This window comes from Streptomyces sp. TAA486 (genome assembly GCF_000426165.1).
Window position 1 is genome coordinate 114,366 of record NZ_AUEV01000008.1, and the last position, 115,343, is coordinate 229,708.

Below are 115,343 nucleotides of genomic sequence, written 5' to 3' on the forward strand. Positions count from 1 at the left end.
CCGCCCCGTACTCGAGGCGCCGGACATCGCGCGCGTCCTCACCCGCATCGCCCACGAGATCGTCGAACGCGCCAAGGGCGCCGACGACGTGGTGCTTCTCGGCATTCCCACCCGCGGCGTCTTCCTGGCACGGCGCCTGGCGGCGAAGCTCGCGGAGGTCACCGGCCGCCCGGTTCCTCACGGGTCGCTGGACATCACCATGTACCGCGACGACCTCAGGCTCGGTCCCGCCCGGGCGCTGGCGCACACCGACATCCCGCCGGACGGGGTGGACGGGCGCCTGGTGGTCCTCGTCGACGACGTTCTCTTCTCCGGACGCACCATCCGTGCCGCTCTGGATGCTCTCGGTGACATCGGGCGTCCCCGGGCCGTCCAGCTCGCCGTGCTCGTCGACCGCGGTCACCGCGAACTGCCCATCCGTGCCGACTACGTGGGGAAGAACCTGCCCACCTCGCTGCGCGAGACGGTCCGGGTCCAGCTCACGGAGGAGGACGGACGCGACGGGGTGCTCCTCGGGTCCGCGCCCGGCGGTGAACGGCCGCACAGCGGCGGACAGCAGCCCGCCCATCACGCGGAGCGCTAGCCCGCCCGCGGGGAGCACGAGACCTCCGGTGCACAGCACGACCGTCCGGTCGCCTCTCGAAGCGTCCCGCACGTCGAGAGGCGGCCCCGAGCCCCGCCGCGTGACTCCCCGGCACGGGTACGGCGGCAGGCAGCCGCACGCCCCGGACCACGTCCGCGTCCAACTTCCGCCCACCCCCTGCCCGTCCGGCACGCCCACGGACAACTGACCCACGGAAGGCAACAGATGAAGCGTCACCTCATCTCGGCCGCCGATCTCAGCCGCGACGACGCCGTGCTCGTCCTCGACACCGCCGAGGAGATGGCCCGCGTCGCCGACAGGCCGATCAAGAAGCTGCCGACCCTGCGCGGCCGCACCGTCGTGAACCTCTTCTTCGAGGACTCGACCCGCACTCGGATCTCCTTCGAGGCCGCCGCCAAGCGCCTCTCCGCCGACGTCATCAACTTCTCCGCGAAGGGGTCGTCCGTCTCCAAGGGCGAGTCGCTGAAGGACACCGCGCTCACGCTGGAGGCCATGGGTGCCGACGCCGTCGTCATCCGGCACCACGGTTCCGGGGCGCCGCACCGCCTGGCCACCTCCGGCTGGATCGGCGGCTCGGTCGTCAACGCCGGAGACGGCACCCATGAGCACCCGACGCAGGCCCTGCTGGACGCCTTCACGATGCGCAGGCGCCTGGCGGGCGGTGAGGGCGACCTGTCGGGGCGGCGCATCACTATCGTCGGCGACGTGCTGCACAGCCGCGTCGCACGCTCCAACGTCCATCTGCTCAGCACGCTCGGCGCCGAGGTCACGCTCGTCGCGCCGCCCACACTGGTCCCCGTCGGGGTGGGCAGTTGGCCCTGCGAGGTCAGTTACGACCTGGACTCCGTCATCGCCAAGTCGGACGCGGTGATGATGCTGCGCGTCCAACGCGAGCGCATGAACGCGGCGTTCTTCCCGACCGAGCGCGAGTACGCACGCCGCTACGGGCTGGACGGGCAGCGGATGGCGCGCATGCCCGAGCACTCCGTCGTGATGCACCCCGGCCCCATGAACCGCGGGATGGAGATCACCGCAGAGGTCGCGGACTCGCCCCGCTGCACCGCCGTCGAGCAGGTGGCCAACGGCGTCAGCATCCGGATGGCGGTGCTCTACCTGCTGCTCGGCGGCTCCGAACCCGCCGTCTCCGGAACCCCCGCCGACCGCACGGAAGCCGCCCGCACCGAGGAGAACGAGTGACCATGGCAGCCAAGAACAGCACCACCGCCCGTACGCTCCTTCGCGGCGCACGCGTGCTCGGCGGCGAGCCCCAGGACGTACTGATCGACGGGGAGAAGATCGCGGAGACCGGCAGCGGACTCGACGCCGCGGGCGCGGACGTGATCGACGCCGGGGGCCGGATCCTGCTTCCCGGCCTCGTCGATCTCCACACGCATTTGCGGGAACCGGGCCGTGAGGACTCCGAGACCGTGCTCACCGGGACCAGGGCCGCCGCCACCGGCGGCTACACGGCCGTGCACGCCATGGCCAACACCTTCCCGGTCGCCGACACCGCCGGCGTCGTCGAGCAGGTGTGGCGTCTGGGCCGCGAGTCCGGGTACTGCGACGTGCAGCCCATCGGTGCGGTCACCGTCGGCCTGGAGGGCAAGCAGCTCGCCGAACTCGGCGCCATGCACGACTCCGCGGCGGGCGTGCGGGTCTTCTCCGACGACGGCAAGTGCGTCGACGACGCAGTCATCATGCGCAGGGCACTGGAGTACGTGAAGGCATTCGACGGAGTCGTCGCCCAGCACGCCCAGGAGCCGCGGCTCACCGAGGGCGCCGAGATGAACGAGGGCACCGTCTCCGCCGAACTCGGCCTGGGCGGCTGGCCGGCGGTCGCCGAGGAGTCGATCATCGCGAGGGACGTGCTGCTCGCCGCTCACGTCGGATCCCGCCTGCACATCTGCCACCTGTCCACGGCCGGCTCCGTCGAGCTGGTGCGCTGGGCCAAGTCCAAGGGCTGGAACGTCACTGCGGAGGTCACCCCGCACCATCTGCTGCTCACAGACGAACTCGTGCGCTCCTACGACCCGGTCTACAAGGTGAATCCGCCGCTGCGCACCGAGACCGACGTGCGCGCACTGCGTGAGGCGCTCGCCGACGGCACCATCGACTGCGTCGCCACGGACCACGCCCCCCACCCGCACGAAGACAAGGACTGCGAGTGGGGCGCCGCGGCCATGGGGATGCTCGGCCTCGAGACGGCGCTGTCGGTGCTCCAGCACACGATGGTCGACACCGGTCTGCTGGACTGGGCGGGCATCGCCGAGCGGATGTCGCACCGCCCCGCCGCGATCGGGCGCCTGAACGGTCAGGGCCGTCCCGTCGCCGCCGGTGAACCCGCGAACCTGCTGCTCATCGACCCGGACTACCGTGGGACGGTGGACCCCGCGGGCTTCGCCTCCCGCAGCCGTAACACCCCCTACGAGGGCCGCGAACTGCCGGGACGCGTCACGCACACCTGGCTGCGGGGACGGGCAACACTCGTCGACGGGAAACTGGCGTGATCGCACAACCTCTCGCTTCGCTGGCCGCCGGGCTGGCGGCCGAACCCAAGTCGCAGGAGGTCACGGACTGGGCGGCCCGCATCGGCTGGGTCGTCGGGCTGGCACTCTTCGTGGCGCTGCTGTACTGGCTGATGCGGCAGGGCTGGAAGTGGCGCGGCACTCTCCAGGGCGACCTGCCGGAGCCCGAGTCGCCACCCGCTCCTGAGGAGACCGGCGGGACGCTGCTTCATGCAGCCGGCCGCTACCACGGTTCCACCACCGCCGGGCAGTGGCTGGATCGCATCGTCGCCCACGGCCTGGGCACGCGCAGCCGCGTCGAGCTCGCGCTGACGGCGCAGGGCGTCCACGTCGTACGGCCCGGGGCACGGGACTTCTTCGTCCCGGCCGGGCAGCTGCGCGGCGCCCGCCTGGACAAGGGCATCGCGGGCAAGGTCCTCACCGAAGGGGGCCTGCTGGTGATCACCTGGCAGCTCGGCGACCGCCGCCTCGACTCCGGTTTCCGCTTCGACCGCGCCGCCGGGCATACGGCCTGGGCGGAGCAGATCACCGCAATCGCGTCCGGCGACAGCGGCGTCGCCGGAAGGCACCACCCCGCAGTAACCCCGGAGAGGGACACATGATGACGAGCACCGACCGGACGGCAGCCGGGAGTTCCGCCGTACTCGTGCTGGAGGACGGCCGCAGCTTCCACGGACGCGCGTACGGAGCGGTGGGGGAGACCTTCGGGGAAGCCGTCTTCAACACCGGCATGACCGGATACCAGGAGACGCTGACCGACCCCTCCTACCACCGTCAGGTGGTGGTGATGACCGCCCCGCACATCGGCAACACGGGAGTCAACGACGAGGATCCGGAGTCCGCACGGATCTGGGTCGCCGGATACGTCGTGCGTGACCCGGCCCGCAGGCCCTCGAACTGGCGCTCAGTGCGCAGCCTCGACGAGGAGCTCGCCGCACAGGGCGTCGTCGGGATCAGCGGCGTGGACACGCGCGCGCTCACCCGGCATCTGCGTGAGCGCGGCGCTATGCGCGCCGGGATCTTCTCCGGGGACGCGGCCTCGGCGGACGGGACGGCACTGCTGGAGCGGGTGCGCTCCGCGCCCGGGATGAAGGGCGCCGACCTGTGCGGCGAAGTGGCCACGCGGGAGCGGTACACGGTGCCCGCGCACGGCACCAAGCGCTTCACCGTCGCCGCCGTCGACCTCGGCATCAAGGGCATGACGCCGCAGCGGATGGCCGAGCGCGGGATAGAGGTGCACGTGCTGCCCGCGGACGCGAGCGTCGAGGACATCTACGCGGTCCGGCCGGACGGGGTGTTCTTCTCCAACGGGCCGGGCGACCCGGCAACCGCGGAGCACCCCGTGGCGCTGATGCGCGCGGTGCTCGAGCGCGGAACGCCCCTCTTCGGCATCTGCTTCGGCAACCAGATCCTCGGACGGGCCCTCGGCTTCGGCACCTTCAAGCTCAAGTACGGCCACCGGGGCGTCAACCAGCCCGTGCAGGACCGGGCGACGGGCAAGGTCGAAGTCACCGCGCACAACCACGGGTTCGCGGTCGACGCACCGCTCGACACCGTCAGCGAGACCCCGTACGGACGCGCGGAGGTCTCCCACGTCTGCCTCAACGACGACGTGGTGGAAGGGCTGCGGCTTCTCGACCGGCCGGCCTTCAGCGTCCAGTACCACCCCGAGGCGGCGGCCGGCCCGCACGACGCCGCGTACCTCTTCGACCGCTTCACCGCGCTCATGAGCGGCGCCACGGACGGCGACCACAGCAGGAACGACCAGCACAGCACCAAGGCGCACATGGAGGACCGGCGTGCCTAAGCGCACCGACATCGAGTCCGTTCTGGTGATCGGCTCCGGCCCGATCGTGATCGGCCAGGCGGCCGAGTTCGACTACTCCGGTACGCAGGCCTGCCGGGTGCTGAAGTCGGAGGGTCTGCGGGTGATCCTCGTCAACTCCAACCCGGCCACGATCATGACGGACCCGGAGATCGCGGACGCGACGTATGTCGAGCCGATCACACCGGAGTTCGTCGAGAAGATCATCGCGAAGGAGCGGCCGGACGCGCTGCTGCCGACGCTGGGTGGCCAGACGGCCCTGAACACCGCGATCTCGCTGCACGAGTCCGGGGCCCTGGCCGAGCACGGCGTGGAGCTGATCGGCGCCAACGTCGAGGCCATCAACAAGGGTGAGGACCGCGACCGGTTCAAGGAGGTCGTCGAGGCCGTCCGCGCCCGCACGGGTCACGGCGAGTCCGCCCGTTCGGTCATCTGCCACTCCATGGAGGAGGTGCTGGCCGGAGTCGACGGTCTGGGCGGCTACCCCGTCGTCGTACGCCCGTCGTTCACGATGGGCGGCGCGGGCTCCGGCTTCGCGCACGACGAGGAGGAACTGCGCCGCATCGCCGGGCAGGGCCTGACTCTCTCCCCGACCACCGAGGTGCTCCTGGAGGAGTCGATCCTCGGGTGGAAGGAGTACGAACTGGAGCTGATGCGCGACAAGAACGACAACGTCGTGGTCGTCTGCTCCATCGAGAACTTCGACCCGATGGGCGTGCACACCGGCGACTCCATCACCGTCGCACCGGCGATGACGCTGACCGACCGTGAGTACCAGATCCTCCGGGACATCGGCATCGCCGTGATCCGTGAGGTCGGCGTCGACACCGGCGGCTGCAACATCCAGTTCGCGGTCGATCCCGCCGACGGGCGAGTCGTCGTGATCGAGATGAATCCGCGGGTCTCCCGCTCCTCCGCCCTCGCCTCGAAGGCCACCGGCTTCCCCATCGCCAAGATCGCGGCGAAGCTCGCCGTGGGCTACACGCTCGATGAGATCCCCAACGACATCACCGAGAAGACGCCGGCCTCGTTCGAGCCGACGCTGGACTACGTGGTGGTCAAGGCGCCGCGGTTCGCCTTCGAGAAGTTCCCGGCGGCCGACGACACCCTCACGACCACGATGAAGTCGGTCGGCGAGGCGATGGCCATCGGCCGCAACTTCCCCGAGGCGCTCAACAAGGCGCTGCGCTCGCTGGAGAAGAAGGGAAGCCAGTTCGACTTCACCTCTCCGGTGGGGGAGAAGAGCGTGCTGCTGGAGCAGGCCGGCCGGCCGACCGACGGGCGGATCAACACCGTCATGGAGGCGATCCGTGCCGGGGCCACGCAGGAGGAGGTCTTCGACGCCACGAAGATCGACCCCTGGTTCACCGACCAGCTCTTCCTGATCCACGAGGTCGCCGAAGAGCTCGCGGCGGCACGGAAGTTGAGCCCCGAGCTGCTGTCCGTGGCCAAGCGGTACGGCTTCTCGGACGCTCAGGTCGCCCAGGTGCGCTCGTTGCGTGAGGACGTGGTGCGCGAGGTGCGGCACGCGCTGGGAATCCGTCCCGTCTACAAGACCGTTGACACCTGCGCCGCCGAATTCGCCGCCCGCACCCCCTACTTCTACTCCTCCTACGATGAGGAGAGCGAGGTCGCGCCGCGCGAGAAGCCCGCCGTGATCATCCTGGGCTCCGGGCCGAACCGCATCGGCCAGGGCATCGAGTTCGACTACTCCTGCGTGCACGCCTCCTTCGCCCTGGGCGAGGCCGGCTACGAGACCGTGATGGTCAACTGCAACCCCGAGACCGTCTCCACCGACTACGACACCTCCGACCGGCTCTACTTCGAGCCCCTCACCCTGGAGGACGTACTGGAGATCGTCCACGCCGAGCAGGAGGCCGGGCCGGTCGCCGGCGTGATCGTGCAGCTGGGCGGACAGACGCCGCTCGGCCTCGCGCAGGCGCTGAAGGACGCGGGCGTGCCGATCGTGGGCACGCCGCCCGAGGCGATCAACCTCGCGGAGGAGCGCGGTGCCTTCGGACGCGTACTGGAGGAGGCAGGGCTCCCGGCACCCAAGTACGGCACGGCCTACTCCTTCGACCAGGCCAAGGACATCGCCGCGGGTATCAACTACCCGGTGATGGTGCGTCCTTCGTACGTGCTGGGCGGACGCGGCATGGAGATCGTCTACGACGAGGCCGCGCTCGCCGCCTACTTGGAACGGCACGCGGGGCTGATCTCCGAACACCCCGTCCTCATCGACCGCTTCCTCGACGACGCCATCGAGATCGACGTCGACGCGCTCTACGACGGCGAGGAGCTCTACCTCGGCGGAGTCATGGAGCACATCGAGGAGGCCGGCATCCACTCCGGCGACTCCGCCTGCGCACTGCCGCCCATCACCCTCGGCGGCCACGACATCAAGCGCCTGCGCGCCTCGACGGAGGCCATCGCGCGCGGCGTCGGGGTACGCGGGCTGATCAACATCCAGTTCGCGATGTCGGGGGACATCCTCTATGTGCTGGAGGCCAATCCCCGCGCGTCCCGCACCGTCCCCTTCACGTCCAAGGCAACGGCCGTTCCCTTGGCCAAGGCCGCCGCCCGCATCTCCCTGGGTGCCACTGTCGCGCAGCTGCGTTCCGAGGGGATGCTGCCCGCCACGGGTGACGGCGGTGATCTGCCCTTGGACGCGCCCATCTCCGTCAAGGAGGCGGTGCTCCCCTGGACGCGCTTCCGCGACGTGCAGGGGCGCGGGGTGGACACCATCCTCGGCCCGGAGATGCGCTCCACCGGTGAAGTCATGGGCATCGACGCCGTGTTCGGCACGTCCTACGCCAAGTCGCAGGCCGCCGCGTACGGTGCGCTGCCCACGAAGGGGCGGGCGTTCGTCTCGGTCGCCAACCGCGACAAGCGCTCACTGATCTTCCCGGCACGCGAACTGGCCGCCATGGGCTTCGAGTTGCTGGCGACCTCCGGCACCGCCGAGGTCCTCAGGCGGAACGGAATCAACGCCACCGTCGTACGCAAGCACAGCCAGGGCCCCGGCCCTGACGGTGAGCCCACCGTCGTCCAGCTCATCCACGACGGCCACATCGACCTCATCGTCAACACGCCCTGGGGCACCGGCGGCCGCCTCGACGGGTACGACATCCGCACCGCTGCCGTAGCCCGCGCCGTCCCCTGCCTCACCACCGTCCAGGCACTGGCCGCGGCGGTTCAGGGCATCGAGGCGATGGCACGAGGAGAGGTGGGTGTCCGCTCGCTCCAGGAGCACGCCGACCACCTCACCGCTGCCCGCGGGTCCGGCTGAACCGTCCGTCCACGTCCCCGGCCCGAAGACCCGGCACTCGCCCTGACCCCCGACTCCCTGCCCGTACGCACGTGAAGGCCCGGCCCGCATGTACTCCCTGCTGTTCAAGACCGTGTTCGCACGGATGGATCCCGAAGCGGCCCACCGGCTTGCCTCCGGCCTGGTCCGTCTCGCCGCGCGCCTGCCGGTGGTGCGCGGGCTGATCGCCGCGCGGTTCGCCCCGCGCCGCGAGGAGCTGGGCGTACGGGCGCTGGGGCGCAGCATGCCGGGGCCCTTCGGGCTCGCCGCCGGCTTCGACAAGAACGCCGAGGGCATCGACGGGCTGGCGATGCTCGGCTTCGACCACGTCGAGGTCGGCACGGTCACCGGGCAGGCGCAGCCCGGCAATCCGCGCAAGCGGCTCTTCCGGCTGCTGCCGGACCGTGCCCTGATCAATCGCATGGGCTTCAACAACGACGGTTCGGCCGTCGTCGCCGCCCGGCTCGCGGCCCGTGCCCGCCGCCGCGGCACCCGCCTGCCCGCCGTACGGACACCCGTGGTCGGCGTCAACATCGGCAAGACCAAGGCCGTCCCGGAGGAGGAGGCAGCAGCCGACTACGTCACCTCGGCGCGGCGGCTCGCCGGATACGCCGACTACCTCGTCGTCAACGTCTCCTCGCCCAACACCCCCGGACTCCGCGCCCTCCAGGCCACAAAGACACTGCGCCCCCTGTTGGGCGCGGTGCGGGAGGCCGCCGACGAGGCCGTGCCGGACCGCCCCGTGCCACTGCTGGTCAAGATCGCACCCGACCTTGCGGACGAGGACGTGGACGCCGTCGCCGACCTCGCCGTCGAACTGGGCCTGGACGGCATCATCGCCACCAACACCACCATCGCCCGCGACGGGCTCGGACTGAGCAGCGACCCGTCCGTCGTCTCGGAGACGGGCGGCCTCTCGGGAGCCCCGCTGCGCGAGCGCTCGCTGGAGGTGCTGCGACGCCTGTACGCGCGGGTCGGCGATCAAGTAACGCTCGTCGGTGTGGGCGGCGTGACCACGGCCGACGACCTGTGGCAGCGCATCCTCGCCGGCGCGACGCTCGTCCAGGGCTACAGCGCCTTCGTGTACGAAGGTCCCGGCTGGTCGCGGAAGCTGCACGAGGGCCTGGCGGAGCGGCTGGCGGCAAGCCCGTACGCCACGCTCGCCGAAGCCGTCGGAGCCGAGAACAGGAAGGCCGAAGCCGCATGAGCCCCACGAACCCGAGCACCACCGACCCGGGGAACGGGCACTCCCGTGCCGTCGGCCGTGGTGGCGGTGCCCGCAGGGAGCCGTTCGGCGTCCGGCTGCGGCGCGCCATGGACACCAGGGGCCCGCTCTGCGTCGGCATCGATCCGCATGCGGGGCTCCTGGCGGACTGGGGCCTGGGCGACGACATCGCCGGACTCGAACGCTTCACCCGCACCGTGGTCGAGGCGCTGGCCGACCGGGTCGCGGTGCTCAAGCCGCAGTCGGCGTTCTTCGAACGCTTCGGCTCCCGCGGCATCGCCGTGCTGGAACGCGCCGTCGCCGAGTCACGGGACGCCGGTGCGCTCGTCGTCATGGACGCCAAGCGCGGGGACATCGGATCGACCATGGCGGCCTACGCGGACGCGTTTCTCGACCCTGCCTCCCCTCTGTTCTCGGACGCGCTGACCGTCAGCCCTTATCTGGGCTTCGGCTCGCTGCGCCCGGCCGTCGACCGGGCCCGCGCGTCCGGCTGCGGACTCTTCGTGCTGGCGCTGACCTCCAACCCGGAGGGAGCGGAGGTGCAGCATGCAGCGGGCGGCGACGGCCGCACCGTCGCGGCCACCGTCCTCGCGCACCTCGCGCGGGAGAACGGGGGCGAGGAGCCGCTCGGATCCTTCGGCGCGGTCGTCGGCGCGACCCTCGGGGACTCGCTTGCCGCCGGGCAGGGAGTCGACCTCGACATGGGGGGCGCGCTGCTCGCCCCGGGGATCGGGGCCCAGGGCGCGACGGCGGCCGATCTGCCGCGCGTCTTCGGTACGGCCGTGGGCAACGTACTGCCGAGCATCAGCAGGGAAGTGCTCAAGCACGGGCCGTCGGCGGAAGCGCTGCGGGAGGCGGCCGCATCAGAGGCGCGCCTGATGGCCGAAGCCGTCGCGTGAAGTCGTGCGGTGCCGGGTGAACCCCTCGATCGAACGTACGTGAAAGTGCACGAAACGGTCGCCCGTGAGGGCGCGGACCACCCCGCGGACACCCCTTCACGACTCCACTCGGTCCGCCGCCCCGCACCCGCGTCGTACCTGCGGAGATGCCCCGCAGTGATGTCGACACCCGTGCAAAATCGCGCAGTTGGCCAAAAAACTGGAGCGGTTTATGCCGTTATGTACCGATCGACTTGAGTCTGACCAGGACTTTTCCGCAGTTCTCGCTGACTCAGGCGCTGTCGCCCGCTAGTCTCCGTCGGGAGCAGCGTGAACAGGCGCGTTGCTTGCTGCTCCGCCTGTGCGGGGCTACGAGGTTCCTCACCGAATCCATTTCCGACAGTTCTAACTGAGGTGACGTAGGCGTGGCTCTTCCGCCCCTTACCCCTGAACAGCGCGCAGCCGCGCTCGAAAAGGCCGCCGCGGCTCGCCGGGAGCGCGCCGAGGTCAAGAACCGGCTGAAGCACTCCGGTGCGACCCTGCACGATGTGATCAAACAGGGCCAGGAGAACGACGTCATCGGCAAGATGAAGGTCAGTGCTCTCCTGGAGAGTCTGCCGGGCGTCGGCAAGGTCCGCGCCAAGCAGATCATGGAGCGTCTCGGGATCTCCGAGAGCCGCCGCGTGCGCGGCCTCGGCTCCAACCAGATCGCCGCTCTGGAGCGGGAGTTCGGCGGCGCGTCCGCCTGACCTCGCACCGCACGGCACCGTGGGCCCCGGCCTGCGGTGCCGTGGTGGCAAGGCACCGCCGAAAACCGGGATAATCGCTGCATGAGTTCAGCAGCTCCCCGGGGGGCCACCCCCGAACCTCCCGCCGGCACGCCGCGGCTGACCGTGCTCTCCGGCCCTTCGGGCGTCGGCAAGAGCACGGTCGTCGCGCATCTGCGCACGGTCCATCCCGAGGTCTGGCTGTCCGTCTCCGCCACCACGCGCAGACCGCGCCCCGGCGAGGTGCACGGTGTGCAGTACTTCTTCGTCAGCGACGACGAGTTCGACAAGCTGATCGCCAACGGAGAGCTCCTGGAGTGGGCGGAGTTCGCGGGCAACCGGTACGGCACGCCCCGTGGGCCCGTACTGAAGCACCTCGAGAGCGGTGAGCCCGTACTCCTGGAGATCGATCTGCAGGGGGCACGGCTGGTGAAGCAGGCGATGCCCTCGGCGCGGCTCGTCTTCCTCGCGCCACCCAGCTGGGACGAGCTGGTGCGCCGCCTGACCGGCCGCGGCACGGAGGCCCCCGAGGTGATCGAGCGCCGTCTCGCGGTGGCCCGTACGGAGCTGGCCGCGGAGGAAGAGTTCGACACCACCCTTGTCAATACCTCGGTCGAGGACGTCAGTGCCGAGCTGCTAGCCTTGATGCGGATCGCTTGATTCTTGATCTTTTTCCGATCTTCACACACCCTCCGGAAGGCAGAGCGTGTCCTCTTCCATCTCCACGCCCGAGGGCATCATCAACCCGCCGATTGATGAGCTGCTCGAAGCCACCGACTCGAAGTACAGCCTGGTGATCTACGCGGCCAAGCGTGCCCGCCAGATCAACGCGTACTACTCGCAGCTCGGTGAGGGCCTCCTCGAGTACGTGGGTCCCCTCGTGGACACCCACGTCCACGAGAAGCCGCTCTCGATCGCTCTCCGCGAGATCAACGCGGGTCTGCTGACCTCCGAGGCCGTCGACGTGCCGGTCACGCAGTAATCGTCCGCCCGTCCGCGTAGCGCGGGCAGGCAGCGGGCAAGGCTTCTCTCACGGACCCGGCAGCGCGGCTGCCGGGCCCGTGGTGTGTCATGTGCGAGTGAGCGGAAACGCAGAACACGCAGAGGCAGGGCAGGCCGGGCCCGGGCGACGGGCGCGTGGGGAGAGGCGAACGATGGAGCAGCGCCAGCAGGAGCGGCCCAGGGTGGTCCTGGGAGTCACCGGCGGCATCGCCGCCTACAAGGCGTGCGAGCTGCTGCGGCGCCTGACGGAGAGCGGCCACGAGACGCGGGTGGTGCCGACGGAGTCGGCGCTGCACTTCGTCGGCGCGGCCACTTTCGCGGCCCTGTCCGGCAAGCCTGTCGCCACGGACGTGTGGGAGTCGGTCCACGAGGTCCCCCATGTGCGGATCGGGCAGGGCGCCGATCTCGTGGTGGTCGCACCTGCCACCGCCGACATCCTCGCCAAGGCCGCCCACGGGCTCGCGGACGACCTTCTCACCAACACCCTTCTCACCGCGCGATGTCCGGTGATCTTCGCGCCCGCCATGCACACCGAGATGTGGGAGCACCCCGCCACACAGGAGAACGTCGCCACGTTGCGCCGCCGGGGCGCGCTCGTCATCGAGCCCGCCGTCGGGCGTCTGACCGGCGTCGACACGGGCAAGGGGCGCTTCCCGGACCCGGAGAGCGTCTTCGAGCTGTGCCGCCGGGTCCTCACCCGGGGAAGCACCGAGGTGCCCGCCGACATGGCAGGGCGGCACGTGGTGATCAGCGCGGGAGGGACGCGCGAACCACTGGACCCCGTGCGGTTCCTGGGAAACCGCTCGTCGGGGAAGCAGGGTTACGCGCTGGCCCGTACGGCCGCCGCCCGAGGCGCCCGCGTCACGCTGGTCGCGGCGAACACCACCCTCCCCGATCCCGCCGGCGTCGACGTGGTGCCAGTGGAGACGGCCGCCCAGCTGCGCGAGGCCGTCGTGAAGGCCGCCGGGGACGCCGACGCCGTCGTGATGGCGGCTGCCGTCGCCGACTTCCGGCCCGCTGTCTACGCACCCGGCAAGATCAAGAAGCAGAACGGCGTCGAACCGGACCCGGTGGCCCTCGTGCGCAACCCGGACATCCTGGCCGAACTGTCCACGGACCGCCCGCGCGCCGGCCAGATCGTCGTCGGCTTCGCCGCCGAGACCGAGGACGCTCTCGCCAACGGCCGCTCCAAGCTCGCGCGCAAGAGGTGCGACCTTCTCGTCGTCAACGAGGTCGGGGAGCACAGGACTTTCGGTGCCGAGGACAACGAGGCGGTGGTGCTCGGCGCCGACGGCAGCGAGACACCCGTCCCGTACGGCCCCAAAGAGGTGCTCTCCGATACGGTTTGGGACCTGGTCGCACTGCGTTTTCCCTGACCCGGACGGCCGTGCGGCACCGGTGCGGAATCGACGGTTCCGCGGAGTCCGTCTTATGTGATATGTCACGGAGTGGTCGCTGTCCCGTCACCGCGTCAAGGGGGCCTCGGGGGCGTCTCGGGAGAGGGTTACGCAGGTCACCGTGGTTTCGAACTTCGAGACGACGTGATTGGATGCGGCCGTAGATGGATAAACTGGCGGCGGACCGTGCTTGGCCCTCGTGCTCGAGCGCAGCCCCGGCCGGTCCGCCCATTGAATAGCCAGCAGCCGCTGCAACCCCAGGGAGCGATGTGTCCCGCCGTCTGTTCACCTCGGAATCCGTGACCGAGGGTCATCCTGACAAGATTGCTGACCAGATCAGCGACACCATCCTCGACGCGCTGCTCAAGGAGGACCCGCACTCGCGGGTCGCCGTCGAGACTCTGATCACCACCGGCCTCGTGCACGTCGCCGGTGAAGTGACCACCAAGGCCTATGCCCCGATCTCCTCGCTGGTGCGCAACAAGATCCTGGACATCGGTTACGACTCCTCGAAGAAGGGCTTCGACGGCGCCTCCTGCGGCGTCTCGGAATCCATCGGCGCGCAGTCCCCGGACATCGCGCAGGGCGTCGACACCGCGTACGAGAACCGTGTCGAGGGCGACGAGGACGAGCTCGACAAGCAGGGTGCGGGCGACCAGGGCCTGATGTTCGGCTACGCCTGCGACGAGACGGCCGAGTACATGCCGTTGCCGATCCAGCTGGCCCACCGGCTCTCCGAGCGCCTCTCGGACGTCCGCAAGAACGGGACCATCCCCTACCTGCGCCCGGACGGCAAGACGCAGGTCACCATCGAGTACGAGGGCGACAAGGCCGTCCGTCTCGACACCGTCGTGGTCTCCTCGCAGCACGCCGCGGACATCGACCTCGACTCGCTGCTCGCCCCGGACATCCGTGAGTACGTCGTGGAGCCGGAGCTCAAGCGCCTCATCGACGAGGACGGCGTGAAGCTGGACACCAGCGGATACCGGCTGCTGGTCAACCCCACCGGCCGCTTCGAGATCGGCGGCCCGATGGGCGACGCGGGGCTGACCGGTCGCAAGATCATCGTCGACACCTACGGCGGCTACGCCCGTCACGGTGGCGGCGCCTTCTCCGGCAAGGACCCGTCCAAGGTCGACCGCTCGGCTGCGTACGCGACGCGCTGGGTCGCGAAGAACGTCGTCGCTGCCGAGCTGGCCACCCGCTGCGAGGTCCAGGTCGCCTACGCGATCGGCAAGGCCGAGCCGGTGGGTGTCTTCGTCGAGACCTTCGGCACCGCCGCCGTCGACGTGGAGAAGATCGAGCAGGCGATCAGCGAGGTCTTCGACCTCCGCCCGGCCGCGATCATCCGCGACCTGGACCTGCTCCGTCCGATCTACGCCCAGACCGCGGCGTACGGCCACTTCGGCCGTGAGCTGCCGGACTTCACCTGGGAGCGCACCGACCGCGTCGACGCGCTGCGCAAGGCTGTCGGGCTGTAACAGCCGGCTCGCGCCACCGCGCACGGACTCACGAGCCCGGCCGCCCCTCACGGGGGGCCGGGCCTCGTCGTGTGCGGTCACGCGGCCGGCGTGCTCCTTCCCGCCGCGCTGTCCGTGACGTCTGCTATGACTGAACGCTGTGAGCAGCGACAACGGGCAGGGGGAGTCCTCCGGCGAGGCGCCGGAGCAGCTTGCGTTGCTGCGGGAGACCGTACGGAAACGCAAGCCCCCGAAGGCGAAGCCGCGCACCTGGCGCGGTGCGGAGCTCGCCGGGGAGCTGCCCGTGGCGCGCGTGCTCGTCGACAAGGGCCTCGTCCATCTCGACCGGTACTTCGACTACGCGGTGCCCGCCGCCATGGACGAGGAGGCCCAGCCCGGTGTGCGGGTGCGGGTGCGCTTCGGTGCCGGTGAGAAGGAGGGCCGCCGCGAGGGCGGCAGGCTGATCAACGGGTTCATCGTTGAGCGGGTGGCGCAGAGCGACTACCCGGGCGCTCTCGCCCCGATCGCGCAGGTGCTCTCCCCGGAGCGTGTGCTCACGCCTCAGCTGCTGCGGCTGTGCCGTGCCGTCGCGGACAGGTACGCGGGGTCGCTCGCGGACGTCGTGCAGCTGGCGGTGCCCCCGCGCATGGCACGCGCGGAGAAGCGTCCGGCGCCCGAGCCGCAGTCCTCGCCGGAGCCGCCGGCGCCCGGGTCCTGGGAGCGGTACGCCGAGGGCCCGGGATATCTGACGGCCCTGGCCGGCGGCGGAACCCCTCACGCCGTATGGACGGCGCTGCCCGGCCCGCACTGGCCCGAGGAGCTGGCGCGGGCGGTCGCGGCAGTGCTCGCCTCCGGGCGGGGCGCCCTGGCTGTGCTGCCCGACGGGCGCGCGGCGCAGCGGGTCGACGCCGCGCTCACGTCGCTGCTCGGCGACGGGCACCATGTGCTGCTCACCGCCGAGGCGGGCCCCGAGGAGCGCTACACGCGCTGGCTCACGGTGAAGCGCGGATCGGTTCGCGCCGTGGTGGGGACGCGGGCTGCGATGTTCGCGCCGGTACGCGACCTGGGTCTCGCCGTCCTGTGGGACGACGGGGACGCGGCCCTCAGCGACGACCACGCCCCCCAGCCGCACGCCCGCGAAGTGCTGCTCCAGCGCGCCGTCACCGAGCAGACGGGCTTCCTGCTCGGCGGGCACAGCTGCACGGTCGAGGCGGCTCAGATCGTCGAGTCCGGGTGGGCGAGGCCGCTCGAGGCCGGCCGGGAGACCCTGCGGAAGGCGGCGCCGCTGATTCGCACGGTCGGCGAGTTCGACGAGGCACGTGATCCCGCCGCGCGCACGGCGCGGCTGCCGAGCCTCGCCTGGTCCACGGCCCGTGACGCCTTGCAGCGCGGCCCGGTGCTGGTGCAGGTGCCGCGGCGCGGCTACGTACCGAGGCTCTCGTGCGAGCAGTGCCGCGCCCCCGCCAGATGTGCCCACTGCGCGGGTCCGCTCGAGGCGCCGGAGGAAGGCGCCGCACTGCGATGCGGCTGGTGCGCCCGTGACGCTCCCGACTGGCACTGCGCCCAGTGCGGCGGCACACGGCTGCGCGGCCAGGTCTTCGGTGCCCGGCGTACGGCCGAGGAACTGGGCCGGGCCTTTCCCTCGGTGCCGGTGCGCACCTCCGGGCGTGACCACGTGCTGGAGAGCGTCCCCGGCTCTCCGGCGATCGTCGTCTCCACGCCGGGTGCGGAGCCGGTCGCCGAGGGACCTGGCTATGCGGCGGCGCTGCTGCTGGACGCCTGGGCGCTGCTGGGACGTCCCGATCTGCGCGCGGGGGACGAGGCGCTGCGCAGATGGCTGTCGGCCGCCGCGCTCGTACGGCCCGGCGGTGAGGGCGACGCGGACGGCACGGTGCTGGTCGTGGCCGAGCCCACGCTGCGGCCGGTGCAGGCCCTGGTGCGCTGGGATCCCGCGGGCTTCGCGGTGCGTGAGCTCGCGGATCGCGCGGAGCTGGGCTTCCCGCCGGTATCGCGGATGGCCGCGGTCAGCGGCCGGCCGGAGGCCGTGGCCGGGCTGCTGTCCCAGGCCCGGCTGCCCGCCGACGCGGAAGTGCTGGGCCCGGTGCCGGTTCCCGTGATCGAACCGGGCAGGCCGCGCCGTCCCGGTGATCCGCCGGTGGGCGAGGAGTGGGTACGTGCGCTGGTGCGGGTGCCCCAGGGCTCGGGTGCGGCGATGGCGTCGGCGCTGAAGACGGCGCATGTGGCGCGGCTGACGAGGCGTGAGGGGACGCCGGTGTGGATCCGAGTGGACCCGCAGGACATCGGCTGAAGCGCTGCGGAACCGGACTCCGGCCGAGGCGGGCGGACATCACACCGCCCGGTGGCGTTCGAGACGCGCACCGGGCGGTGGAGCAACGGCCGTGGAGGAGTCAGCCGTTGCGGGGGCCAGGGAGGGCCCCCGGTCTGTGGTCGCGGTCACGGCCGGGCTGGCCGGGTACCGGACGCGACGCGGGCAGAGCGCCCGCGGCCGCGGTGGGCCGGGCCGCCGCAGCGGGAGGCGCGGCGGCAGCTGCGGGAAGGACGTTCCCGCTGCCGGGCTGGCCCGGGAGCGCCGGCACGGGGCCGGACGCGGAGGACTCCTCGGCGGACTGCCCGCCCGCGTCGGCCAGTTCGCGTGAGGAGTTGCGGCGCGATCCGTAACGGCGGTGCACCGCCTGCTTGGTGACTCCGAGCGCGGAGCCCACCGCGTCCCATGAGAATCCCAGCGACCGGTCGAAGTCCACAGCGGCGGTGACCAGCGTCTCCACGCTGTCCCGCAGTTCCTGGGCGAGCCGCACCGTGGGGGCGGGGGCACGTCCGTAGACGACGAAGCCCGCGGACGGGGCGGACCGCCGCGGGCGGTAGACATTGCCGAGTTGGGCGGTGAGGGTACGCAGCGCGTCCACCTGGCGGCGGACCCGCTCGATGTCCCGGACCAGCAGGTGCAGGCTGGCCCTCGCCTGGGCGTCGTGGGTTGCGTGGTCGGCCATGAACAAGCCTCTCGAACCGTCTTGCAGAGGATAGGAGCCGCGGAACGGCTCGTTTCGGTCAATATGACTTGACCAACGCGGTAACAGTGGCCTGGGTCACGCCCGGGGGCGGTGTGGTTGGGAGGGCAGGGTTGCGCGGCGGCCCGTACGCCCCCTCGGGCGGGGCAATGTGACGGAACGTGAGGACCGTAGACTGGCGCGTCGTCGTCCGCGACCGCGCCATACGCGGCGCCGCTGCTGAGTGAGAGGTGTTCCCCACCGATGAAGCTCGTCTTCGCCGGCACCCCCGAGGTCGCCGTGCCCGCGCTCGACGCACTGATCGCCTCGGAGCGGCACGAGGTGGCGGCCGTGGTGACGCGTCCCGACGCACGCGCCGGACGGGGACGCCGGCTGGTGCCCAGCCCGGTCGCTCAGCGGGCCGAAGAGGCCGGCATCGAGATCCTGAAGCCGGCACGTCCGAGGGACGAGGACTTCCTCGCCAGGCTCCGCGAGATCGCGCCGGACTGCTGCCCCGTCGTCGCGTACGGAGCGCTGCTGCCGCGCGTCGCGCTCGACGTGCCCGCCCGGGGCTGGGTCAATCTGCACTTCTCCCTGCTTCCCGCCTGGCGCGGCGCGGCGCCGGTGCAGCATGCGGTGCTGGCCGGCGACGACATGACCGGCGCGAGCACGTTCCTCATCGAGGAGGGCCTGGACTCCGGGCCGGTCTACGGGGTGATCACGGAGAAGGTGCGCGAGAGCGACACCAGCGGCGATCTGCTCACCCGCCTCGCCTTCGCGGGCGCCGGACTGCTGGCCGCCACCATGGACGGCATCGAGGACGGCACGCTGCGGGCCGAACCGCAGCCCGAGGAAGGCGTCTCGCTCGCGCCCAAGCTGAACGTCGAGGACGCCCAGGTGGACTGGGCGGCGCCGGCGTTGCGCGTGGATCGTCTCGTACGCGGCTGTACCCCTGCCCCCGGAGCGTGGACGCTCTTCCGGGGTGAGCGGCTGAAGATCCGTTCGTTGACGCAGCACCCGGAGCACCCCGTTCCCGGGGAGAGCGAACCGGGCCCCGGTGAACTGCTCGCGAACAAGAACTCCGTGTGGGCGGGCACCGGTTCGCACCCCGTCGAGCTGCTGTGGGTGCAACCGCAGGGCAAGAAGCCGATGAAGGCTGCCGACTGGGCGCGCGGTGTACGTGTCGGAGAGGGCGAGCGCCTGGGCGAGTAGCCCGGCGGGACCAACCGGTACGCGGACGCGCGCCGGCGCCGGAGGCCGCAGCGCACCGTCCCGGGAGTCCGCGGCTGCTCTCGCGCTCCGGTGCCCGTGTCCCGCGCACGGATGCGGGCGTACGCTGGCAGAACACCCGTCGGCGCAGCCGGCAGGTGAACACCGGCCGCACGGCCGGACACCTGGTCATCGCAGTCCCGGAGCACCTTCCCTGTGAGCAACAGCCCGCGCCGCCCCTCCAAGCCCTACCGCCGCCCCCGCAAGGACCCCGTCCGGATTCTCGCCTTCGAGGCGCTGCGCGCGGTCGACGAGCGCGACGCCTACGCGAATCTCGTGCTGCCGCCGCTGCTGGACAAGGCCCGCGCCAAAGGGGAGTTCGACGCCCGGGACGCTGCGCTGGCCACCGAGCTGGTCTACGGCACGCTGCGGTGGCAGGGCACGTATGACGCGATCATCGCCGAGTGCGTCGACCGTCCGCTGCGCGAGGTCGACCCTCCCGTGCTGGACGTGCTTTCCCTCGGTGCCCACCAGTTGCTGGGCACTCGTATCCCCACGCATGCAGGGGTGAGCGCCACCGTCGAACTCGCACGTGTGGTGCTGGGTGACGGGCGCGCCAAGTTCGTCAACGCGGTGCTCCGCAAGGTCGCCGCCGACGACCTGAACGGCTGGCTGGACAAGGTCGCGCCCCCGTACGACGACGACCCCGAGGAGCATCTGGGCATCCGCCATGCGCATCCGCGATGGGTCGTCTCGGCGCTGTGGGACGCGCTCGGCGGCGGCAGCGCGGGCATGGAGGAGCTGCTCGAGGCGGACAACGAGCGCCCCGAGGTCACGCTCGTCGCCCGCCCCGGCCGGGCCACCGCCGACGAGCTGCTCACCGGCGACGCCGTACCCGGACGCTGGTCGCCGTACGCCGTGCGGCTCACCGAGGGCGGCGACCCGGGCGAGGTGGAGGCTGTACGGGAAGGGCGCGCCGGCGTGCAGGACGAGGGCAGCCAGCTGGTCGCGCTGGCGCTGGCTGCCGCCCCGCTGGAGCCGGCCGCCGGAGGGAACGACGGAGCGGAAGCGGCGCGGGACGAGCTGTGGCTGGACGGGTGCGCCGGGCCCGGCGGCAAGGCGGCGCTCCTCGCCGCCCTGGCCGCGCAGCGCGGCGCTCGGCTGGTGGCCGCCGAGAAGCAGCCCCACCGCGCTGGGCTCGTGAGCCGTGCGCTGGAAGGCAACCCGGGGCCGTACGCCGTGGTCACCGCCGACGCCACCCGCCCCGCCTGGCGGCCCGGCACGTTCGACCGGGCGCTCGTCGACGTCCCGTGCACCGGGTTGGGGGCGCTGCGCCGCCGCCCCGAGGCGCGCTGGCGGCGACAGCCCGAGGACGTGCCCGGATTCGCACCGCTGCAACGGGACTTGCTGCGGCAGGCGCTGAACGCCGTGCGACCCGGCGGGGTCGTCGGCTACGCGACGTGCTCCCCGCACCCGGCGGAGACCCGGGCCGTCGTCGACGACCTGGTCAAGGAGACCGGCGCCGAACTCCTCGACGCGCGCCCGCTGTTGCCGGAGATGCCCGGCCTCGGCGACGGCCCCGACGTCCAGCTCTGGCCGCATCTGCACGGCACCGACGCGATGTATCTGGCACTCCTGCGCCGCACGGAGGGTGAGCCGGGCCAGTGAGTGAGCGGCGGCTGCAGGCTCCCGGCACGAGTGGCCGGTTCCCGCTCCGATGGGACGACGTCTGACCGGATCGGCCGCCGGCAGCACGCCACGACTGGCGACATGGCCGGGCCCCGTCCTCCGGCCGTCGTTCTCGCCGCACGCCGCCCGCGGAAGAAGCGCCGGAGCTCCTCGAGTTGACCCACGGGAAGAGAGATCCGGTCCTGGAACGACGCCGGGATTGAGATGCCCCTTGAACAGGTAACCGGCCAAGGAACGAACCCGCTGAGGTGCCTGTTCAAGCGCACAAGCGCAACGGCACGCAGGGCTCAGACACTCGAGAGGACTGGAACGTCATGCAGATCGATCTTGCGGGCCACACGGCACTGGTCACCGGTTCCACTCAGGGAATCGGCGCCGCCATCGCCGCGGGGCTGGCTCGCTCCGGTGCCCGGGTGGGCATCAACGGCCGCTCGAAGGAGAGGGTGGAGGAGAGCGCGAGGCGGCTTGCCGAGGAGGTACCCGGGGCGCGGACCGTGGCCGTGGTGGCCGATGTGACCACCGAGGACGGTGCACGACAGGCCGCGGAGGCCCTGCCAGAGGTGGACATCCTCATCAACAATCTCGGGATCTTCGGTCCGAAGGACCCCCTGGAGATCAGCGACGACGAATGGCGCCGCTACTTCGACGTGAACGTGCTCTCCGGTATCCGGCTGACCCGCCTGTTCCTCCCCGGCATGGTCGAACGGGGCTGGGGGCGCATCCAGTACATCGCCAGCGACTCCGCGGTGGTCGTGCCGGCGGAGATGATCCACTACGGGATGTCCAAGACGGCGCTGCTCTCGGTGAGCCGGGGCTTCGCCAAGCAGGCGGCGGGCAGCGGAGTGACGGTCAATTCCGTCATGGCCGGGCCCACGCACACCGGTGGTGTGGAGGACTTCGTCTACGAGCTGGTCGATCGTGACGTGCCCTGGGAGGACGCGCAGCGCCGGTTCATGCGGGAGCACCGGCCGCAGTCGCTGCTGCAGCGGCTCATCGAGCCGGAGGAGATCGCCAACATGGTCGTCTATCTCAGCTCCGAGCAGGCATCGGCCACGACCGGTGGTGCGCTGCGCGTCGACGGCGGATACGTCGACTCGATCCTGCCCTGACACGAACCGGAAGTCCGTGGGCAGGACCTGCCGGCCCGGGAGTGGGCCGCGACGGAGGGCCGCGTCAGCGGCCCTCCCACTCGGGGGGCCGCTTGTCGAGGAAGGCGGAGACGCCTTCGCGGAAGTCGCGGCTGCCGTAGCAGAGTTCGTACAGGTCGTCGGCCTTGCCGGGCGCCGCGGCACTGAGCACGCGCCGGTCGGCCTCCTTCAGCGCGGCCAGCGTCAGCGGTGCGCAGCCGGCGATGCGGGCGGTGAGCCCGTCGAGGTGCTCGTCGAGCCCGTCGGCGTCGACGATCTCACCCACCAGGCCCGCCTCGTGGGCCTCCTGTGCGCTGATCAGCCGGGCGGTGAGCAGCGCGCGCAGAGTGCGGGGCCTGCCCAGGGACGCGTACAGCCGCGCGATCACCCCAGGGGCGAGGCAGTTGCCCAGCGTGCGGGCAATAGGTGCGCCGAAGACGGAGTCGGGGGTGCACACGACGATGTCGCAGGAGACGGTCAGCGCCAGTCCGCCGCCGACGGCGGGACCCTCGACGGCGGCGATGACGGGCATTCGCAGGGCGGCCAGGCGTTCGACGGCACTCCCCACGCGCCGCTCGTACTCGACGCCGTCGCGGCCGGTGAAGCCGCGGAACTCGCGGATGTCCGTGCCCGCGGCGAACGCCCGGCCGCCCGCTCCCCGCAGCACGGTCACGCGCACGTCGGAGGCGGCGTCGATCTCGTCGCACGCCTGGCGGAGCTGGTCGTACATCTCCAGCGTCAGGGCGTTGCGCTGGCGCGGGTTGGAGAGCGTGAGCCGCGCGACGGACGTGTCGGCGCCGGGCACTTTCTCCTCGCTCCAGCTGACGGACGGGGTCTCTTCCTCGACGCTCATGCGTCCCCCAGGAGTTCGTCGTTGTGTTCTCCGAGGAGCGGTGGATGGCGGCGCATCCGTGCCGGGGTGCGCCCCAGCTTGACGGGGAAGCCGAGGACTCGCTTCTTCCCGGACACGGGGTGCTCGTACTCCTCGACCATGCCGCGCACTTGGGCGTGCGGGTCCGGGTCGTCTCCGAGCAGCTGCTCGTAGTCCAGGATCGGCCCGGCGGGCACGCCCGCGTCGAGGAGCTTGGCCACGGTCTCGCTGGTGGGCTCGGCCGCCAGCCGTCCTTCCAGCAGCGCGATCAGCTCCGCCCGGTGTTCCATGCGCGCGGTGTTGGTGACGAACCGTTCGTCCCCCACGAGGTGTTCGAGGCCGAGCGCGCCGCAAAGCCGCTCCCACAGGCGCTGGGTGTTGGCGGCGACGGTGACGTATCCGTCCGCGGTACGCACGGCCTGGTACGGGGCTGTCATCCGGTGCGCGGAGCCGAGGCGCTGCGGCGCCCGTCCTGTGGAGAAGAACTCCGTGGACTCCCACACCGACATGGCCAGCACCGCTTCGTACAGTGAGGTCTCCAGGTACTGGCCCTCTCCGGTGCGCGTGCGGTGCACGTAAGCGCCCAGGATGGCGACCGCGCACAGCATCCCGGCGCCGAGATCGCCCACGGGCAGGCCGCACTTGACCGGTGCCCCGTCTCCTTCGCCCGTGACGCTGAGGGCGCCGGCCATGCTCTGGGCGATGAGGTCGTAACCGGGACGTTGGGCGTAGGGGCCGTACTGCCCGAAGCCCGAGATCGACGCATAGACGATGTCCGGCTTGGTCTTGCGTGCGGCCTCGTAGCCGACGCCCAGCCGGTCGGCGACTCCGGGACGGAAGTTCTCCACGACGACGTCCGCGTCTGCGACGAGTGTGTGGAAGTCCCGCTGCCCCTCATCGGAGCGCAGATCGAGGGCGACGCTGCGCTTGTTGCGGTTCAGTGCATGGAAGGACGCGCTGTCGTGGCCGGGCGCCGGCGCGTCCCAGCCGCTGCGGGTCTGGTCGCCCGTGCCCGGCGGTTCGACCTTGATCACGTCCGCGCCGAGATCGGCGAGGAGCATCGTGCAGTACGGGCCCGCCATCACCTGCGTGAGGTCGATGACGCGCACGCCTTCGAGGGCGCCCGTCGTCTGGCCTGTCGTCACTGCGGCGCCTCTCCTTCCGTGGCGGTCGCGGGGGTCTCGTCCCCGGTGCCGCCGGTGTCCGGGGAACCGGTGAGCAGCGCGGCGCGCACCAGCTCGACGGGATGCCAGGCGTTGCGTTCCGTGCCGTGGAAGATCTGCTGCCGGCACGAGACCCCGCTCGCGGCGACGACGGTTCTGTCACCCTCGGCGCTGATGGCGGGGAAGAGGCGGTCGCTGCCGACCGTCATGGACGTCTCGTAGTGCTCGGACTCGAAGCCGAAGGAGCCGGCCATGCCGCAGCAGCCCGCGTCGAGTTCGACGACCTCGGCGCCGGGAATCCGCTTCAGCAGTGCGACGGTCGCCGCGGTGCCGACTTCGGCCTTCTGGTGGCAGTGACCGTGGTAGAGGATGCGCCGGCCGGCGGGCCACGCGTCGGGTGCCAGCCGGAGCCGTCCGTCGTCGACGGCGTCGGTGAGCAGCTCCTCGACCTGCCGCACGCGGCCGGAGATGTCCGCTACCGCGGCGTCCTCCGGCAGCATGGCCCGGTGCTCGTCGCGGAGCGTCATCAGGCAGGAGGGTTCGCAGCCGACGACCGGTGAGCCGGCGGGAGAGTTCTCCGACAGCAGCCTCGTCAGCTTGCGGGCCTGGTCCTTCGCCTCGTCGAGCAGCCCCTTGGAGAAGGCGGACCGCCCGCAGCAGCCGCGCGACTCCAACGTGACGCGCCAGCCCGCCAGTTCGAGGAGCTCCACGGCGGCGCGGCCGATCCCGGGCTCGGTGTAGGTGGTGAAGGAGTCCGCGAGATAGGTGACGGTGCCCTGGGACCCGGGTGGCACCGAGCCGGTCGCCGACGCCGGTGAACCCGATGCCTGACCGCGCCGCCGGAACCAGCGCACGAGGTTGCCCCGTACGAAGACCGGCAGCGGCCGTGCGGGGGCGATGCCCAGCCAGCGGTCCATCAGCCTGCGCAGGAACGGGATGCGTCCGGGGAGGTTGGAGAGGGGCGCTGTGGCCGAGCCCATCCGGTTCAGCGAACGGATCGAGGCGAACACCCGTGATCTGCGGGGGATTCCGTGCTCGTCGTGGTGGTGGGCGAGCGACTCCGCCTTGAGGGTGGCCATGTCGACGCCGAGGGGGCACTCGCTCTTGCACGCCTTGCACATCAGGCACAGGTCGAGGACCTCGTGGAGACGCTCGTCACCCAGCGCACGGTGCGGGTCGGGTTCGGAGAGGGCCTTCACCAGGGCGTTGGCACGGCCGCGCGTGGAGTCCTCCTCCTCGAGCGTGGCCATGTACGAGGGGCACATGGTGCCCGCGTCGGCCTTGCGGCACAGCCCGATGTTCATGCAGCGGTCGGCCGCACCGCGCATGCCGCCGACGACTTCGAAGTCCAGGCGGGTGCGCAGCGGTCCGGCCGGTGGCAGCGCGGGGTCGCGGAGGTTGTCCGTCATGGACGGCGCGTCGACGATCTTGCCTGGGTTGAGGCGGTTCTCCGGGTCGAAGAGGCCCTTGACGCGCCGCATCGCCTCGTACAACTCGTCGCCGAAGATCTCGCGGTTGAACTCGCTGCGTGCCAGTCCGTCGCCGTGCTCGCTGGAGTTGACGCCGCCGTACTCCCGCACGAGGTCCTTGATCTCCTCCGCGACAGACCGCATCGTCGCGACCTGCGACGGGTCGGCGGTGTCGACGAAGGGACGGATGTGCAGGCAGCCGACCGAACAGTGGCCGTAGAAGCCCGCGTTGAGGCCGTGGCGGTCCAGGACCTGCTTGAAGCGCCGTGTGTAGTCGGCGAGATGGACCGGGTCGACGGCGGTGTCCTCGATGAAGGCCAGCGGGCGGCGCGTGCCCTCACTTGCGGCCATGAGCAGCCCGAGGCTGGACTTGCGGACCTTCAGCAGCGAGCCCTGCTGGGCGGGGGTGACGGCCTGGAGGGTGTGGTACCCGTGGCCGTGGCGCTTCCAGAGCGCCGTGAGCCGTTCCAGCCCTCCGACGAGTTCCTTCTCGTCGTCGCCGGTGAAGCTGACGAAGAGCAGGGCCTCCGGGTCGCCTTCGAGGATGGAGCCGAGGGAGGCGTACTCGATCTTCTGCCGCGACAGGTCGAGGATCGTGCGGTCCATCATCTCCACCGCCGACGGGTCGCACGCCAGCGCGTCCTCGGTGGCGGCGATCGCCCCCGCTACGGAGGTGAAGTGGCCGACGGCGATCACCGTACGGGCGGGCTTCGGCACGAGGTCGACGAGGGCGCGGGTGGCCAGCACCAGGGTGCCCTCCGAGCCCACGACGAACTTCGCCAGATCGAACTCCGCATCCGGACGGGCGAGTCGGTCCAGCCGGTAGCCGCACGCGCGGCGCCAGAACTGCGGCATGCCGCCGGCGATCGCCGCGTCGTTCTCCCGGACGATCCGCGGGAGTTCGCGGTAGAGACGTCCCTCCAGCGTCGGCAGCCCCGCACGGTGTTCCCGCAAGGCCTCGTCGACGGGGGCGAGGTGCGCCGTCGCCGAGTCGGAGAGCACGACCTCGAGTTCGCGCACGTGGTCGATCGTCATGCCGTAGCGGATCGAACCGCTGCCCGCCGAGTTGTTGCCGATCATTCCGCCGACGGTGGCGCGGTTGCTGGTGGAGGTGTCCGGTCCGAACATCAGCCCGTGCCCGGCAGCGGCCCGGTTGAGCTGGTCCTGCACGACGCCCGACTCGACCAGTGCGGTGCGGCCCTCCGCGTCGATCTCCACGATGCGGTTCATGTGGCGGGAGAGGTCCAGGACGAGACCGGGCCCGATGGTCTGCCCGGCCAGGGACGTACCGGCGCCGCGCGGCACGACGGGAATGCCCGCCTCGGCGGCGGCTCTCACGGCGGCCTGCACGTCGCCGGCGTGACGGGGGAAGACGACGCCCAGCGGCTTGATCGCGTACATGCTCGCGTCGCGGGAGAAGAGATGCCGGGTGTACTCGTCGAAGAGGACGTCGCCCTCGATCTCACCGCGCAGACGGGCCTCGACCTGACGGGCCGTCTCCGTGGTGGCGGCGGCGGAAGGTGCGTCGCCGCTGATCGCTGTCATGTGCTGCGGACTCCAAGTGCTCGTGGACGCTGCGGAACCGGCGCCTGCGCGGCGCCGCCGGGGAAGCGCGCGGGGTGTGGGTGCGACGGGCTGAGGTGGTCGGTCACTCCTCGTCGCGCAACGTCGTCAGGGCCGCGTCGAGACCGTCCGTGTGGACGGGGACCCCGGCGAGTTGGAGCCCCATCTGCACCCCTGCGAGCGTGCCCGCGAGGGTGAGGTCGCTGAGGTGGCCGAGGTGGCCGATGCGGAAGACCCGCCCCGCCAGGCGCCCGAGACCGGCGCCCAGCGACATGTCGAACCGCTCCAGGATGATCTTGCGGACTTTGTCGGCGTCGTGTCCGTCAGGCATCACCACGGCGGTAAGCGAGCCGGAGTGCTCCCGCTCGTCCTGGCAGAGAACCTCAAGTCCCCAGCCGCGCACGGCGGCGCGAGTGGCGGCGGCGTGCCGCGCGTGCCGGGCGAATACGTTGGGCAGGCCCTCCTCCTGCAGCATCCGCAGTGCCTCTTCGAGCCCGTACAGCAGGTTCGTTGCGGGGGTGTAGGGGAAGGAACCCTGCCGGTTCGCCTCGATGATGGGGCCCCAGTCCCAGAAGACCTTCGCCAGCCGCGCGGTCCGGCTCGCTGCGAGGGCCTTGTCGCTGACGGCGTTGAAGCTCAGGCCCGGTGGCAGCATCAGGCCCTTCTGCGAGCCGGCCACGGTGACGTCGACGCCCCACTCGTCGTGGCGGTAGTCGATGGAGCCGAGCGAGGAGATGGTGTCGACGAGCAGCAGGGCCGGGTGGCCCGCCTCGTCCATGGCGCGCCGGATCTCGGGGATACGGCTGGCCACGCCGGTCGAGGTCTCGTTGTGCACGACGCACACCGCCTTGATCGCGTGCTCGGCGTCGGCGGCGAGCCGTTCGGCGAGCAGTTCGGGATCGGCGCCGTGCCGCCAGTCGCCCGGGACGAAGTCGGTGGCGGTCTCGAGGCCCAGGGCATCCGCCATCCCGCGCCAGAGCGAGGAGAAGTGACCCGTCTCGAAGCTGAGGACGCGGTCGCCGGGGCTGAGGGTGTTGACCAGGGCCGCCTCCCAGGCGCCCGTGCCTGAGGCGGGATAGACCAGGACGGGGTCCGTGGTCCCGAAGACCGGCCCCAGTGCCTCCAGCAGACGCAGCGTCAGCGCCGAGAACTCCGGCCCCCGGTGGTCGATGGTGGGCGCCGACATGGCGCGGAGCACCTGGTCGGGGACGTTGGTGGGGCCGGGGATCTGCAGGAAGTGGCGACCGGTGCGCGGGGTCATGTTCCGGCTCCTCCCAAAGGGTTGTGCCGCTCAGCGGCACGCTGTATCGTCACGCGGCACGCTGGAGCCTAAGGTTCCCCCACGGAACGAGTCAATGGATGCAGAACGTCCTCAACGCCCTCCGGGCCCTCGAAGAAGTCGCCGTCCGCCAGCCGATCGGCGTCGCCGACCTGGCACGGGCCATGGGGCTGCCCAAGTCCTCCGTGCAGCGGACCCTGGTGACGCTGAAGGAGGCGGGGTGGATCCGCTCCACCGTCTCGGCTCCCACCCGGTGGGTCGTCACCACCAAAGCGCTGCACGTCGGCCGGCACGCCACTGACGAACTCGGCCTGCGGGACATCGCGTTGCCGGTGATGGAGGAGCTGCGCCGCCGCACCGACGAGACGGTCCACCTCGCGGTCCGCGAGGGCAGCAAGGTGGTGCTGGTCGAGCGTCTGGAGACCTCACAGCCCGTGCGGATCATCCTGCCGCTCGGCCAGAACCTCTCGGTGCACGCCTCCGCCAACGGCAAGGCGGTGCTCGCGGCCGACCTGGAGGACGCCGTCGAGCGCTACATCGCCCAGGGGCTCCGGGGATTCACCGAGACGACGATCACCGACGCGGCGCGGCTGCGTGCTGAATTGGCCAGGACCCGTGAACGGGGCTGGGCGACGAATGCCGGTGAATGGCGCTCGGACGTCTCGGCCGTCGCCTCGGCGGTCATCGGAGAGGCCGGGCTTCCGGTCGCGAGCATCAGTGTCAACGTTCCGACGAGCCGAATGTCGGACGAGGCGAGGCCCGTCTACGGCGCTCTCGTCAATGAAGCGGCCAAGAGAATCAGTGCAGCTCTGGGACGCGCGCACGAGGGAGGCGACGGCAGTTGAAGGATCCTCACGCGAACCCTTGACGCGCCCCGACCCCCCTCACATACTCACCCAAGGCGAAAACCGGATTCCGCTTCGCGGAATAGCTAGGCGTTTTGCGGGCAATCCCCAGAAGCGCTCGCAAGGGGCGGAGTCTCAGGCCCGGAAAGGCTTCTGATTACCGCTCGGACAGGTGCCGGCACGCCTTTGTACCGACCGTTCGACCGAAGGCGAGGAAGCCTCGTGTCAGATCATGTCATAGCCATCATCGGGTTGGTGCTGGTATTCGCCATCGCCACCTTCACGAAGGTCCACATGGGCGCGCTCGCCATCGTGGCAGCTTTTGTGGTCGGAAGCGGATTCGTAGGCAAGTCCGCGGACGACATATTCGGCGGTTTTCCTGGCGACCTGTTCGTTGTGCTCGTCGGTGTCACATTCCTTTTCGCCATCGCCAATAACAATGGAACGGTGAACTGGCTGGTCCAATCCGCGACACGGGCGGTGGGCGGCAGGATCGCGCTCATACCCTGGGTGATGTTCCTGGTCACGGCCGTTCTGACGGCGACCGGAGCGGTCGTTCCCGCGGCCGTGGGAATCATCGCTCCCATCGGCATGGGATTCTGTGTGCGCTACCGGATCAATCCGGTGCTGATGGGACTGCTCATCATCAACGGCGCCAGCGCCGGCGGATTCTCGCCGATCAGCATCTTCGGCAGCATCACGAACGGTGTCGTATCGCGGAACGAACTGGCCGGAAATCCGACGCTGCTCTTCGTCAGCTCGTTCCTCTTCAACGTGGCCCTCAGCCTCGTCGTCTTCTTCCTGTTCGGCGGACGCAGCCTCGTAGGCCGCCGGGCGGAGGACACGCAGAAGGCGACGGAATCCGGGGACGACGAGGGCGGTTCGCTGGTGACGGCGGGCGCACCTGCCGGGTCGGGCGACAAGCCCGGGCCGGAGACGGACGGCGGCACCGGAGCGACGGCCGTCAAGGGCGGCGGAACCCCCGCACCCGTGACTGCTCCCTCCGGTGCGGGCGGTACGACCCCCGTCGAGGAAGAGGAAGAGGCCGCACAGCTCACCGGCATCCGGGCCCTCACGCTGCTCGGGCTGGTCGGGATGGTCGTCGGGACGCTCTTCTTCGACCTGGACCCCGGCCTCATGGCACTCACCGTCGGCGTGGTGCTCACGCTCGTGAACCCCGCGTCCGCCAAGGGCGCAGTGGACGCCTGCGCGTGGTCCACGGTGCTGCTCGTCTGCGGCATCGTCACCTTCGTCACCATGATGGAGGACATGGGCACGATCGACTTCCTCGGTGACAGCGTCGCGGGAATCAACGCCCCCCTGCTGGCAGCCCTGTTGATCTGCTTCATCGGTGCCGTGGTCTCCGCCTTCGCCTCGACGACCGGAATCCTCGGCGCGCTCATCCCGCTGGCCGTGCCCTTCCTCCAGGGCGGTCACGTCGGGGCGGTCGGCATGATCATCGCGCTGGCCATCTCCTCGTCCGTCGTCGACTCCTCGCCGTTCTCCACCAGCGGTGCGCTCGTGACGGCGAATGCTCCGAAGGAGCAACGGGAGATGGTCTTCAAGAAGCTGATGGTCTGGGGATTCAGCATGGTCGCCCTCGCCCCTCCGGTGACGTGGCTGTTCTTCGTCATCCCGGGCTGGCTCTGAGCACGCACCTTCGCTCGGGCGTGCGCTGCGGACAACTTGCGGCGCACGCCCGATTGTTCGTGTCCGCTCGTGATTCCGTGGTGCGAGCCGCCCGCGTGCAGCTCGCGGCGGACCTGGCGCGTACGAGTCGGTGGCCGAGCGACGCCGCGTGCCCCTCGGATGGCATGATCCGGCGTGCGACACCCCGAACGCCCCGCGCCGCACGGCCCAGGGCAGCACAGCGGGAGCCGGCCCGGCAGGCCCGGCCCGACGGCTCAGATAGGCAGGCACCAGGCACATGGCTCAGATCAGTCCCAGCATCCTCTCGGCCGACTTCGCGCGTCTCGCCGAGGAGGCCGAAGCGGTGACCGGAGCGGACTGGCTCCATGTCGACGTCATGGACGGCCACTTCGTCCCCAACCTCACCCTCGGGGCACCCGTCGTCGAGGCGCTGAGCAAGGCGAGCGACATCCCTCTGGACTGCCACCTGATGATCGAGGAGCCGGACCGCTGGGCGCCGCAGTACGTGGAGGCGGGCGCCCGGTCCGTCACCTTCCACGCGGAGGCCGCCGGCGCACCCGTACGGCTCGCCAGGGAGATCAAGGCGCTCGGCGCCCGCGCGTCGATGGCGCTCAAGCCCGCGACGCCCGTCGAGCTCTACGAGGACCTGCTGCCCGAGCTCGACATGCTGCTGGTGATGACCGTGGAGCCCGGATTCGGCGGGCAGGCGTTCCTCGACATCATGCTGCCGAAGATCCGCCGGGCCCGGCAGCTCATGGACAAGCACGGCCTCGAGATGTGGCTCCAGGTGGACGGAGGGGTCTCCGCCTCCACCATCGAGCAGTGCGCCGAGGCAGGTGCGGACGTCTTCGTCGCGGGATCTTCCGTCTACAGCACCGACGACCCCGCCGCGGCCGTGCGGGGACTTCGCCAGCAGGCGGAGGAGGCGGCGCGCCGGACAGAGGCTCCTTCGGGCGGTGGCCACCTGTGACCCCCTGACCCGGTGCTTTTCCCGGGACACGGTGCCGATGCCCGTCGTTCGCAGGGGCTTCGTCCGGTGGATTCGGAACGCGCGTGCGGTGTGCGCACACTGGATTCAGGGTCCGGGACAGGCCGCGGAGCTGTCTGCAGGCGCAGGATTGGGATCGAGGTCACCCGGGATCTGCAAGGATGAACGTCCAGCGCTGAGGCGTACGTATGGCAAGACAGTGAGGTGAGTGCGGTGTCGTCGGGTCGGACCACACGAATGGGACCCGCCGAGCTCATGCAGGCGGCAGCCATGGCACGCCGCTTCTACCTTGAGGGCAAATCCAAGATCCAGATCGCGGACGAGTTCGGCGTGAGCCGCTTCAAGGTGGCGCGGGTGCTGGAGACGGCGCTGGAGCGCGACCTGGTCCGCATCGAGATCAGGGTTCCCGCTGAGCTGGACGCCGACCGCTCGGACGCTCTGAGGGCCCGCTACGGGCTGCGGCACGTGGTCGTCGTCGAATCCCCTTCCGAGGCGGTGGACGACGGCGCCGACCCGGAGAACCTGGGCGAGGTGGCCGCCGGCCTGCTCGGCGAGCTCGTCACCGAAGGGGATGTGCTCGGCCTGGCCTGGGGCCGTTCCACCATCCACACGGCTGCCGCGCTGCGCCAGCTGCCGCCCTGCACCGTCGTGCAGCTCACCGGCGTCTACGACGCGGGGACGGCCGACCGCGGATCCGTCGAGGCCGTACGTCGGGCTGCCGAGGTCGCCGGGGGAGAGGCGCACCCCGTCTACGCCCCGATGCTGTTGCCCGACCCCGCGACCGCCGCCGCACTGCGCAGCCAGACCGGCATCGCCCGAGCCTTCGAGTACTTCGACAAGGTGACGGTCGCCGCCGTGTCCATCGGCTCCTGGGAACCGGGCATCTCCACAGTCCACGACATGCTCAGCGACACCGAGCGCGAGCACTACTCCTCGCTGGGTGTCGCCGCCGAGATGTCCGCCCACCTCTTCGACAAGAGCGGCCGCCGCATCGGACGTGACCTCGGGGAGCGCTGCATCACCGTCGAGGCCGAGCGGCTGCGCCGGGTCCCCGAGGTGATCGCCATCGCCGGCGGCCAGCGCAAGGCGGAAGCCATCGGCGCGGTCCTGCGCTCCGGCCTCGTCACGAGCCTCGTCACCGACACCGCCGCCGCCGACTATCTGCTGACCGAGGCCGAGCCCGGGCCGAAGCCCGCGCTGGAGCGTGCCGACCCGGACGGCTCCTAGGCGCCCTTTCCGCCGACCGCTCGCGGTCCCCGGCCACCGGCCCGGCCACTGGCGGTCGGTGCCGTCGTGCGCGCGGGCCCTTCGGGTTCCTGGCGCTGTGCAGGCAGGGCTTACCGGGTGCGGCTGGGGCCCTGTACGCCCTGCGGGTTACCCTCGTGCTCGCCGCTCCGTGCGGCCCGTATCGCACTCTCCGAGGAGGCAGAGGCAGCCATGACCACGCAGCGCACCAAGCTGCCGGGAGTCGGCACGCAGTACGACATCGAGACCCGGGCGGGCCGCCACATCTCCGTCGTCGCCCATCAGGACGGGCGGCGTTTCCTCGGCTTCTACGAGCCCGACGACCCCGACGCCTGCCAGGCCACGGTGCCGCTCGACTCCGACGAGGCCGCGTCCCTCGCCGCGCTGCTCGCGCCGCCCGACACACCCGCGCTCGGCACCGGCGAGATGGACCTGGACCTCGTCACCGAGCGCATCGCGGTGACGACCCAGTCGCCGTACCGCAGCCGCGCGCTCGGAGAGACCCGGGCCCGCACACGCACCGGCGCCTACATCGTCGCCGTGCTCCGCCGCACGGGGCCGCACCCGTCTCCCGGGCCGGAGTTCCGGCTGGAGGCGGGCGACGAGGTCGTCGCCGTCGGCACCCGCGAAGGGGTCGACGAGCTCACCCGCATCATCAGCGGCACCTGACGGGCCGCACACAGGGACGGGCCGTCCTGGCCGGTCCCGGCCGGTCCCCGCGAGGAGAACGCAGCAGGGACCGGCGGTAGAGAAGGGGACAGGTCGAGCCCGTGCACGACACCACCGTTCTGCTCATCGAACTGGGCGCCGTGATTCTCGGACTGGGCCTCGTCGGGCGCTTCGCGGGACGCATCGGCATGTCACCGATCCCGCTCTACCTGTTGGGCGGCCTCGCCTTCGGGCACGGTGGCTTCTTCCCCCTCAACGCCAGTGAAGGGTTCATCGAGGTCGGCGCCGAGATCGGGGTGCTCCTGCTCCTGTTGCTGCTCGGGCTCGAGTACACCGCGTCGGAGCTCGTGACGAGCCTGAAGACCCAATACCCCTCCGGAATCGTCGACTTCGTACTCAACGCCGTGCCCGGCGCTCTCGCCGGGCTGCTTCTCGGCTGGGGGCCGGCGGGGGTCCTGGCGCTCGCGGGCGTCACCTGGATCTCCTCCTCGGGAGTGATCGCGAAGGTCCTCACCGACCTGGGCCGCCTCGGCAACCGGGAGACCCCGGTCATCCTCGGCATCCTCGTCATGGAGGACCTGTCGATGGCCGTGTATCTGCCGCTCCTCACGGCGCTGCTCGCCGGAGTGGGAGTGGCGGGCGGCAGCGTCACACTGCTGGTGGCCCTGGGCACCGTCGGGGCCGTTCTGTACGTCGCGCTGCGGCACGGGCGGGTCATCAGCCGCGCCGTCAGCTCCGACACCCCGGAGATGCTGCTGCTCGTCGTCCTCGGACTGACGCTGCTCGTGGCCGGGATCGCGCAGAAGCTCCAAGTCTCCGCCGCGGTCGGTGCGTTCCTCGTCGGCATCGCGCTCTCGGGGGAGACCGCGGAGAACGCGCGGGCCCTGCTCACGCCGCTGCGAGATCTCTTCGCGGCCGTCTTCTTCGTCTTCTTCGGGCTGTCGACGTCGCCGTCCGAGATCCCGCCGGTGCTCTTCCCCGCCCTGCTGCTCGCCCTGGCCACCATCGTCACCAAGATCGTCACGGGCTGGTACGCGGCCAGGCGTGCCGGGATCAGCCGCCGCGGGCGGCTGCGTGCGGGCGGCGCGCTCGTCGCACGCGGGGAGTTCTCCATCGTCATCGCCGGGCTCGCCGTGAGTGCCGAGCCGCGCATCGGCCCGCTCGCCACGGCGTATGTGCTGCTGCTGGTCATCGCGGGCCCGCTGGCCGCCCGCTGGACCGATCCCGCGGTCGGCGCGCTGCGGGGGCTGGTGCTGCGCCGCCGCGCCCGTGCCGCAGGGAGCGGTAAGGACACGTCCGCGGATCCGAGCGGCGACGTGCAGCCGGTGAAGCGCTGACGGAGCGTCCCGGGCGGGAGCGGAAGGGGCCTGTGCGCCGTGGGAATCCTGTCCCGACGGGTCGTGCCCGGGAGGTCCAACGCCTCGGCACAGGGGGCGACTTGAGCGGACATGGTCCATATGTACGGCAAGAATTCTGTGTGCTTTGACAGAAGTCTCGACCGGCATTCCCAGGCTCCTTAGAATGCGTTCGGGACTTCCTACTTGTCGGACTTGCCAAGGATGCCCGGCATTGTGCTTCCGCCTTGCCGCGGCATGGACCACTTTGCATTCCGGAGAAAGTGAAGCTCCCCGACCGAATCCCAGGCCATCGCGAGCACACCGCTCTCGAACTGCGTACACGGGGGCGCAGCACGTGAAAAACGACCAGCACGTGAAGTACGACCAGTTGGCAGAGACGACCATCTGCGGCGAATCCGGTTCTGTTCTGATGCCGGCCGCAAAAGGCCTGGACCAGAAGGAAACCGGGGGACACACGCATGCGTTTTCAGCTTCTGGGGCCGTTGAGCATCGCAGACGGAGACAGCGCTGTAGTTCTCCAGCCGTCCAAGCCGACGAGTCTTCTCGCCGCCTTGCTCTCGCACCCCAACACCGTTGTCGCCACGGGCTATCTACTCAGAGCCCTCTGGGACGATGAGCAGCCCGCCACTGCAAGAGCCGCTCTGCAGACGTGCGTTCTGCGGCTGCGGAGGATCTTCTCCAAGTACGGCATCGCCAACAGCGCGATAGAGGCCGTCCCCGGCGGCTACCGCATGCCCGCCGACGCCGGCACGCTCGACCTCGTCCACTTCCGTGAACTGGTCACAAGGTCGCGTCAGGCCGAGGACGTGGAGAGCGAGCTCTATCTGCTCCAGGAAGCCCTGGCCCTGTGGCAGGGACCGCTCCTCGCGAACGTCTCCTCGCAGATGCTCCACCGCGACGAGGTGCCCCGCCTCACCGAGGAGCGGCTGCGGGCGCTGGAGCGCGCCTGCGACATCGAACTCGCGCTGGGACGCTGCCGTCAGGTCCTGGTGGAGTTGTGGGAGGCGGCACGGACGCACCCCGGGCACGAACGATTCTCCGAACAGCTCATCGAGGCGCTGTACCGCACGGGACGGCAGGCCGAGGCGTTCGCCGAGTACCGCCGGGTCAAGACCCGCCTGAAGGAGGAACTCGGCGTCGATCCGGGTCCTTCGCTGCAGCGGCTCGAACTGTCCATCCTCCGTGGCGACGACCTCGGCGGGACCGTCTCCGGCCATGCGCCGCCAGCCCTGCCGCCGGCGGCCGGTGTGCCGTCCATCGCGGTGAGCACTCCGACCGCCGTCGAGGACGGGACAAGGTCCGCGAGCCGGGCGGGTTCCGGCCAAGTGACGGTCGCCGCACCGGTTCCCGCGACGGTGCGTCCCGTCTCGTGCTTCACGGGACGCACCGCCGACGACGAAGCGATCGGCGAGCGCCTGACGCGCGATCAGGCCGCCGTCCCGGGCCTTGTCGTCGTCACGGGGGCGCCGGGCATCGGCAAGACGGCGCTCGCCCTCCACACCGCCCACAGGGTCCGGGAATCGTTCCCCGGCGGCTGTCTCGTGCTGCCCATGGTCCGGAGCGACGGCAGCACCGTCACCGCCGACGAGGCGTGCGCAGCCCTGGACGCGGCGGACGCGGCCGACGTGACGGGGGGACGGACGCTGATCGTGTTCGACGATGTGGCCGCCGCCGACCAGGTACGTCCACTGCTGCCGACCACACCCGGCAGCGCCGCGATCGTCACGAGCCGACGCGGTCTGGCCGGGCTCGTCGCCACTCACGGCGGACACGTGCACCGGCTGGGCACCTTCCGGCCGGAGGAATCACGGCAGTTGCTGATGAACACCCTCGGCGCGCAGCGGGTGGAGGCGGAGCCGGAGGCGGCCGACCGGCTGGCTGCACTGTGCGGTCACTTCCCACTGAGCCTGCGCATCGCAGCGGCACGGCTGCTGACCCGGCCGACGCTGCGGATCGCCGACTGCGCCGACTGGCTCACCGAGGATCCGCCGGCCCGGCTCGCGCTCACCGACGACCCCCGGATGTCCGTCCCGAACACCTTCCAGGGGGCGTTGGACCGCCTGGAACCCCACCTGGCAGAGGTGTTCGTGCGAGTGGGCAGCGGCCCCAGCGCGGCCTTCTCGGGTCTGGACGTACCCGGGATCCCGGGTACGGGGCCGCCCGCGGCAGCGGAGGAATTCCTCGAACAGCTCGCGGACGCGGGGCTGTTGGAGGAGGGCCCGCCCGGCCCGTACCGCATGCATGAGCTGCTGAGGTGCTATGCGCGTCGACTTTCCCGCGACCAGGGCCGTGACCCCGGCGGAGGAGCGGCGCCGGGAGCGGCGACCGGCGGAAGCGCCGGGGCCCAGGACCGACAGCACTGACAGCACCGGCCCCGCTGTCGGCCGCCCCGGGCGCCGCCCGGACCTCCCGCCTCAACCCGTACTGCCGCACCGCCGTACCGCACTGCACCGCACCTGCACCGTCCGCGCAGCGTCGCCCACCGCGCGGGCCGCCCACCGACCACCAGGGGTGTCACCACATGGCCACAGCCGCCTACGACGCCGTAGCCGCGTCCCGTCCGCGCATACGCCGTGACGTGCTCTTCACCGAGACACCCGACGGGGTGCTCTTCCACACCGCCGACGGCGGCTTCCAGCTGACCGCCAAGTCGGCATACCGCTTCGCCTCGCTCATCGTTCCGCACCTGGACGGAGAGAACTCCGTCGCCGAGATCAGCGCGGGATTCGGCGATCGGCAGCGCGCGATGCTCGGAGAACTGGTCAGGACGCTCTACGCCCGCGACTTCGCCCGGGACGTCCCCGTCCCCGACGGCGAGCCCGGCGAGGAAGGCTTCCCGACGCCCCAGGCGGCACGCCGCTTCGCCACGCAGATCGCCTACGTCGACCACTATGCCGATGAGCCCGGGCGCCGCTTCCAGCGTTTCCGCGAAGCGCGCGTTGCCGTCGTGGGCGAGGACGAAACCGCCCGCTGGTGCGCGCTCGGCCTGATACGCAACGGCGGGGCAACCATCGGTCTGCTGCCGGGAGTTGCGCGGGCGGACATCGACGCGGAAGCAGCGGAAGCAGCCGCCGACGGATGCCCGGTGGAGCTGATCACGCTCGGAGGCGGTGGCGCGGCAGACGGCGCGCTCTCGTGGGGCGAGCTGGATCCCTTCGACATCGTCCTGGTCACCGGAGGACCGCGCGCCGCGCAGAGGCTCCTGCCGCTTCTGCGCGAGGGCATCCCCGAGGGCACCGTGGTCGTGCCGGCCTGGTCGTTCGGTGAACTCGCAGTCATGGGGCCGCTGATGGCGCGAGAGCGTCCCGGCTGCCTCTGCTGCGCGCTGCTGCGCCTGGGATCCGGTGGCGGTTCCCGCGCCGGCTCCGCCGCCGTCGCGGCCGACGTGTGGAGCTCCCTCGCTCTGCCCGGCGCCGGTCCGGTGGGCGGGGAACCAGGCCGTCCGCAGGCCGCGATGATCGGCAACATGCTCGGCTACGAGGTCTTCCGGTTCACGACAGGGGCGCTGAGCGCCGAGACCGACGGCCAACTCGTGATCCAGGACATGGCCTCCCTGGACGTCACATCCGAACCGCTGCTGCCGCATCCACGGTGCACCCTGTGCACGCCGGCCGCCCGGGGCGGGGAGAGAGCCGCAGTCGGGACGGGCGACGGGGAAACCGCCGCGGTGCCCGCGGAGTTCGCAGGGCCGGCCGCGCTTGCCGGGCCTGCCGGGTCCGTCGCGGACGAGGCGGCCGTCGACCTGTCGTCCGCCGGCACCGCCGAGGTGCCGATGCCGACCGCCGCGACGGCACGTGACGCCGACGCCCTCGTCGAAGAGCTCAACCGCCGCTCCACGCTTGTGCGTTCGCATGTGGGGGTCTTCACGCGCTTCGCGGACGAGGAGCTCACCCAGCTGCCGCTGAAGGCCGGAATCGTCGAACTGGGCCTCGGGCACGGTTCGTTCCGCCGCATCGCCGCATTCGACGTGCACCACGTCGCCGGTGCCCGAATGCGGGCGCTCGATGCGGCTGCGGGTGTCTACGCCGAACACGTCGTGCCCACCCGGGCGTTGCCCACGGGAGCGGCGCCGTCCGGAGCACGCGAGTCGCTGCGCGTCGTCGGCCCGGGTGACCTCGTCACCTCCAGCGGCACGGGTGCGGCTGCGGGGGATGTCACGGCGTGGACCGTCGCGACGTCGCTGGTCACCAAGGAGCGGGTGCTCGTGCCGGCAGCCGCGGTGCGCCCCTTCGGCGCCGGGAACGCGGACCGGTTCGTCGAGCCGACGAGCGCCGGCACGGGAGCCGGCCCCTCGCTCGCGGACGCGGCCGCACGCGGCCTGCTCTCCGCACTCGGGTACGACGCGCTGATGCGATCCGTACGCGGCACGGCGGCCGCGCCGGCGGAGACGCCAGACCCCGGAGCGGACGGGCCCGGGGCCGAAGCCGAGCCCGAACTGACCTTCCTCGTACGGTCGATGGAGCAACTCGGGCTCGACTGGGAGCTGCTCGACCTCGGGGAGAGCGCGCGAAGCCGCGTCCATGTGCTGCTTGCGCGCTCGGGCACGAGGTGGGCGGTCGGCAGCGAAACCAGCCGGCGGGCCGCGGCCGTCGCCGCGCTACGGGACCTGCTCGGGCAGATCCAGCTCGGCCGGGAGGACGAGGACCACGTCGATACCGGCGATCCGCTGCTGAGGGACTTCGCGCCGGGCACCCTGACCGTCGCCGACGCCGCCCCCGCGCCGGACGGGGCCCAGGACCCGGGGACGTGGACGGACGTACTGGAGAGGCTGCGGGCCGCGGGCCGGGACGCGCTGCTCGTCCCGACCGGCTCGGCCGATCTCGCGAGCGCGGGGATCACCACCGTTCGTGTGCTGCTCACCGAGGGCACCGGTCATGACGCTCACTGACACCGCCACTGCCACCGTGCGGAACCGGCACAGACAGCCGGACGGACAGGCGGGCTTCGACGAGGACGCCCTCGCCGTGCTGCTGCGCCGCAGCCTCGTGAGGCTCGGCGGCCCGGACACGCATGTCACCGCGCTCGGCTGCCGCGACGAGTTCGCCCCGCCCGGCGACGGTGCCGCCCAGGGCGGCGGGCCCGGGGCGTACCCCGTGCACATCTACGGGCGACACGCGATCATCGGGCCGAGTCCCCATCACGACGGTCCGTCAGGCGCCGGTGTCCGCGGCTGCCGTCGCTGTCTGGCACGGCGCTGGCAGGCGGTGCGCTCCGTCTCCCTGCGCGACGCGCTCGAGACCGGCGGTGGGACCCGGGCCGCCGGCGAGTGGCCGCACGGCACGCCCTTCGCCGTCGACGCCGTGGCAGCCCTCGTCAGTGCCCTGCGGCAGCGGCCTGCCGACGGGCCCTTCCCCGAGGTGCATCTGCTCGACCTCGGCACCCTGACCGTGCGCCACTACCCCCTCGTGCCGGACCCGGAGTGCCCGAGCTGCGGCACCCCCGCCGCCGACTCGGACGAGGCAGCGCGCATCGTGCTGCGGCCCGCCCCCGAACACCGGCCCGGCACCTTCAGGGTGCGCCCGCTCTCCTCCTACGACATCGAGGTGCCCGCGTTCGCCAACCCCGTGTGCGGCGCCCTGGGGCCGTCCGTCGTGCACGATGTGTCCTCGACCTCGACGTCCGCGGCCATCGGCTGCTTTTCCATGCGCTCCGGCGAGTATCTGAGAGAGACCTTCTGGGGAGGCCACACACCGTCCTTCACGGCCAGCGCCCGCGTCGGGGTGCTGGAAGGCCTCGAGCGCTACGCCGGGATGCGGCCGCGGGCCAAGACCACCCGGGTGTACGGCTCGCTGAAGGAGATGGGGGAGCGGGCCGTCGACCCTCGGCGGGTCGGTCTGTACTCCGAGGACTTCCACCGGGACAACCCGCGGGTCGTGCCCTTCGCGCCGGACCGCCGCATCCCGTGGGTCTGGGGATACTCGCTGCGCGACGAGGCACCGCGGCTCGTGCCCGAGGTGCTGACGTACTACCACGCGCCCGGTCTGGAGAACCGGTTCGTTCAGGAGAGCTCCAACGGCTGCGCGTCGGGCGGCTCCTTGGAGGAAGCGGTCTACTTCGGGCTGATGGAGGTCATCGAGCGGGACGCCTTCCTGCTGGCCTGGTACGGGCAGCAGCCCCTGCCCGAGATCGATGCCGCCACGAGCAGCAGCGCCGCGACCCGCCACATGACCGACCGGCTCGCGATGTACGGGTACCGTGCCCGCCTCTTCGACACCCGGATCTCCTTCCCGGTTCCTGTGGTGACCGCCGTGGCCGAGCGGTTCGACGGCGGCACGGGCCGGATGTGCTTCGGTGCCGGCGCGGGCGTCGACCCCGAAGCGGCCCTCGAGGGTGCGCTCTGCGAGATCGCCACCGACGCGGTCAATCTGCCCGGCCGCACGGAGGCGGAGGAGGCACGACTACGCGCCATGGCCGCCGACTTCGGCAAGGTCACGGCACTGCACGACCATCCCCTGCTCTACGGCGTACCCGAGATGGGCCGCTACGCCGACTTCCTGCTGCGGCAGACCGATGCGGCCGAGGCGCGGACCGTTGCCGCGCTCCGGCCGGCGGGCGCTCCGCCCCCGGGAGGAATGCGCGGGCACCTGGAGCGATGCGTGACGTGGGTGAGCGACGCGGGATTCGACGTCGTCGTCGTCGACCAGACCATGCCCGAGCAGCGCACGCTCGGCCTCCACACCGTCAGCGTCCTCGTACCGGGCCTGCTCCCCATCGACTTCGGCTGGTCGCGACAGCGTGCCCGGACCATGCCGCGGATGCGCACCGCGCTGCGCGAGGCGGGGTTGCGAACGGCCGACCTGGCCCCTGAAGACCTCAACCCCGCACCGCACCCGTTCCCTTGACCGGCAGCCGCGCAGAAAGGAGACCTCACGTGGGTTACGCCCGTGACTACGCGGACGCCATCAAGCACCGCGCCAGAGTCCCAATGGAGCCCGCCGGTTTCGTGCCCGACTGGGCCGACCGTCCCAGGAAGGGCAAGCACTACCCGGAAGCCGCGTGTTTCCCGCTTCCCGACACCGGGTTCCCGGGCGACGCGAGCGCCGCCGCGGGCTGCCTGCCCGGCCGGGCCCCTCAGCCCGGTGAGCAGTTCACGCTGCCCCTGCTGTCGGGGATGCTGCAGGACTCCTACGGTCTGGTGGGCCGCCGGCTGGGGGTGCAGGCCAACACCGACCTCGCAGCCCTGCCCCACTACACGCAGACCAACTGGTCGCGGGGAGCGGCCTCCGGCGGGGGGCTCTACCCGGTCAGCGTGTACTGGGTGAACGGGCCCAGCGGCTCCCTCACGCCCGGCGTGCACTACTACGCCAACCAACGCCACGCCATGCAGCGGCTGTTGACGGGTGACGTGTCGGGCGAGGTGAGAGAGGCCGTCGGCTGCGGGCAACGGGGCCCGCGCACCGACCAGTTCCTCGTGCTGGGCATCAAGTACTGGCAGAACTCCTTCAAGTACAACAGCTTCTCCTTCCATGTCGTCAGCATGGACATCGGCACGATCCTGCAGAGCTGGCGCATGTGGGCACGCTCGCGGGGGCTGTGCGTCGAGCCGCTGATGTGGTTCGACGAGCCGCGTCTGAGCCGGCTGCTGGGGCTTCCGGAACGGCAGGAAGGTGTGTTCGCGGTCGTACCGCTCGACTGGGGGGAGCGGGAGCCGTCGAGGGACCGTGACGAACCTGAGCGGGATCCATGCAGAGGGCGTGGTGCAGCAGTTCGGCACGCCGACGTCGAACTCTCCCGCACCGTCCTGGACTTCGACATCCTCGAACGCGTCCGCGCCGCGACCGCCGAGAACTCCACGGCCCGCCCCGAACGGGGCGCGCTCGCCCCCGCGGAGGTGCGCGCCCTGCCGGACACCGGCGACCCGCTGCCGCTGCCGTCCCCGCACACGGAGCCGGTCACCATGCGCGACGCGCTGCGTCGGCGGCGCAGCAGCTTCGGCCGCTTCGACGCGCGGCGCCCGCTCACTCCCGGACAGCTCGGCACCGCGCTGGCCGCCTCCGCGTCCGTGACGCTGGAGACCGACGCCGAACCTCGCGGAGGCGCCCGGCTGATCAAGCTGTACGCCTTCGTCAACCACGTCGAGGGCATCGAGCCCGGGGCCTACGAATACGACCCCGACGCCCACGCGCTCCGCCTCGTCTCGGAAGGCCCGCACGGCGAATTCCTGCAGAGGAACTACTTCCTTGCGAACTACAACCTCGAGCAGAGCGGTGCCGTGCTCGTTCCCGCCGTCCGTACGACCGCGGTGCTGGACGCGGTCGGCGACCGCGGATACCGGCTGTACGGGGCCACCACGGGTGCCGTCTCCCAGGCCTTCTACACCGTCTGCACCGCCATGGGACTCGGAGCGGGCGTCGCCCTCGGCTTCGACAACGTCTCCTACATCGAACGGCTGCGCCTGGAACGCACCGGGGAGACACCGCTGCTGATCATGCTGCTCGGCCATGAGCGGCCCCGGCCCGCCGACTTCCGCTACGAGATCGCCCGATAAGGGATGGGGGAGCCCGCCATGGCCTCTGTGCCGATGACGACCGCGACAGCGGCCACCACGACCGCGACGGAGACGGACGCAGCCGTCATGACCGCAACGACGGCCGCGGCAACGGTGTGGGAACCCGGCCGCCGCTTCATGCTCCGCGCCGCCGGGCTGCCACTGGAATCCGTGCAGGCGCTGCGCTGCGAGGAGAGCAGCCGGTGGGCCGAGGAGGTGCTGGCGGCGGAGGAACGGCTGCTGAAGCGCGCCGCCGTGCTCTCCGACGTCCTGCACGGTCTCGTGGCGACCACCGACGCCGGCGTCCGCGGCACGGGCGACGGGGTCCGCCGCCGGCTGCTGACGCTGCGCCGGCAGATGTTCAACAACCAGCTCCCCGCCGCCCCGGCCGCCGCCGCGGAACTGATCGCCGCACTGGACGCCGACGCCGGGAAGCAGACCGCCGAGTGGCTGGAGGAGAGGCAGCGGCTGGAGGAACTGCGCGCCCACGGGGCCCAGTTGCTCGCCGCCGACGCGGCACGCAGCCGTGCGGCGCTGCGGGAGCTGCTGGCCGAGCCCCGGCTGCGGCTGGGTCTACTGCTCGCCTCACCGACCCTGGACGGCCAACTGGAGGGGTATCTGCGCAGGGCGGCCGCGGGGGAGGCTCCGGACAAGCGCATGCGCAAGATCGAACGCTCCCTGATGGCCTACGTCCACCGGACGGCCTGCAAGACCAGCCCCTTCAGCACCTTCACCGGCGTGGCCACCGGCCTCTTCGCGGAAGGCGGCGAACTCGGGGACGAGGACACGGAGATCACCCTCGGCTCCCGGTGGGAGAGCCATGTGCGTCTCAGCGTCGTGGTGCTCGGCAGGCTCACCGAGCTGATCGTCGCCGACCCCGCCAGGCGCGGCGACCTGCCCGTCCGTCTCGCCTCGGGATGGGGACGCGACGCCGACCGGGTGCGCTACGTCCGCCGCTCGGTGACCGCCGGCGACGACAGCGCGACGGTCACCTTCGACTCGGCCGAGGACCGGCTGTACTTCCTCCGGCGCAGCGGCATCCTGGACCGGCTGCTGGGCCTCTTCGAGGACCGCGCCGAGCTGCGCCACCACGAACTGGCGGACTGGCTGCGCGCCGAGCACGACGCGCCGCCCGAGCAGTGCGAGAGCTACCTCTCCGCACTTCACCAGCTCGGCATGATCCAGGTGCCCTGCCTGGACACCGACGTCCACAGCCCCGACCCTCTGCGCTCGTTCCAGGGCGCGCTGCGCGGCATCGGGCGGCCCTGGGCACGCCGAACCGCGGACGCCCTCGACGGGCTCGCGGAAGCCCTCGCGGCCTACCCTTCGGCCGACGCGGCGGAACGCGCCCGGCTCCTCCGGGAGTTGCGCGACATGCTGCACAGCATCCAGCGGGACCTGGGTGCGCCGCGGGCGAGCATGCCGCAGACCGTCCTGTACGAGGACGTCGGCGCGGGCAGGGACCTTGCGTGCCGCTGGCAGGGCCTCGGAGGGCGGGCCGGCAGCGAACTGCGGCGCCTGGAGAGCGTTCTGCCCGCCTTCGACGTGACGCTGCCGCAACGGGTCACGTTCAAGGGGTTCTTCCTCGCTCGATACGGGCACGGCGGACGCTGCGACGACCTGCTCGGGCTGGTGCACGACTTCCACGAGGACTTCTTCGACCAGTACCTCTCCTTCACCGCCCGCCGCCGGGCGTTCGACGACGAGGGCGAATACGTGCCCGAGGAGAACTGGCTCGGCCTGCCCGGCATCAGGGCGCTCGACTCGGCGCGGCGCGTCTTCACCGCGCGGATGCGGGAGCTGTGGGACGGGTGGCACGAACGCGGCGACGCGACCGGTGAACTCCACCTGGGTGAGGATCACTTGGAGGAGGTGGCGGCACAACTCGCGCCGCTCGCTTCACGATTCGCGCCGCAGACCCATCACGTTCAGCTGGCGCGGCAGGACGGAGCGCCCCTGGTCGTGGTCAACCGCTCCTACGGCGGCCTCTCCTTCCCCTTCAGCCGTTTCACGCACGTCTATGACGGGCCCGCCCCGGCGGACGGCGCGACTCAGGACCAGGACCAGGTCGAGGAGTTGGGGCAGGCGCACCGCGATGACCTTTCCGCCGGGCTGCGCGAGACCGCCGAGGCCGTGACACCACCCGGCGCCGTGCTGGCCGAGGTCACCGGCGGCGCCGTCACCAGCAACCTCAACCTGCACGGCCGGCTGACGGCATACGAGATCGTCTGCCCCGGTGAGACGTCCTCCGTCCCGGAGGAGTCCCGCATCCACCTCGAGGATCTGTACGCCGAGCACGACGAGGCGAGCGACCGGCTCGTGCTGCGCTCGCGGCGCCTCGGGCGTGAGGTGATCCCCGTCTATCTCGGATATCTGGTACCGCTCGCGCTTCCCGAGATCCCCCGTACGCTGCTGCTTCTCTCGCCCTCGTCGATGGCACGGCTGGACGTGTGGGGCGGGGTCACCGAAGGACCCGCACACCAGGGCGTGACCGTACGGCCGCGCGTGCGGCACGGTTCGCTCGTCCTGAGCCGCCGCAGCTGGACCACGACCGCGCCCTGCCTGCCCACGGCGGCACGGACGGGCGACGTCGGCGAGCACGGGTGGTTCCTGGAGTGGCAGCGCTTCAGGCGCGAACACTCCCTGCCCGCCCAGGTGTTCGCGACCGTGAGCCCGGGCGGCGGGCGTGGGGGATCGGGGGCGAGGCCGCCGGGCAAGCCCGTCTTCGTCGACTTCGGCAGCGTCCTGTCCCTCGCGGCCTTCGAGGCACTGCTCAAGAGCGGTGAGGACCGGGTCGTGCTGCGCGAGATGCTCCCGGCCGCGGACGGCCTTCATGTCCGGTCCGGGCGGGGCGCCCACGTCGCCGAACTGGCCGTCGAGACCTTCACGTTCACCCCGTCGGAGAAGGAGACACCGTGATGCAGGAGCAGACCCGGGCTCCCGGCGAGTGGCAGGCCGTGCACATCTTCTACGCCGCCAACCCGCAGCCCCTGCTGGTCAAGTGCATCCGGCCGCTCGTCGCCTCCTTGGAGGACGACGGGCTGCTCGCCGGTCACTTCTTCCTCAACTACTGGCTGGAAGGCCCTCATGTACGGCTGAGGCTCAGACCCGCGAGAGCCGAGGACACCGCCGAGGTACGCCGCCGCGCCGAGGAGGCGATCGACGCCTTCCTGCGAAGCCGCCCCGCGCTGTACGAGGTCGACACGGGCTTTCTCAACGAGTTCTACAACTCCCTGTTCGAGATCGAGTTCCCGAAGGGCGACCGCAGCGCGTTCATGGGCGAGGACGGCCGGATGAATCTGCGCCCCAACAACTCCCGCTCCTGGGAGCCCTATTCGCCCGAATACGGCAAGTACGGGGGTCCCGCCGGGGTGGAGCTGGCCGAGTGGCACTTCGCGCACTCCAGCGACCTGGTCGCTCAGGCCTTCAGCTCCATGAACCTGCACCTGCGGACCGTCCTCCTGGGCACGTCCGCGCAGCTGATGATGGTCATGCTGAGCTGCTTCCTGCCCGACGCCCGCAAACAGGCCGACTACCTCGATCAGTACTACGAGTTCTGGCACCGGGCCTTTCCCGGAACGGGGTTCATCGGCTCGGAGGAGTACGACCGGAACTACGCGCAGACGGCGCCGGGCCTCGGCCGCCGGTACCGGGAGATCAGACGGGCGGTGGCGGCCGCGCGTCCCGACGCGGGGCGGGGTGACGGAGCCGCTGACCAGGTGAGGCTGCCCGCGTTCCTCAGCGGCTGGTCGCGGCACTGCTCGGAACTGCGCGAGCGCGTCGTGCAGGCGGCAGAGCGGGGTGAACTCGTCTTCGCCTTGCCCGACGACGAGGACGCCTCACCCACGACGGACCTGGCCGTCGTGCTGCCGACGCTGCTCTCCCCGTACATGCATATGACGAACAACCGCCTGCATGTGACGATCCGCGACGAGGCATACCTGGCGCACATCCTCGGACGGGTGCTGCGTGAGGACCTCGACGGCGCGCGGCAGCACGAACCGGCGGTAGGACCGTGAGCGCACAGCCGCAGGGGCTGAACTCCCAGCGCCCCGCACTCGGACCGGACGTTCTGATAAGCCCGCCTCTTCTGCGCGCCGCAGCGACCGTCCACGTCATCAAGATCCGGGGCACCGGCGCCTCGTTCGAGGTCGGGCCCAAGGAGCACTTCCTCATCTCGCGGCTCGACGGCTCCAGCACCCTGGAGGAGATCGGCGCCGAGTACGCCCGCAGCTTCGGCAAGCGCCTCGGTGAGGCCAACTGGCGGCAGCTGCTGGGGCTTCTCGGCACCCGTGGCCTGCTGGAGGGCAGCCGCGCCGGTGCGGCGGCGGCCCGTCCCGCAGCGCACGAGCATCCCGCCCGCGCCGCCACCGCACCGGCCCGGGGTCCCGTCGCGGGCAACCTCCTCAAGGGCCGGGTCCGGATGGTGGCCGACGCGCAGGCCACCACCACGGCCCTGCACCGGGTGCTGCGGCCGCTGCTGCGCGCCCCGTTGCTGCTGGCGCTCCTCGCGGCCACCGGCGGCATGGAGGTGCTCATCGCCGCGAACCTGACGGAGCTGGGGCGGGACACCTGGTGGCTGCTGCGGCACCCCGTGGCGCTGCTGGCGGTGTGCACCGTCATCTGGTTCAGCATCGCGCTGCACGAACTCGCCCACGGAGTGGCCGCGCGACACTACGGCGGCACCGTCGGGGAGATCGGGCTGCGCTGGCGGCTGCCCGTGGCGATCATGTACTGCACCGTCGAGGACTACCTGTTTCTGCGCCGGCGGAGAGATCAGTTCGTCGTCGCCGGGGCAGGCGCATTCATGAACCTGGTGCTGCTCCTGCCCGCCGCGGCCTGGTGGTCGGTGCTGCCGGCGGACGACTCCACGCGCAAGGTCCTCTCCGGGCTGCTGCTCCTGGGCAGCGTCCAGGCGCTGGCGAATCTCCTTCCCCTGCCGCCGCTGGACGGTTACACCATGCTCAGCCACGCCCTGCGGGTCTCCGGCTACGCGCCGGAGAGCGGCCGCTACATCCGGCTGCGGCTGCGTGACCGGGCGGCCGCGTCGTCCTATCCGCGCCGGGCGCGCGTCCTCTACACCGCCTACGGCGTCGGTTCTGCCGCGCTTGTCTGCGCCCTGCTGGCGGGGCTGGTCACCGCGGTGTACTTCCTGCTTCTTTCGCCAAGTTCCGCCTGAGCACCTTCAGTTACGCAAAGATCCACCAGATTCCAGCGAGTTCGATCCGTCCAGTTCCCACGGCAAACCGGTACGAGGAGCCACGAGTTGACATGACCGAGGCAAGGGCTGTGCAGACAGAAACACAGAAGACCCACGCGGAGACGACGATCTCCGTGGAGGAGATCCGCAAGCGCTATGGCGACCGCGAGGCCGTGGCCGGAGTGTCCCTGGAGGTGAGGCGAGGAGAGTTCTTCGGCGTGCTCGGGCCCAACGGCGCGGGCAAGACGACCCTGGTGGAGATCATGGAAGGTCTGCGCGAGGCCGATTCCGGTTCTGTCACCGTGCTCGGGCAGTCACCGTGGCCGCGCAACGTCGACCTGCTGCCGCGCATCGGCGTGCAGACGCAGTCCTCGGCCTTCTTCGTGCGCCAGACGGCCCGCGAGCATCTCTCCACCGTCGCCGCCCTGTTCGGTGCTTCCAAGGACGCCGCCGGTGAAGCGCTGGAGACCGTGGGGCTGACCGCCCAGCGGGACGTGATGGTGGAGAACCTCTCAGGGGGGCAGCGCCAGCGCCTGGCCATCGCGTCGGCCCTCGTGCACGGACCGGAACTGATCTTCCTGGACGAGCCGACCGCCGCCCTCGATCCGCAGGCACGCCGCGACCTGTGGGAGGTGCTGCGCGGACTCAAGCGGCAGGGCCGCACGATCGTCTACACCACGCACCACCTCGACGAGGCAGAGGCGCTGTGCGACCGCGTCGCGATCCTGGTGGACGGAGCCGTCGCGGCCATCGACTCGCCGCACAGCCTGGTCGCCTCGGGAGGCGCACCGACCAGGCTGATGCTCCCTGCCGGGCGTCTGTCACCCGAAGCCGCCCTGGACATCGAGGGCGTCGACAAGGCCGAGGTGCGGGGCGGTTCCCTCGTGCTGGAGACCCAGGTCTCCGGTCAGGTCCTCACGGCCGTCGACAGGCTCGTGGGCCTCGCGGGCGTGCAGACCCGCACGGCCACCCTTGAGGACGTCTACCTCGAACTCACCGGCTCGCAGGCAGCCACCGCCGGCGAAGGCACCGGAAACACCGACGGCACCGACGAGACGGAGCACCAGGCATGAGCGCGTACGCGGCACTGACCGGAGCAGGCTACCGGGCTCAGGTCAGGGACAAGGCAACCCTCTTCTTCACCTTCGCCTTCCCGCTGATCTTCCTCGTCGTCTTCGGGCTGATCTTCAGTGGGCAGGACGTGCAGGAGTCCGGCCGCCCCTACATCTCCTACATCGCCCCCGGCGTGATGTCCTGGGGCGTGGCCAACGCGGCAGTCTTCAGCGTGGCGTTCACGCTGATGCAGTGGCGGCGGGACGATCTGCTGCGGCTGATCAGGATGACGCCGACGAGACTGCCCGCGGTGATCGGCTCCCGTTATGTGCTGGCGCTCGGCGTCGGCATCGTCCAGGCCGTGCTGTTCGTCGGGGTGGCTCTGCTGCCGCCCTTCGGGCTGGAGTTGAAGAGCAGCTGGCCGCTGGCGCTGCCCGCCCTCGTCCTCGGCATCACCGCGTTCCTGACGATCGGCGTCATCATCGGTTCGCTCGCCGACACACCGGAGGCGGTCGCCGCCGTCGCCAACTGCCTCATGGTGCCGATGGCGTTCTTGTCCGGTTCGTTCCTGCCCATGGACATGCTGCCGTCCTGGTTGCAGACCGCCTCACGGATTCTTCCGCTGCGCTACCTCAACGACGCGGTCTCCGCGGCACTTTCGGGACGTGGTGACACGGGCGACGTCCTCGTGGGATGCGCCGGGCTCGTCGTCTTCGCCGTCCTCTTCGGCGCGATCTGCCTGAAGACCTTCCGCTGGAGCAACCGGGCATGACCACCACGGCCGCCGCGGGCGGCAGACCCCTGGAGGCGGCAAGGGGCCGTCTCCAGAGCGCCCTCGACGAACGCCATGCGAGACGCCGTGCGGGACGCGACGACGGGCACCACACGGCGCGACGTGGAAGGGGACGGACCGAGGAGGGTCCGGGGACCGATCCGTCCCCGCCGCTCGTGGTGCCGCTCGGGGCGCACGACGTGCTCGGGGACTCCACGGACGATCCGTACTCCGACGTCCGGGCCGACGCGCGGGTCCAACTCACCGCCCAGGCCGTCCTGGTGGGCCCTTGGGGCGGCGACGCCGGGGTGCAGGCGTGCGGCCGCTGCCTCGGCATGCGCTGGCAGCGGCTGCGTACCCGCACCGAGCGGGACGCGCTGGAGACCGGGGGAGCCACCGTCGCGGCAGGCGAGTGGCCGCAGCTGCCCGCTTACGTCCTCGACGCGGTCGGCGCCGTGTGCGACGCGGTCCTGGCAGGCACGCCGGCGCCCCCCGGCGCGCTGCCCGCGGACCGCGCGCTGCCACAGGTGACCCGGCTCGACCTGCAGACCCTCGCGGTGACCACCCACCCGCTGCTGCCCGAACCGCTCTGCCCCCGGTGCGCTCCCGCCGACGAGGGCCCAGGGGCCGCCACAGCAGACGCCATGGGGGACGGCACGGGGGATTCCCCGGTCGACGGCACCTCTCCGCTGCGGCTCGTCCCGCGCGCGAAGCCCGACCCGGACGGCTACCGGCTGCGGTCGGCGTCGTCGTACCCGATGCCGGTGGCGGCGCTGGCCAACCCCGTCACCGGTGCCCTCGGGGCGGGCACCTGGATCAACGTCACCTCGCCCACCACCGCTCCGGTCGCGGGCAGCGTCTTCATGCGGGGCTACGCCGGCCTGACCGACGTCACCTGGAGCGGACAGGCCAACAGCTTCACCGCGAGCCGCGAACTCGCCTTCCTGGAGGGCCTGGAGCGGTACGCGGGAACCCACCGGCGGCGCCGCGGCGCCCTGCTGACGAAGGCCTGCAGCGAGCTCGGCGACGAGGCGCTGAACCCTGCCGAGTGCGGCTTCTACCCGCCCGCCACCTACCGCGACGACCCGATGGTCCGCCCGTTCGACCCGGACCGCCCCATCCCATGGGTGCCCGGCCACTCGCTGCGCGACGACCGCCCCGTCCTCGTACCGGCACGGCTGGTCCACTACAGCGCGGGCGTCGCCGCGGACGACTTCGTCTTCGAGTGCTCCAACGGCTGCGCCATCGGCAGCTGCCTCGAAGAGGCCGTACTCGGCGGCCTGCTGGAACTCATCGAGCGCGACGCGTTCCTCCTCGCCTGGTACGGCGGCACGCAGCTCACCGAGATCGACCTGGCATCCGCGGGCGGCGCTGTCCCCGCCATGACCGCGCGGGCGGCGCTCCAGGGCTACGACGTGCACGCCTTCGACAACCGCATCGACCTCGCTGTGCCCGTCGTGACGGCCCTGGCCGTCCGCAGGGACGGCGGCCCGGGCAGCTTCTCCTTCGGCGCCGGCGCGAGCCTCGACCCGGCCGCGGCCCTGGAAGGCGCCCTGTCCGAGGTGCTCACCTACATCCCGCACCTGCCCCGGCAGGTCGGCGAGCGCCGGGCCGAACTGGAGGCCATGGCGGACGACTTCGGCAAGGTGCTGCATCTGAAGGACCACGCGCAGCTGTACGGACTGCCGCGCATGGCCCGCCATGTCCGTCCCTACCTCGAACCCGCGGCCGTGGAGGCGCCGTCGGCGCTCTACCGCGGCTGGCAGGCGCGGCGGCCACGCGGCGGCGACCTGCTGGAAGACGTCGCCGTGTGCCGCGACGAGCTCGTGGCGGCCGGGCACGACGTGATCGTGGTGGACCAGACGACGCCCGAGCAGGACCGCATCGGCCTGCGCACGGTCTGCACGATCGTGCCGGGGCTGTTGCCGATCGACTTCGGCTGGTCGCGTCAACGCGCCCCGCTGATGCCGCGGTTGCGCACCGCGGCACTCCGCGCGGGACTGCGATCGACGGACCTGCCGGACGGGGAGATCCGGATGGTTCCCCACCCGTTTCCGTGAAGTGGGGGCAGGAAGAGGCTCAGAGGGCCTCTGAAGGCCTCGCAGGCGCCACTTGACCCCCCTCATCGAAACGGCCCCCTCCGGGCGGGAGAGAGCCGTTCACGGATTCACCGTGCCTGGGTGGCCGTTGATCAGGCGCTGCAGGAGGTGGTGCTGGTGGTCGAGGAACAGGTCGAGGTGGAAGAGCAGCTCGTCGAACCGGCGAGGACGACCTCGCTCGCGTCCGAGTAGTCCGAGATCTCGAAGGTCTCCGACTCCAGCTCCAGGATCTCGTCCGCGAGCGAGTCGAGGGAGGACTTCTCAGCCATGGGGGACTCCTTGTCGTCGGCCACAGGCACTGCCGGTGGCACCACTGGCATTGGTGCTGCCATTGCAGCCCACCCCGCTGGCATCTCGGCCGCCGTCCCGGTGACAGGGCGCTGACACGGCACTGACACCGGATGTCAGCGACGTGTCAGCGCGCCGCGTCGACGTGCTGCAAGGTTGCTCCCGTGAGCAGACCCACCGCCTTCACCGGTGACGACGTGCCCGAACTCGCGCCGCTGAAGGAGCTGTTGAGGCCGCTCGTCGCCTTCTACCTCGATCTGCACCGGAACCCCGAACTGTCCGGCCGCGAGAGCCGGACCGCGGCCTGCTTCGCCGGCTGGCTGGAGGGCGAGGGGTACGAGGTGACGCGGGATGTCGGCGGCCATGGCGTCGTGGGGGTGCTGCGCAACGGTGACGGCCCGCGCGTGCTGCTGCGCGCCGAACTGGACGCCCTGCCCGTGCGGGAGCGCACGGGCCTCGCCTACGCCAGCGAGGGCACGGTGATGCACGCGTGCGGTCACGACATGCATCTCGCGGCAGCGGCCGGAGCCGCCTCTCTCCTGGCCCGCGCCACCGGTGCCTGGCGCGGCACCCTCGTCGTCGTCGGGCAGCCCGCGGAGGAGACCCTCGAAGGTGCCCGCGCGATGCTGAGTGACGGGCTCTACGAGCGCTTCGGTGTACCGGCGACCGTCCTCGCGCAGCACACGGCGCCGCTCCCGGCCGGCATGGTCGCCCACGCCGAGGAGTTCACGCCCGTGCTGGCGGCGAGCGCCGGCCTCGAGGTGGTCATACACGGGCGCGGCGGGCACGCCGGTGCCCCGCATCTGGCCGCCGATCCGCTCGCGACGGCAGCCGCCGTCGTCATGCGGCTGCAGGGTATGGCCACGCGGGAGACCCCGCCGGCGGAGCAGGCTGTCGTCAACGTCGGGTCGCTGCACGCCGGTTCGGGCAGCAACGTGATCGCCGAACGTGCGGAGCTGGGGATCACCGTGCGTGCGCTCTCACAGGCGTCGCTGGAACGGCTGACCGCGGCCGTGGAGCGGGCGGTGACTGCCGAGTGCACGGCCACCGGCTGCCCCCGCGAACCGGAGATCAGGACCGTCTCCCGGTCGCCGGTGACCCTCTCCGACCCGGAAGCGGGCGCGGTGGTGCGCCAGGCCCACCGAAAGCTCTTCGGGCCGGAGCGCGTCTGCGGCTGGCTTCCCTCCATGGCGACCGAGGACTTCCCGCTCTACTCGGACGCGGGACACGAACTCCACGGCGGAACGGGCATCTCCGCCGTCTACTGGATGGTGGGAGCGACGGGCGCACGGGAGTGGTCACGCGCGTCCGGCAGCGGCCGATCGGGGACCCCCGAACCGCTCGCGGCCAACCACTCGCCGCTGTTCGCCCCCGACGTGCGCACCGGACTGCCCACGGCCGTCACCGCGATGACGACCGCCGCCCTGGCGTGCCTCGGCGGCGCGCAGCCCGTCGAAACGGCCCCGTGAACCCTCAGGGCCCGCCTCCCTGCACACCCCGTGGGGCGTTGCGAGGGGCGGGCCCTGGAGGAACTCCGGTCCTGCCGTGTGCCGTGTGCCGTGTGCCGTGCGGCCGGGGGATCAGGGAGCCACGCCTGCCCTCTTGCCCTCGTCGGTGGCCGCGTGCCACATACCCATCTTGCCCTGGCCGTTGATGTCACCGGGCTTCTTGTCGCCCTTGAACCAGTACAGCGGCCAGCAGTCGATCGACATCTGCTCGGTGCCGTCCGCACGCTTGTAGGTGCTGAGCAGCTTCGGGTTCACGCCTTCGACCTTGTCCTTGTCGGCCGGCTTCGCGGGCACCCAAGACTTCAGGCATTCGCCCTTGCAGTTGGACTTCATCGGCCACGCCGAGTCCTTGTCGAACCGGTAGAGCGTGCGGCCCTTCGAGTCCGCGAGGATCTTGCCGAGCTCCGGGTTCTTGACGGCCTTCAGGTCCTTGACGTTGCGCGCACTCGCCTTGTTGCCGTCGGGGGCAAGCGCGTTCCACATCCCGTCGACGCCGTGGCCCTCCCAGTCGCCCGGCTTGGCGTCCTTCGCGAAGCGGTAGACCGGCCAGCCTCCGAGGGTCAGCTGCCAGGAACCGTCGCTGCGCTTGACCTTGCCGATCTGCTCCTTGGAAATGCCGGCCGAGGCCTTGGCGTCCTTCGCCGGCACCGGTGGCCAAGCCTTCTCGCACTTGCCGTTGCAGTTGGACTGCGACGGCGAGGCCGTGTCCTCGTCGTAGCGGTAGAGCGTCCAGCCGTTCGAGTCGGTGACGACGTCACCCAGCTTGGCCGTGCGTTTGACCTCCAGCGTCTTCGCCGGGGCATCCTTCTTGCTCGTGCCGCTCGCGTCGCCGTTGTCGGCGGCCTGTCCGGCCGGCTTGATCTTCTGACCGGAGTAGTCATCGCCCGCGGAACCGCAGCCCGTAGCGAACAACGCGACGGCGAGCGCGGTCCCCATCAGAGCCACGTGACGCTGCTTCCTCATGACCGCTCCTTCAGTGCTGGATATGTGTGGCTGGCATGTGAGTGTGGTGCAGCAGTGATCCGGGCGGCGGAAAGTTGTCCGATCGTGCCAAACGGCGGGGTTCCGCCCCGCGGTCAAATGTGCTGACCGGCGAATTCCCCGCCGTCTGCCGTCAATTGGGGCACAGCGCGGTCTCCCTCGTACGGGTGCGCGAGAGTGCCCTGTGTCCCTAGCGCTCCACGATCCGCAGCGCCAGCGCCGGGCACCGCCGCACGGCGCGCTGGGCCTGCTTATGCATGTTCGGGTGGATCGTCGCGGACGCGCCCGAGGGGTAGCCGTCGATGTCGAGCTCGATCATGTCCGGGACGACGCCCGCGCAGAGCCCGTGGCCCTGGCACAGCGTCCAGTCGACGACGAGCCGCTTCTGCTTCTGCTGGATCTGCGGGGCGGCGCGCCGGCTGCGTTCGGGACGCTCGGGGGGCTGGTAGCCCGCTGCGAGCTGCACCCGCTCGGGCACCGCCAGGCAGCCGATGACGGGCCGTCCGCATCCGCTGCCGAGGGCGTGCTCCTCGAAATCCTCGGCGAAGCTCTCCAGAGCCGACTCGACGAACCGTGCCGTGCCGTCGGGATGGTTGCACGCTCCACGTCCCTTGACTCCCTTGGTCCGCGCCTTCAGCTGGTCCAGCGCGTCCATGCCGCCGCCGTCCGCCGCCCAGGCCACGGTGTCGGCGAGCGCCGGCAGCCCCAGGAAGCAGGGGCCGCACTGCCCGGCCGACTCCTCCGCCAACCAGCGGGCGACCAGTTCGACCTCACCGACAGGGCAGGTCCCTTCGGGCAGCGGCAGCACCGCGCCCGCGCCGAGCGTGCTGCCCAGCGCGTCGAGTGAATCGCGGGAGATGCGTGCCTGCCAGCAGGAGTCCCGCTCGAGGAAGCGGCCGTGATAGCCGCCGATCAGCACGCCCTGGCCCGGGTCGATGCCGCAGAGTCCGAGGATGTACGGCAGCGGCGCACCGGTCGGCGTCTCCACGACCTTGTCGCCGCCCACCGTGAGCAGCACCGTCCCCGGTTCCGTGGGCAGACCCACGTTGCGGAAGTCGAGAGCGCCGAGGCGTGCGCCGACGGCGAGCTGCGCGAAGGTCTCGGTGTTGGACAGGAGTGTGGGCATCCCGTCGACACCGGCGTCACTGGCGCGCACGCCCGTGCCCGAGGGCAGCACCGGCAGCTGGTTGAGACCGCTCACGATCGAGCTGGACTCACCCGTGACGAAGCGTTCCGGCATGCGTATGACGCGGATGCGGGGGCCTTCCGGGCCGCGCTCGGCGACGGCGTCGCGAACGGAGCGCTCCACGTCGGGCCGGGTCACGGCGACGTTGACCTCGTCCGAGTTGAGGGCGCGGGCGCACAGCATCGCCCCGTCCAGCACCAGATGCGGCGTGAACAGGAGCAGCGCGGTGTCCTTGAGGCAGCTGGGCTCGCCCTCGCTGCCGTTGACGACCACGGCCGCACGCGCTTGCTGGCGCCGGTGGGCGGATTCGATGACCGCCTTGAGCTTGCGGGCGAAGGGGAAACCCGCACCGCCCCGGCCACGCAGGTCGATGTTCTCAGCGAGGTCGACCAGTTCCTCGAGCCGCAGTTCCGGCATCGTTCCGTGCACCGTCAGATGGCCCACGCGCTCCAGGCGCCGGGTCCATCCCGCGCCGGTGCCCAGGCCCGCGAGCAGCCGTGGTGGCCCGAACGAGGCGAGGGAGGGCACCGAGTCCGCGTTGGACGCGGAGACGGGGGAGGGCACGAGAGCTGTCACTATTGCTCCTTCTTGCGCTTCTCGCCCGATGCGTTACGCCCGGGAGCCAGGCGCATCATCAGGACGACCGTCACTCCGGTAAGGGCAACGCCGTATCCCCAGTCCACCCAGTCGGCGACGGCACGGCCGGCACGAAGGCCGTGCACCAGGGAAGCGCCCCATGCGAGGTAGGCGGTCATGTGCAGGGCACGCCACAGACGTGACTGGCCCTTGCGTGCGAAGGCGCCCCGCACGGCGCCCGTGACCGTCACCGCCACGAAGAGATATCCGGCGACCGTGCCCATGCCGATCAGGATTGGCTGGGCCGAGTCGAGCCCGGGTATCGCCGCTGCCTGCCAGCTCGTGGACCCGAGAGCGAGCTTGGACCAGATGTGCAGACCGAGGAAACCTATGCCGCCGACGGCCGATCCCCGGTGGATCGCCTGGGCTATGAGCCGGTGATTCGGGTCCAGCAGCATACGGTCCGCGGCTGCGACGCCCCACAGGACCGCGAACGTGAGCAGCAGAAGCGAGAAGACTCCCGAGCCGAATTCGACGAATGCCCACAGTCTGTCCATCGACTGATTACTGATTGCGAAAACGATCGCAAGGGTCGAAACGATGATGAATGCCGTATAGCGGGGGACGAATCGGGCTGCCGTGCCGCGTCCGGGAGTCTCGACATCGAGTCTGGGAGCCGGATTCGGGCGCTGACGTCCCTGACGAGGGGAGATGTCACCTCGCCGCGGGTCCGCCAGCGCCGTGGGGCGGCGCTTCGCTGGCGGGACACGGATCTGTTCTGGGGGCATCCGGATCTTCCGATCGCACTGTCGCCGAGTCCGACCTGACCCTCGGTCCCGCATCTGCCGTATACCGCAAAGCAGTTGAATCGGGAATGACCCGTGACGTTCTGGTGTGAAGCTCTCTACTTTGCGCGACCGGAATGCGGTGGTCGGGATGCAGAAGCATCTCGGAACTCCCCGGGACCTTCACAGGATTTATCGCTCTGTGACAAATTCTGGCAGTGGGATCGCCGCCGCACCCCGCGGTGTCGATGATGCCCCTTCAGGGGAAGCAGGGGGACCCTCAACTCCGGGACCGGGGCGGGATACCGGTTACCGGAGGCAACCTCCGCGGGCTTGTCCTCCCGTGCTCGGGCAGGCCCAACCCGGCAGGAACGAGGTAGAGATGAGCGACGTTCTCAACCGCATCCGATCTCGCCCGCGCGGCGAGTGGGCGCGCGTTCAGAGAAAGGAGCTGCCCGCCGTCGCAGACCAGGTGGTGGAAGCTCTACAGCGAAGCATACCGGCAATGTCCGCTTTTCTACGGGAAATTGACCGTGAAGATGCTCAATGGGCCGTGGAGCAGGCATTGCTGGCGGCACTGGGGCATCACTCCCCGGAAACAAAGGATACGGACGCGGGAACCGGAACCCAGGCCGACAACGTCACAGCTGCGGTTCCCATCGACCGAGCCCGGCGTCAACTGTTCACGGCACTCATGGGAGAGGAGGAATTCCCGGAATCACGACTGACGGAACTGGCCAGGTCAGCAAGGTGGCCCCTGCCCGAGACCGTGCGTGCGATAGCCCTCGCCTCACCCAGCGAGGTCCCCCAACTCGCCGCCGCGCTCGGCAACGCGCTGGTCAGCCCCGTCGAGAGTGAGCTGTGCCTGCTGATACCCGACCCCGAAGAAGACCGCGAAGCACTGGAGACCGTGCTTCGCGGTCGTACGGCTGCGGTAGGGCACACCGTCCCGCTGAGCGACGCGGGTTCATCGGTGCGCTGGGCCCGACGGCTGCTGGAGCTGACCCCTCCACCGGCGGCACCGGGCGCCAACGCCATCAACGGTGGTATCGGCACCAACCCGGACGGGAAGGTCCTCTTCGTCGACGACCATCTGTCCATGCTTCTTCTGCTGCAGGACGAATCACTCGCCTGTGCGCTCTCCTCCCGCTGGCTCGGCCCCCTCGCCGAGCTCACCCCGCGGCAGAGCGAGCGTCTCGAGGTCACGCTGCTGGCGTGGCTGGAGAGCGGTGGAGCACCTGAGGCGGCGAAGACGTTGCAGGTGCACCCCCAGACGGTGCGGTACAGGCTGCGTCAGATAGAGAAGCTGTTCGGCTCGGCACTGCGCGATCCGCGTACCCGTTTCGAACTGGAGATGACCCTTCGCGGTCGCCGGCTGCTGGGTCAGATACGCCGGCAGCGCACCCGTGCAGGCCGCAGGGCGCGCACCAACACAACGGGCGTCCGCCCGCTGGGCGTCGCACGTGAGGCCCGGGTCAACGGTCTGTGACCGCAGGCACCCGGTATTCGCGTGCCGGGTGCCTGCCCGGAACCCACGAGTGAGGCACTGACAAGAGAACACCGAGAGAACAAGGAAGCGGCCCGGACACAGAATCTGTGTCCGGGCCGCTGCTGTGTGCCCTCGCGCTGCGGGGCCCGAGGCGAGCCCCGCAGCGAGTCCTACATCAGCACTCCTTGTTCTCGTTGATGCAGTCCACGGCGGTCGTCATCAGGTCCTCGGGCATGACGTTGATGAAGTCACTGTGGTCCGTGATCGGGTTGTGCAGCTGCTCCGGGAAGGAGTCCACCGCGAATGGTGTGTCAGCGTTGACCAAGTTCTGCTGCGGGATGTCGTACTTGATCGTCTGCTCCACCTGCGGGATGTTCTGGAATCCCTCGGGGCAGTTGCCCTGGTCGTCCGAGAACTGCATGTGGTCGCGGTGGTTGCCGCTGTCCGTGTTCTGACCGTCCCAGCAGTTCTGGAAGTTGAACGTACGGATCATCTTGCTGCCCTCGGGGCAGATCGGGTACTTGTCCTTCAGCTGACGGTCCTCGAAGCCCTCGCAGCTCCACGATGCGTTGGCGTTCGCGTCGCCGTTGGTGAAGGCCTTGGCGTCACCGGTGATGATGCGCAGGAAGCGCGGCATCTCGGTGACCTGGTCGGCACCGCCGGAGGTCAGCTTGATGGTGGGCTCGGGGGCGAGGATGCTGCCGACGTTGAGGTCGTTGGCACCACCGTCACCAGGCTGGGCCTCGGCACCTTCGCCGCCGCCGACCTGGTCCTCTTCACCTTCACCCTGACCCTGGTCCTGGCCCTGGTCCTCGCCCTCAGCCGGGGGCTCTTCCTCGGCCGGGGGCTGCTCCTGACCCTGGTCCTGACCCTGGTCCTCGGCCGGGGGCTGCTCCTGGCCCTGGTCCTCGGCCGGGGGCTGCTCCTGGCCCTGGTCCTGGCCCTGGTCCTCGGCCGGGGGCTGTTCCTGGCCCTGGTCCTGGCCCTGGTCCGCACCCTGGTCAGCGCCCTGGCCCTGGTCCGCACCCTGGTCAGCGCCCTGGCCCTGGTCCTGGCCCTCGTCGCCGTTCGCGACGCTGTTGGTGCCGACCTCGTTACCGGCCTGGTCATCGCCGGCCTGGTCGCCACCCTGCTCTTCACCGGCCTGCTCACCGGCTGCGTCGCTCTCCTGGACGGCGCCCCGCTGGTCCTCGTTCCCGTCCAGCGAACGGATCACGGGCCAGTAGTGGGTCGACTGGTCACCCTTGGCGCAGGTGGTGCCCGCGGCCGCGAGGGACTCGTCGCTGGACGCCTGGTTGGTGTCCTCGTTGCCCACGTAGTCGTGCACGTGGTGGGCACCGTTCAGAACACCCGGAGCAGCGATGACGTTGTCCGAGTTGAAGTGCTCGTTCTCGTTGGCACCGCACTTGGTCTCGAAGCTGCCGCCCGGGTCCGCCTCCTCGGAGGCGTTGGGCTGGACGTCCTCGATGTTGACGAAGTCCTCGGCCTTGGGGCCCTGCTGGGCGCCCTCACCCTGCTCTTCGCCCTCAGCGGCGGCCTGGTCCTGCATCATCTCGCACTGAGCCATCGATCCCATGTCGGCGGGCTGCTCGGCGCCTGCGTTCTGCAGGTCCTGCCCGATGCTCTGGATCGTCTGGGAGCGCTGCTGGTTCAACTCGCCCAGGGCCTCTTCGGAGCTTTTCTCCTGGGAGTGCCACTGGCCGTAGGCCTGAGCGACCTGCTGATCCAGAGTGGCGAGCTTCTGACCCACTGACTCCTTGGCACCGTTGGGCACCTGGTCCAGTGCAAGGCTCACGTCAGGACAGTCGATTGTGCTCGCCGCGGGCCCAGAGCCATCCGACCCCGCGAAGGCGCTTACACCTATCGCCGCTGCGCCACCACCACCGACCACCAGCGCTGCGACGATAGCTATCGTTTTATTCGCCGTGCGCGAGCGTTTGTGGCCTTTTTGTCTCATATTGACTTCACTCCACTCATTTCACGTCGTTCAGCGCCTCGAACTTCACGAGCCCTGTGTCTTCCAGGACTGTGATGTGGTCGAGGACAATGGTGTTGGCCCGGGTCGCCAACGACCGCACCATTGAGTTGCGGGTCTGATCGCGTACAAGGCCGACGAGGCCGAAGACCACGCCATGAGCCTGGCGGAGCCTTTCGACCAGCACCTTGTCGAATTCCTTGCCCTTGGACCTGTCGATCTCGTCCAGATAGTCCTGGTTCTTACCGGCAGGCTGGTTCGGAAGAGAAACCTTCAGGGTGCGACCGGCCTCGATGGCACGCCGGTCCAACTCCTCGTGCCCGTCGACGAGATGATCGCCCACGATCCGCACCGACTTGGTAGTCCCGCGCTCCTGTGCGGACTGACCGGCAGGAAGTTCCCACAAACCGGCATTCCGCACTTTGCGTATGAAGTCACGGTCCATCGGGGTAAGGGGACCGAATTCTGTTTTCCGAGTTCCCTTACCGTCGTCCTGCCATCCCGACCGGGCGAGCGCGAGGCTGCGGTTACCGTCGAAGAACTTGACCGGTAGCAGCAGCGCGGCGAGGGTCGCGACTAGCCCGAGGACGACCAGCACCGTGCCGATCGCCCGCCCGGAAGTCATGGCGGACCGCATCCGCCCTCCTCTCCACACACATCTTCGAAGTGCGACGGACGCTAATGGTGTGTGTGTGGATGTGGTCGAGGCTTCGTCTCGACCTGACAAGAACCGGTCCTTCGGCGTTCAACACTGCTACATTGCCGACTGGTAACTGCCGTGCCTGCTCCGGCGCCGACCAATCACTCCGAGTAGAGTTCCTCGATCTCAGCCGCGTACATCTGCGTGATCTCCGCCCGCCGCAGCTTCAAAGACGGCGTCACCAGGCCGTCGGCCATGCTGAACTCCTCCGGCAGGATGCGGTACGAGCGAATCGATTCGGCCCGTGACAGGGCGCTGTTGGCCGCCGCCACGGCCCTGCCCACCTCACGTTCCAGTTCCTCCGCAGGCGTGTTGCCGTAACCGGGGCCCGAAGGCCCCCACTGCTCGCGGCCTTTGCGCCACTGCTCCAGGACCTCCGGGTCCAGCGTCACCAGTGCGGCGACGTAGGGACGCTCGTCGCCCACGACGAACGCCTGGGAGATGAGCGGATGCGCGCGCAGGCGGGTCTCCAGCATCAGCGGTGAGACGCTTCTGCCGGAGCTGGTGATGATGACGTCCTTCTTGCGGCCCGTGATGACGAGATAGCCGTCGTCGAGGTAGCCCACGTCGCCCGTGCCGAGCCAGCCGTCGCGCAACGTCTCCTCGTAATGATCCTGGGCATGCGCGCCGCTCTCGGGCGCGTCCTGTCCCGGTGCCGGTACGGCCCGGCGGTCGCCCGGGTACGCGGCGTGCCGTGTCGCCGTCCCCTCCGAGCGGCCCGTGTAGCCGGGGAAGACCATCGGGCCCCGCACCCACACCTCTCCGTCGCGGGCGATGTGCACCGCGGCGCCCGGCATGGGGCGGCCCACCGTGCCGAACCGCGGCCGCCCCGGGGGCTGCGCAGTGATGGCGCACGTGGTCTCGGTCAGTCCGTAGCAGTCGTAGACGACTATGCCCGCACCGGCGAGTTCCAGCCCGAGTTCACGGCTGAGAGTGGAGCCCGCGGAGACCACGTTGCGCGTGCGGCCGCCGAGCACGTCCCTCAACTGCCGGTAGACCAGACGGTCATAGACCGCGTGCCGTGCCCGCAGGCCCGCACCGGGGCCGGGCCCGGCTCCGAGCGCCTGTGCCTCCGCGGCCTCCGCGTAGCGCCGGGAGACGGCCATCGCCCGGTCGAACATGGCTCCGCGGCCGGCTTTCTCCGCCATCATCCGCGCACTCGCGTAGAACTTCTCGAAGAAGTACGGCACCGCATACAGACACGTCGGCCGGAACGATCTCATCGCGGGCATCAATTCCTTTGCGGAAATGGATGGTTGATGCCCCAGCAGATAGCCGCCCCGAATACACATCACCGTCACCATCACGCCGTAGACATGACCCACAGGCAGAAAGGCCAGAATGGAAGGCTGCTGGCCCGGTTCACCCATCAGCCGGCCCCAGCCGGCGAGGATCGTGTCGCATTCCGAGGCCAGATTGCGGTGAGTGATCACGCATCCGCGCGGACGGCCGGTGGTGCCCGAGGTGTAGATGACCGCCGCCGTCATCTCCGGCACGACGGCCCAGCGGTGACGGTGCACCTCGTTGTCCTCGACCGGGCGGCCCGCCTCCGTCAGCCACGCCACACAGCCGGCGTCGAGCTGCCAGATGTGACGCAGCTGCGGCAGCACGTCGACCACCGAGCCGACGGTCATGGCGTCGTCCTCGTGCTCGACGACGATGGCGCACGCACCCGAATCGCCCAGGACCCAGCGCAACTGCTCCGGGGAGGACGCGGGATACAGGGGTACGACCTGGGCACCGAGCGACCACAGCGCGAAGCTGAAGAGCGTCCACTCGTGCCGCGTACGGGTCATGACGGCCACTCGGTCGCCGAAGCCTATGCCTTGCGTCAGCAGGCCTTTGGCGAGCTTCAGCACCGTGGAGGCGAAGGCGGCGGCCGTCATCTCGCGCCACGGGCCTGTGCTGCCGTCAGGACCTTCGCGGCGTGCCAGCTGCGGCAACCCCGGTTCCCGCGCGGCCAGTTCGTAGACGGAGTCGGCCAGCCCGCCTGATCTCAGCGGCTCCACCAGCGACGGAAGGCTGTAGTCACGCACAGCACATCGCCCCCACCCCGTCTGCTTGCGTCACGACGTTCAGTGACTGACCGCGAAAATTACCTCGCGGCGCGGCCCGTTGCCTAGGGAAATCAGGATCTTCCCATGCGTGGAATCAGGGGAGGATGTGTGAGGGGATTCGGCCGCTCACCTGCGTAGCGCCTGTTCGGTGGGCGTGCGGCGGTCGGCCACACACGGCTCCCGACGGCGGGTAACCGCTAGTAACCAAGGCGTCCCGGCTGCGGGTTCAGAGGATGCCCTCGACGTCCTCGACGAAGGTGGACCATGGGGCCGGCCGTGCATTCCGGCGTCGACCCTCCGCGGTGCTCGGTGTCCCGGGCGGGTACGAATCCGCGTACGGCGACGGCCACTTCGAGGCAGTGGCCGCCCTCGGCTTGCTGTAACTGCTCCTGCGCCAGGAGGAGTTGCTCAGGTCGGCTCTTGGGACATCCTTGCCCTTCTTGACGCTCAACAGCGTCAACGAGCCGCCCATGACGGGATGCTGCCCCTTGTCGAACGGCAGCACGTGGGCGTAGTGGGGAAATCGGTCAGGACTCGTCGGTGGCGACGACGGCCCAGCGGCCGACGTCGCGCGCCGGCCGGTGCGGGTGCCCGGATCCGTGCGGTGCCGTGACGAGGGCGGAGTCGTTGTGAAACATAGATGCAACGAAGGGTTGACCCATAGATACAAGGACCCTAGGTTCCGTGACGCGGTCCTTGAATACCGGACTTCGGAATTCGCTGAACTGCCGTTCCGTCGGAGGATCTACGGGTCAGGAGGCACGGTGCCATGATCGACACCGCACTGCGCCGTGAGTTCGAAGCCGCGCTGGGAACGGATTCCGTGCTGTCGGATCCGCTCCAGCTGCGGACCTACGAGTGTGACGGGCTGACCGGCTTCCGTGAAGTCCCCGCCCTGGTGGTGTTGCCGCGCAGCACCGAAGAGGTCGCCGCCGCCGTCTCGTTGTGCGCGAAGGCCGGACTGCCTTTCGTCGCGCGTGGCGCCGGCACGGGACTCTCGGGGGGAGCGGTGCCCGTGGCGCAGGGCGTGGTGATCTCCCTCGCCCGCATGCGCCAGGTGCTGGACTTCGATCCGGACGACCGGCGGATGGTGCTCCAGCCCGGCGTCACCAACGCCGAGATCTCGCGTGTCGCCGCGCCGCACGGCCTCTACTACGCGCCCGATCCGTCCAGCCAGGTCGTGTGCACCATCGGCGGGAACGTCGCCGAGAACTCCGGTGGTGCCCACTGCGTCAAGTACGGCTTCACCGTGCACCACGTGACCGCCCTGCGCGTCGTGTTGCCCGACGGGTCGGTCGCCGAACTCGGGGGAGACGCACCGGAGAGCGCCGGACCGGATCTGCGGGGCCTGTTCATCGGTTCCGAGGGCACCCTCGGCATCGCCACGGAGATCACCGTCCGGCTGCTGCGCACACCCGAGAGCGTGCGCACCCTGGTCGCGGACTTCCCGACGGTCGAGGCCGCGGGGGAGGCGGTCAGCGGGATCATGGCCTCGGGAATCGTGCCCGCGGCGGTGGAGATGCTCGACGCCCTCGCCATCGAGGCGTGCGAGGCGGCGGTGAACGCCGGCTACAGCCTCGACGCCACGGCGGCCCTCGTCGTCGAACTCGACGGCATGGAGCACGAATGCGACGAGCAGTTCGAGAAAGTCGTCGCGCTCTGCCATGAGAAGGGCACCACGAACGTACGGATCGCCGACACGGCCGACGAGCGGGCGCTCATCTGGAAGGGCCGCAAAGCGGCGTTCGCTGCCGTGGGACGCATCAGCCCGGACTATTTCGTGCAGGACGGCGTCGTACCGCGGACCCGCCTGTCGGAGGCGCTGAGCCGCATCGCGGCGATGTCCGGTGCCGAAGGTCTGCGCGTGGCCAACGTTTTCCACGCGGGAGACGGCAATCTGCATCCCCTCGTCCTCTTCGACGAACAGGCGGGGGAGGCGGAGCGGGCCGAGAAGTTGTCCGCCGAAATCGCCGAGATGTGTGTGGAGTTGGGCGGGTCGCTCAGCGGCGAGCACGGCATCGGCCTGGACAAGGCGTGCTCCATGCCGGAGATGTTCGGCGAGACGGACCTGGCGGTGATGCGGCAGCTGCGTGCCGCCTTCGACCCGGACGGGCTCGCCAACCCCGGGAAGGTGCTGCCCACTCCGCGGTTGTGCGGAGAGGCCCCCGGCCGCTACCGGCCGCACCCGCTGGAAGCGGCCGGCGTGATCGAGAGGTTGTGAGAAGAGGTGACCGAGGAGTCCCCGGGGACGCTGCGGGAGACCGCGCCGTCCACGGACACGTCCACGGACGCGGAATCCGCCCAAGTGCCCCCGCCCGCGGACGAGTCCGGGACGCGTGCCGGTGAAGGACCCTCCCGCGTACGCCCGTCGGGCCTCGCGGAGGCCGCCGACGCCCTCACCACCGCGGCAGGCGAGCGGCGGACGGTGCTGTTCGAGGGTGCCGGCACGGCTCTGAGCTGGGGAGCGCCCGTCGCCGGGACCGGTCTCGTACTGGAGACATCCGGCCTGGACCGCCTGATCAGCCACGCCCCCGAGGACTGGACGGTGGGTGTCGAGGCAGGCATGTCTCTCACCCGGCTCCAGGAGCTGCTGGCTCCTGCCGGGCAGTGGCTGCCGGTGGACCCGCCCACCGGCAGCCACGGAGCGACGCTGGGCGGACTGCTGGCGTGCGGCGACGCCGGGCCGAGGCGCCTGAAGTACGGCGGCCTCGCGGATCTGGTGATCGGCGCGACGCTCGTGCTCGCGGACGGCACCGTGGCCCGCACCGGCGGCGACGTCATCAAGAACGTCGCCGGATACGACCTCGTGAAGCTGATGGCCGGCTCGCTCGGTGCCTTCGGCCTCGTCGCCCGGCTCAATCTGCGCGTCCATCCGCTGCCCGCCGCCACGACGACGCTCGCCGTCGCCGTGGACGACGCCGACCGTGCGCTGTCGGCGGCGCGTGCCGTCATGCGCTCGCCGCTGGAACCCGTCGCGGTCGAATGGGACGGTCAGCAGCTGCTCGTCCGCTTCCAGGGCACCGAAGAGAGCGCGGGGGCACGCGGCCGCCTCGCCCCGGAGGTCCCCGGTCTCGAGGACGCCCGTGTGCTCGACGCCGAGGCCGAACGGGCCGCCTGGCAGCGGCTGTCGGGCCTCGTATGCGGAGAGGACGGCGCAACCGTACTGCGCGCGGGCACGCATCCCGCACGGCTGCCGGCCCTGACGCGGAGACTGCGCGAACTGACCGAGGGCACCGGCGTGGAGGCCGCTGTGGTCAGCGGCGTCGCACAGGGCCTGCACACCGTCGTGCTGCGCGGCGGGGAGGTGGCGGAGCACGCCGCGTGCCTCACTGAGTGGCGCGAGGCGGTGCACGAGGCCGGCGGCTCGGTGACGCTCCGGCGGCGCCGCGAAGGCGTGGACGCCGCGGCCGCCTCGTGGGGGCCCGCGCCGCCCGCGGTTTCCGTACTGCGCTCTCTCAAGCGGCAGTTCGACCCCGACGACAGGTGTGCACCCGGGCGCTTCGCGCCCTGGTTCTGACCCCGGCCGGGCCCGCCCGGCAACGCGACCACCATCCGTCCCCGACCGTCCCGGTTCTTCTGCCCCGGCACCTCTTCAGGGAGCACCGAATGACCACGCCGCACGGTGGAACGTCTCCGACGCCGGCCTCGTCCGGCGGTTTCGACGCCCACCACCCGCCGTCCCCCGAGCTCATCTCCGACTGCGTGCACTGCGGCTTCTGTCTGCCCGCCTGCCCCACGTACACGCTGAGCGGCGAGGAGATGAACTCACCTCGAGGCCGCATCTACCAGATGCAGCTCATCAACGAGGGCGACGCCACGCTGGACGCCGCCGCCGTCGCCAGCTTCGACAACTGTCTGGGCTGCATGGCCTGTGTGACGGCGTGCCCGTCCGGCGTGCAGTACGACCGGCTCATCGAGTCGGTGCGCCCGCAGATCGAACGCAACTGGGCGCGCTCCCGCTCCGACCGCGCCTTCCGAGGACTGATCTTCCGCCTCTTCCCCTACCCGGGACGGCTGCGCGTCGCCGCCGTCCTCGGCGCCCTGTACCAGCGGCTGGGCATCCGCCGCGTACTGCACCGCACGGGCCTGCTGCGGCGGCTCCCGGCGAGGCTGCGGGCACTGGAGGCGCTGATGCCGGACGTGCCGCTGCGCTCCGCGCTGCGCAAGACACCGGACCGCAGCCCGGCCCGTGCGGGCACCGCCCCGGGCACGGGGGACGCGGGTACCCAGCAGACCACCGCGCGCCGCACCGTCGGCATGGTCACCGGCTGCGTGCAGCAGGTCTTCTTCGCCCAGGTCAACGAGGCCACGGTGCGCGTACTGAACGCCGAGGGCTGCGACGTGGTCGCGCCCCCCGCGCAAGGCTGCTGCGGCGCGCTCAGCGAGCACACAGGACGTGAGGAGGAGGCGGCCCGCCGGGCACGGCAGCTGATCGACACCTTCGAACCGCTCGGCGTCGACGTGATCGTCATCAATGTGGCGGGCTGCGGCTCGGCGCTCAAGGAGTACGGACGGCTGCTCGCCGACGATCCCGAATACCGCGAGCGCGCCGAGGCGTTCGCGGCCAAGGTGCGCGACGTCTCCGAACTCCTCGCCGACCTCACCCCGCTCGCCCCCCGGCACCCCGTGGCCGCACGCCTCGCGCACCACGAGGCATGCCACCTCGCTCACGCGCAGGGCGTCCGCGAACAGCCGCGGGCCGTCCTGCGGAGCGTCCCCGGGCTCGAAGTGGTCGACATCCCCGAGGCCGACATGTGCTGCGGCTCCGCCGGCGTCTACAACCTCATCCAGCCCGGGCCCGCGGAGGAACTCGGCCGCCGCAAGGCGGACAACGTGCGCTCCACGGCGCCCGACGCCGTGGTGACGGCCAACCCCGGCTGTCTGCTGCAGATCTCGCGCCATCTCGACAAGCAGCTCCCCGTGCTGCACCCCGTCCAGGTCATCGACGCCTCGATACGCGGCGTCAAGCCCTGGTGATCCGTCCCCCGAGTCCCAACTCGTCACCGGAGGCACCGTGTTCCAACCCGTACTCGATCCGCTGGGCGGTTCGCTGGGATGGTCGTCGCTAGTCGCCGCCCTCCCACTGGTCGTCTTCTTCGTGCTCCTGGGCGTGCTGCGCGTCCAGGCATGGCTCTCCGCGCTCGCGGCGCTCGCCACATCGATCGTCGTCGCGGTGGCCGCGTACGGCATGCCCGTGGGGCAGAGTCTCAACTCCGCTGTCCTGGGCGCCCTGTTCGGGCTGTTCCCGATCATGTGGATCGTGGTCAACGCCCTGTGGGTCTACCAGATGACCGTCGATACGGGTCACTTCGAAGTGCTGCGCCGCTCCTTCGGCAGGCTCTCCGACGACCAGCGCCTCCAGGCCGTCATCGTCGCCTTCTGCTTCGGGGCGCTCCTCGAGGCTCTGGCCGGCTTCGGGGCGCCCGTCGCGATCAGCTCGGTGATGCTCATCGCTCTGGGCTTCAAACCGTTCAAGGCGGCGACGGTCGCATTGGTGGCCAACACCGCTCCGGTGGCCTTCGGTGCCATGGGTACGCCGGTCATCACGCTCTCCGAACTGACGGGACTGCCGCTCGAGGACGTCTCCTCCATGGTCGGACGCCAGACGCCGCTGCTGGCCGCGGTCGTCCCGGTGCTGCTGGTCTACCTGGTGGACGGCAAGCGGGGTGTGCGTCAGACCTGGTGGCCGGCTCTGGCATGCGGACTCTCCTTCGCCGTGGCCCAGTTCGTCTGCTCCAACTACATGTCCGTCGAGCTGACGGACGTCGTCGCCGCGCTCGTCTCCGTCGGCGTTCTGGTGCTGGTCATGCGGATGACGACCATTCCCTCGCCCGCGCCGGAGGAGATCTCCGGCGACGAGCCGGACGGTTCCGCCCCGGCGAGCGGCGGCGCGGCCACGGGTGACGGCAGCGCGGCGCCCGGCGGTACGGGCGGCGCCTCCGGCAGCGGCGGCGCGGAGCCCGCGACGCAGACCAAGCGCACGGAAACGGTCACGGACACGGACGGAGAAACGCGGGACAGCACCCGCGCGGCGGTCAACGCCTATCTGCCCTACATCGTGATCATCGTCGTCTTCGCGCTGACCAAGTTGCCGGCGATCAAGACGGTGCTGGAGGAGAAGGGCACGGCTCTCTTCAACTGGCCCGGCCTGCACGTCGCCGATCCCGTCAGCGGAAAGCCCGCGGCCTCCACGGTCTTCAAGTTCGACTGGCTGCCCGCGACCGGCACGATGCTGCTCCTCAGCGGCGTGATCACAGCGCTGCTCCTGGCTGTGTCGCCCAGTGTCGCCACCCGCGCGTACGGACGCACCCTGCACCAGCTGCGCTGGGCGATCCTCACGGTGGCCACGGTGCTGGCCCTGGCCTACGTGATGAACCTGTCCGGGCAGACGTCCACCATCGGCAACTTCATCGCGGGCGCCGGAGCCGCGCTGGCCTTCCTCTCACCGGTGCTGGGCTGGCTCGGAGTCGCCGTGACGGGCTCCGACACCTCCGCCAACGCCCTGTTCGGCATCCTCCAGGTGACGGCCGCCAAGAACTCCGGCTACGCCCCGGAGCTCCTCGCCGCGGCCAACAGCTCCGGCGGTGTCCTCGGCAAGATGCTCTCCCCGCAGAACCTGGCCATCGCCGCCGCGGCGACGGGACTGGGCGGACGGGAGCCCGAACTGCTGAGGAAGGTCGTCGGCTGGAGCCTGGCGCTGCTGCTGCTGATGTGCGTCCTGGTCTTCCTTCAGTCCACATCCGTGCTCGGCTGGATGCTCCTGTCCTGAAAACCGAGGACCGCTGCGCGGGTGCCACGCAGGTGCCCGCGCAGCGCGTCCCGGTAGGCCACGAGGTCGCCCTTCTCGAGCAGCGCGACGAGTTCGACGTGCTCGTGGTTCGTGGCGCGCAGCCGGTCGCTGTCGTTGAAGACCGCGTACAGGCCCATGCGCTGCTGGCGGTCGCGCAGCCCCGCGTACAGGTCCAGCAGGATCGGGTTGTCGGCGGCCTGGACGATCAGCTGGTGGAAGACCTGGTCGGCGGCGACGAACGCCTTGCCGTCACCGGCCTCGCGCAGCTTCCTCTGCTCCTGGAGCTGGTCGCGCAGCTCCTCCACGAGCCGCCCCAGCACAGCCGGACCGAGCGAGGAGACCTTCTCGGCGGCGAAGGACTCGATGAGCTCCCTCGTCTCGAGTACCGTCTCCACTTCCTTCGCGGACACCGGCACCACCACCGCGCCGCGCTTGGGGTAGAGCCGCAGAAGGCCCTCCGACTCCAACCGCAGGAACGCCTCACGCACGGGTGTACGGCTGATGCCGAGCGCGGCGGCGACCGTGCCCTCGCTGATCAGGTCGCCCCCGGCGAGGATGCCGTCGAGTATCTGTTCCTTCGCGTACTGGTACGCACGCTGGGACGTGGGGAGAGCCTTACCCACCTGCCGCCCCCCAACATGGATGGATTCATGTGTCCAAGCGGGACACTAAATGTGCCCACGGCGGGCGTGCAACCGGCCCGGGAAGGCCGCCGCGGGCCTGTGACCTCCGGCCCGGGAGGGGCGGTTCGCCGCTCGCGGACGAGGTCGGCGATGATGGAGGAGGAGCCACAGCCCGGACACTGCGCCTCCGGCACTCACTCCCCACCCTCCCCCAGCTACCGCTGGGAGGTGCCCCCACCCAGCTACCGCTGGGAGGTGCCCCCACCCAGCTACCGCTGGGAGGTGCCCCACCCAGCTACCGCTGGGAGGTGCCCCACCCAGCTACCGCTGGGAGGTGCCCCACCCAGCTACCGCTGGGATGTGCCCCACATGGAGCGACAACGCAGGTGAGAGAGCCGGTATGCGATTCCTGAACGACCAGCAGCCCCCGTACGACCTGACGTACGACGACGTCTTCATGGTGCCCGGCCGCTCCGCGGTCGCCTCACGGCAGGGCGTGGACCTCGCGTCCCCCGACGGCAGCGGCACCACGATCCCCCTGGTCGTCGCCAACATGACGGCGATCGCGGGCCGGCGGATGGCCGAGACCGTGGCACGCCGCGGAGGCCTCGTCGTCATCCCGCAGGACATCCCGATCGACGTCGTCACCGAGGTCACCGCCTGGGTCAAGCGCAGGCACCTGGTGCTGGACACCCCCATCACGCTCACGCCGCACCAGACGGCCGCCGACGCGCTGTCCCTGCTGCCCAAGCGGGCGCACGGAGCCGGTGTCGTGGTCCAGGACGGGCGTCCCGTGGGCATCGTCACCGAGTCCGACCTGACGGGCGTGGACCGCTTCACGCAGCTGTCCGAGGTGATGTCCCGGGATCTTCTCGTCCTGAAGGCGGACGTCGATCCGAGCGAGGCGTTCGACCAGCTCGACAGCGCACACCGCAGGCTTGCCCCCGCCGTCGACGCCGACGGGCGGCTCGTGGGCATCCTGACCCGCAAGGGAGCGCTGCGCGCCACGCTCTACACCCCGGCGACGGACGCGGCAGGGCGGCTGCGGGTGGCCGCCGCCGTGGGCATCAACGGCGACGTGGCCGGCAAGGCGCGGGCGCTGCTGGAGGCCGGCGTCGACACCCTCGTCGTGGACACCGCGCACGGCCACCAGGAACGCATGGTCGACGCGCTGCGTGCCGTGCGGGCCCTCGACCCGCAGGTGCCCCTCGTCGCGGGGAACGTCGTCGCCGCCGAGGGCGTACGTGATCTCATCGAGGCCGGGGCGGACATCGTGAAGGTCGGCGTCGGGCCGGGCGCCATGTGCACCACGCGGATGATGACCGGGGTCGGCCGGCCCCAGTTCTCGGCCGTGCTCGAATGTGCCGCTGAGGCGCGCACGTACGGCAAGCACGTATGGGCCGACGGCGGTGTGCGGCATCCGCGGGACGTCGCCATGGCGCTGGCCGCAGGGGCGTCCAACGTCATGATCGGCTCGTGGTTCGCCGGTACGTACGAGTCGCCGGGAGACGTCCAGCAGACCGCCGACGGACGGGCGTACAAGGAGTCCTACGGCATGGCGTCGGCGCGTGCCGTGCGCCACCGCACCAGCGAGGAGTCGGCCTACGACCGCGCCCGCAAGGCGCTGTTCGAGGAGGGCATCTCGACCTCGCGGATGTTCATCGACCCGGTGCGGCCCGGTGTCGAGGACGTCATCGACGCGATCATCGCCGGGGTGCGGTCCTCGTGCACGTACGCGGGCGCGGCGTGCCTGGAGGAGTTCGCGGAGAAGGCCGTCGTCGGCGTGCAGAGCGCCGCGGGGTATGCGGAGGGCGAGCCGCTGCACGCCAGTTGGTGACGGTCCCGGGTTCCCTGATCCACGGCACCCCGGGGACCGGCAAGGGCCCGGGGAGCCATGGGCCAGTCGAGGCCGAAGCCGCGGTGTGCGTCGGTGAATTCGTCCCCGGACGAATTGCTTCCTGCCCGGATGGCACCGTGCTGCCATGCGCCTATGACCGCATTCACACGTGACGGACACTCAGGCACCGGCCCCGGCGAATTCACCCGCGACGGCTGCTCGGTCGAGATGTACTCGCGCCTTCCAGCCCACCGCGAGGCCGGTGTCGTGCTGGGGGCCGTGCCGCCCGGGGCATCGCTGCTCGAACTCGGCGCGGGAGCAGGGCGGATGACCCGTTCCCTCGTGGCGGGCGGCCTGGAGGTGACGGCCGTTGACGAGTCCGCGGAGATGCTCGCGCAGATCGGGGACACGGCACCGACGGTCCTCTCCGCCATCGAAGACCTGGATCTGGGGCGGCAGTTCGACGCCGTGCTGCTCGCCTCGTTCCTCGTCAACACCGCCGACGACGCACAGCGCGGCCGGCTGCTGCGCACCTGCGTCCGGCACACCGCCCCCGGCGGTCGCGTCCTGCTGCAGCGCGAACGCGACGGGCTGCACGAGGGCTTGAGCGCGGGGGACACCTGGCAGAGCGGCACCATGCAGGTCTCCGTCGTCTCCATCGAACCGCTCGGCGACGGCGTCTCCCGCACCTGCATCGGCTACGTCCTCGAGGACGCCCGGTGGACGCAGACCTTCTTCTCCCAGAACCTGCCCGAGCCACGGTTCGAGGCGGCACTGTCCGACGCCGGACTCGCCGTCGACGCCTACCTCACCGACGACCGGACCTGGGTGCGCGCACGCGTGCAGGGTGTGCGGCCGGCTCCCTGAACGTTTCGCCTCCACAGGCCTCATGGGCGCAACAGATCGCCGCGTACGCGCAAGGATGCCCAGTTACTCGCCGCCGTCGGTGCCTCGTAGGGTCGTGCGCCGTAGCAGACCGACAGCGAGGAGGCCGTTGCCGTGTTGGACCAGGGCGCCAGCCCGCAGACCCCGAAGAACCCCGGCGGGCGGCAGGGCGGCGTCTCGCGGCTGACGCGCCGCAAGCCCGTGGAGATGCTCGTCGCCGAAGGCGGCCAGGGCGAGGGCGGTGAACTGCGGCGCAGCCTCGGCCTGTGGCAGCTGACCATGATCAGTATCGGGGCGACGCTCGGGACCGGGATCTTCGTCGTCCTCGGGGAGGCCGTGCCCGACGCCGGGCCCGCGGTCATCGTCTCCTTCGTCCTCGCGGGGCTCACGGCACTCTTCTCGGCCTTCTCCTACGCGGAACTGGCGGGCACCATCCCCGTCGCCGGATCCTCCTACTCCTACGCCTACGCGACGATGGGCGAACTGATCGCCTGGGTGTGCGGCTGGTGTCTGCTGCTGGAGTACGGGGTCTCGGTGGCCGCCGTGGCCGTCGGCTGGGGCCAGTACATCGACGAACTGCTGCACGGCACCCTCGGGTTGAACCTTCCCCAGGCCCTGTCCGCTCCGCCGGGCGAGGGCGGACTTTTCAACGTCCCCGCGCTCGTCGTCGTGCTGCTCGCCATGGCATTCCTGCTCGGCGGCGCCCGGGAGAGCGCGCGGGCCAACACCGTCATGGTCACCGTGAAGGTCATCGCGCTGCTGCTGTTCTGCGCCGTCGCCGCAATGGGCATACGGGCGGGCAACTACCAGCCCTTCATGCCCCTGGGCATGGCCGGGGTGAGCGCAGCGGGAGCCACCCTCTTCTTCTCCTACATCGGCTTCGACGCGGCATCCACGGCGGGGGAGGAGGCGAAGGACCCGCAGCGCGACCTTCCCCGCGCCATCCTCCTGTCCCTCGTCCTGGTCACCGCGCTGTACTGCCTCGTCGCCGCCGTAGCCGTGGGCGCCCTGCCCTGGCAGCGGTTCGAGGGCAGCGAAGCGGCGCTCTCCGGCATCCTGCACGAGGTCACAGGACAGGGCTTCTGGCCCACGCTCCTCGCCTTCGGCGCCGTCGTCGCCATCGCGTCGGTCGTGCTGACCGTGCTGTACGGGCAGACCCGGATCCTCTTCGCGATGTCACGGGACGGCCTTGTGCCGGCGGTCTTCTCCAAGGTCGACCCACGCAGCGGCACCCCGCGCGCCAACACGGTCATCGTCTCCGCGTTCTGCGCGACGCTCGCCGCCGCCGTGCCGCTCGGCAACCTCGCCGACGCCACCAGCATCGGCACCCTCTTCGCCTTCGGCCTCGTCAATGTCGCCGTGATCGTGCTGCGCCGCACCCGGCCCGAGATGCGACGGGCCTTCCGCGTCCCGCTCTCGCCGCTGGTCGGCCTGGGCCTGTGTCTGTGGATGATGTTCTCCCTGGACGCCGTCACATGGGGGGTGTTCGGCGCCTGGATGGCAGTGGGCGCTGTGGTGTACTTCGGGTACGGCATACGCCGATCCCGGCTGAGGACGGCACCGGACCCCGCGAGCACGGAAGAGTGACGGCCCCGCAGTGACTCTCAACGACCTCGACGAGCGCATCGTCCACCTCCTCTCCCAGGACGCCCGCCGCTCCTACGCCGACATCGGCGCCGAAGTGGGCCTCTCCGCGCCGGCCGTCAAACGCCGGGTGGACCGGCTGCGGGCGGAGGGAGCCATCACCGGCTTCACCGTCCGCGTCGACCCGGCGGCGCTCGGGTGGCAGACCGAGGGCTACATCGAGATGTACTGCCGCTCCAAGACCGTGCCGGAAGACATCCGCCGCGCACTGGCCCGCTACCCGGAGGTGGCCTCCGCCTCCACGGTGACCGGCGAGGCCGATGCCGTGGTGCAGGTCTTCGCCTCCGACATGCGGCACTTCGAGCAGGTCCTGGAACGCATCGCCGGCGAGCCGTTCGTCGAACGCACCAAGTCGGTGCTGGTGCTCTCACCGTTGCTGCGCCGCTACACGGCGGGCGCGCCGCGCTGAGCGACACCACCTGACGCCGGGCGGCCGGTCGGGCCCGCCCGGCGGACCGGGCCGGTGGTCAGCGGTCACCGGCGGGCGAGCGCCGGAGAGGGACGAGACTGCTCGCGCCTTCCCGGATCCGCACGGCCCACCGCCGGGCGCGGAGCCGGGCAGTTCACGCCGGGGGACGATCCGCGCAATACGGTCCCAGCTTCACGCTCCGACGGCGCCACGCAACGAATGCCCGCAGATGGCCTTCACCACGCAACGAAATGCCCTCCGATGCGCAATGGATGAGCCTTGTCGGCCGGATGCCCGGACCGTACCGTCGAAGTGTTCCCAGCACATCCGTACGGGCGGCTCCCGGCGCCCACGCCGCCCGCGCCCGTACGCCGAGCACAGCCAGAGGTCCCATGCCGTCGCTGCGCCTTGCCCTGCACCAGGGCCCCGCCGGTGTTCCGCGCACCGTCGAGGACGGTCTCGCCGCACTCGACGCCGCCGCACGCACGGCAGCCGCGGAGGGTGCCCGGCTCCTGGTCACGCCCGAACTGTCCCTGACCGGCTACGCGCTGGGCGACGGCGTCGCCGGGCGCGCCGGGCCCGCCGACGGACCGTCCGCACGCGCGGTCGCGGGCATCTCCGCGGCACACCGCATCGCCGTCGTTCACGGATATCCCGAACTCGACCCGGACAGCGGCGCGTTGTACAACTCGGCCGCCCTCGTCGGACCCGACGGGACCCTTCTCGCCGGATACCGCAAGACGCACCTCTACGGCGACTACGAGCGGCGCCACTTCACGCCCGGGGACCGGCTCGTGGTGCAGGCGGACCTGGACGGCGTCCGCATCGGCCTGCTCATCTGCTACGACGTGGAGTTCCCCGAAGCCGTGCGCGCCCACGCCCTCGCGGGAACCGAGCTCCTGGTCGTGCCGACGGCACTGATGCGCCCGTATGAGGTGGTGGCCGAGACGGTCCTGCCCGCCCGCGCGTGGGAGAACCAGCTCTACGTCGCGTACGCCAACCGCGTCGGCCGCGAAGGGGAGTTCGACTTCGCCGGGCTCAGCTGTCTCGCCGCGCCCGACGGGACCGTCCCCGCACGCGCCGACCGGGATCAGGCGCTGCTGACGGCCGACATCGACACCGGTCTGCTGCATGCCTCACGGGCGCAGAACAGCTACCTCACCGACCGGCGGCCCGAGCTCTACACCGCCTGACACCTGGCCTTCCGGCACGTGGCGGCCCGTCCGCCGGCCGCAGCCGACGCCTGCACGAGAACGACCGAGCCCTGCCCGAGCAGCAACCCCACCCCCGGAGAGGAGAAGTGCGCCGATGACGTCCACGGTGCCCACAGCCGCACACGAGGAGCAGCAGCCCGCGACCGCGGCCGCCAGGCCGCTGACCATGTCCGGGCCCGACTTCCCGTTCGCCTACGACGACTTCCTGGCCCACCCCGCGGGCCCGGGGTCGGTGCCCGCGACCGAACACGGCACCGAGGTCGCCGTGATCGGCGGCGGACTCTCCGGCATGGTCACCGCCTACGAGCTGATGAAGGCCGGACTCAAGCCCGTCGTCTACGAAGCCGACCGCATCGGCGGACGCCTGCGCACCGAGCGGTTCGAGGGCTGTGAGGGCGAACTGACCGCCGAGATGGGAGCCATGCGCTTCCCGCCGTCCTCGACCGCCTTCCAGCACTACGTCGAGCTGACCGGCCTGGAGACCGAGCCGTTCCCCAACCCCCTTGCGCCCGCGACGCCTTCGACGGTCGTGGACCTCAAGGGCACCTCGCACTACGCCCGTACGCTCGATGACCTTCCGCCCGTCTTCCACCAGGTCATGGACGCATGGAACGCCTGCCTGGAGGACGGGGCCGAATTCTCCGCCATGCAGCGCGCGTTGAGGGAGCGCGATGTGCCGCGCATCCGTGAGATCTGGTCCCGCCTGGTGCACAGGCTCGACAACCAGACCTTCTACGGCTTCCTCTGCGACTCGGAGTCCTTCGCCTCCTTCCGGCACCGCGAGATCTTCGGGCAGGTGGGATTCGGCACCGGCGGATGGGACACCGACTTCCCCAACTCCATCCTGGAGATCCTCCGCGTCGTCTACACCGGCGCCGACGACGACCACCGCAGCATCGTCGGCGGAAGCCAGCAACTCCCCGAGCGGCTATGGGAGTTGGAGCCCGACAAGCTCGTGCATTGGCCGGCCGGTACCTCCCTGGCGTCGCTCCACCGGGACGGGGGAGACGGCAAGGGCGGCCGGGCGCGAGGGGGACACCGTCCCGCCGTCACCCGCCTGCGCCGCACCGCGGGCAACCGCATCACCGTCACGGACGCCTCCGGCGACATCCGCACCTACCGTGCGGCCGTCTTCACGGCCCAGTCGTGGATGCTGCTGAGCAAGATCGACTGTGACGACGCGCTGCTGCCCATCGACCACTGGACGGCCGTGGAGCGCACCCACTACATGGAGTCCTCCAAGCTGTTCGTGCCCGTGGACCGGCCGTTCTGGCTCGACGAGGACGTCGACGACAGGGGCGAGCCGACCGGCCGCGACGTGATGAGCATGACGCTCACCGACCGGATGACGCGCGGCACCTATCTGCTGGACGACGGACCCGACCGGCCCGCCGTCATCTGCCTCTCGTACACGTGGTGCGACGACAGCCTCAAGTGGCTGCCGCTCGACGCTGATCAGCGCATGGAGGTGATGCTGAAGTCGCTGGGGGAGATCTATCCGAAGGTCGACATCCGCAGCCACATCACCGGCAGCCCGGTCACCGTCTCCTGGGAGAACGAGCCGTACTTCATGGGCGCGTTCAAGGCCAACCTGCCCGGCCACTATCGCTACCAGCGGCGGCTGTTCACGCACTTCATGCAGGACGACCTGCCCGAGGACAAGCGCGGGCTCTTCCTCGCCGGCGATGACATCTCCTGGACGGCGGGCTGGGCGGAGGGCGCCGTGCAGACCGCCCTCAACGCCGTGTGGGGAGTGCTGCACCACCTCGGCGGCGGCACCGACCCGTCCAATCCGGGGCCGGGCGACGTCTACGACGAGATCGCGCCGGTGCTGCTGCCGGAGGACTGAACGGGCCGGTGCGCGGGCCGGGCGTCACATGCCGGCCTTGCGCACCGCCGTGTGCAACGCCCGTGCCGCATCGGTCAGTTCAGCGGTGTCGCGCGACACCGCCTGCACGTCCAGGATCGCCTCGTCGACGCCTGCCGCGACGCCCTCCGCGAGATCCTCGACGATCTGCTCGACCGTGCCCTGGTGCGTCCGGCGCCCGCCGTCGAGCGGCTTGTCCGTGAGACGCAGGCTGCACCGCTGCACGACGGTGAGCGAGTCGGGGTCGCGGCCGTTGCGCTCGGCCAGCTCGCGCAGCTTCGCGCGGGTCCGGGCGACGACGGGGTGGGGCGTGAGGGAGGGGACCCAGCCGTCGGCACGGCGGGCGATCCGCTCCACGGTGCGGGAGTTGCTCGCGGCCAGCAGCACCGGGATCCTGCCGGCCTGCGGCTTGGGCCCGACGTCCGCCGGTGCGAGACTCATGCGGCTGCCCTCGTACGCCGACGGGCCGGGGCTCCACACCGCTTCGCACACGTCGAGCAGTTCGTCCAGCAGCGCACCCCGCCGGCTGAAGTCCGCGCCCGCCGCCGTGTATTCGTCACGCGACCAGCCGGTTCCGAAGCCCGCGACGAGGCGGCCGCCGCTCGCAGCGCTCAACGTGCCCAAAGCACGGGCCAGGTCGAACGGAGCGTGCAGCGGGCCGACCAGCACGGACGTGCCCAGGCGCACCCGTTCCGTGACCGCCGCGGCCTGCGCGAGCGTGATCAGAGGGTCGGCTACGTGCCGGAAGGTCTCGGGCCAAGGCCGGCCCTCGACGCCGTACATACCGTCGACCGGATCCTCGGGAACCAGGGTGCGTTCGAAGACCCACAGACTGTCGTAGCCGCACGCCTCCGCCTCCCGCGCCACCACCGTCACGTCACTTCCCGGCGCGTAGTGCTTCATCTGTGGCAGACCCAGGCCCAGTCGCAGCGTCATGTCTCCTCCGTGAGGCTCGTGCCACGGGAACCTCCCGCCCTGCATGACTGCCCCCGTCTGCTCCTGTGACCCCTCGGGCCTCCGCGGCAACGGACTGTGGCGTCGCGGCGGAAGAGCGTTCCCGGGCGAATAGGTTCAAGGGTCATGCGGATCACGAAGTACGGGCCGCGGGCAGTCGCCGGTGAGCGTTCAGGAGACCGTCCGGCCTCGACGGGCCTCATGCACCGTGACGACCGCCGTGTCTCGTCGTATCGCCGCCGCGATGCCTGTCGGCGCACGGCAGGGGAGTCAGCAGACACCGCCCGGCCAGGCCCACGCTCGCATCCAGCCCCTCGGCGAACTCCCCGGCCAGCTCGGGCTGCACGCGCAGACCCCACAGGGCCCGGAACGCCATCCACGCACCCGAGCGCGCCATCTCCAGACTCCACGAACCGAGCAGGTGCGTGAGCGGATCGGCGACGTCCAGGACGTCCGGTCCCGGCATCAGCTCCTCCCGGATGCGCTCCTCCATAAGCGTCAGCAGATCCCCGACGCGCTCGAAGTCGCCCTCCAGCGCCTCCGGTTCGGCCTGCTGGGCCTTGCAGGTGGCCAGCAGCGCCAGCGGCAGGTCGTACCCCACGTGCGCGTTGATCCCCGCCAGGGCGAACTGGAGGGGACGCACGTACGGATGGCGGCGCATCTGGAACAGCGGCCGCCAGGACGCAGGAGGGCGCCGGCCCGAGCCGTGTGCCTCCACCGCCGAGAGAAAGCGGCCCGCGAAGCGCGCACCGAGCTCCTCGGCGGAAGCGCGATCGCTGAACCAGTCCGATTCCAGCCGCCGTTGGACCTCCAGCGTCACCGAGAGATAGACGCGGCCGAAGACGGCCACGCCGTCACCCTGCGGAAGCCGCGCACCGACGCCGCGCATGCGCTGCACCACCGAGTCGAACGTCCCCGGCGGAGGCAGCGGGCCCGGGTGCAGCACCGCGGGTGTCGCGGTTCGCAGAGGTGTCCGTTCAGCTGACGTCATGGGTGCAGAGTGGCAGGCGTGGTGGCTTGTGGTGGCGAAGACGGCCCGTGTGGCGCCCGGACGGGGGACATCCGTGCGTGGCGCGAACAGGCCCGCCTGCCAGGTCCGTTCGGGGCGGCCGAGGCAACGCGCCCGAGGAACGCGCCTGCGCTCAGGAGGTCTCGGGAGCGGACGCCGGGTGGCTCTCCGCGGTGGCGGGGGAACCCTCGCCCGAGGCCGTCGTGCGCCCTTCGGGACGCAGCATCCCCGCACCCAGCACCAGACCCAGCATCAGCACTGTGACCAGCCCGAACGACACGGACAGCGACGTGGCCTCCGCGATCCAGCCGACCGCGGCGGGAGCCGCCAGCCCCGAGGCGTAGGCGAGAGTGGCGACGCCCGCGATCTCCTGACCCGGCGACGCCGACGGTATTCGGCCCGCCGCCGCGAAGCACAGCGGCACCACCACGGCGACACCGATCCCGATCAGCGCAAAGCCGGTGATGGCCAGTGCGGGTGTACGCGCGATCACCACCAGGGCTCCGCCCGTTGCCGCGGTCAGCCCGCTGATCCTCACCGTCCGCACCGGTCCCAGCCGCCGCACCACCGCGTCGCCCAGGAGCCTGGCGACGGCCATCGTGCACGCGAAGGCGGTGAACGCCGAGGCGGCCAGGCCCGGATCGGCGTGCGTCACGTCGCGCAGATAGATGCCCGACCAGTCCATCGACGAGCCCTCCGCGAAGACGGCGAAGAAACCCATGAGTCCGACCGTGAGTGCGGCGCGGCTCGGCAGGGCGAAGCGAGGCGGTGCCTCCGTCTCGGCCCCCGACGCTCCGGTCTCTTCGCCGGTGGCGGTCGGCTGCTCCCTGACGTCCAGCGTCCAGCGGCACGCCACGACGGCCGCGGCGGCGGTCAGGGGCGCCACCAGGCCCAGATGGACGCGCCCGTCGATGCCGGCGTGCGCGGCGAACGCACCGACCGCGCCGCCCAGCAGAGTGCCCACGCTCCACATGCCGTGCAGACCGGACATCACCGACTTCCCGTACCGCTCCTCGATCTGCACCCCGTGGGCGTTCATCGCGACGTCCATCAGGCCGAGGCCGCACCCGTAGGCGAAGAGGATCACGCACAACCACAGCAGGGACGGCGCGAGCGCGGGAAGCGCCAGCCCCGCGCAGCACATCAGCGACAGCCAGGCCATCGAGCGGCGCGGACCGTGGCGGTGTGCGAGGCGCGCGGAGAGCGGCATCGCTGCCGAAGCCCCGATCGTGAGGAAGACCAGCGCCATCCCCAGCCAGCCGTGGCTGAGTTGGAGGTGCTCACGGATCCACGGGATGGCAGTGGCGAAGCTGCCGCTCACCACACCGTGCACGGCGAACACGGCGGAGATCGCGCGCCGTGCACGACGGGTGGCCGCGTCGGTGGCGGTCTGCTGCATGTGCGGGACCCTCCGGCCTGTACGTGTGTGTTCGGCAGCTGCTCTTTCAGCGCCCTTCCCCCGCGCCCGTACCCCGTCGGCCTGCGCGATCCGGGCCACTGTACGGGGGGTCTCGGGCACCTGAACAAGGGGTTTTCGCAAGGCTTTTGCAAGAGGCTGAAAGCGCTCGCACACTCTCGCCGCATCCGTGTGCACGCACTGTGAGTGAGCACACAGGCAATGGGGGCATGGCGCGTGCGTGTCCGTGGCAGACTGAACGCGTACCAGTGACGTCAGCGCACTCCGGGGTCGGTGAAAGTCCGAACCGGCGGTTACAGTCCGCGACCCGGTCGCCTCCAGCGGCCGGTTGACCAGGTGAAATTCCTGGACCGACGGTGAAAGTCCGGATGGGAGGCAGTGCGCGGCGGGCCGAGACCGGTACACCGCCCCGTCGGTCGGGCGCTGCCATGCATCGCATGGAAGCGGCCTTCCTTTTTCGTGGTGGTGCCCCGGCCTCGACGGTCCGTGCATGCCCCGGAGTCCGTGCCCGAAGAGGCAGGAGAGACCCGGTGGCAACGGACTCAGCAGCCGCAGTGTCAGCCCCTTCCGCCGAACCGGCCGAACGGGCCGCCATGCGCCGTGCCGTCGAACTCGCCTCCCGCGGGCTCGGTTCCACCAGTCCGAACCCCGTCGTGGGCTGCGTCGTGCTGAGCCCCGAGGGCTATCCAGTCGGCGAGGGGTGGCACCAGCGCGCAGGCGGCCCGCACGCCGAGATCCACGCCCTGGCCGAAGCGGGCGACGACGCACGCGGCGGCACCGCCGTCGTCACCCTCGAACCCTGCGACCGCACCGGCCGAACGGGTCCCTGCTCCCGCGCCCTCATCGACGCGGGCATCGCCCGTGTCGTCTACGCCGTCGCGGACCCCTCCGCGCCGGGCGGGGCGGGCAGCCTCGCGGAAGCGGGCATCGACGTCGTACAGGGACTGCTCGCGGACGACGCGGCCGCCGGCAACGCGGCCTGGCTCACCTCGGTGCGGGAGCAACGCCCCTACGTCATCTGGAAGTACGCCGCGACGCTCGACGGGCGCATCGCCGCCACCGACGGCTCCAGCCGCTGGATCACCTCCGACGAGGCACGCGCCGACGTCCACCGTCTGCGTGCCCGCACCGACGCGGTGCTCGTCGGCTCCGGCACGGCACGCGCGGACGATCCGCACCTCGCGGTGCGCGGCGTGTCCGGCGCGGTGCAGCCGCTGCGCGTCGTCACTGACACCGACGCCTCGGCCGTACGGCCCGGTGCGCGCGTCCTCGACGATGCGGCGCCCACGCTCGTCGCCGTCGCGGAGGACGCCGACGCCGGTCAACTCGAAGGCGCCGCCGAGCTGTTGAGGCTGCCGCGCGCCGGGGGCGGCCGGCCCGGGCTCGACCTGGCGGAGCTGCTCGGGGAACTGCACGCGCGTGACGTCCGGTCGGTGCTGATCGAGGGCGGCCCGACGCTGGCCGGGTCGTTCGTCGCGGCCGGAATCGTCGACGAAGTCATCGGCTATGTCGCACCCGTGCTGCTCGGCTCCGGGCCCGCCGCACTGGGCGACGCCGGAATCGCCACCATCGCGCAGGCGTTGCGGCTGAAGGTGACCGAGACGGTGCGCGTCGGCCCTGACCTGCGTATCACCGCGGTTCCCGCGACGGCCGTACGCGCCGGGACCTCCGGCGCTTCCGTCGCGGTCACCGCATCAACCGCTTCCACCGAGGAGTTCTGAGTGTTCACCGGAATCGTCGAAGAGCTGGGTGAGGTCGTCGCCGTGGAGGAACTGCCGGGCGCCGCACGCTTCCGGCTGCGCGGCCCCCTCGTCACCGAAGGCGCGCGGCACGGCGAGTCGATCGCCGTCAACGGCGTCTGCCTCACCGTGGTGGAGGCGTCCGGCGGCGAGTTCACGGCCGACGTCATCGGCGAGACCCTTGCCCGCTCCTGCCTCGGCGCCCTGACCACCGGCTCCCGCGTCAACCTCGAGCGTCCCATGGTCCTCGGCGGAAGGCTCGACGGGCACCTCGTCCAGGGCCATGTCGACGGCACCGGCACCGTCGCCGAGCGGACCGAGGACGGCACGGTGCGGGTCGAGATCCCCTCGGGGCTGGCCAGGTACATCGTCGAGAAGGGGTCCATCACCATCGACGGCGTAAGCCTCACCGTCGTCGAGGCCGGCGACTCGCACTTCACCGTCAGCCTGATCCCCACGACGCTGGCGCTGACCACCCTCGGCATCAAGCAGCCCGGAGACCCGGTCAACCTCGAGGTCGACGTCCTGGCCAAGTACGTCGAGCGGCTGCTCACGCACGGCGGCTCCGAGGTGACAGGTTCCGTTGCGGGCGGCAACGGGGCCGCCGGCGCGAAGGAAGCCGTGCGGTGAACGCCCTGGATCTGCTCAACAGCGAGGCGTTCAGCGCCTTCGGTCAGGACGTCATCTACTCCGACCTCATCGGCAACGTCATCGGCCTGGCCGCTCTCGCGCTGGGCTGGCGTCGCAACGTCCTCACCTGGCCCGTGCAGGTGCTGGCCGGTGTCGTCCTCGTGTGCGCCTACTACTCGGCTCAGCTCGCGGGCGGGGTCGGCAAGCAGTTGCTGGTCATCGTCGTCGCACTGTGGGGCTGGTGGCAGTGGCGCCGCGGCAACCGCACCGCCGAGGACGGGGCGATCACGGTGCGCTTCGCGCGCCCGCGTGAGCGCGTGGTGCTGCTGGCCGGAACCGTCGCGGGCACGCTCGCCGTCGGCTCGCTCTTCACGCTCATGCCGGAACTGTCGTGGAACCCCTGGCCGGACGCCTACATCTTCGTCGGCACCCTTGCCGCGATGACGGCACAGGCCCGCGGGCTCGTGGAGTTCTGGTTCGCCTGGCTGCTTGTCGACATCGTCGGTGTCCCGCTGGCCTTCAGCAGCGGGCTCGCCTTCTCGGGACTGGTCTACGTCCTCTACCTCGGGCTCGTGCTGTGGGGGCTGCGCAGCTGGTGGCTGAGTACCCGCACGAGCGCACCCGTGGCTTCCGCCCAGCGGGAGTCCCCTGCCGAAGGAGCACGTCCATGAACGGGTCCGGCAGCGCCGCCGGGCCGCTGCCCGGCACCAACGGCACCAACGGCACGAACGGCCCGCGCGGGCCGCAGCAAGGAGGCGCAGGTATGAGCGCAGTGACGAGCGACTGGTACGCGGACGGAGAGTCCGGCGAGACATCCGGGGTTCCCGGAAGCGGCCCCGACGACTTCGCCCTCGACCCGGTCGAGCGTGCGATAGCCGATGTGGCCCTCGGCCGGCCCGTGGTCGTCGTGGACGACGAGAACCGGGAGAACGAGGGCGACCTGATCGTCGCCGCAGAGCGCGTCACCCCCGAGATCGTCGCCTTCATGATGAGCGAGTGCCGGGGCCTGATCTGCACGCCCATGGAATCCGACGATCTCGACCGGCTCGACCTGCCGCAGATGGTCGAGCGGAACTCCGAGGCGATGGGCACGGCCTTCACCGTGTCCGTGGACGCCACCGGCCGCCACGGCGTGACCACCGGCATCTCGGCCGCCGACCGTGCCACCACCATCCGGCTGCTGGCCGACCCGGAGGCCGTGCCGTCCGACTTCGTGCGCCCCGGGCACGCCTTCCCGCTGCGCGCCAAGCCCGGCGGCGTGCTGGAACGGGCCGGGCACACCGAGGCCGGGGTGGACCTGGCGCGGCTGGCGGGGCTGCGTCCCGCCGCCGCCATCGTCGAGATCGCCGGCGAGGACGGCACCATGCTGCGGCTGCCCGAGCTGCTCCCGTTCGCCCGCAAGCACGGCCTCGCGGTGATCTCCATCGAGGCCCTGATCGCCTACCGCGAGGCCACCGAACGGCCGGCGGGTCAGGGGCGCGAGCCTGCCGTCGTCCCCGCGGAAGCCGCAGCGCCCGCAGTCGACACTGTGGAGCCCACGGTCCTGCGCGAGGCCAGCACGCGGCTGCCCACACGCCACGGCGAGTTCCGTGCGTACGGATACCGCTCCACCATCGACGGGGTCGAGCACATCGCACTGGTCGCCGGAGACCTCACCGAGAACGGCGGCGAGGACGTCCTGGTACGGGTGCACTCCGAGTGCCTGACCGGCGACGTCTTCGGGTCGCTGCGCTGCGACTGCGGCATGCAGCTGGACTCGTCACTGGAGCGGGTTCAGTCCGAGGGCCGCGGCGTGGTGGTGTATCTGCGCGGCCACGAGGGCCGCGGCATCGGGCTGCTGTCCAAGCTGCGCGCGTACGAGCTCCAGGAGCGCGGCCGCGACACCCTCGACGCCAACCTCGAACTCGGGCTTCCCGCCGACGCCCGCGACTACGCGGCAGCCGCCCGGATGCTCGACGACCTGGGCGTACGGTCCCTGCGGCTGATGACCAACAACCCGGACAAGTCCGAGGCCCTCGCCCGGCACGGGCTGCGCGTCGACGAGCGCGTGGCCATGCCCGTCGAGGCCGGTGAGCACAACCTGCACTACCTGCGCACCAAGCGCGACCGCATGGGCCACGAGCTGCCGTGGCTGGAGGCCCGGAAGGCCTCACCCTGCGGCAACCAGTGACCGCCCGGACGACGCCGAGGCGACGGTTGACCACACCAGCGACACCATCACCATCACCATCACCGGCATCGAAGACATCGGCCGGCAGAGGCAAGGAGCAAGGAACGTGAGCGGCAAGGGCGCCCCCGAACTGTCCGTCGAAGAGTGCGGCGATCTGCGAGTGGCCGTGGTGGCCGCGCAGTGGCACGAGACCGTCATGGACGGCCTCGTGGCCGGCGCCCTGCGCGCCGCCCGGGAACTGGGCACCGCCGAACCCACGCTGCTGCGCGTCCCCGGCAGCTTCGAACTGCCCGTCGCAGCCGGGGCGCTCGCCCGTGCCGGATACGACGCCGTCGTCGCGCTCGGCGTGGTCATCCGCGGCGGGACACCGCACTTCGACTACGTCTGCCAGGGAGTCACCCAAGGGCTGACACAGGTCGGTGTCGAGACCGGCGTCCCCATCGGGTTCGGGGTCCTCACATGCGACGACGAGGAACAGGCCCTCGAGCGCGCCGGTCTTGCCGGCTCCCGCGAGGACAAGGGCCACGAGGCCACGACCGCCGCGGTGGCCACGGCCGCCGCGCTGCGCACCGTGGCCTGAACGGGCCCGACCCGGGCGCGGAGGGCCTGCGGGCCTCCACGTAGAGTTGGGAACACCATGGCGAACAAGACATTCGAGGAGCTCTTCGCCGAGCTCCAGCACAAGGCCGCCAACGGCGACCCCATCACCTCGCGTACCGCGGAACTGGCCGCCCAGGGCGTGCACTCCATCGGTAAGAAGATCGTCGAGGAGGCCGCCGAGGTGTGGATGGCCGCCGAGTACGAGGGAGACGAGCGCACCGCCGAGGAGATCTCGCAGCTCCTCTACCACGTGCAGGTCATGATGATCGCCCGCGGCGTGACCCTCGAAGACGTATACGCTCATCTCTGATCCATCACGCGCCCGCCGGCTCCCGGCCGCGGCCCTCTCTGCTCTCCGGTTTCTCTGATTTCTCCGATCCAGAAGTCTCCGAGCTCCGCACCTCACCCACGCAAAGGAATCACGCACCATGCTGCGCATCGCCGTCCCCAACAAGGGTTCACTCTCCGAGCCTGCGGCGGAGATGCTCCATGAAGCCGGCTACAAGCAGCGCAAGGACCGCCGCGAACTGGTGCTGGTCGACGGCGAGAACGACGTCGAGTTCTTCTTCCTGCGCCCCCGCGACATCGCCGTCTACGTCGGTTCCGGCAAGCTCGACCTCGGCATCACCGGCCGCGACCTGCTGCTGGACTCCGGGGCGAAGGCCGAGGAGATCCTCCAACTCGGCTTCGCGGGCTCGACGTTCCGCTACGCCACGCGCCCCGGCACCGCAAAGGACGTGACCGAGTTCCAGGGCATGACCGTCGCCACGTCCTTCGCCGGCATCGTCTCCAAGCACCTCGCCGACCACGGCGTGGACGCGTCCGTCGTCCACCTCGACGGAGCGGTGGAGACCGCCATCCAGCTCGGTGTCGCCGAAGTGATCGCCGACGTCGTCGAGACGGGCAGCACCCTGCGCAACGCCGGGCTGGAGATCATCAGCGAGCCGATCCTGCACTCCGAAGCCGTCGTCGTACGCGGCACCGACGCCCCCGACGACGACCCGAAGGTCCGGCAGTTCCTCCGCCGCATGCAGGGCGTTCTCGTCGCCCGCCGGTACGTGATGATGGACTACGACATCCGCGCCGAACACCTGGAATCGGCCGTCGCCCTTACCCCGGGGCTCGAATCGCCGACCGTGTCCCCGCTGCACGACCAGGGCTGGGTCGCCGTACGCTCCATGGTGCGTACGAAGGAGGCGCAGCGGATCATGGACGACCTCTACGAGCTGGGCGCCCGCGCCATCCTCACCACCGGCATCCACGCCTGCCGCCTCTGACTCGCCGTGTGTCCTCCAGGAGGGGCCGGATGAACGAACTGCCCGCTCTGCCCGTCACGTTCCGCCCGAAGCGCACGCGCGCCGTCCTCATCACCGTCGGCGTCGCGCTGTTCGCCGTGCTCACCGTCGTCGCCGTGATCCTGCCGGCGACGAGCCCGGGGGAGCGGATCAGCTTCGTCTTCACCGGGCTGCTCTTCCTCGGCGTGCTGCTGCTGCTCTCGCGTCCGCATGTGGCCGCGGACGAGGGCGGACTCACCGTCGTCAACCTGACGACCAAGCGGCGGCTCGAATGGGCGGAAGTGCTCCGGGTCAACCTGCGCCAGGGCGACCCGTGGGTGAGCCTCGACCTCGCCGACGGCACCAGCCTGGCGGCCATGGGCATCCAGCCCGGGATCGCCAAGGAGCGGGCCATCGCCGACGCCGGAGCGCTGCGTGCCCTCGCCGAGAGCCACGGCACCGGGGAGACGGTGCGCTGATGCACTGACAGGCGCCTTCCGCCACGCCCCGCCGTGGGACCGTCACAGCCTGCTGCTGTTCCCGCGGCGGAACCGACTCGTCCGCCCGCGGCCTCTGCCGTACGGCTCATGGACGTGTTTACTCTGGTCGATACGGCGGATCCAGCCGCCCCCATCGCGAACCGCTACCCGAGGAGTGACCACCGTCAGAGATGGACGGATCGCCCTGTAGTACCAGCGCTGTGTCCCCCAGCCACCTCAGGGGAGACACAGCATGACCCTTTCGCTCGCACTCCTCGCCGCCGCCTTCGTTCTGATCCTCGCCAACGGCTTCTTCGTCGCGGCCGAGTTCGGTCTCGTCACCGTCGAGCGGCCCGAGGCCGAACGGGCCGCCGCCCAGGGCGACCGCCGGGCGCGTGCCGTCATCGCGGCCCTGCGTGAACTCTCCTTCCAGCTCTCCGGCACACAGCTCGGCATCACACTCACCTCCCTGGTCGTCGGCATGCTCTGCGAGCCCGCGCTCGCGCATCTGCTGAACGGCCCGCTGACCGCGACGGGCCTGCCCGAGGGAGCCGTGGCCGGCACCGCCGTCACGATAGGCATGTTCGTCGCCTCGGCCGTGCAGATGGTCATCGGCGAACTCGTCCCCAAGAACTGGGCCGTCTCCCGGCCGCTGGCCGTCGCCCGCTTCGTCGCGGGCCCGCAGCGCCTCTTCTCCGGGGCCTTCCGTCCCGTGATCACGCTGCTGAACGCCCTCGCGAACCGCATCGTGCGGGCGTTCGGCGTCGAGCCCGCGGAGGAGCTGGCGTCGGCCCGCACGCCGGGCGAACTGATCTCCCTCGCACGGCACTCGGCTCGTGCCGGAGCCATCGAGCAGGACACCGCGGACCTCTTCGTTCGGACACTCTCGCTGGCCGGCCTGACTGCGCAGCACGTGATGACTCCGCGGGTGCGGGTCAGCGCGCTGCAGAGCGGCGCCACCGCCGAGGACGTCGTCAATCTGACCCGCGCCACGGGCCTCTCCCGCTTCCCCGTCTGCCGCGAACGCCTCGACGAGATCACCGGTACCGCCCACCTCAAGGACGCGCTCGCCGTTCCCGCCCAGGACCGGCTGCGGACCCCCATCGACGACATCACCGCCCCGGCCCTGCTCGTCCCGGAGACGCTGCCCGTACAGCCGCTGCTGGAAAGGCTCCGCAACGAGGCACCCATCGCGGTCGTCGTCGACGAGTACGGCGGCACGGCGGGTGTCGTCACGCTGGAGGACATCGTCGAGGAGTTGGTCGGCGAGGTGCGGGACGAGCACGACCGCGACGATCTGCCCGCGCTCGCCCCCGCAGCACCGGACCCCGAAGGGCGTCCCGCCTGGGACGCCGACGGAGGCTGCCGCGTCGACCTGCTGCGGCGCATCGGCCTCGACGCACCCGAGGGGCCGTACGAGACCGTCGCGGGTCTCGTCGCCGACCGCCTGGGCCGGATTCCGGCGCCCGGCGACACCGCGCACCTTCCCGGCGGCCCCGGAACACCGGGCTGGCAGCTGCGGGTGCGTCTCGTCGACCACCACCGCGCTGAGCGCGTCCGCATCGTTCGGACCGATGAGAACGGGCGGAGCAGCGCGCCGCGCCCGCGGGCCGTGTATGCCGAGAGGAGCACGCTGTGAGCGCCCTCCAACTTCTCTTCGCGGCCCTGCTGGTGCTCGCCAACGGCTTCTTCGTCGGCGCCGAGTTCGCGCTGGTCTCGGTGCGCCGCAGCCAGATCGAACCGCTCGCGGCGGCCGGATCGGCCCGCGCCCGCCGCGTGCTGAGCGGCCTGGAGAACCTGCCGCAGATGATGGCCGCGGCGCAGTTCGGCATCACCGTGTGCTCGCTGACGCTCGGCGCCGTCGCCGAACCGACCATCGCCCACCTGCTGGAGCCCCTCTTCGACGCGGTACGGCTTCCGGAGGCGCTGGTCCACCCCGTGGGCTACGTCGTGGCGCTGGCAGTCGTCGTCGCCTGCCACCTCGTCATCGGCGAGATGGTGCCAAAGAACCTCGCCATGGCGGCACCGGAACGCACCGCCCTGTGGCTGAGCCCCGCGCTCGTGGCCTTCGCCCGGCTGTCGCGGCCGGTGACGGCCGGGCTCGGCAGCTGTTCCAAGGTCGTCCTGCGTCTCTTCCGCGTCGAGCCCAAGGACGAGGTCGAGTCGGCCTTCACCAGCGAGCAGCTCGCCGACCTCCTCGCGGACTCCCGCCAGGCGGGGCTGCTGGACCACGAGGAGCACGAGCGCCTCTCCGACGCCCTCGAACTCGGCTCCCGGCTGGTGACGGACGTGCTCCTCACCAGCGGTTCCCTGGTGACGGTGGGCCCCGGTGTCACACCCCGGGAGGTCGAGGAACTCACCGTGCGCACGGGGTATTCACGCTTCCCGATCTGCGCTCCCGACGGCGCCTTCATGGGCTATCTGCATGTGAAGGACATACTCGACCTGACCGAGGACGACCGCGCCGTACCGCAGCACCTCTGGCGTTCCATGACGACGCTCCGTGCCGAACTGCCCCTGGACGACGCGCTGGCAGCGATGCGAAGCGCCGCCTCGCATCTCGCAGCCGTCGCCGACGCCTCGGGACGGGTGCTCGGCCTGGCGGCGCTGGAGGACGTGCTGGAGATGCTCGTCGGCGAAGTCCACGACCCGGCGCACGAATCGGCGGGCGTCCCGCCGCAACAGCGCAGCGGCGGCGGGCCTTCCGGCTCCACGGGCGCCAATGGTGCGGGCCCTGCCGGTTCACCGGCCTCGCCCGATGCGCGTGAGGCGGCCGGAGAGGCCGCGGGGGAGGAGCAGTCCGTCAGGACAGGGGAGGCGGCGGGTCGGGACGGGGGCCGTCCGGGCCCCGCCCGGAGAGCACCTCACCGTACGCCTGCATGAGGTCCGGCAGCCGCAGCGTGGACAGATCGTCCCGTGTGGGGATGCCGGGGTAGGTGGAGAGGCGCAGATCCCGGTAGGCGCAGCTCTTCTCGTACAGGGTGCGCAGGAAGCGGCCGTTGCCCAGTTCGTCGACCCATCCCTGGTCGACGACGTGGCCGCTGATGCTGCGCATCTCCTCCAGGCTCTCCTCATCCCACACGTCGCCGTTCTCGGCGGCCAGCACCTCGCCGATCGCAGTCAGCTCCAGCGGACGGTAGCTGGGGAAGTCGACGCGCGTCGTGAAGCGTGAGGAGAGGCCCGGGTTGGTGGCCAGCAGCCTGTCCATGCCCTCCCGGTAGCCGGCGAGGATCACCACCAATTGGTCCCGGTTGTCCTCGGCGCGCTTCAGCAGCACCTGCAGCGCCTCGTCGCCGTACGCATCGCCCTTGCTGTAGCCGGAGTTGGACAGGGCGTACGCCTCGTCGACGAAGAGCACACCGCCCATGGCCGAGTCGATGAGCTCGTTCGCCTTCACGGCCGTCTGGCCGAGGAACTCGCCCACGAGATCGGCCCGTTGGGCCTCCACGAGATGGTCGCCGCCCAAGAGTCCCAGCGCGTAGAACGCGCGGCCGAGTATGCGTGCCACTGTTGTCTTGCCCGTGCCGGAGGGGCCCGAGAAGACGAAGTGCCGCTTCGGCGGCTGCACCGGCAGACCCTGGGCCGCGCGCAGCCGGGCCATGTGCAGCTGGGCCGACAGCGCGCGGACCTGCCGCTTGACCGGCTCCAGGCCGACCATCCGCTCCAGCTCGTCCAGCGCCTGCGCGAGCAGCACCGGGTCGGAGGGGCCGGTCAGTACACGGTCGGCCGCGTCGCCGGCGGTATGCGGCACCATCCGGTCCCGTACGGCGTCCGAGTCGACCCGCACCGGCTCCGCCGGATCTCCCGAATCCTCCAGGCGCAGCGCGTCCGCGCCGGGGTCGATGTCCGGGTCGGCGCTCTCCGCCGGGTCCGGCACGCCGGGCCCTCCCAGCCCGTCCCGGCCGGCGCCGGCCGGGACGCCGCCACCGCGACCGGTGTCCGCGGCGGACGCTTCGGCGGCCTCGGCCGGGTCCATCCCGGGATCGCAAGTGGCGTCCATGCCCTCCAGGCCGTCCGGTCCCACCCGGCCGCCGCTGTCGGTGCCCGCGAGAGTGACGGCCGCGGCCAGGTCGCCGGTGTCTGCGAGGCCGTCGCCCTCGGCGATGGTGGTCAGACGCGCGGCGGTGTCCATGAAGGCCGGGTCGATGCGGTGCACCGCGCGGTACAGCGGCAGGGCAGCGGCGCTGCGCCCGGTGCCCTCGCGGGCGCGCGCGAGCCAGTAGCGCAGCTCCTTGCGCTGCGGCTGCTCACTGCGGCAGCGCATCAGGGCGGCGGCCAGCAACGGCTCCGCCTGCCCGTACATCTCCAGGCGCACCCGCGCCATCCCCGCGAAGAGGCCCGCCTCTATGCCCAGCAGGGAGTCGTCGACGAGAGGTTCGGTGTGCGCGACGAGGCGCTCCCAGTCCTTGGCGAGGTACGCCCGGCAGGCGTGCAGGAACCGCACCTGCGGATCGGTCTCCACGGGAGGGCAGTCCGCGAGCGCCCTGTCGAGTTCCGCGACGTGCCGCCCGTCCAGCCAGTGCGACGCGTGCGCAAGCAGCAGATCGCGCTCGCTCTCCAGCACCGGCTGCACCCACCAGCCCAGCCAGTACCAGGAGTTGAGGTTGCGGGCGTGACGTGTGCGCTGCTCACCGAAGCGGTTGCGGTTGTGGTACATGCGCAGCAGGGCCGTCGCCGTGTCCGCGCGCAGCGCGTGCAGGCCCAGCCAGCCGTCGGCCATGCCGGGATCGAGTCGCACCGCCGTGTGGAACTCCTCCTCGGCCTGGGCGTACTGACCCACGGTGTAGGCGTCCACGCCCCGCAGCCAGGCAAGGTCGGCAGGGGTGTGCAGATGCGGGCCACCCTGCGTGCCGTAATCCATCGCGTCCCCCACGAAACGTCCCCCGTCATCCGCCGACGGCCCGCCCGCTCCATCACCGGGGGGCCCTGCACCCCGGGCCCCGGCGCCTGGCAGCCGGATGAGGTGTGGGACGAACGTCCGTACTCCTGGCGGGACTTGAGGCTCGTTGACCCTGGTTTGCCCGATGTCCAGCTTCCCTACGCATCGTACCTGCGCGATCGTCCCGGCCGAAGGGTGGTGCACGCGGTACGGAAGGAGCCCGTGGGAGATATCGGTGCGGGCAGGTTCGGTCACATACGGTGAACCGTGCCGGGCCACACGGGATGCGGTGAGAGCGGAAGAAGACAGAACGAAGCCCCCGATCACGGGGGAACAACCGGGGGCTTCGCGTCTGCAGGCGACCTGTACAGACCGCCTGTTGGAAAAGTAATTCCTGTGAGGCTCCCGGGTCAAGCGGCCCCGGTGGCCGGTAACTGAAGGAGCGGCTGGAAACCCCCAACGGGTCACCGAGCGTGAGGAGTTGGGACTGTCAGCGGCCTCCCGCAGGTCCCTCCCGCACCTCGAATCCCAGCTCTCCCTGACGCACCAAGTAATTCGCAGACGAATACGAGGGGTCCTCCGTGAAATGCGCGTTCTCGCTGCGCATCCACGCCTCCCAGAATTCCGCCAGCGCCTCGCCGTCCCGCTTCCGGCCGCGGCGCCACGCGTCCTGCGGCGCCATGTCCATCCACATCAGACAGGCCAGATGCGGACGCAGGGAGCGACGGCCCGCCCCGACGCCCTCGACGAGGATCACCGGCTCGGGCGGCAGCGGTGTCCACGCGTCCGCGCCGTCGGGGAAGGCGGCCCGCGTCCAGTCGTACGCCGCGTAGTGCGCCGTGCGGCCCTGCGAGAAGGGCGTGAGCACCTGTTCGGTGAGACGTCCGGTCCAGTCGAAGAAGGCGTCGTGACTGGCCAGATCGTCCAGATGCAGTACGGAGGCCCCGCCGAGGGCGGCGGAGAGCCGTCCGGCGAAGGTCGTCTTGCCCGAACCCGCGTGGCCGTCCACGCCGACCAGGCGCACCGTCCCGCACGACGGGGGCAGATCCCGGAGCAGAGCGGCGAACGTGGTGAGAGACCCGTCCGCGCCGGGCGTCCCGCCGGCAGAAGACGAATCAGAAGCGCTGTGCGGCGCGACAGGGAAGCGAGCGCCGGGTATGGAAGGAACCGAGTACTCCGAAGCGCCGGGGGAACGGTCGGGCCTGGACACCCGGCCAGCCTACGGTCACGCCGGTGATGTGCCACCGCGTCGTCATCGCCATTGGTCCACTCCAATATTGGTGCGTGCGTCGCAGCCGGAGCGGTGGCCCGGTGGGCGCCGGAGCGGGGATAGTGGCACTCTGACGCGCACCTGCCGCATGGGAACCGAGGTTGAGGGATCTATGGCCATGAACAGCAGACCCACCACGCGCCGTACCGTACTCGCCGCCGCCGTCGCCGCGGCGGCCATGGCAACCGCCCCGCCCGCCTCGGCGGCAGGGCTGGCCGGCAGGCCCGGCCGAGCGGCAGCCGAAAAGTCGAAGATCTCGCTGCACAGCTGGAACACCAAGCGCGACTGGGAGGCGGGCAAGGCCGAGGGCACGCGTGTGGTCGGGCGTGGCCGCCCCGCCGTCGTCTTCGAGACCCCGCAGGGCACCGCCAAGTACAAGGACCCGCACACCGGCGAGAGCGCCACTTGGGAGTACGCCACCTGGACCTCGCCGCTGCAGTCGGCCGGAGTGACCGCGGGTGAAGTCATCGCCTCGTGGAACGCGCACACGCCGAAGGGCACCTGGCTGCGCGTCGAACTCGAGGGCCGCTACTCGGACGGCACGAAGACGCCCTGGTACACCATGGGGATCTGGACCTCCGGCGACGGCAAGGACGTACCGCGGCGCACTTCCGTCGACGACCAGAGCGACGGCAAGTCCAGCGTGTGGACGGACACTTTCGCCATCGACGACCTCGACAGCGACCTGCGTCTGATCGCCTACAAGCTGCGCGTCACGCTCTACCGGGCACTGGCCAGCGGAGCGAAGCCGGCCGTGTGGCGGCTGAGCGCGATGAGTTCGGACGTTCCCGACCGCTTCGAGGTCCCGGCGTCCAAGCCCGGGCCCGGCCGGGGTATCGAGCTGAAGGTGCCGCGCTTCTCGCAGGAGGTGCACAAAGGCCAGTACCCCGAGTACGACAACGGCGGTGAAGCCTGGTGCAGCCCGACCTCGTCGACGATGATCCTCGAATACTGGGGCCGCACGCCGTCCAAGAAGGACCTGGAGTGGGTCGACCCGACCTTCGCCGACCCGCAGGTGTGCCACGCGGCGCGCCACACCTTCGACTACCAGTACGAGGGTTGCGGCAACTGGCCCTTCAACGCGGCCTACGCGGCGACCTACCGCGACATGGAGTCGGTGGTCACCCGGCTGGGGAGCCTCACCGACGTGGAGAGGCTGGTGGCGGCGGGGATTCCCGTCATCACCTCGCAATCCTTCATCGAGTCGGAGCTGGACGGCGCGGGTTACGGCACGGCCGGACATCTGATGACCGTCATCGGCTTCACGCAGGACGGCGACATCATCGCCAACGATCCGGCCTCCGACGACAACGACGCCGTGCGTCACGTCTACAAGCGCAGGCAGTGGGAGAACATCTGGCTGCGCACCAAGCGCAAGGACGCGGACGGCAAGGTCAAGTCCGGTACGGGCGGCGTGTGTTACCTCTACTTCCCGACGGAGCTTTCCGCAGGTCAGAGGCAGGTTTTGAAGTCTCTCGGCGTGCGCTGACACGCACGAAGGGCCCCTCCCGGCGCTTGAGTTCCAGTGTTCGGGAGGGGCCCTTCGTGTGTCTTCGGAGTCAAGGAATTGCCACTGTCCGCCGGGATCTCTCAGACGCCGGCCAGCTCGCGCACCGTTGCCATGTCGCTGAACGGGAGCAGCCGTCCGCGCACGGCCTGAACAGTCTCGCTGCCTCTTCCCGCGACGAGGACGATGTCGTCGCGACCCGCTACGGACAAGGCGTGGGAGATCGCCTCCCGCCGGTCGGCGAACCGGTCGAACGGGGTGCCGGTCCCGGCGACGCCCGGGACGATCTGGTCGAGGATCGCGTCCGGGTCCTCGTTGCGGGGGTTGTCGGAGGTGAGGACGCAGAGGTCGGAGTAGGTGCCGGCGATCGCGCCCATCTCCGCACGCTTGGTGATGTCCCTGTCGCCGCCGCAGCCGAAGACGGTGATCACGTCGGCGGGCGCGAAGTCCCGGATGGTACTGAGGACTTTGCGTAGCGCGTCCGGGGAGTGGGCGTAGTCCACGATCACGGACGTGCCTCGCGGCGTCTCGTACCGTTCGAACCGGCCGGGGACGGCCGGCATCCGGTCGAGAGCGCCGACGAGTCCTTCGAGTTCGTGACCCAGTGCATGGCAGGCGGCCACGGCCGCCAGCGCGTTGGCGACCGAGAAGCGGCCCGGGACGGGAACCGCCGCCGGGTATTTCCGGCCGTCGTGGTGCAGGGTGAATCGGGTACCGAAGGCGTCCATGACCAGATCGGATGCCCGGTAGTCGGCATCGGCGTCGAGGCCGTACGTCGTCACGGAGCCCGGCATCATCGCGGGGATCGTTGCGCCCACCTGATCGTCGGCATTGACGACGGCGTGACGGCAAAGTCCTTGGAAGAGGCGCATCTTGGCGTCGCGGTAGTTCTCCATCGTGCCGTGGTCGTCCAGGTGGTCCTGGGTCAGGTTGGTGAAGACCCCGATGTCGAGGAACGCATGGTCGACGCGGTGCGTCAGCAGGCCCATCGACGTCGCCTCCAGCACGACGCTCTTGACGCCCCGGTCGCGCATGCGGCCCAGCAGGTACTGGAAGTCCGGCGATTCCGGAGTGGTGAGGACCGAGCGCGGCATCGGGATCAGCTCGTCGCCGATCCGGCTGCCCGACGTGCCGATGACGCCCGCTTTGGTGTCTCCGGCGATTCGCAGCAGGGACTCGATCATGTACGACACGGACGTCTTACCGTTGGTGCCGGTGACCGCCACCATGTCCATCTCGCGGCCGGGCTCGCCGTGATAGCGCGAGGTGACGAGGGCCGCTGCGGTACGGGCATCGGGCACGCGGACGACGCAGACGTCAGGGCCGGCGAGGGTGTCCTGCTGCGTGGCCGCGTCGCCCCGTGCCGCGCCGGCTTGAACGAGCAGCGCCGCCGCGCCGCGTGCGACGGCCGTGTCCGTGAGCTCCGGGCCACCTTCCAGATGCTGGGGCACCGCGATGAACAGCGCCCCCGGTGCGACCCGTTGCGCCTCGAAGTGCACACCCGCGGTGATCTCCGTCGACGGATCGCCCTGAAGCACCTGGTGGTCATGTCCGGACAGCAGTTCGTTCAGCTTCACGGGGCCCCTTCGAGGGTCTGGGCAGCGCGGCTTGGTCGCCGGCAGGCGGCAGTGGTCGACAAACCGGTGTCGAGTGATGCGCGCGCGGATGGAGGCGGACGCGGATGGGCGCGCACGCGGTGGAGAGAGGGATGAAGACGCGGGTGAGTGGAGCGCTTTCGGACGGGCTCCGGAGCCGTAAGCCGGTGCTGGGCGCTAGCCGTGGCCGTGCAGCGCCCTGCAGCCGTTCCTGCGCGGCTCGGCGTTGCCGTCGGCCGGGGTCGGCGCGACGGTGACACTGGCGGCGAGGGTCGTGCGCAGCGAGTGAGGGTCCTGTGCGAGGCGCTTCCTCACCGTGCGTACGCAGTCCATACGGTGAGTGTACAGGCCTGATCCCGAACAGCCGGACCGACAGCGGGACCTGGCGGCCCCCGGGAGGGTGCCCCCTCACGGGTCGGCTCGTCCTCGGACCCGGATTCCCGCGCGGGCGGCGGCACTTGGCGCCACCCGCGCGGCTGGTCCGGCGCCGGGGATCCGCGCGGCCGGACAGCGGCCGCACAGGACCTGGCCCTGGACCTGATCAGCCGCGTGCGGGCGCGTGTGAGATCCGCCGCAGCGACGGACGGGATCGACCAACGTGGGGCAGCATCGGCTCAGTTGATCCGGTGAGACGAACGGGGTGGGGGACACCAGTGCTGACGAACTCGGTGGGTGCGGGCGGGACATGGCGCCACACGGACAGGGAAGACCTTTGTCCCACCCCGGTCGTGGGAACTCACCCCCGACAGGCGTGTGCGCTCGGTGAATGACTCACGTGTCGGTCCGGGACGAAGGAGCGTGGTGACGGCCGGCATCTCGGCGGCGGCCGGAGGGATCGCCGGAAGCGGCCGGAGTCGCGGGCCCCATCGGGCGGCGGGACGTGGCGTTCCCGAGCCCGTGTCCTTTCTCCGCACGTCCTGGTCGAGGGACCCGTTCGCCCGGGGCTCGTACTCCTTCCTCGCCCCGAGCGGTCTCGGCCCGAAGGCGCGGATACTGCTCGCCGCACCCCTGAACGGACGTCTCCACTTCGCGGGGGAGGCCTGCTCGTCCGAGGCTCCGGCCACCGCCCACGGCGCGCTGGAGAGCGGAAGGCGTGCCGCCGCGGAGATCATCCGCAGCGACCGTGCTGGGCGGCGCGTTGTGGTGATCGGTGCGGGCTTCGCAGGCCTGGGCTGCGCCCGCGAACTGGCGGACGAGGGCTTCGAGGTGACCGTCCTGGAGGCCCGTGACCGTGTCGGCGGCCGCGTCCGGACCCGGCGGATCGGCGGCGTCCCCGCCGAGATGGGTGCCTCCTGGATACACGGCTCCCAGGGCAACGTGATGACGCGTGTACTGCGGCAGAGCGGTGGCCGTGGACGCGAGTTCGACTACGACAGCGTCACCGGACGCGATGCCGCGGCCGTGGCCGAACTCGGGCGTCACCGCAGGAGACTCGACGACGTGGAAGAGCCGGACACCACTCCGGTCTCGGCGATCCTTCCCCGGTCGCCCTCCGCCGCCCTGCGGTACGCGGCCAACGTCCACTACACCCAGGAGTACGCCGCCGACCCCGACCGGCTCGCCGTGAGCGCGGAGTGGGAGGGCCGTGAGCTGCGCGGACCCGATCTGCTGCTGCCGGAGGGCTACGACCGTCTGATCGCCCAGGTCCGCGGCGAACTTCCCGTCCGCACGGGGGCCGTCGTGACGTCGGTGCGTCACAACTCCGCCGAAGTCGCGGTCAGGGTGAGGAACGGTCCGGAGGTCGGGGCCGACCATGCCGTGGTCACCGTGCCGATCGGCGTGCTCAAGGCTGGAACGCTCGCGTTCGACCCGCCTCTGCCGCCGGTGAAGTCACAGGCCGTCGAAGCGCTCGGCAGCGGCTTGCTCGACAAGCTCTGGCTGGAGTTCCCCTATGTCTTCTGGGACCGGAACGTCGATGTCATCGAGTTCTTCGACCAGGAGGAACCGGGGCTGTGGTCCTGGTGGGTCAACGGCTGGAAGGCCTTCGGCGAACCCGTGCTCCTGGGCTTCAACGCGGGCAGAGCGGCCCATCGTCTGGCCGGGGCCTCCGACGAGGCGGTACTCGCCAGCTGCACGAAGGCCCTCAGAGGCATGCGCGGGTAACGCGGCCACGCCTCATGCGGACCGGCCCGGTGAAGGACCGGGACCGCTCTTCTCGACTACGTCCACGGCAGGGTGGCCCTGTGCTGCCAGTACGCTGTCGCCGTCTCCGCCATGGACGACAGCCCCTCCACGTCGTCTGGCGTCAGATGGGCGTCGGACGCCGAGGTGTTGTCGTCGAGCTGGCCCGTCGTGGCGGCGCCGGAGAGGACGATGCCGGCCCAGGGCTGATGCAGGACGGCGGCCAGGGCCAGGGCGTCGGCGGTGGTGTCGCTCTCCGTCGCGAGACGGCCGAGGGGTGAGTCCGCCGCCTCCTGCACGAGACGGCCGTTGGCGAGGGCTTCCTTGACGATCACGGTGCGTCCCGCGTCGTGCGCCTCGGCGAGCGCGGGCCCGGCCGAGGGCTCCAGCAGGTTGTACGTGGCCTGGACGCTGGAGAAGAGCGGGACGCCCTCCGCCTCGACCGAGAGCGCCGCGCGGATGGCGGCCGCCTGTTCGGGCCCGCTCGTGGACAGTCCGATGGTGACGCCCTCGGCGGCGAGACCGGCGAGCTCGTCCTGCAGCGCGCGATCGGTGAGGACGGGGCTGCCGGGCGTCACGGAGTGGACCTGGTACAGGTCGAGGCGGTTGCCGAGAAGATGCCGCGTCTCGGCCAGTTGCCGCTCGAAGGTGGCCCGGCTGTGGTCCTTGACCTCGTGCACCTTCGCGTCCGTGCGCCACTCGCCGGTGTACGTGTAGCCCCACTTGCTGCCGATCACGACGTCGTCGCTCCGGGGCCGGCTCCGCAGCCACTCGGCAAGGAATTCCTCCGACCTGCCGTAGGAGCGGGCCACGTCGAAGTACCGCACCCCGTGGGCGTATGCCGCGTCGAGGACTTCGTGGGAGCGGCTCTCCATCGTCTCGACCGTCCGGTCGGCGGGCAGATCCGACTCCCGTCCCAGGGTGATGTAGGCGGGACGGCCGAGAGCGGCCAGGCCGAGCCCGATCCGGGTGGCCGGGGTGGCGGCGGGAAGGTCGAAAGGCACGGTCGGCAATCCTCCGGTGAGCTGGTCCGGGCCGGGCGGCGTCACCGTACCCGAATTCAAGCTGTGGTCCTCTGGACGCGGCCGCCGTCGCCCGACGCTGTCCCGGAGCTGCCGCAACTGTGAGCGGAGAGTGGGCACTTCGGCGCCTCGCCGCCGCCGTCGGACTCCGGGCCCTGGCGCGGTACGGCTCGCGCCGCCTGTTCCCGGGCCGGCGGGCCACACCTTGCCCTGTGCGCGGATTGGACCGTACCAATACAGGGAAGTGTGTGCTCGTGAGGATGTCCTTCGTCAGATCAGCGCTCGCACTTGCCCTGGTGGCGGTCCTGGCGGGTGCTTCGATGCCCGAGCCGCAAGTGCCCCGGTCCGGGCATCGCCCAGCGGCCCAACTGCCCGTCCGCGCCGCCGCGCACACCGCGGGCAGCCAGGAACCCCGCGCCGCCGTCCCGCCCGTGGAGGACTGGGAGCCTCCGCTCAGCACGCGGGGCCGGTACGTCGTCGACGCCAAGGGGGAGCGGTTCAAGCTGCGCTCCGGCAACTGGCACGGCGCGAGCGGCACGTGGACCGGATCGGGCAGTCCCGACGACCCCGCGAACAACCACGCGGGAGAGAAGTCCGACCGTATGCCGCTGGGACTGGACCGCGCGCCGATGCCGGAGATCGTCTCGGGGTTCCTCGAACTCGGGCTCAACAGCGTCCGTCTGCCGTTCTCCAACGAGATGATCCATGACGAACGTCCGGTCGCGGACGCCTCGGTGGCGGCCAATCCGGCGCTGAAGGGTAAGACCCCCCTCCAGGTCTACGACGCGGCGGTCGAAGCGCTCTCCGACGCCGGCCTCGCGGTGATCCTCAACAACCACACGAACACCACGCGCTGGTGCTGCGGCGTCGACGGCAACGAGCGCTGGAACAGCGCCCAGAGCACCGAGAAGTGGGAGAGCGACTGGCTGTTCATGGCCCGCCGCTACCGCGACAACCCGCGCGTCGCCGGCGCCGACCTCTACAACGAGGTGCGTCGCTCCGTGCTGGACGACCCCAACTGGGGCCTCGGCGACCGGCATGACTGGTTCGCCGCGTCACAGCGCGTCGGAGACCGCATCCTCCAGGAGGTGAACGAGAACCTTCTCGTGATCGTCGAAGGGATCAACTGGACCGGGCTTCCCGTGGACGGACTCCCGCACGGCCGGCCCACCCTCGAGCCCGTCCAGCGCCTCTCCCACACGCTCGTGCGCTCCGGGAAGCTCGTCTACTCGGCCCACTTCTACGGCTACACGGGCCCGAATCACAGCGGCGCCACCGGCATCGGCGAGACCTCCGACCCCCGCTACCGCGACTTCGGCCGCGACGAGTTGTACGACGTCCTGCGGCGGCAGGCCTTCTACGTCGCCTCGCAGCAGGACCAGCACTTCACCGCGCCCGTGTGGATCAGCGAGTTCGGGGTCGGCGGCCGGGACGAGACCGGCGCGAAGGAGCGGGCGTGGTTCGAGAACTTCGTCGACTTCCTCGTCGAGGCGGATGCGGACTTCGGCTACTGGCCGCTCGTCGGCTGGCACGAGGACAGGAAGGGCAACGGATGGGCGCTGCTGCGGTGGGACTCGGCCGGGCGGCGCATCGGGGTCTTCGACGGAGACGACTGGCGTGCCGGGGCCTGGAGCCGGCTGGTGGGCACGCCGGGCCGGTCGGGCGAGGTGGCGCCTGTGGACCGCTGGTCGATGCTGAGCCCGGACCACGGTGACTTCGTCCAGTCCCTGCGGATGCGGCAACTGCCCGACTGGGACGAGGGGGCGCGGAAGGCGGCCTGCCCGGACGGCCAGCGCCTCGCCGGGCTCAGCCATTCCGGCAACCGCGGCCTGTGCACCGACGCCGGGGCGCGCGGACTGTCCGCAGCGGACGGTGGCCATGCGGTGGTGCGCGACGAACGGCACGTCGAGCCCGGTCGTGACTGGGCACCCGGCCACACCAAGTTCCAGTGCCCACCGGGCCAGTTCCTGACCGGGTACAGCGTGCGGGGAGCGGCGGTCTCGGCCGCGCTGTGCTCCGAGGCGCGGGAGAGCCTGGGCGGGGGCGACCGGGCGGTGTGGTTCGACCGTTCCGACAACCGGCCGCCCGGCGCCCGGGGAGGGGACTTCGCCCACGGGCACTACAAGGGGCAGTGCGCGGACGACGAGTACGCGGCCGGCATCGCATGGACCGGCCGTGCGGGCTCCTCCGGTGCGCCCGACGCGCTCCTGTGCCGAAAGCTGAACTGAGCGACTGAGCGGGAGCCTGGGAGGTCATCTCACCCTGTGGGCACATCCGTTCGGCCAGCGACCGAGCAACGCCCCGCCCGGGCGGGGTCTGCGGCCGTCCCGTTGTCCTGCGCCGACGCTGGCCCTTCGTGCAGGCCCTGTGGTACCACGCCAGCGGGTCCGGAACGCGGGCCTCCGCAAACTCGGTCCGTCCGGGCTGTCCAGCCGGAGCGGTTGAAGCCACACCCGGCCCTCCCGGACCATCCAACAACTTACGGAGCCCGCATGGAGGCCCAGCCCACCTCCGCACGTCCCATCTCCGCCGGCCCTCTCGCGCTCACCGCGACAGCCCGCACCGCTCTCCGGCCCGCCGACGCCGCACGTATCACCGGCGGACTGTGGGAGGCACGGCGTACGGTCAACGCCCACCGAAGCATCCCCGGCGGATACGACCGGCTGGAAGAGGCCGGCAACCTGCACAATCTCCGCCTGGCGTCCGGCGAGGCCGAAGGCGAATACGCGGGCGATCTGCCGTTCATGGACTCCGACGTGCACAAGTGGCTGGAGGCCGCCGCCTGGCAGCTCGGCGACCCCGGCACCACCGCTGCGACGTCCGCGGAGCTCACCGGCAGGATCGCCGAACTGGCCGGGCTGCTGGCCCGCGCGCAGCAGTCCGACGGCTACCTCCAGACCCACTTCCAGGTACGCAGTCCCGGGGTGCGATTCGAGGAGCTGGACTGGGGTCACGAGCTGTACTGCGCCGGTCATCTCATCCAGGCCGCGGTCGCGCACACACGGACGACCGGAGGCAGTGAACTCCTCGACGTGGCAACCCGGTTCGCGGATCACATCGACGAACGGTTCGGGACGGGGGAGAACCGGATCGACGGGGTCTGCGGCCACCCGGAGATCGAGACCGCGCTGGTCGAGCTGTACCGGTGCACGGGCGAGCGACGCCATCTGGACCGCGCCCGCTGGTTCGTGGACCGACGCGGCCACGGGCTCCTTCCCGAGGGACGGTTCGGCAGCAGGTACTGGCAGGACCACGTGCCGGTCCGGGAAGCCGACGCCGTGGCAGGCCACTCGGTCCGTCAGCTCTACCTGTTGGCCGGCGTCGTCGATGTGTACGCCGAGACGGGTGACCGGACGCTGCTGGAGGCCGCCGAACGGCTCTGGGAGGAGATGGGGGCGACCAGGACGTACCTCACCGGCGGCGTCGGATCGCACCACAAGGACGAAGCCTTCGGCGACCCGTACGAGCTGCCTCCCGAGCGGGCCTACACCGAGACCTGCGCGGCCATCGCGTCGGTCATGCTCAGCTGGCGGCTGCTGCTGGCCACCGGCCGCGCCCGGTACGCGGACCACCTGGAGCGCGTGCTGTTCAACGGCTTCCTCTCCGGCGTCTCCCTCGACGGCGAGCGCTACGTCTACGTCAATCCGCTCCAGGTGCGCGACGGGCATGAGAGGGACGACGGCGACCACACGGCGTTCCGCACCCGCTGGTTCCGCTGTGCATGCTGCCCGCCGAACGTGATGCGGCTGCTGGCGTCCCTGCCGCACTACATGGCGGCCTCCGACGATGAGGGGCTGGTCCTGCACCAGTACGCGACGGGCACGTACGCGAGTGACGGCATCGCCGTCCGCGTGTCCACCGACTACCCCTGGCGCGGCCGCGTCGAGGTCAGCGTCACCGAAACCGCGGGCGGCGACCGCCCGTTGACGCTGCGCGTGCCGCACTGGGCCCGGGGCCGCTGGTCGGTGAGCGTGGCGGGGGAGCCGCTGGGTGCGGACGAGGCCCGTGACGAGGACGGGTGGCTGAGGCTGCGCCGCCGCTGGCAGTCCGGCGACACGGTGGTCCTCGACCTGGATCTCGCGCCGAGGCTGACCACGCCGCCGGAGCGCGCCGACGCGGTGCGCGGGTGCGTGGCCGTCGAACGCGGGCCGCTCGTCTACTGCGTCGAACGGGTCGACCAGCCCGCCGGTACCCGGCTGGAGGACCTGCGCCTCGACACCGGGCACGCCCTCACCTCGGAGGAGCGGCCCGGCCTGCTCGGCGGCACGGTCACCGTGGGCGCCACGGCGCACACCGCCGCATCCGGCTCCTCCGGTTCATGGTGGCCGTACGGCCGGTACGAGGAGAGCGGCGAGCGGACGGGCGAGGCGGCGGGGGAGCCGTTCGAGATGACGGCGGTGCCGTACCACCTGTGGGCGCACCGCGAGCACGGCCCCATGCGGGTGTGGATACCCGTGGACGGGGGCCGGACGGACGCCGTGCGGGACTGAACCGGTACCAGGCCGCCGTCCATCTCCGACGGTCCTGGCGACGAGAGGCCGCCAAGCGGCGATCATCAGCCAACTGCCCGTCATCGGTCGGCAGTTGGACTACTCCGTATCGCGCCGTGCCTCGTCGGGCGTGACCTCGTCGCCGATGGTGACCCCGTGCAGGATGTGCGCGAGCACCTCGGCACCCCGTACCACCCGCGGTCCGGGGCGGTTGAAGTACGCGGGGCCGTCCACCACCCACACCTGTCCGTCCCGCACCGCCGGCAGTTCCGCCCAGCCCGGCAGTCCTGTGAGCAACTCCTTCTCCGCTTCGGTACGTTCGGGACCGAGCCCGCACGGCATGAGCAGCAGCACCTCGGGCTGCGCGGCCCGCACGGTCTCCCAGTCCACCGGTTCGGTGTGCTCCCCGGCTTCGGCCAGCAGCGGTTCACCGCCGGCGGTGCGGACCTGCTCGGGCACCCAGTGACCCGCCGGCCACAACGGGTCCAGCCATTCGATCGCCGCCACCCGCGGCCTTGGCCGGCCGGCGACGGACTTGCGCACTTTCTCCAGGCGTTGCCGCAGCGCCGAGGCCTGCCTCGCCCCCTCCAGGGGGACGCCCAGCTCCGCGCCGACGCGTTCCACGCAGCCGAGGACGTCCGTGAGCGTGCGGGGCTCCAGGCTCAGCACCGTCGGCCCGCTCTCCATCGTGCGCACGGCCCCCGCGACACTGCTGTAGGAGACCGCGCACACCTCGCACAGCTCCTGGGTGAGCACCACATCGGGTTCGAGCTCGGCGAGTTTCCCGACGTCGAGCGCGTACAGCGACGAGCCGCTGTGGCGCGCACCGCCGACGGCTTCCGAGATCTCCTTGCTGCCCATCAGGTCCGCGTCGAAGCCCGCTGAGGTCACGACCGGCGTGTCCTTCACCGCTTCGGGCGGCCAGTCACACTCGTGCGTGCGGCCCACCAGATCGCCGGACAGGCCGAGTTCGGCGACGATGTCCGTCGCCGCGGGAAGCAGGGAGACGATGCGCATCCCCGCACCGTACTGTCCCCTTGCCGCAAAGCCCCTGAGCGGACAACCGGGTTCTCGATCTCCTCACACACCTCGCTGACCAGGGCGGAAGGGCTTCACAGCGGGGTCACATACTCGGGCGGCCGGACGACCAGCGCTTGTGCTCCGAAGGGCCCGCACCCGTGGGCCCGGCCGCCGGTGCAATGGGACGGGGTTCATGCGAATTCGACCGTTCTGACCGGACGTGCGGGCGAGGAACTCGCCGTCGAGTACCGTCCGGACCTGCGAGCCCGCTCACGGCGCCGCGTCATCCGGTTCGAAGGACGCCACGAAGAGGCACGGCTACGCTGGCGAACCGTGCCGCAACCTCGGCTCTCGCGGCCCGCACGCTGAACCGGAGGTACCTCACCCGTGCCGACCACCGAAGCAGCTCCGCCACGGGCCGAAGAGCGCGAGGCGGAGAGTCCGCAGCGCCGGCGGGTCAGCTCGTCGCTCGTGCTGACGCTGGTGCTGCTCCTGGTGATGGTGCTGCAGGCGCCCGTCGGCAGGGCGTTGTCCGCTCCGGTGATGCAGAGCTGGATGACCGTGTTCGTCGCGGTGTTCGTGCAGGCGCTGCCCTTCCTCGTACTCGGTGTGCTGCTTTCGGCGGTCATCGCGGTGTTCGTCCCGCCGTCGTTCTTCGTCCGGGCGCTGCCGAAGCGGCCCGCGCTGGCGGTGCCGGTCGCCGGAGTGGGCGGAGCGGTTCTGCCCGGCTGCGAATGCGCTTCCGTACCGGTGGCCGGTGCGCTCGTGCGCCGGGGCGTCACGCCGGCCGCGGCCCTGGCCTTCCTGCTGTCCGCCCCGGCGATCAACCCGATCGTGCTGACCGCCACCGCCGTCGCGTTTCCGCGCAATCCGGAGATGGTCCTCGCGCGGTTCGTCGCGAGTCTGCTGGTGGCGTGCGCGATGGGGTGGATGTGGCAGAGATGGGCCCGCACCGACTGGCTGCGCCCGCCGGCCCGCCCCTCCTTGGAGGGCCTCGGCAAGGGGGCGGCGTTCTGGGGATCCGTGCGGCACGACGTCATGCACGCCGGCGGCTTCCTCGTCGTCGGCGCGATGGCTGCCGCCACCCTCAAGGCCGTGGTCCCGGCCGGCTGGCTGGAGAGCGCGGCCGCCAACCCCGTGGTGGCCGTCCTCGCCCTGGGCCTCCTTGCCGTGCTGTTGTCGATCTGCTCGGAGGCCGACGCGTTCGTGGCCGCGTCCCTGTCGCAGTTCTCGCTCACGGCCCGGCTGGCTTTCCTCGTCGTCGGTCCGATGATCGATCTGAAGCTCTTCGCCATGCAGGCCGCGACATTCGGCCGCGGGTTCGCCGTGCGGTTCGCCCCCGCCACCTTCGCCCTGGCCGTCCTGGTCTCGGTCCTGGTCGGGGCGGTGCTGCTGTGAACCGGCACGCACAGGCAGCGGTGCTGTTCCTCATCGGCGTGGCCGTGCTGCGTGCCGGCTTCACCGACCTCTATCTGCGCTACGTCAAGGCCGGGCTGCGCCCGCTGCTGCTCGCCGCCGGCATCGTGCTGATCCTCACGGCCCTGGCCACCGTCTGGCACGAAATGCGGCCGTCGCGCGGGTCCCGGGAGAGCCGGCCGGACGACGGGCGCGACGCCAGCGACGCCAGCCACGACGCCAGCCACGACGACGGCCACGCGCACGGGCACGGGCACGCCCAACGGGAACCGCGAATATCGTGGCTCCTCGTCCTTCCCCTGCTGGCTCTCATCCTGGTCGCCCCGCCCGCGCCGGGCTCCTACAGCGCCATGCGCGCCGGTACTGCTCTGCAACGGCCCCCTGGCTTCCCGAGCCTCCCCGCCGGCAGCCCTCTCCGGCTCGGCGTCGGCGACTACGCGGCTCGCGCGGTCTACGACCACGGACGTTCCCTCGGCGACCGGCGGATCAGGATGACCGGGTTCGTCGCTCTCGACCGCAGGGGCGCCCCCTACCTCACGCGCATGGTCCTCAACTGCTGCGCGGCCGACGCCGCACCCGTCAAGATCGGCCTCTCCGGCCAACTGCCCCCGACGCTCCAGGCCGACACGTGGCTGGAGGTCACCGGCACCTACTCCGGCAAGCGCACCGCGGACCCCGTCAACCGCGGCGTCATTCCCTACTTCGACGTCAGCACGGCCCGCCCGGTCAAGGCCCCCGATGACGAGTACGAGAGCTGACGGGACCCGCTGGGCATCCGGGGCCTCGCGCCGACGCCACGCGCGTGGCCCGGCTCGGTGGGCGCGCCCGTCACCTTCGGACAGGCAGCGACCCGCAGTTGGACGTGGCGGGCTTCCCGGACAGACGGTCGGTCAGCCACGAGATGGCGCTGCCCTGGTCGACGAGGAGCGGTGTCAGGTGGTTCGTGAGAAGCCGGTCGCCGAGGTTGGGTAGTTCGACGGGCTTGTAGGTGACGTCCGCCCCCTTGTGGCACCAGTCGACGGCGAGCCGGCGCGCCTGGGCGTGACCCACGATGTCGTCCTGCACGCCGGTCGCCACACGCACCGGCCCGCCCGGCTTCAGCCTGCCGATCCGCTGCTTGTCGAGGGTCGCCCGGAGGCGCGGTTCCGCCTCGACGATCTCCGTGAGCGACTTGCCGCTGGTCGTCCACTGCGTGCTTTTGCTGAATCCGTACCTGAGGATCGCGTCGCCCACGCACATGGTCGACAGGTCGTCGAGCGCGGCCTTGCCCGTCGCGTTGATGTTGGCGTCCGCGATCTCCTGGAGGGCAGGGTCCGACTGGACGAAACCGTTGATCGACCAGCCCAGAGCGCCGGCCAGGGCGCTGCCGTCGATGCCCTTGACGACCTCTGCCAGGTCGGCGGGCGGTGCACCGGAGTATGTGCCGGCCAGGTTCACGTCGGGAGCGTAGGCGGGTTGCAGTTCGGCCGCCGCGGCTGCCGCGCCGCCTCCCTGGCTGTATCCGTACATGCCGACGCGTGAGGCGGTGGTGACGGACGATCCGTCGACCGCACGCGCCGCCCGCGCGGCGTCGAGCAGCGCGTGGGCCTCGTCGAGGCGGTTGACGTAGGTGTGCAGCCGGTCGGTCGCGCCGAGACCGGCGTAGTCGGTGACGACCACCGCGGCGCCCGCAGCGAGGAGCCGGTAGACGGCCACGTCCTCGTAACCGACGGACACGGTGCGGCCGTTCAGCGTCACCGGGTGCTCGAGGGCGAGCGATGCCGCGCACTGATCGCCCTGCCCCATGGTCCCCGGCGCCAGGGCCACCAACGGACGGGGTCCGCCGCCCTTCCACTCGGCCGACGGCTCGATGTAGGCCCCGGTCACCGCGACCGGATTCCCGGTGGAGTCAGTGGACTTGTACATCACCCTCGTCGCCTTGCCGGGCAGAGGGCCGTTCGGTCCGGGCAGGCTCAGGCCGAGCGGCAGCGCCTCGCTCCGGATCACTGCGCCGTCGGCCTCGGGCAGCTGCGCGGGCGGATCGTAGAACGCGGGGATGGGCACGCCCCGCGAGACCGTTCGGTCGTGCTGGTCGGGTTCCGGCTGGGCGGCGAAGGCCGGTGCGGCCTGAGCGCCGAGGCAGGCGGCGACGGCGACGGCGCTCGTCAGCAGACGGCGGCGGCCGGAGGGCTTCCGCGAGGGCCCGGCAGGATGGGTGCGCTCCACCGTCACCGGTTCAGGGCCTCGGCCACCGGAGGCCGGGTCGTTCCCGGGGGTCCCGAACGGTTGTCCCATGGCTCTCTCCCCTCGCACTGCTCCCGATGCCGGGCGAGGGAAAACTAACGGCGAAGACGTACCCGCGGTAACCCGCCGGTTGGTTACGCTACGGTAACTTCGGCTCAGGGTGACGGTCAGGTGCCACGCCCACCGCGAACTCGCACCGTGCCGGGCGGCCTGAGCTGTCCCCGGACGCGCCGACTGCCCTGAGCGGTTCACGGGTCGGCCGTGGTGCGCGTCTGCCGCTGTGCGATGCGCACGCGGACACGGCGGACCGGCCAGGTCAACCCCCGGCGGGCACGCCGTACCAGCTTGCGGGCACGCCCGGCGGGCCGCCCGAAGACCGCCTGGTGACGCCGTTGGGCCTCGCGCATTTCCCGTGCCCAGAGTCTCGTCACGCCGGTGTCCGAGTACTGTCGCGCGGCGCGGCGGGCGTCGCGGCGCATCCTCGTCAGGCGCTCCGGCGCCATCGTCACGAGCGCCGCGATCGCATCGGCCAGCCCCTGCTCGTCGCCCTCTTCGACGAGGAACCCGTTCCGGCCATGGGTGATGACGTCCGCCGGGCCGTAGGGGATGTCGTAGGCGACGGGGACGCAGCCGGCGGCCATCGCCTCGACCAGCACCAGCGGCAGACCCTCGGTGCTTCCCGTGAGAACGATGAAGGACGACTCGTGGAGACGGGCGCGCGCATCGGACCGGTGACCGTGCAGACGGACGTCGTCGCCCGCGTCCAGTTCGGCGATCAGCGTCTCCAAGGGCTCCCGCTTGCGCCCTTCGCCGTAGACGTCGAGGCTGATCGCGCACTCGGCGAGCTCTGCCGCGCGTACCACCCCGCGGACGGCGTGGTCGACGCGCTTGCGGTTGATGAGCGCCGCGATGACGATGCCGCGCCGCGGCGGTCTGGAGCGGCCGGTCCGGGAGAGCCCGTCGAGGCTTCTGCTGTTGGGAATCACGCAGAGGTTCTCCGCGGGGCCGAGAAGCGTCTCGACGTCCTGCTTCTGGCGGGGTGTCAGGAGGACGACCGCGTCGAAGTCCTGGAGGTGCTCGAAGACCGGGCGCCGTGATTCCCGCAACGTCGCGGTCGGCCCTCCGTTCAGCGCGAGGTGCGAGTTGTGCACCACGTGCATCGTGGTGGCGAGCTTGCGGCGGTACGTGAGCATGAACGTCGCCACGGTCTTGCTGTCGACGATCATGATCGAGGGTTCCCGGTCGCGGGCGAGGTCGAGCCAGAAGCGGTAGAAGGACCAGATCCGGTTCCAGGAGCGGACGGGGTTCCCGTCCGCGTCGCACAGGACGACGGACCGGCCGTTCTCCTTGCCGGAGGCACCGGTGCCCCTCCGGTCGCTCAGCAGAAGCGAGCCGTCCTCTCTGTAGTGGTCGACCTGGAGCACCGTCCCGTCCGCCGCGCACCGCTCCCGGCGCAGCACGAGGTCGCCCCGCAGCGTCGGCACATGGGAGGGGTCGGCGCGGAGCGGGGTGAAGGGGTCGCGGTCGAGGTGGAGCGAACCCGCCGCGGACGCCGGGAGTTCGTGGGTGCGGAAGAAGTCGTAGAGGTTCATCAGGCGCATGCCGTCGACGAGTTCACCGGACGAGCGCAACTCGGCCTCGAGCACCGGGTAGTCGGGACGGGCGTCGAAGGTGAGGACGTCCACGGGGCGTCCCGCGAGGCCGACGAGGGCGCGGGAGCGGTGGAGCATCGCGCTCGTCATGCCGCCGAACTGGTCGGGGATGCTCCAGGTCAGGGCGAACTGCCTGCCCCTGGGGAGCCGTAGGCGGGCAACCGGCAGAAAGTTGGCCATTGAACGAGCGTAGCCGGAATGATCAGTCGCTTGACCGGCGCACAGTCGCGTGTCATGCGCCCCCGGGGTGTCGCATTGCGTGCCGCGGCCCAGGTGAGGAACTGCCGTTGAAGCACCGCCTCTTGCCCCGGAAACCGACGGTTCCTGTGCGGTCGGTCAGTACAGATGCAGTGTGCCGTGGCGCGAGAGATCCCTCCCAAGTCCCGCCTCACTTCCCCGCTTACCGAGGACGTGTTCGAGGAAGTGCGCGGTGATCCGTGCGGTGGACGCGGGACCCTCGTGGCGGTCGAGCGGATCCGCCTGCGGTCGGACGCACCGACCGCCGGGCAGGGCGCGCACGGCGGGGCGGTGCGGAAGAACCGTGCGGCATCAGCGAGTTGAGGCGCCGACCCCGCCGCCCGCGTATTTGGACGGTGGCCGGCATGCCGCCGTTCAGTCGAGGAAGCCGAGAACCCTCTCGCGCAGGAGGGCGGCTGCCTCCGCGTCGTACGCGGACAGCGAGCTGTCGGTGAAGAGGTGTTCGCCGCCGGGGTAGAGGAACAGCTCCGCGTCCTCCGCCTCCTCGACGAGCTCGCGGGACGCGTCGATGTCACCGTCGCCGACGAAGACCGGGTCCGCGTCCATCGCGTGCACCTGCACCGGCACCCCGCCGGGCCACGCGGTGCCGAACTCCCGGAACGGGACGCAGGCATGGATGAGGAGCGCGCCACGGGCGCCGGGCCTCGTCTGCGCCAGGCTCTGGGCCGGCAGCACACCGAGGGAGAGGCCCGCGTACACCACCTCGGCGGGCAGGTCGTCGACGGCCTTGGCGCCGCGCTCGAGCAGTGCGTCGAAGCCGGTCTCCTCGCAGTGGCGCAGCCCTTCTTCCAGGGTGCCGAAGACTCGGCCGTCGAAGAGGTCGGGTGTGTGCACCGTGTGCCCGGCGAGGCGCAGCCCGTCGGCGAAGGCGACGACGCCGGGAGTGAGCCCCTGCGCGTGGTGGAAGAGCACTACCTCGGTCATCCCCGTACTCCCGTTTCTCGACCGCGCCCGGCAGGGAGACCCTGCGTCCTCGGTGGCCCGTCGACGAGAGCAAGTATCCAGGACTCAGGAAGCCGGTGGATCGGGTTCGCCGCGATCTTCGCCGGGGCCGGCTGGTTGCGACGGCGCCCCGTACCGGCCGTCGCCCGAGTCGGCCATGATTCGGTCATGAGCGGAGATGAGGAGAAGTACCTCCTGGACAACCAGCAGCCGGAGGCGGGCCGCAGATTCGAGGCGCTCTCGGCGCTGTTCGACCCTTCGACGTTCCGTCATGTCGAGGCGCTGGGCATCAGGCCGGGATGGCGGTGCTGGGAGGTGGGAGCCGGCGGGCCTTCGGTGCCCGGCTGGCTGGCGTGTCAAGTCGGTTCTCGAGGGCATGTGGTGGCGACGGACATCGACGTGTCATGGCTGACTCCCGGGGCGGAACGGCCTGCGTACGAGGTGCGGCAGCACGACGTGGGGAAGGACGAACCACCCGGCGAGGGATTCGACTTGGTGCACGCACGGCTGGTCCTCGTGCATGTCACGGCACGTGAGCAGGCGCTGGCCGCCATGGTGCGCTCGCTCCGTCCCGGCGGTCATCTCCTTCTGGAGGAGGCGGATCCGCAGCTGCAGCCGAAGGTCTGTCCCGACGAGCACGGCCCGGAGGAGCGGCTGGCCAACAGGCTCAAGGACGGCTTCCGCGCGCTGATGGCGCAGCGCGGCGTGGATCTGGCATACGGGCGCACCCTGCCGCGGTTGATGAGGGCCGCGGGGCTCGCCGATGTGGAGGCGGACTCCTACTCCCCGCTGACGGGGCCCGAGTGTGTGCGACTGGAGCGCGCCACGGTGGAGCAGATCCGCGGCTCCCTGCTGGACGCCGGGCTGGCGTCCGAGGAGGAGATCGAGGAGCACCTGAGGAACGTCGACACGCAGCAACTCGACCTGGCCACCCCGCCGATGGTCTCGGCATGGGGGCGCCGGCCGGGCGGGCCCGGCGTCTGACAGCAGCGGTACGGAGGGCTCACACCGCCCGGGGTTCTGCTTCTGGCCGTACTACGGGGCCCTTCTACGGATTCGTCGACCACGGTCGGTACGACGACTCCTGGGGCGGGCCCGGCAGGACAGGCGCCTGGCTCTCGCGCACTTCG

Annotated in this window: 87 protein-coding genes, 1 pseudogene and 1 riboswitch (1 of these 89 only partly in view); of the genes and pseudogenes, 62 read left to right on the top strand and 26 right to left on the bottom strand. The window is 70.9% G+C overall.

Features of this window, described 5'->3' with window-relative positions; translation table 11 throughout:
* The 14 genes from pyrR to I004_RS0113400 form a co-directional block, all read left to right on the top strand.
* Positions 1-583 carry the 3' portion of a bifunctional pyr operon transcriptional regulator/uracil phosphoribosyltransferase PyrR gene (gene pyrR, locus I004_RS33740; RefSeq protein ID WP_037976093.1) on the top strand. Its footprint begins 44 nt before the window's first position, so only the last 583 of its 627 coding nucleotides appear in the window; its start codon lies off the left edge, out of view; its stop codon occupies positions 581-583.
* Positions 584-808: 225 nt separating this feature from the next.
* Entirely contained in the window at positions 809-1,801 is a 993-nt protein-coding gene (locus I004_RS0113340; RefSeq protein WP_028435912.1) for an aspartate carbamoyltransferase catalytic subunit, read from the top strand.
* A gap of 2 nt (positions 1,802-1,803) precedes the next feature.
* Complete coding sequence (locus tag I004_RS0113345) at positions 1,804-3,111, top strand: dihydroorotase (protein WP_037976095.1); 1,308 nt, start codon at positions 1,804-1,806, stop codon at positions 3,109-3,111.
* Positions 3,111-3,731, top strand: a complete 621-nt coding sequence (locus tag I004_RS33745) for a PH-like domain-containing protein (protein WP_037976182.1) — start codon at positions 3,111-3,113, stop codon at positions 3,729-3,731. Before I004_RS0113345 ends, I004_RS33745 begins: the two co-directional genes overlap by 1 nt.
* The gene (carA, locus tag I004_RS33750) at positions 3,731-4,936 is read left to right on the top strand and encodes a glutamine-hydrolyzing carbamoyl-phosphate synthase small subunit (RefSeq protein ID WP_078511187.1); all 1,206 of its coding nucleotides are present in this window, start codon (positions 3,731-3,733) and stop codon (positions 4,934-4,936) included. Before I004_RS33745 ends, carA begins: the two co-directional genes overlap by 1 nt.
* Entirely contained in the window at positions 4,929-8,243 is a 3,315-nt protein-coding gene (gene carB / locus I004_RS0113360) for a carbamoyl-phosphate synthase large subunit (protein WP_028435914.1), read from the top strand. Before carA ends, carB begins: the two co-directional genes overlap by 8 nt.
* A gap of 88 nt (positions 8,244-8,331) precedes the next feature.
* Entirely contained in the window at positions 8,332-9,468 is a 1,137-nt protein-coding gene (locus tag I004_RS0113365) for a quinone-dependent dihydroorotate dehydrogenase (RefSeq protein WP_028435915.1), read from the top strand.
* Positions 9,465-10,385 carry an orotidine-5'-phosphate decarboxylase gene (pyrF, locus tag I004_RS0113370; RefSeq protein WP_078511138.1) on the top strand — a complete coding sequence of 307 codons (921 nt, stop codon included), beginning with the start codon at positions 9,465-9,467 and terminating at the stop codon, positions 10,383-10,385. The genes I004_RS0113365 and pyrF overlap by 4 nt, the downstream gene beginning before the upstream one ends.
* Positions 10,386-10,789: 404 nt before the next feature.
* Positions 10,790-11,113, top strand: coding sequence for an integration host factor, actinobacterial type (gene mihF / locus I004_RS0113375; protein ID WP_028431629.1), 324 nt, complete (start codon positions 10,790-10,792; stop codon positions 11,111-11,113).
* Between the two features lie 81 nt (positions 11,114-11,194).
* Entirely contained in the window at positions 11,195-11,791 is a 597-nt protein-coding gene (gmk, locus tag I004_RS0113380) for a guanylate kinase (RefSeq protein ID WP_028435917.1), read from the top strand.
* 46 nt (positions 11,792-11,837) lie between these two features.
* Complete coding sequence (gene rpoZ / locus I004_RS0113385) at positions 11,838-12,113, top strand: DNA-directed RNA polymerase subunit omega (protein WP_028431631.1); 276 nt, start codon at positions 11,838-11,840, stop codon at positions 12,111-12,113.
* A gap of 172 nt (positions 12,114-12,285) precedes the next feature.
* Entirely contained in the window at positions 12,286-13,509 is a 1,224-nt protein-coding gene (coaBC, locus tag I004_RS0113390) for a bifunctional phosphopantothenoylcysteine decarboxylase/phosphopantothenate--cysteine ligase CoaBC (protein WP_028435918.1), read from the top strand.
* A 290-nt stretch (positions 13,510-13,799) separates the two neighbouring features.
* Positions 13,800-15,011, top strand: a complete 1,212-nt coding sequence (metK, locus tag I004_RS0113395) for a methionine adenosyltransferase (RefSeq protein WP_028435919.1) — start codon at positions 13,800-13,802, stop codon at positions 15,009-15,011.
* 139 nt (positions 15,012-15,150) lie between these two features.
* Positions 15,151-17,298, top strand: a complete 2,148-nt coding sequence (locus I004_RS0113400) for a primosomal protein N' (protein ID WP_028435920.1) — start codon at positions 15,151-15,153, stop codon at positions 17,296-17,298.
* A gap of 100 nt (positions 17,299-17,398) precedes the next feature.
* On the opposite strand, the gene I004_RS0113405 is transcribed toward I004_RS0113400, so the two are convergent.
* Positions 17,399-17,998, bottom strand: coding sequence for a hypothetical protein (locus I004_RS0113405; RefSeq protein ID WP_028435921.1), 600 nt, complete (start codon positions 17,996-17,998; stop codon positions 17,399-17,401).
* 261 nt (positions 17,999-18,259) lie between these two features.
* Between I004_RS0113405 and fmt the strand changes: the two genes are divergently transcribed.
* The 3 genes from fmt to I004_RS0113420 all read left to right on the top strand — a co-directional run bounded on the left by fmt (position 18,260) and on the right by I004_RS0113420 (position 22,002).
* Positions 18,260-19,207, top strand: a complete 948-nt coding sequence (fmt, locus tag I004_RS0113410; RefSeq protein WP_028435922.1) for a methionyl-tRNA formyltransferase — start codon at positions 18,260-18,262, stop codon at positions 19,205-19,207.
* Positions 19,208-19,420: 213 nt separating this feature from the next.
* On the top strand, positions 19,421-20,872 hold the full coding sequence (locus I004_RS0113415; RefSeq protein WP_028435923.1) for a transcription antitermination factor NusB: 1,452 nt from the start codon (positions 19,421-19,423) through the stop codon (positions 20,870-20,872).
* A gap of 335 nt (positions 20,873-21,207) precedes the next feature.
* Positions 21,208-22,002, top strand: a complete 795-nt coding sequence (locus I004_RS0113420) for an SDR family oxidoreductase (RefSeq protein WP_028435924.1) — start codon at positions 21,208-21,210, stop codon at positions 22,000-22,002.
* Positions 22,003-22,066: 64 nt separating this feature from the next.
* Here I004_RS0113420 and I004_RS0113425 read toward each other — a convergent pair whose 3' ends face one another.
* The 4 genes from I004_RS0113425 to I004_RS0113440 form a co-directional block, all read right to left on the bottom strand.
* Positions 22,067-22,873 (bottom strand): enoyl-CoA hydratase, encoded by an 807-nt coding sequence (locus tag I004_RS0113425; protein WP_078511140.1) that lies wholly within the window; start codon positions 22,871-22,873, stop codon positions 22,067-22,069.
* On the bottom strand, positions 22,870-24,036 hold the full coding sequence (locus I004_RS0113430) for a CoA transferase (protein ID WP_028435926.1): 1,167 nt from the start codon (positions 24,034-24,036) through the stop codon (positions 22,870-22,872). Before I004_RS0113430 ends, I004_RS0113425 begins: the two co-directional genes overlap by 4 nt.
* Positions 24,033-27,068, bottom strand: coding sequence for an FAD-binding and (Fe-S)-binding domain-containing protein (locus I004_RS33755; protein ID WP_051345001.1), 3,036 nt, complete (start codon positions 27,066-27,068; stop codon positions 24,033-24,035). Before I004_RS33755 ends, I004_RS0113430 begins: the two co-directional genes overlap by 4 nt.
* A 103-nt stretch (positions 27,069-27,171) precedes the next feature.
* Positions 27,172-28,347: an aminotransferase class V-fold PLP-dependent enzyme gene (locus tag I004_RS0113440; RefSeq protein ID WP_028435927.1), complete on the bottom strand. Its 1,176-nt coding sequence runs from the start codon at positions 28,345-28,347 to the stop codon at positions 27,172-27,174.
* 98 nt (positions 28,348-28,445) lie between these two features.
* Between I004_RS0113440 and I004_RS0113445 the strand changes: the two genes are divergently transcribed.
* The 16 genes and pseudogenes from I004_RS0113445 to I004_RS0113520 all read left to right on the top strand — a co-directional run bounded on the left by I004_RS0113445 (position 28,446) and on the right by I004_RS0113520 (position 52,693).
* Positions 28,446-29,210, top strand: a complete 765-nt coding sequence (locus I004_RS0113445; protein WP_028435928.1) for an IclR family transcriptional regulator — start codon at positions 28,446-28,448, stop codon at positions 29,208-29,210.
* A 222-nt stretch (positions 29,211-29,432) separates the two neighbouring features.
* The gene (locus I004_RS0113450; protein ID WP_028435929.1) at positions 29,433-30,860 is read left to right on the top strand and encodes an SLC13 family permease; all 1,428 of its coding nucleotides are present in this window, start codon (positions 29,433-29,435) and stop codon (positions 30,858-30,860) included.
* A 277-nt stretch (positions 30,861-31,137) separates the two neighbouring features.
* A complete protein-coding gene (gene rpe / locus I004_RS0113455; protein ID WP_028435930.1) occupies positions 31,138-31,830 on the top strand; it encodes a ribulose-phosphate 3-epimerase in 693 nt (230 codons plus the stop codon).
* A 255-nt stretch (positions 31,831-32,085) separates the two neighbouring features.
* The gene (locus I004_RS0113460) at positions 32,086-33,075 is read left to right on the top strand and encodes a sugar-binding transcriptional regulator (RefSeq protein WP_028435931.1); all 990 of its coding nucleotides are present in this window, start codon (positions 32,086-32,088) and stop codon (positions 33,073-33,075) included.
* Between the two features lie 210 nt (positions 33,076-33,285).
* Positions 33,286-33,762, top strand: a complete 477-nt coding sequence (locus I004_RS0113465) for a cation:proton antiporter regulatory subunit (protein WP_028435932.1) — start codon at positions 33,286-33,288, stop codon at positions 33,760-33,762.
* A 101-nt stretch (positions 33,763-33,863) separates the two neighbouring features.
* Positions 33,864-35,099 (top strand): cation:proton antiporter, encoded by a 1,236-nt coding sequence (locus tag I004_RS33760; protein ID WP_051345002.1) that lies wholly within the window; start codon positions 33,864-33,866, stop codon positions 35,097-35,099.
* Positions 35,100-35,578: 479 nt separating this feature from the next.
* Positions 35,579-37,566 (top strand): annotated as a pseudogene (locus I004_RS33765) (AfsR/SARP family transcriptional regulator); the annotation flags it as partial.
* A gap of 75 nt (positions 37,567-37,641) precedes the next feature.
* Positions 37,642-40,008 carry a TOMM precursor leader peptide-binding protein gene (locus I004_RS0113480; protein WP_028435933.1) on the top strand — a complete coding sequence of 789 codons (2,367 nt, stop codon included), beginning with the start codon at positions 37,642-37,644 and terminating at the stop codon, positions 40,006-40,008.
* The gene (locus tag I004_RS0113485; RefSeq protein ID WP_078511143.1) at positions 39,995-41,962 is read left to right on the top strand and encodes a TOMM precursor leader peptide-binding protein; all 1,968 of its coding nucleotides are present in this window, start codon (positions 39,995-39,997) and stop codon (positions 41,960-41,962) included. The genes I004_RS0113480 and I004_RS0113485 overlap by 14 nt, the downstream gene beginning before the upstream one ends.
* Positions 41,963-41,991: 29 nt before the next feature.
* Positions 41,992-43,608: a nitroreductase family protein gene (locus I004_RS0113490; protein WP_028435935.1), complete on the top strand. Its 1,617-nt coding sequence runs from the start codon at positions 41,992-41,994 to the stop codon at positions 43,606-43,608.
* Positions 43,609-43,695: 87 nt separating this feature from the next.
* Complete coding sequence (locus I004_RS0113495; RefSeq protein ID WP_028435936.1) at positions 43,696-46,527, top strand: lantibiotic dehydratase; 2,832 nt, start codon at positions 43,696-43,698, stop codon at positions 46,525-46,527.
* Positions 46,527-47,627 (top strand): lantibiotic dehydratase C-terminal domain-containing protein, encoded by a 1,101-nt coding sequence (locus I004_RS0113500; RefSeq protein WP_028435937.1) that lies wholly within the window; start codon positions 46,527-46,529, stop codon positions 47,625-47,627. Before I004_RS0113495 ends, I004_RS0113500 begins: the two co-directional genes overlap by 1 nt.
* Complete coding sequence (locus tag I004_RS0113505) at positions 47,624-48,787, top strand: M50 family metallopeptidase (RefSeq protein ID WP_028435938.1); 1,164 nt, start codon at positions 47,624-47,626, stop codon at positions 48,785-48,787. Before I004_RS0113500 ends, I004_RS0113505 begins: the two co-directional genes overlap by 4 nt.
* A gap of 92 nt (positions 48,788-48,879) precedes the next feature.
* The gene (locus I004_RS33770) at positions 48,880-49,881 is read left to right on the top strand and encodes an ABC transporter ATP-binding protein (protein ID WP_051345003.1); all 1,002 of its coding nucleotides are present in this window, start codon (positions 48,880-48,882) and stop codon (positions 49,879-49,881) included.
* Positions 49,878-50,633: an ABC transporter permease gene (locus I004_RS0113515; protein ID WP_028435939.1), complete on the top strand. Its 756-nt coding sequence runs from the start codon at positions 49,878-49,880 to the stop codon at positions 50,631-50,633. Before I004_RS33770 ends, I004_RS0113515 begins: the two co-directional genes overlap by 4 nt.
* Positions 50,630-52,693: a TOMM precursor leader peptide-binding protein gene (locus I004_RS0113520; protein WP_028435940.1), complete on the top strand. Its 2,064-nt coding sequence runs from the start codon at positions 50,630-50,632 to the stop codon at positions 52,691-52,693. Before I004_RS0113515 ends, I004_RS0113520 begins: the two co-directional genes overlap by 4 nt.
* Positions 52,694-52,824: 131 nt before the next feature.
* On the opposite strand, the gene I004_RS0113525 is transcribed toward I004_RS0113520, so the two are convergent.
* Positions 52,825-53,001 (bottom strand): thiazolylpeptide-type bacteriocin, encoded by a 177-nt coding sequence (locus I004_RS0113525; protein WP_028435941.1) that lies wholly within the window; start codon positions 52,999-53,001, stop codon positions 52,825-52,827.
* A 183-nt stretch (positions 53,002-53,184) separates the two neighbouring features.
* Between I004_RS0113525 and I004_RS0113530 the strand changes: the two genes are divergently transcribed.
* Positions 53,185-54,489 (top strand): amidohydrolase, encoded by a 1,305-nt coding sequence (locus I004_RS0113530; RefSeq protein ID WP_486579981.1) that lies wholly within the window; start codon positions 53,185-53,187, stop codon positions 54,487-54,489.
* Positions 54,490-54,600: 111 nt separating this feature from the next.
* Here I004_RS0113530 and I004_RS33775 read toward each other — a convergent pair whose 3' ends face one another.
* The 3 genes from I004_RS33775 to I004_RS33780 all read right to left on the bottom strand — a co-directional run bounded on the left by I004_RS33775 (position 54,601) and on the right by I004_RS33780 (position 57,828).
* Positions 54,601-55,491 (bottom strand): SCO0930 family lipoprotein, encoded by an 891-nt coding sequence (locus I004_RS33775; protein ID WP_037976102.1) that lies wholly within the window; start codon positions 55,489-55,491, stop codon positions 54,601-54,603.
* A gap of 208 nt (positions 55,492-55,699) precedes the next feature.
* A complete protein-coding gene (locus I004_RS0113540; RefSeq protein WP_051345004.1) occupies positions 55,700-57,271 on the bottom strand; it encodes an NADH-quinone oxidoreductase subunit NuoF family protein in 1,572 nt (523 codons plus the stop codon).
* Positions 57,271-57,828 (bottom strand): hypothetical protein, encoded by a 558-nt coding sequence (locus I004_RS33780; RefSeq protein WP_106965335.1) that lies wholly within the window; start codon positions 57,826-57,828, stop codon positions 57,271-57,273. The genes I004_RS0113540 and I004_RS33780 overlap by 1 nt, the downstream gene beginning before the upstream one ends.
* Before the next feature lie 781 nt (positions 57,829-58,609).
* Here I004_RS33780 and I004_RS0113550 point away from each other — a divergent pair.
* Entirely contained in the window at positions 58,610-59,545 is a 936-nt protein-coding gene (locus I004_RS0113550) for a PucR family transcriptional regulator (protein ID WP_486579982.1), read from the top strand.
* 175 nt (positions 59,546-59,720) lie between these two features.
* Here the strand turns inward: I004_RS0113550 and I004_RS33785 are convergent, their stop codons facing one another.
* The 4 genes from I004_RS33785 to I004_RS0113570 form a co-directional block, all read right to left on the bottom strand.
* Positions 59,721-61,340: a DUF1996 domain-containing protein gene (locus I004_RS33785; protein WP_486579983.1), complete on the bottom strand. Its 1,620-nt coding sequence runs from the start codon at positions 61,338-61,340 to the stop codon at positions 59,721-59,723.
* Positions 61,341-61,518: 178 nt separating this feature from the next.
* Positions 61,519-62,157, bottom strand: coding sequence for a DUF4142 domain-containing protein (locus tag I004_RS0113560; RefSeq protein ID WP_028435945.1), 639 nt, complete (start codon positions 62,155-62,157; stop codon positions 61,519-61,521).
* 164 nt (positions 62,158-62,321) lie between these two features.
* Positions 62,322-64,256, bottom strand: coding sequence for an AMP-dependent synthetase/ligase (locus I004_RS0113565; RefSeq protein ID WP_028435946.1), 1,935 nt, complete (start codon positions 64,254-64,256; stop codon positions 62,322-62,324).
* Between the two features lie 247 nt (positions 64,257-64,503).
* Positions 64,504-64,782: a hypothetical protein gene (locus I004_RS0113570; RefSeq protein ID WP_028435947.1), complete on the bottom strand. Its 279-nt coding sequence runs from the start codon at positions 64,780-64,782 to the stop codon at positions 64,504-64,506.
* A 264-nt stretch (positions 64,783-65,046) separates the two neighbouring features.
* On the opposite strand from I004_RS0113570, the gene I004_RS0113580 reads away from it, so the two are divergent.
* The 4 genes from I004_RS0113580 to I004_RS0113595 all read left to right on the top strand — a co-directional run bounded on the left by I004_RS0113580 (position 65,047) and on the right by I004_RS0113595 (position 71,046).
* The gene (locus I004_RS0113580) at positions 65,047-66,498 is read left to right on the top strand and encodes an FAD-linked oxidase C-terminal domain-containing protein (protein ID WP_028435948.1); all 1,452 of its coding nucleotides are present in this window, start codon (positions 65,047-65,049) and stop codon (positions 66,496-66,498) included.
* 6 nt (positions 66,499-66,504) lie between these two features.
* Positions 66,505-67,794 (top strand): FAD-binding oxidoreductase, encoded by a 1,290-nt coding sequence (locus I004_RS0113585; protein ID WP_051345006.1) that lies wholly within the window; start codon positions 66,505-66,507, stop codon positions 67,792-67,794.
* 89 nt (positions 67,795-67,883) lie between these two features.
* A complete protein-coding gene (locus I004_RS33790) occupies positions 67,884-69,254 on the top strand; it encodes a heterodisulfide reductase-related iron-sulfur binding cluster (RefSeq protein WP_051345007.1) in 1,371 nt (456 codons plus the stop codon).
* Between the two features lie 37 nt (positions 69,255-69,291).
* Positions 69,292-71,046 carry an L-lactate permease gene (locus I004_RS0113595; protein WP_028435950.1) on the top strand — a complete coding sequence of 585 codons (1,755 nt, stop codon included), beginning with the start codon at positions 69,292-69,294 and terminating at the stop codon, positions 71,044-71,046.
* Here I004_RS0113595 and I004_RS0113600 read toward each other — a convergent pair.
* Positions 71,007-71,690: a GntR family transcriptional regulator gene (locus I004_RS0113600; protein WP_028435951.1), complete on the bottom strand. Its 684-nt coding sequence runs from the start codon at positions 71,688-71,690 to the stop codon at positions 71,007-71,009. The genes I004_RS0113595 and I004_RS0113600 overlap by 40 nt on opposite strands.
* A gap of 400 nt (positions 71,691-72,090) precedes the next feature.
* Here I004_RS0113600 and I004_RS0113605 point away from each other — a divergent pair, with 400 nt between their 5' ends.
* From I004_RS0113605 to I004_RS0113630, 6 genes are all read left to right on the top strand, one after another.
* The gene (locus I004_RS0113605; RefSeq protein WP_028435952.1) at positions 72,091-73,527 is read left to right on the top strand and encodes a GuaB1 family IMP dehydrogenase-related protein; all 1,437 of its coding nucleotides are present in this window, start codon (positions 72,091-72,093) and stop codon (positions 73,525-73,527) included.
* Positions 73,528-73,680: 153 nt separating this feature from the next.
* Positions 73,681-74,394, top strand: coding sequence for a class I SAM-dependent methyltransferase (locus I004_RS0113610; RefSeq protein WP_028435953.1), 714 nt, complete (start codon positions 73,681-73,683; stop codon positions 74,392-74,394).
* Positions 74,395-74,526: 132 nt separating this feature from the next.
* The gene (locus I004_RS0113615; protein ID WP_028435954.1) at positions 74,527-75,999 is read left to right on the top strand and encodes an amino acid permease; all 1,473 of its coding nucleotides are present in this window, start codon (positions 74,527-74,529) and stop codon (positions 75,997-75,999) included.
* A gap of 10 nt (positions 76,000-76,009) precedes the next feature.
* Positions 76,010-76,465, top strand: coding sequence for an Lrp/AsnC family transcriptional regulator (locus I004_RS0113620; protein ID WP_028435955.1), 456 nt, complete (start codon positions 76,010-76,012; stop codon positions 76,463-76,465).
* A 392-nt stretch (positions 76,466-76,857) separates the two neighbouring features.
* A complete protein-coding gene (locus I004_RS0113625) occupies positions 76,858-77,658 on the top strand; it encodes a carbon-nitrogen hydrolase family protein (RefSeq protein WP_028435956.1) in 801 nt (266 codons plus the stop codon).
* A 115-nt stretch (positions 77,659-77,773) separates the two neighbouring features.
* Entirely contained in the window at positions 77,774-79,528 is a 1,755-nt protein-coding gene (locus I004_RS0113630) for an FAD-dependent oxidoreductase (protein WP_028435957.1), read from the top strand.
* 24 nt (positions 79,529-79,552) lie between these two features.
* Here I004_RS0113630 and I004_RS0113635 read toward each other — a convergent pair whose 3' ends face one another.
* The 3 genes from I004_RS0113635 to I004_RS33800 all read right to left on the bottom strand — a co-directional run bounded on the left by I004_RS0113635 (position 79,553) and on the right by I004_RS33800 (position 82,908).
* Positions 79,553-80,482, bottom strand: a complete 930-nt coding sequence (locus I004_RS0113635) for a TIGR03619 family F420-dependent LLM class oxidoreductase (RefSeq protein WP_028435958.1) — start codon at positions 80,480-80,482, stop codon at positions 79,553-79,555.
* A gap of 217 nt (positions 80,483-80,699) precedes the next feature.
* Entirely contained in the window at positions 80,700-81,491 is a 792-nt protein-coding gene (locus I004_RS33795; protein ID WP_486579984.1) for a DUF5995 family protein, read from the bottom strand.
* A 151-nt stretch (positions 81,492-81,642) separates the two neighbouring features.
* Complete coding sequence (locus I004_RS33800; RefSeq protein ID WP_037976106.1) at positions 81,643-82,908, bottom strand: MFS transporter; 1,266 nt, start codon at positions 82,906-82,908, stop codon at positions 81,643-81,645.
* Positions 82,909-83,181: 273 nt separating this feature from the next.
* A riboswitch (FMN riboswitch) is annotated at positions 83,182-83,312 on the top strand.
* Between the two features lie 207 nt (positions 83,313-83,519).
* On the opposite strand from I004_RS33800, the gene ribD reads away from it, so the two are divergent.
* The 10 genes from ribD (at position 83,520) to I004_RS0113695 (ending at position 92,701) form a co-directional block, all read left to right on the top strand.
* The gene (gene ribD, locus I004_RS33805; RefSeq protein WP_051345027.1) at positions 83,520-84,647 is read left to right on the top strand and encodes a bifunctional diaminohydroxyphosphoribosylaminopyrimidine deaminase/5-amino-6-(5-phosphoribosylamino)uracil reductase RibD; all 1,128 of its coding nucleotides are present in this window, start codon (positions 83,520-83,522) and stop codon (positions 84,645-84,647) included.
* Positions 84,648-85,295 (top strand): riboflavin synthase, encoded by a 648-nt coding sequence (locus tag I004_RS33810; protein ID WP_051345008.1) that lies wholly within the window; start codon positions 84,648-84,650, stop codon positions 85,293-85,295.
* Positions 85,292-85,966, top strand: coding sequence for a nicotinamide mononucleotide transporter family protein (locus I004_RS0113660; RefSeq protein ID WP_028435959.1), 675 nt, complete (start codon positions 85,292-85,294; stop codon positions 85,964-85,966). The genes I004_RS33810 and I004_RS0113660 overlap by 4 nt, the downstream gene beginning before the upstream one ends.
* Positions 85,967-86,058: 92 nt before the next feature.
* Complete coding sequence (locus I004_RS0113665) at positions 86,059-87,465, top strand: bifunctional 3,4-dihydroxy-2-butanone-4-phosphate synthase/GTP cyclohydrolase II (protein WP_028435960.1); 1,407 nt, start codon at positions 86,059-86,061, stop codon at positions 87,463-87,465.
* A gap of 106 nt (positions 87,466-87,571) precedes the next feature.
* Positions 87,572-88,045 (top strand): 6,7-dimethyl-8-ribityllumazine synthase, encoded by a 474-nt coding sequence (gene ribH / locus I004_RS0113670; protein ID WP_028435961.1) that lies wholly within the window; start codon positions 87,572-87,574, stop codon positions 88,043-88,045.
* Positions 88,046-88,102: 57 nt separating this feature from the next.
* Positions 88,103-88,375 carry a phosphoribosyl-ATP diphosphatase gene (locus I004_RS0113675; protein WP_028435962.1) on the top strand — a complete coding sequence of 91 codons (273 nt, stop codon included), beginning with the start codon at positions 88,103-88,105 and terminating at the stop codon, positions 88,373-88,375.
* A 118-nt stretch (positions 88,376-88,493) separates the two neighbouring features.
* Positions 88,494-89,342, top strand: coding sequence for an ATP phosphoribosyltransferase (hisG, locus tag I004_RS0113680; RefSeq protein WP_028435963.1), 849 nt, complete (start codon positions 88,494-88,496; stop codon positions 89,340-89,342).
* Positions 89,343-89,371: 29 nt separating this feature from the next.
* The gene (locus tag I004_RS0113685) at positions 89,372-89,818 is read left to right on the top strand and encodes a PH domain-containing protein (protein ID WP_037976108.1); all 447 of its coding nucleotides are present in this window, start codon (positions 89,372-89,374) and stop codon (positions 89,816-89,818) included.
* A gap of 253 nt (positions 89,819-90,071) precedes the next feature.
* On the top strand, positions 90,072-91,457 hold the full coding sequence (locus I004_RS0113690) for a hemolysin family protein (protein ID WP_028435965.1): 1,386 nt from the start codon (positions 90,072-90,074) through the stop codon (positions 91,455-91,457).
* Positions 91,454-92,701: a hemolysin family protein gene (locus tag I004_RS0113695; RefSeq protein WP_028435966.1), complete on the top strand. Its 1,248-nt coding sequence runs from the start codon at positions 91,454-91,456 to the stop codon at positions 92,699-92,701. The genes I004_RS0113690 and I004_RS0113695 overlap by 4 nt, the downstream gene beginning before the upstream one ends.
* Here the strand turns inward: I004_RS0113695 and I004_RS0113700 are convergent.
* Both I004_RS0113700 and I004_RS33815 read right to left on the bottom strand, forming a co-directional pair.
* Positions 92,622-94,679, bottom strand: coding sequence for an AAA family ATPase (locus I004_RS0113700; protein ID WP_028435967.1), 2,058 nt, complete (start codon positions 94,677-94,679; stop codon positions 92,622-92,624). The two genes, I004_RS0113695 and I004_RS0113700, sit on opposite strands and share 80 nt — an antisense overlap.
* 508 nt (positions 94,680-95,187) lie before the next feature.
* On the bottom strand, positions 95,188-95,754 hold the full coding sequence (locus I004_RS33815) for a hypothetical protein (protein ID WP_078511191.1): 567 nt from the start codon (positions 95,752-95,754) through the stop codon (positions 95,188-95,190).
* A gap of 331 nt (positions 95,755-96,085) precedes the next feature.
* On the opposite strand from I004_RS33815, the gene I004_RS0113710 reads away from it, so the two are divergent.
* The gene (locus I004_RS0113710; RefSeq protein ID WP_028435968.1) at positions 96,086-97,456 is read left to right on the top strand and encodes a peptidase C39 family protein; all 1,371 of its coding nucleotides are present in this window, start codon (positions 96,086-96,088) and stop codon (positions 97,454-97,456) included.
* 101 nt (positions 97,457-97,557) lie between these two features.
* Here I004_RS0113710 and I004_RS0113715 read toward each other — a convergent pair whose 3' ends face one another.
* Positions 97,558-99,051 (bottom strand): UDP-N-acetylmuramoyl-L-alanyl-D-glutamate--2,6-diaminopimelate ligase, encoded by a 1,494-nt coding sequence (locus tag I004_RS0113715; protein WP_028435969.1) that lies wholly within the window; start codon positions 99,049-99,051, stop codon positions 97,558-97,560.
* A 195-nt stretch (positions 99,052-99,246) separates the two neighbouring features.
* A complete protein-coding gene (locus tag I004_RS39480) occupies positions 99,247-99,402 on the bottom strand; it encodes a hypothetical protein (RefSeq protein ID WP_158677035.1) in 156 nt (51 codons plus the stop codon).
* A gap of 468 nt (positions 99,403-99,870) precedes the next feature.
* Here I004_RS39480 and I004_RS0113725 point away from each other — a divergent pair, with 468 nt between their 5' ends.
* Entirely contained in the window at positions 99,871-101,172 is a 1,302-nt protein-coding gene (locus I004_RS0113725) for a flavin monoamine oxidase family protein (RefSeq protein ID WP_486579985.1), read from the top strand.
* A gap of 56 nt (positions 101,173-101,228) precedes the next feature.
* Here the strand turns inward: I004_RS0113725 and I004_RS0113730 are convergent, their stop codons facing one another.
* Positions 101,229-102,194, bottom strand: a complete 966-nt coding sequence (locus I004_RS0113730) for an aldo/keto reductase (protein WP_037976216.1) — start codon at positions 102,192-102,194, stop codon at positions 101,229-101,231.
* A gap of 278 nt (positions 102,195-102,472) precedes the next feature.
* On the opposite strand from I004_RS0113730, the gene I004_RS0113735 reads away from it, so the two are divergent.
* Complete coding sequence (locus tag I004_RS0113735; protein ID WP_037976110.1) at positions 102,473-104,440, top strand: cellulase family glycosylhydrolase; 1,968 nt, start codon at positions 102,473-102,475, stop codon at positions 104,438-104,440.
* 264 nt (positions 104,441-104,704) lie between these two features.
* Positions 104,705-106,702 carry a beta-L-arabinofuranosidase domain-containing protein gene (locus I004_RS33820; protein ID WP_078511149.1) on the top strand — a complete coding sequence of 666 codons (1,998 nt, stop codon included), beginning with the start codon at positions 104,705-104,707 and terminating at the stop codon, positions 106,700-106,702.
* Positions 106,703-106,801: 99 nt separating this feature from the next.
* Here I004_RS33820 and I004_RS0113745 read toward each other — a convergent pair whose 3' ends face one another.
* Complete coding sequence (locus tag I004_RS0113745) at positions 106,802-107,719, bottom strand: cobalamin-binding protein (RefSeq protein WP_028435973.1); 918 nt, start codon at positions 107,717-107,719, stop codon at positions 106,802-106,804.
* A 390-nt stretch (positions 107,720-108,109) separates the two neighbouring features.
* Between I004_RS0113745 and I004_RS0113750 the strand changes: the two genes are divergently transcribed.
* Positions 108,110-109,120: a permease gene (locus I004_RS0113750; protein ID WP_028435974.1), complete on the top strand. Its 1,011-nt coding sequence runs from the start codon at positions 108,110-108,112 to the stop codon at positions 109,118-109,120.
* Positions 109,117-109,896 carry a TIGR03943 family putative permease subunit gene (locus tag I004_RS0113755; protein ID WP_028435975.1) on the top strand — a complete coding sequence of 260 codons (780 nt, stop codon included), beginning with the start codon at positions 109,117-109,119 and terminating at the stop codon, positions 109,894-109,896. The genes I004_RS0113750 and I004_RS0113755 overlap by 4 nt, the downstream gene beginning before the upstream one ends.
* Before the next feature lie 70 nt (positions 109,897-109,966).
* Here the strand turns inward: I004_RS0113755 and I004_RS0113760 are convergent, their stop codons facing one another.
* The 3 genes from I004_RS0113760 to I004_RS0113775 all read right to left on the bottom strand — a co-directional run bounded on the left by I004_RS0113760 (position 109,967) and on the right by I004_RS0113775 (position 114,195).
* Positions 109,967-111,412 carry a lipase family protein gene (locus I004_RS0113760; protein ID WP_078511151.1) on the bottom strand — a complete coding sequence of 482 codons (1,446 nt, stop codon included), beginning with the start codon at positions 111,410-111,412 and terminating at the stop codon, positions 109,967-109,969.
* Positions 111,413-111,609: 197 nt separating this feature from the next.
* Complete coding sequence (locus tag I004_RS37535) at positions 111,610-113,193, bottom strand: glycosyltransferase (protein ID WP_028435977.1); 1,584 nt, start codon at positions 113,191-113,193, stop codon at positions 111,610-111,612.
* Positions 113,194-113,625: 432 nt separating this feature from the next.
* On the bottom strand, positions 113,626-114,195 hold the full coding sequence (locus I004_RS0113775; RefSeq protein WP_028435979.1) for a dienelactone hydrolase family protein: 570 nt from the start codon (positions 114,193-114,195) through the stop codon (positions 113,626-113,628).
* A 186-nt stretch (positions 114,196-114,381) separates the two neighbouring features.
* Here I004_RS0113775 and I004_RS0113780 point away from each other — a divergent pair, with 186 nt between their 5' ends.
* Positions 114,382-115,197, top strand: a complete 816-nt coding sequence (locus I004_RS0113780) for a methyltransferase domain-containing protein (RefSeq protein ID WP_028435980.1) — start codon at positions 114,382-114,384, stop codon at positions 115,195-115,197.
* Positions 115,198-115,343 lie beyond the last annotated feature (146 nt).

Coding starts and splice junctions, on each gene's coding strand:
- I004_RS0113340 (WP_028435912.1), top strand. CDS start 809: ATGAAGCGTCACCTCATCTCGGCCGCCGATCTCAGCCGCGACGACGCC.
- I004_RS0113345 (WP_037976095.1), top strand. CDS start 1,804: ATGGCAGCCAAGAACAGCACCACCGCCCGTACGCTCCTTCGCGGCGCA.
- carA (WP_078511187.1), top strand. CDS start 3,731: ATGACGAGCACCGACCGGACGGCAGCCGGGAGTTCCGCCGTACTCGTG.
- I004_RS0113365 (WP_028435915.1), top strand. CDS start 8,332: ATGTACTCCCTGCTGTTCAAGACCGTGTTCGCACGGATGGATCCCGAA.
- pyrF (WP_078511138.1), top strand. CDS start 9,465: ATGAGCCCCACGAACCCGAGCACCACCGACCCGGGGAACGGGCACTCC.
- gmk (WP_028435917.1), top strand. CDS start 11,195: ATGAGTTCAGCAGCTCCCCGGGGGGCCACCCCCGAACCTCCCGCCGGC.
- coaBC (WP_028435918.1), top strand. CDS start 12,286: ATGGAGCAGCGCCAGCAGGAGCGGCCCAGGGTGGTCCTGGGAGTCACC.
- I004_RS0113405 (WP_028435921.1), bottom strand. CDS start 17,998: ATGGCCGACCACGCAACCCACGACGCCCAGGCGAGGGCCAGCCTGCAC.
- fmt (WP_028435922.1), top strand. CDS start 18,260: ATGAAGCTCGTCTTCGCCGGCACCCCCGAGGTCGCCGTGCCCGCGCTC.
- I004_RS0113420 (WP_028435924.1), top strand. CDS start 21,208: ATGCAGATCGATCTTGCGGGCCACACGGCACTGGTCACCGGTTCCACT.
- I004_RS0113425 (WP_078511140.1), bottom strand. CDS start 22,873: ATGAGCGTCGAGGAAGAGACCCCGTCCGTCAGCTGGAGCGAGGAGAAA.
- I004_RS33755 (WP_051345001.1), bottom strand. CDS start 27,068: ATGACAGCGATCAGCGGCGACGCACCTTCCGCCGCCGCCACCACGGAG.
- I004_RS0113440 (WP_028435927.1), bottom strand. CDS start 28,347: ATGACCCCGCGCACCGGTCGCCACTTCCTGCAGATCCCCGGCCCCACC.
- I004_RS0113445 (WP_028435928.1), top strand. CDS start 28,446: ATGCAGAACGTCCTCAACGCCCTCCGGGCCCTCGAAGAAGTCGCCGTC.
- rpe (WP_028435930.1), top strand. CDS start 31,138: ATGGCTCAGATCAGTCCCAGCATCCTCTCGGCCGACTTCGCGCGTCTC.
- I004_RS0113460 (WP_028435931.1), top strand. CDS start 32,086: ATGGGACCCGCCGAGCTCATGCAGGCGGCAGCCATGGCACGCCGCTTC.
- I004_RS0113465 (WP_028435932.1), top strand. CDS start 33,286: ATGACCACGCAGCGCACCAAGCTGCCGGGAGTCGGCACGCAGTACGAC.
- I004_RS0113480 (WP_028435933.1), top strand. CDS start 37,642: ATGGCCACAGCCGCCTACGACGCCGTAGCCGCGTCCCGTCCGCGCATA.
- I004_RS0113485 (WP_078511143.1), top strand. CDS start 39,995: ATGACGCTCACTGACACCGCCACTGCCACCGTGCGGAACCGGCACAGA.
- I004_RS0113495 (WP_028435936.1), top strand. CDS start 43,696: ATGACCGCAACGACGGCCGCGGCAACGGTGTGGGAACCCGGCCGCCGC.
- I004_RS0113500 (WP_028435937.1), top strand. CDS start 46,527: ATGCAGGAGCAGACCCGGGCTCCCGGCGAGTGGCAGGCCGTGCACATC.
- I004_RS33770 (WP_051345003.1), top strand. CDS start 48,880: ATGACCGAGGCAAGGGCTGTGCAGACAGAAACACAGAAGACCCACGCG.
- I004_RS0113515 (WP_028435939.1), top strand. CDS start 49,878: ATGAGCGCGTACGCGGCACTGACCGGAGCAGGCTACCGGGCTCAGGTC.
- I004_RS0113520 (WP_028435940.1), top strand. CDS start 50,630: ATGACCACCACGGCCGCCGCGGGCGGCAGACCCCTGGAGGCGGCAAGG.
- I004_RS0113525 (WP_028435941.1), bottom strand. CDS start 53,001: ATGGCTGAGAAGTCCTCCCTCGACTCGCTCGCGGACGAGATCCTGGAG.
- I004_RS33775 (WP_037976102.1), bottom strand. CDS start 55,491: ATGAGGAAGCAGCGTCACGTGGCTCTGATGGGGACCGCGCTCGCCGTC.
- I004_RS33780 (WP_106965335.1), bottom strand. CDS start 57,828: ATGGACAGACTGTGGGCATTCGTCGAATTCGGCTCGGGAGTCTTCTCG.
- I004_RS0113560 (WP_028435945.1), bottom strand. CDS start 62,157: ATGCGGTCCGCCATGACTTCCGGGCGGGCGATCGGCACGGTGCTGGTC.
- I004_RS0113580 (WP_028435948.1), top strand. CDS start 65,047: ATGATCGACACCGCACTGCGCCGTGAGTTCGAAGCCGCGCTGGGAACG.
- I004_RS33790 (WP_051345007.1), top strand. CDS start 67,884: ATGACCACGCCGCACGGTGGAACGTCTCCGACGCCGGCCTCGTCCGGC.
- I004_RS0113605 (WP_028435952.1), top strand. CDS start 72,091: ATGCGATTCCTGAACGACCAGCAGCCCCCGTACGACCTGACGTACGAC.
- I004_RS0113610 (WP_028435953.1), top strand. CDS start 73,681: ATGACCGCATTCACACGTGACGGACACTCAGGCACCGGCCCCGGCGAA.
- I004_RS0113625 (WP_028435956.1), top strand. CDS start 76,858: ATGCCGTCGCTGCGCCTTGCCCTGCACCAGGGCCCCGCCGGTGTTCCG.
- I004_RS0113630 (WP_028435957.1), top strand. CDS start 77,774: ATGACGTCCACGGTGCCCACAGCCGCACACGAGGAGCAGCAGCCCGCG.
- I004_RS0113635 (WP_028435958.1), bottom strand. CDS start 80,482: ATGACGCTGCGACTGGGCCTGGGTCTGCCACAGATGAAGCACTACGCG.
- I004_RS33795 (WP_486579984.1), bottom strand. CDS start 81,491: ATGACGTCAGCTGAACGGACACCTCTGCGAACCGCGACACCCGCGGTG.
- I004_RS33800 (WP_037976106.1), bottom strand. CDS start 82,908: ATGCAGCAGACCGCCACCGACGCGGCCACCCGTCGTGCACGGCGCGCG.
- ribD (WP_051345027.1), top strand. CDS start 83,520: ATGCGCCGTGCCGTCGAACTCGCCTCCCGCGGGCTCGGTTCCACCAGT.
- I004_RS0113665 (WP_028435960.1), top strand. CDS start 86,059: ATGAGCGCAGTGACGAGCGACTGGTACGCGGACGGAGAGTCCGGCGAG.
- I004_RS0113675 (WP_028435962.1), top strand. CDS start 88,103: ATGGCGAACAAGACATTCGAGGAGCTCTTCGCCGAGCTCCAGCACAAG.
- hisG (WP_028435963.1), top strand. CDS start 88,494: ATGCTGCGCATCGCCGTCCCCAACAAGGGTTCACTCTCCGAGCCTGCG.
- I004_RS0113685 (WP_037976108.1), top strand. CDS start 89,372: ATGAACGAACTGCCCGCTCTGCCCGTCACGTTCCGCCCGAAGCGCACG.
- I004_RS0113690 (WP_028435965.1), top strand. CDS start 90,072: ATGACCCTTTCGCTCGCACTCCTCGCCGCCGCCTTCGTTCTGATCCTC.
- I004_RS0113700 (WP_028435967.1), bottom strand. CDS start 94,679: ATGGATTACGGCACGCAGGGTGGCCCGCATCTGCACACCCCTGCCGAC.
- I004_RS0113710 (WP_028435968.1), top strand. CDS start 96,086: ATGAACAGCAGACCCACCACGCGCCGTACCGTACTCGCCGCCGCCGTC.
- I004_RS39480 (WP_158677035.1), bottom strand. CDS start 99,402: ATGGACTGCGTACGCACGGTGAGGAAGCGCCTCGCACAGGACCCTCAC.
- I004_RS0113735 (WP_037976110.1), top strand. CDS start 102,473: ATGTCCTTCGTCAGATCAGCGCTCGCACTTGCCCTGGTGGCGGTCCTG.
- I004_RS33820 (WP_078511149.1), top strand. CDS start 104,705: ATGGAGGCCCAGCCCACCTCCGCACGTCCCATCTCCGCCGGCCCTCTC.
- I004_RS0113745 (WP_028435973.1), bottom strand. CDS start 107,719: ATGCGCATCGTCTCCCTGCTTCCCGCGGCGACGGACATCGTCGCCGAA.
- I004_RS0113760 (WP_078511151.1), bottom strand. CDS start 111,412: ATGGGACAACCGTTCGGGACCCCCGGGAACGACCCGGCCTCCGGTGGC.
- I004_RS37535 (WP_028435977.1), bottom strand. CDS start 113,193: ATGGCCAACTTTCTGCCGGTTGCCCGCCTACGGCTCCCCAGGGGCAGG.
- I004_RS0113775 (WP_028435979.1), bottom strand. CDS start 114,195: ATGACCGAGGTAGTGCTCTTCCACCACGCGCAGGGGCTCACTCCCGGC.
- I004_RS0113780 (WP_028435980.1), top strand. CDS start 114,382: ATGAGCGGAGATGAGGAGAAGTACCTCCTGGACAACCAGCAGCCGGAG.